Origin of the sequence: Acetomicrobium sp. S15 = DSM 107314, assembly GCF_016125955.1 — a bacterium.
GTDB lineage: Bacteria > Synergistota > Synergistia > Synergistales > Thermosynergistaceae > Thermosynergistes > Thermosynergistes pyruvativorans.
Genome location: NZ_JADEVE010000336.1, coordinates 57672 through 173014 on the forward strand (window position 1 = coordinate 57672; position 115343 = coordinate 173014).

General features: G+C 52.3%; 123 protein-coding genes, 3 tRNA genes, 1 other RNA gene and 1 pseudogene (2 of these 128 cut by a window edge). 81 read left to right on the top strand and 47 right to left on the bottom strand.

Annotation, left to right across the window (positions count from 1 at the left end; translation table 11 throughout):
• Both EZM41_RS09805 and EZM41_RS09810 read left to right on the top strand, forming a co-directional pair.
• On the top strand, positions 1-269 hold the final stretch of the coding sequence (locus EZM41_RS09805; RefSeq protein WP_232619283.1) for a tyrosine-type recombinase/integrase. Its footprint begins 613 nt before the window's first position; 269 of the gene's 882 nt are visible here — the last part of the coding sequence; the start codon falls outside the window, past its left edge; its stop codon occupies positions 267-269.
• 145 nt (positions 270-414) lie between these two features.
• Positions 415-1233, top strand: coding sequence for a purine-nucleoside phosphorylase (locus EZM41_RS09810; RefSeq protein WP_198470916.1), 819 nt, complete (start codon positions 415-417; stop codon positions 1231-1233).
• 9 nt (positions 1234-1242) lie between these two features.
• Here EZM41_RS09810 and EZM41_RS09815 read toward each other — a convergent pair whose 3' ends face one another.
• On the bottom strand, positions 1243-2073 hold the full coding sequence (locus EZM41_RS09815; protein ID WP_232619284.1) for a HesA/MoeB/ThiF family protein: 831 nt from the start codon (positions 2071-2073) through the stop codon (positions 1243-1245).
• Between the two features lie 46 nt (positions 2074-2119).
• Here EZM41_RS09815 and EZM41_RS09820 point away from each other — a divergent pair, with 46 nt between their 5' ends.
• The 6 genes from EZM41_RS09820 to coaD all read left to right on the top strand — a co-directional run bounded on the left by EZM41_RS09820 (position 2120) and on the right by coaD (position 5159).
• Positions 2120-2641, top strand: a complete 522-nt coding sequence (locus EZM41_RS09820) for a sigma-70 family RNA polymerase sigma factor (protein WP_198470917.1) — start codon at positions 2120-2122, stop codon at positions 2639-2641.
• 54 nt (positions 2642-2695) lie between these two features.
• Positions 2696-2793, top strand: a tRNA-Sec gene (locus tag EZM41_RS09825).
• Positions 2794-2814: 21 nt separating this feature from the next.
• A complete protein-coding gene (gene trmB / locus EZM41_RS09830; protein ID WP_198470918.1) occupies positions 2815-3762 on the top strand; it encodes a tRNA (guanosine(46)-N7)-methyltransferase TrmB in 948 nt (315 codons plus the stop codon).
• Positions 3735-4175 carry a TrmO family methyltransferase domain-containing protein gene (locus EZM41_RS09835; protein ID WP_198470919.1) on the top strand — a complete coding sequence of 147 codons (441 nt, stop codon included), beginning with the start codon at positions 3735-3737 and terminating at the stop codon, positions 4173-4175. Before trmB ends, EZM41_RS09835 begins: the two co-directional genes overlap by 28 nt.
• The gene (locus tag EZM41_RS09840) at positions 4172-4675 is read left to right on the top strand and encodes an RsmD family RNA methyltransferase (protein ID WP_198470920.1); all 504 of its coding nucleotides are present in this window, start codon (positions 4172-4174) and stop codon (positions 4673-4675) included. Before EZM41_RS09835 ends, EZM41_RS09840 begins: the two co-directional genes overlap by 4 nt.
• 1 nt (position 4676) lies before the next feature.
• Entirely contained in the window at positions 4677-5159 is a 483-nt protein-coding gene (gene coaD, locus EZM41_RS09845) for a pantetheine-phosphate adenylyltransferase (RefSeq protein WP_198470921.1), read from the top strand.
• Positions 5160-5167: 8 nt separating this feature from the next.
• On the opposite strand, the gene EZM41_RS09850 is transcribed toward coaD, so the two are convergent.
• Entirely contained in the window at positions 5168-6382 is a 1215-nt protein-coding gene (locus EZM41_RS09850; protein WP_198470922.1) for a tRNA(Met) cytidine acetate ligase, read from the bottom strand.
• An 88-nt stretch (positions 6383-6470) separates the two neighbouring features.
• On the opposite strand from EZM41_RS09850, the gene EZM41_RS09855 reads away from it, so the two are divergent.
• From EZM41_RS09855 to EZM41_RS09945, 19 genes are all read left to right on the top strand, one after another.
• Positions 6471-7676, top strand: coding sequence for an acetate/propionate family kinase (locus EZM41_RS09855; protein ID WP_198470923.1), 1206 nt, complete (start codon positions 6471-6473; stop codon positions 7674-7676).
• Between the two features lie 40 nt (positions 7677-7716).
• Complete coding sequence (gene acpS, locus EZM41_RS09860; RefSeq protein WP_342449302.1) at positions 7717-8073, top strand: holo-ACP synthase; 357 nt, start codon at positions 7717-7719, stop codon at positions 8071-8073.
• A 4-nt stretch (positions 8074-8077) separates the two neighbouring features.
• Positions 8078-9610 (top strand): NAD(P)H-hydrate dehydratase, encoded by a 1533-nt coding sequence (locus EZM41_RS09865; protein ID WP_198470924.1) that lies wholly within the window; start codon positions 8078-8080, stop codon positions 9608-9610.
• A complete protein-coding gene (locus tag EZM41_RS09870) occupies positions 9603-9836 on the top strand; it encodes a hypothetical protein (RefSeq protein ID WP_198470925.1) in 234 nt (77 codons plus the stop codon). Before EZM41_RS09865 ends, EZM41_RS09870 begins: the two co-directional genes overlap by 8 nt.
• Positions 9836-10354 (top strand): tRNA (adenosine(37)-N6)-threonylcarbamoyltransferase complex ATPase subunit type 1 TsaE, encoded by a 519-nt coding sequence (tsaE, locus tag EZM41_RS09875; protein WP_198470926.1) that lies wholly within the window; start codon positions 9836-9838, stop codon positions 10352-10354. The genes EZM41_RS09870 and tsaE overlap by 1 nt, the downstream gene beginning before the upstream one ends.
• Positions 10345-11016 (top strand): tRNA (adenosine(37)-N6)-threonylcarbamoyltransferase complex dimerization subunit type 1 TsaB, encoded by a 672-nt coding sequence (tsaB, locus tag EZM41_RS09880; RefSeq protein WP_198470927.1) that lies wholly within the window; start codon positions 10345-10347, stop codon positions 11014-11016. Before tsaE ends, tsaB begins: the two co-directional genes overlap by 10 nt.
• A gap of 144 nt (positions 11017-11160) precedes the next feature.
• The gene (locus tag EZM41_RS09885) at positions 11161-11367 is read left to right on the top strand and encodes a 4Fe-4S dicluster domain-containing protein (RefSeq protein WP_446697837.1); all 207 of its coding nucleotides are present in this window, start codon (positions 11161-11163) and stop codon (positions 11365-11367) included.
• A 3-nt stretch (positions 11368-11370) separates the two neighbouring features.
• Entirely contained in the window at positions 11371-12504 is a 1134-nt protein-coding gene (locus tag EZM41_RS09890) for a 2-oxoacid:acceptor oxidoreductase subunit alpha (RefSeq protein WP_198470928.1), read from the top strand.
• Positions 12505-13329, top strand: coding sequence for a thiamine pyrophosphate-dependent enzyme (locus EZM41_RS09895; protein ID WP_198470929.1), 825 nt, complete (start codon positions 12505-12507; stop codon positions 13327-13329).
• The gene (locus tag EZM41_RS09900; RefSeq protein WP_198470930.1) at positions 13326-13871 is read left to right on the top strand and encodes a 2-oxoacid:acceptor oxidoreductase family protein; all 546 of its coding nucleotides are present in this window, start codon (positions 13326-13328) and stop codon (positions 13869-13871) included. The genes EZM41_RS09895 and EZM41_RS09900 overlap by 4 nt, the downstream gene beginning before the upstream one ends.
• A 28-nt stretch (positions 13872-13899) precedes the next feature.
• Positions 13900-15243 carry a 23S rRNA (uracil(1939)-C(5))-methyltransferase RlmD gene (gene rlmD, locus EZM41_RS09905; RefSeq protein WP_198470931.1) on the top strand — a complete coding sequence of 448 codons (1344 nt, stop codon included), beginning with the start codon at positions 13900-13902 and terminating at the stop codon, positions 15241-15243.
• Positions 15244-15413: 170 nt separating this feature from the next.
• On the top strand, positions 15414-15959 hold the full coding sequence (pyrR, locus tag EZM41_RS09910) for a bifunctional pyr operon transcriptional regulator/uracil phosphoribosyltransferase PyrR (RefSeq protein WP_198470932.1): 546 nt from the start codon (positions 15414-15416) through the stop codon (positions 15957-15959).
• Positions 15959-16888, top strand: coding sequence for an aspartate carbamoyltransferase catalytic subunit (locus tag EZM41_RS09915; RefSeq protein ID WP_198470933.1), 930 nt, complete (start codon positions 15959-15961; stop codon positions 16886-16888). Before pyrR ends, EZM41_RS09915 begins: the two co-directional genes overlap by 1 nt.
• Positions 16885-18207, top strand: coding sequence for a dihydroorotase (locus tag EZM41_RS09920; protein WP_198470934.1), 1323 nt, complete (start codon positions 16885-16887; stop codon positions 18205-18207). Before EZM41_RS09915 ends, EZM41_RS09920 begins: the two co-directional genes overlap by 4 nt.
• Positions 18191-18970, top strand: coding sequence for an iron-sulfur cluster-binding protein (locus tag EZM41_RS09925; RefSeq protein ID WP_198470935.1), 780 nt, complete (start codon positions 18191-18193; stop codon positions 18968-18970). Before EZM41_RS09920 ends, EZM41_RS09925 begins: the two co-directional genes overlap by 17 nt.
• On the top strand, positions 18960-19898 hold the full coding sequence (locus tag EZM41_RS09930) for a dihydroorotate dehydrogenase (RefSeq protein WP_198470936.1): 939 nt from the start codon (positions 18960-18962) through the stop codon (positions 19896-19898). The genes EZM41_RS09925 and EZM41_RS09930 overlap by 11 nt, the downstream gene beginning before the upstream one ends.
• A 1-nt stretch (position 19899) precedes the next feature.
• Positions 19900-20613 carry an orotidine-5'-phosphate decarboxylase gene (gene pyrF / locus EZM41_RS09935; protein ID WP_198470937.1) on the top strand — a complete coding sequence of 238 codons (714 nt, stop codon included), beginning with the start codon at positions 19900-19902 and terminating at the stop codon, positions 20611-20613.
• The gene (pyrE, locus tag EZM41_RS09940; RefSeq protein WP_198470938.1) at positions 20586-21170 is read left to right on the top strand and encodes an orotate phosphoribosyltransferase; all 585 of its coding nucleotides are present in this window, start codon (positions 20586-20588) and stop codon (positions 21168-21170) included. The genes pyrF and pyrE overlap by 28 nt, the downstream gene beginning before the upstream one ends.
• A complete protein-coding gene (locus tag EZM41_RS09945; RefSeq protein ID WP_198470939.1) occupies positions 21119-21958 on the top strand; it encodes a hypothetical protein in 840 nt (279 codons plus the stop codon). Before pyrE ends, EZM41_RS09945 begins: the two co-directional genes overlap by 52 nt.
• Before the next feature lies 1 nt (position 21959).
• Here the strand turns inward: EZM41_RS09945 and EZM41_RS09950 are convergent, their stop codons facing one another.
• Complete coding sequence (locus EZM41_RS09950; protein WP_198470940.1) at positions 21960-22772, bottom strand: biotin--[acetyl-CoA-carboxylase] ligase; 813 nt, start codon at positions 22770-22772, stop codon at positions 21960-21962.
• 409 nt (positions 22773-23181) lie between these two features.
• Between EZM41_RS09950 and prfB the strand changes: the two genes are divergently transcribed.
• The 25 genes and pseudogenes from prfB (at position 23182) to EZM41_RS10070 (ending at position 46108) form a co-directional block, all read left to right on the top strand.
• Positions 23182-24295 (top strand): peptide chain release factor 2 gene (gene prfB, locus EZM41_RS09955; RefSeq protein WP_198470941.1). Its coding sequence is split into 2 segments (ribosomal slippage): positions 23182-23253 and positions 23255-24295, totalling 1113 coding nucleotides; the frame shifts between segments, so codons are not numbered across the junction.
• An 11-nt stretch (positions 24296-24306) separates the two neighbouring features.
• The gene (locus EZM41_RS09960; protein WP_269778900.1) at positions 24307-26052 is read left to right on the top strand and encodes a SpoIVB peptidase S55 domain-containing protein; all 1746 of its coding nucleotides are present in this window, start codon (positions 24307-24309) and stop codon (positions 26050-26052) included.
• Between the two features lie 17 nt (positions 26053-26069).
• Positions 26070-26867 carry an MlaE family ABC transporter permease gene (locus tag EZM41_RS09965; protein WP_198470943.1) on the top strand — a complete coding sequence of 266 codons (798 nt, stop codon included), beginning with the start codon at positions 26070-26072 and terminating at the stop codon, positions 26865-26867.
• Entirely contained in the window at positions 26867-27634 is a 768-nt protein-coding gene (locus tag EZM41_RS09970; RefSeq protein WP_198470944.1) for an ATP-binding cassette domain-containing protein, read from the top strand. Before EZM41_RS09965 ends, EZM41_RS09970 begins: the two co-directional genes overlap by 1 nt.
• Positions 27624-28973 (top strand): MlaD family protein, encoded by a 1350-nt coding sequence (locus EZM41_RS09975; RefSeq protein ID WP_198470945.1) that lies wholly within the window; start codon positions 27624-27626, stop codon positions 28971-28973. Before EZM41_RS09970 ends, EZM41_RS09975 begins: the two co-directional genes overlap by 11 nt.
• A gap of 15 nt (positions 28974-28988) precedes the next feature.
• Entirely contained in the window at positions 28989-29591 is a 603-nt protein-coding gene (tmk, locus tag EZM41_RS09980) for a dTMP kinase (protein ID WP_198470946.1), read from the top strand.
• Entirely contained in the window at positions 29588-30022 is a 435-nt protein-coding gene (locus tag EZM41_RS09985; RefSeq protein ID WP_198470947.1) for a DUF327 family protein, read from the top strand. Before tmk ends, EZM41_RS09985 begins: the two co-directional genes overlap by 4 nt.
• Positions 29998-30465 (top strand): annotated as a pseudogene (locus EZM41_RS13915) (DNA polymerase III subunit delta'); the annotation flags it as partial. The gene EZM41_RS09985 and the pseudogene EZM41_RS13915, both read left to right, overlap by 25 nt.
• A gap of 271 nt (positions 30466-30736) precedes the next feature.
• Complete coding sequence (locus EZM41_RS09990; RefSeq protein ID WP_198470948.1) at positions 30737-31894, top strand: PSP1 domain-containing protein; 1158 nt, start codon at positions 30737-30739, stop codon at positions 31892-31894.
• A gap of 6 nt (positions 31895-31900) precedes the next feature.
• Positions 31901-32821, top strand: coding sequence for a signal recognition particle-docking protein FtsY (gene ftsY, locus EZM41_RS09995; RefSeq protein WP_198470949.1), 921 nt, complete (start codon positions 31901-31903; stop codon positions 32819-32821).
• Positions 32822-32843: 22 nt separating this feature from the next.
• Positions 32844-33578, top strand: a complete 735-nt coding sequence (locus tag EZM41_RS10000; protein WP_198470950.1) for a hypothetical protein — start codon at positions 32844-32846, stop codon at positions 33576-33578.
• A gap of 8 nt (positions 33579-33586) precedes the next feature.
• On the top strand, positions 33587-34096 hold the full coding sequence (locus EZM41_RS10005; RefSeq protein WP_232619285.1) for a DUF4416 family protein: 510 nt from the start codon (positions 33587-33589) through the stop codon (positions 34094-34096).
• Positions 34093-35391, top strand: a complete 1299-nt coding sequence (purB, locus tag EZM41_RS10010; protein WP_198470951.1) for an adenylosuccinate lyase — start codon at positions 34093-34095, stop codon at positions 35389-35391. Before EZM41_RS10005 ends, purB begins: the two co-directional genes overlap by 4 nt.
• Positions 35392-35413: 22 nt before the next feature.
• Complete coding sequence (gene glpX, locus EZM41_RS10015; RefSeq protein ID WP_198470952.1) at positions 35414-36409, top strand: class II fructose-bisphosphatase; 996 nt, start codon at positions 35414-35416, stop codon at positions 36407-36409.
• A gap of 94 nt (positions 36410-36503) precedes the next feature.
• A tRNA-Gly gene (locus EZM41_RS10020) sits at positions 36504-36579 on the top strand.
• 322 nt (positions 36580-36901) lie between these two features.
• Entirely contained in the window at positions 36902-37234 is a 333-nt protein-coding gene (locus tag EZM41_RS10025) for a V-type ATPase subunit subunit G family protein (protein ID WP_198470953.1), read from the top strand.
• A complete protein-coding gene (locus EZM41_RS10030; protein ID WP_198470954.1) occupies positions 37215-39218 on the top strand; it encodes a V-type ATP synthase subunit I in 2004 nt (667 codons plus the stop codon). The genes EZM41_RS10025 and EZM41_RS10030 overlap by 20 nt, the downstream gene beginning before the upstream one ends.
• 23 nt (positions 39219-39241) lie before the next feature.
• Positions 39242-39715, top strand: a complete 474-nt coding sequence (locus tag EZM41_RS10035) for a V-type ATP synthase subunit K (RefSeq protein WP_198471116.1) — start codon at positions 39242-39244, stop codon at positions 39713-39715.
• 18 nt (positions 39716-39733) lie between these two features.
• On the top strand, positions 39734-40324 hold the full coding sequence (locus EZM41_RS10040; protein WP_198470955.1) for a V-type ATP synthase subunit E: 591 nt from the start codon (positions 39734-39736) through the stop codon (positions 40322-40324).
• An 11-nt stretch (positions 40325-40335) separates the two neighbouring features.
• Positions 40336-41349: a V-type ATPase subunit gene (locus EZM41_RS10045; protein ID WP_198470956.1), complete on the top strand. Its 1014-nt coding sequence runs from the start codon at positions 40336-40338 to the stop codon at positions 41347-41349.
• Positions 41339-41671 carry a V-type ATP synthase subunit F gene (locus EZM41_RS10050; RefSeq protein ID WP_198470957.1) on the top strand — a complete coding sequence of 111 codons (333 nt, stop codon included), beginning with the start codon at positions 41339-41341 and terminating at the stop codon, positions 41669-41671. The genes EZM41_RS10045 and EZM41_RS10050 overlap by 11 nt, the downstream gene beginning before the upstream one ends.
• Positions 41672-41719: 48 nt before the next feature.
• A complete protein-coding gene (locus EZM41_RS10055; RefSeq protein ID WP_446697838.1) occupies positions 41720-43513 on the top strand; it encodes a V-type ATP synthase subunit A in 1794 nt (597 codons plus the stop codon).
• A complete protein-coding gene (locus EZM41_RS10060; RefSeq protein WP_198470959.1) occupies positions 43503-44930 on the top strand; it encodes a V-type ATP synthase subunit B in 1428 nt (475 codons plus the stop codon). The genes EZM41_RS10055 and EZM41_RS10060 overlap by 11 nt, the downstream gene beginning before the upstream one ends.
• A gap of 14 nt (positions 44931-44944) precedes the next feature.
• Entirely contained in the window at positions 44945-45571 is a 627-nt protein-coding gene (locus EZM41_RS10065; RefSeq protein ID WP_198470960.1) for a V-type ATP synthase subunit D, read from the top strand.
• Between the two features lie 6 nt (positions 45572-45577).
• Positions 45578-46108, top strand: a complete 531-nt coding sequence (locus EZM41_RS10070; RefSeq protein WP_198470961.1) for a gamma carbonic anhydrase family protein — start codon at positions 45578-45580, stop codon at positions 46106-46108.
• On the opposite strand, the gene EZM41_RS10075 is transcribed toward EZM41_RS10070, so the two are convergent.
• On the bottom strand, positions 46090-46899 hold the full coding sequence (locus EZM41_RS10075; RefSeq protein ID WP_198470962.1) for a CheR family methyltransferase: 810 nt from the start codon (positions 46897-46899) through the stop codon (positions 46090-46092). The two genes, EZM41_RS10070 and EZM41_RS10075, sit on opposite strands and share 19 nt — an antisense overlap.
• Positions 46900-46987: 88 nt before the next feature.
• On the opposite strand from EZM41_RS10075, the gene rnpB reads away from it, so the two are divergent.
• The 28 genes from rnpB (at position 46988) to tpiA (ending at position 76875) form a co-directional block, all read left to right on the top strand.
• An RNA gene (gene rnpB, locus EZM41_RS10080) (RNase P RNA component class A) lies at positions 46988-47322 on the top strand.
• Positions 47323-47433: 111 nt separating this feature from the next.
• Positions 47434-47865, top strand: a complete 432-nt coding sequence (gene mraZ / locus EZM41_RS10085) for a division/cell wall cluster transcriptional repressor MraZ (protein WP_232619286.1) — start codon at positions 47434-47436, stop codon at positions 47863-47865.
• Positions 47862-48767 (top strand): 16S rRNA (cytosine(1402)-N(4))-methyltransferase RsmH, encoded by a 906-nt coding sequence (rsmH, locus tag EZM41_RS10090; protein WP_198470963.1) that lies wholly within the window; start codon positions 47862-47864, stop codon positions 48765-48767. Before mraZ ends, rsmH begins: the two co-directional genes overlap by 4 nt.
• 18 nt (positions 48768-48785) lie before the next feature.
• Positions 48786-49196, top strand: coding sequence for a hypothetical protein (locus tag EZM41_RS10095; RefSeq protein WP_198470964.1), 411 nt, complete (start codon positions 48786-48788; stop codon positions 49194-49196).
• A 24-nt stretch (positions 49197-49220) separates the two neighbouring features.
• Positions 49221-50870: a penicillin-binding transpeptidase domain-containing protein gene (locus EZM41_RS10100; RefSeq protein ID WP_198470965.1), complete on the top strand. Its 1650-nt coding sequence runs from the start codon at positions 49221-49223 to the stop codon at positions 50868-50870.
• A gap of 50 nt (positions 50871-50920) precedes the next feature.
• Positions 50921-52477 (top strand): UDP-N-acetylmuramoyl-L-alanyl-D-glutamate--2,6-diaminopimelate ligase, encoded by a 1557-nt coding sequence (locus tag EZM41_RS10105; protein ID WP_198470966.1) that lies wholly within the window; start codon positions 50921-50923, stop codon positions 52475-52477.
• Complete coding sequence (locus tag EZM41_RS10110; protein WP_198470967.1) at positions 52450-53892, top strand: UDP-N-acetylmuramoyl-tripeptide--D-alanyl-D-alanine ligase; 1443 nt, start codon at positions 52450-52452, stop codon at positions 53890-53892. Before EZM41_RS10105 ends, EZM41_RS10110 begins: the two co-directional genes overlap by 28 nt.
• Positions 53865-54839, top strand: a complete 975-nt coding sequence (mraY, locus tag EZM41_RS10115) for a phospho-N-acetylmuramoyl-pentapeptide-transferase (protein ID WP_198470968.1) — start codon at positions 53865-53867, stop codon at positions 54837-54839. Before EZM41_RS10110 ends, mraY begins: the two co-directional genes overlap by 28 nt.
• Positions 54836-56176: a UDP-N-acetylmuramoyl-L-alanine--D-glutamate ligase gene (gene murD, locus EZM41_RS10120; RefSeq protein ID WP_198470969.1), complete on the top strand. Its 1341-nt coding sequence runs from the start codon at positions 54836-54838 to the stop codon at positions 56174-56176. The genes mraY and murD overlap by 4 nt, the downstream gene beginning before the upstream one ends.
• A 20-nt stretch (positions 56177-56196) precedes the next feature.
• Entirely contained in the window at positions 56197-57321 is a 1125-nt protein-coding gene (locus tag EZM41_RS10125) for an FtsW/RodA/SpoVE family cell cycle protein (protein WP_198470970.1), read from the top strand.
• Complete coding sequence (locus EZM41_RS10130; protein ID WP_198470971.1) at positions 57314-58387, top strand: UDP-N-acetylglucosamine--N-acetylmuramyl-(pentapeptide) pyrophosphoryl-undecaprenol N-acetylglucosamine transferase; 1074 nt, start codon at positions 57314-57316, stop codon at positions 58385-58387. Before EZM41_RS10125 ends, EZM41_RS10130 begins: the two co-directional genes overlap by 8 nt.
• On the top strand, positions 58380-59849 hold the full coding sequence (murC, locus tag EZM41_RS10135) for a UDP-N-acetylmuramate--L-alanine ligase (RefSeq protein ID WP_232619287.1): 1470 nt from the start codon (positions 58380-58382) through the stop codon (positions 59847-59849). The genes EZM41_RS10130 and murC overlap by 8 nt, the downstream gene beginning before the upstream one ends.
• 15 nt (positions 59850-59864) lie before the next feature.
• On the top strand, positions 59865-60635 hold the full coding sequence (locus EZM41_RS10140) for a hypothetical protein (RefSeq protein ID WP_198470972.1): 771 nt from the start codon (positions 59865-59867) through the stop codon (positions 60633-60635).
• 38 nt (positions 60636-60673) lie between these two features.
• On the top strand, positions 60674-61975 hold the full coding sequence (gene ftsA / locus EZM41_RS10145; protein WP_198470973.1) for a cell division protein FtsA: 1302 nt from the start codon (positions 60674-60676) through the stop codon (positions 61973-61975).
• A 22-nt stretch (positions 61976-61997) separates the two neighbouring features.
• Positions 61998-63140, top strand: coding sequence for a cell division protein FtsZ (gene ftsZ, locus EZM41_RS10150; RefSeq protein WP_198470974.1), 1143 nt, complete (start codon positions 61998-62000; stop codon positions 63138-63140).
• The gene (locus tag EZM41_RS10155) at positions 63141-64664 is read left to right on the top strand and encodes a B12-binding domain-containing radical SAM protein (protein ID WP_198470975.1); all 1524 of its coding nucleotides are present in this window, start codon (positions 63141-63143) and stop codon (positions 64662-64664) included.
• Between the two features lie 53 nt (positions 64665-64717).
• The gene (locus EZM41_RS10160; RefSeq protein ID WP_198470976.1) at positions 64718-65344 is read left to right on the top strand and encodes an SPOR domain-containing protein; all 627 of its coding nucleotides are present in this window, start codon (positions 64718-64720) and stop codon (positions 65342-65344) included.
• A gap of 12 nt (positions 65345-65356) precedes the next feature.
• Complete coding sequence (locus tag EZM41_RS10165; protein ID WP_198470977.1) at positions 65357-66586, top strand: molybdopterin molybdotransferase MoeA; 1230 nt, start codon at positions 65357-65359, stop codon at positions 66584-66586.
• Positions 66580-68502 (top strand): substrate-binding domain-containing protein, encoded by a 1923-nt coding sequence (locus EZM41_RS10170; RefSeq protein ID WP_198470978.1) that lies wholly within the window; start codon positions 66580-66582, stop codon positions 68500-68502. Before EZM41_RS10165 ends, EZM41_RS10170 begins: the two co-directional genes overlap by 7 nt.
• Complete coding sequence (gene moaA / locus EZM41_RS10175) at positions 68490-69470, top strand: GTP 3',8-cyclase MoaA (protein ID WP_198470979.1); 981 nt, start codon at positions 68490-68492, stop codon at positions 69468-69470. The genes EZM41_RS10170 and moaA overlap by 13 nt, the downstream gene beginning before the upstream one ends.
• Before the next feature lie 5 nt (positions 69471-69475).
• Complete coding sequence (gene moaC / locus EZM41_RS10180) at positions 69476-69961, top strand: cyclic pyranopterin monophosphate synthase MoaC (protein ID WP_198470980.1); 486 nt, start codon at positions 69476-69478, stop codon at positions 69959-69961.
• Entirely contained in the window at positions 69961-70791 is an 831-nt protein-coding gene (locus EZM41_RS10185) for a MogA/MoaB family molybdenum cofactor biosynthesis protein (RefSeq protein ID WP_198470981.1), read from the top strand. Before moaC ends, EZM41_RS10185 begins: the two co-directional genes overlap by 1 nt.
• A gap of 39 nt (positions 70792-70830) precedes the next feature.
• Positions 70831-71709, top strand: a complete 879-nt coding sequence (gene rapZ, locus EZM41_RS10190; protein WP_232619288.1) for an RNase adapter RapZ — start codon at positions 70831-70833, stop codon at positions 71707-71709.
• Positions 71710-71716: 7 nt separating this feature from the next.
• Positions 71717-72841 carry a gluconeogenesis factor YvcK family protein gene (locus EZM41_RS10195; RefSeq protein WP_198470983.1) on the top strand — a complete coding sequence of 375 codons (1125 nt, stop codon included), beginning with the start codon at positions 71717-71719 and terminating at the stop codon, positions 72839-72841.
• 3 nt (positions 72842-72844) lie between these two features.
• On the top strand, positions 72845-73720 hold the full coding sequence (gene whiA / locus EZM41_RS10200; RefSeq protein WP_198470984.1) for a DNA-binding protein WhiA: 876 nt from the start codon (positions 72845-72847) through the stop codon (positions 73718-73720).
• A gap of 125 nt (positions 73721-73845) precedes the next feature.
• Positions 73846-74859 (top strand): type I glyceraldehyde-3-phosphate dehydrogenase, encoded by a 1014-nt coding sequence (gene gap / locus EZM41_RS10205; protein WP_198470985.1) that lies wholly within the window; start codon positions 73846-73848, stop codon positions 74857-74859.
• Between the two features lie 19 nt (positions 74860-74878).
• The gene (locus tag EZM41_RS10210; protein ID WP_198470986.1) at positions 74879-76066 is read left to right on the top strand and encodes a phosphoglycerate kinase; all 1188 of its coding nucleotides are present in this window, start codon (positions 74879-74881) and stop codon (positions 76064-76066) included.
• Positions 76067-76083: 17 nt separating this feature from the next.
• Positions 76084-76875, top strand: coding sequence for a triose-phosphate isomerase (tpiA, locus tag EZM41_RS10215; RefSeq protein WP_198470987.1), 792 nt, complete (start codon positions 76084-76086; stop codon positions 76873-76875).
• A 197-nt stretch (positions 76876-77072) separates the two neighbouring features.
• Here tpiA and rsfS read toward each other — a convergent pair whose 3' ends face one another.
• From rsfS to EZM41_RS10340, 25 genes are all read right to left on the bottom strand, one after another.
• Positions 77073-77435, bottom strand: a complete 363-nt coding sequence (gene rsfS / locus EZM41_RS10220; protein WP_198470988.1) for a ribosome silencing factor — start codon at positions 77433-77435, stop codon at positions 77073-77075.
• Positions 77436-77534: 99 nt separating this feature from the next.
• Positions 77535-78824 carry an LCP family protein gene (locus EZM41_RS10225; protein ID WP_198470989.1) on the bottom strand — a complete coding sequence of 430 codons (1290 nt, stop codon included), beginning with the start codon at positions 78822-78824 and terminating at the stop codon, positions 77535-77537.
• A 6-nt stretch (positions 78825-78830) separates the two neighbouring features.
• Entirely contained in the window at positions 78831-79472 is a 642-nt protein-coding gene (gene nadD / locus EZM41_RS10230) for a nicotinate-nucleotide adenylyltransferase (protein ID WP_198471119.1), read from the bottom strand.
• Position 79473: 1 nt separating this feature from the next.
• Complete coding sequence (gene obgE / locus EZM41_RS10235; RefSeq protein WP_198470990.1) at positions 79474-80790, bottom strand: GTPase ObgE; 1317 nt, start codon at positions 80788-80790, stop codon at positions 79474-79476.
• A 95-nt stretch (positions 80791-80885) separates the two neighbouring features.
• Positions 80886-81170: a 50S ribosomal protein L27 gene (gene rpmA, locus EZM41_RS10240; protein ID WP_232619289.1), complete on the bottom strand. Its 285-nt coding sequence runs from the start codon at positions 81168-81170 to the stop codon at positions 80886-80888.
• Complete coding sequence (locus EZM41_RS10245) at positions 81170-81499, bottom strand: ribosomal-processing cysteine protease Prp (protein ID WP_198470991.1); 330 nt, start codon at positions 81497-81499, stop codon at positions 81170-81172. Before EZM41_RS10245 ends, rpmA begins: the two co-directional genes overlap by 1 nt.
• A complete protein-coding gene (gene rplU / locus EZM41_RS10250; RefSeq protein ID WP_198470992.1) occupies positions 81496-81813 on the bottom strand; it encodes a 50S ribosomal protein L21 in 318 nt (105 codons plus the stop codon). Before rplU ends, EZM41_RS10245 begins: the two co-directional genes overlap by 4 nt.
• Before the next feature lie 403 nt (positions 81814-82216).
• A tRNA-Val gene (locus EZM41_RS10255) sits at positions 82217-82291 on the bottom strand.
• Positions 82292-82359: 68 nt separating this feature from the next.
• A complete protein-coding gene (locus tag EZM41_RS10260; RefSeq protein ID WP_198470993.1) occupies positions 82360-83253 on the bottom strand; it encodes a DUF6282 family protein in 894 nt (297 codons plus the stop codon).
• A 92-nt stretch (positions 83254-83345) separates the two neighbouring features.
• Complete coding sequence (locus EZM41_RS10265; protein ID WP_198470994.1) at positions 83346-84314, bottom strand: Bug family tripartite tricarboxylate transporter substrate binding protein; 969 nt, start codon at positions 84312-84314, stop codon at positions 83346-83348.
• A 92-nt stretch (positions 84315-84406) separates the two neighbouring features.
• Positions 84407-85924 (bottom strand): tripartite tricarboxylate transporter permease, encoded by a 1518-nt coding sequence (locus EZM41_RS10270; RefSeq protein ID WP_198470995.1) that lies wholly within the window; start codon positions 85922-85924, stop codon positions 84407-84409.
• A gap of 22 nt (positions 85925-85946) precedes the next feature.
• A complete protein-coding gene (locus EZM41_RS10275) occupies positions 85947-86363 on the bottom strand; it encodes a tripartite tricarboxylate transporter TctB family protein (protein ID WP_232619308.1) in 417 nt (138 codons plus the stop codon).
• 44 nt (positions 86364-86407) lie between these two features.
• On the bottom strand, positions 86408-87157 hold the full coding sequence (locus tag EZM41_RS10280) for an N-acyl homoserine lactonase family protein (protein WP_198470997.1): 750 nt from the start codon (positions 87155-87157) through the stop codon (positions 86408-86410).
• 365 nt (positions 87158-87522) lie between these two features.
• Positions 87523-88530, bottom strand: coding sequence for an AmmeMemoRadiSam system radical SAM enzyme (gene amrS, locus EZM41_RS10285; protein ID WP_198470998.1), 1008 nt, complete (start codon positions 88528-88530; stop codon positions 87523-87525).
• Positions 88531-88536: 6 nt separating this feature from the next.
• On the bottom strand, positions 88537-89886 hold the full coding sequence (amrA, locus tag EZM41_RS10290) for an AmmeMemoRadiSam system protein A (RefSeq protein WP_198470999.1): 1350 nt from the start codon (positions 89884-89886) through the stop codon (positions 88537-88539).
• 27 nt (positions 89887-89913) lie between these two features.
• A complete protein-coding gene (locus EZM41_RS10295) occupies positions 89914-90360 on the bottom strand; it encodes a QueT transporter family protein (RefSeq protein WP_198471000.1) in 447 nt (148 codons plus the stop codon).
• A gap of 10 nt (positions 90361-90370) precedes the next feature.
• Positions 90371-91414: a tRNA preQ1(34) S-adenosylmethionine ribosyltransferase-isomerase QueA gene (gene queA / locus EZM41_RS10300; protein WP_198471001.1), complete on the bottom strand. Its 1044-nt coding sequence runs from the start codon at positions 91412-91414 to the stop codon at positions 90371-90373.
• Positions 91415-91428: 14 nt separating this feature from the next.
• A complete protein-coding gene (locus EZM41_RS10305; protein WP_198471002.1) occupies positions 91429-92826 on the bottom strand; it encodes a SpoIID/LytB domain-containing protein in 1398 nt (465 codons plus the stop codon).
• Complete coding sequence (locus tag EZM41_RS10310; protein ID WP_198471003.1) at positions 92823-93047, bottom strand: DUF2905 family protein; 225 nt, start codon at positions 93045-93047, stop codon at positions 92823-92825. The genes EZM41_RS10305 and EZM41_RS10310 overlap by 4 nt, the downstream gene beginning before the upstream one ends.
• A 5-nt stretch (positions 93048-93052) precedes the next feature.
• Positions 93053-94093, bottom strand: coding sequence for a Holliday junction branch migration DNA helicase RuvB (gene ruvB / locus EZM41_RS10315; RefSeq protein WP_198471004.1), 1041 nt, complete (start codon positions 94091-94093; stop codon positions 93053-93055).
• Positions 94065-94700: a Holliday junction branch migration protein RuvA gene (gene ruvA / locus EZM41_RS10320; protein ID WP_198471005.1), complete on the bottom strand. Its 636-nt coding sequence runs from the start codon at positions 94698-94700 to the stop codon at positions 94065-94067. The genes ruvB and ruvA overlap by 29 nt, the downstream gene beginning before the upstream one ends.
• Positions 94701-94717: 17 nt before the next feature.
• Complete coding sequence (gene ruvC / locus EZM41_RS10325; protein ID WP_232619290.1) at positions 94718-95278, bottom strand: crossover junction endodeoxyribonuclease RuvC; 561 nt, start codon at positions 95276-95278, stop codon at positions 94718-94720.
• Positions 95205-95960, bottom strand: a complete 756-nt coding sequence (locus EZM41_RS10330) for a YebC/PmpR family DNA-binding transcriptional regulator (protein WP_198471006.1) — start codon at positions 95958-95960, stop codon at positions 95205-95207. The genes ruvC and EZM41_RS10330 overlap by 74 nt, the downstream gene beginning before the upstream one ends.
• Before the next feature lie 22 nt (positions 95961-95982).
• Entirely contained in the window at positions 95983-96711 is a 729-nt protein-coding gene (gene nadE / locus EZM41_RS10335; RefSeq protein WP_198471007.1) for an NAD(+) synthase, read from the bottom strand.
• A 69-nt stretch (positions 96712-96780) separates the two neighbouring features.
• Positions 96781-97431, bottom strand: coding sequence for a nitrilase-related carbon-nitrogen hydrolase (locus tag EZM41_RS10340; protein WP_198471008.1), 651 nt, complete (start codon positions 97429-97431; stop codon positions 96781-96783).
• Between the two features lie 67 nt (positions 97432-97498).
• Here EZM41_RS10340 and nikR point away from each other — a divergent pair, with 67 nt between their 5' ends.
• The gene (nikR, locus tag EZM41_RS10345) at positions 97499-97906 is read left to right on the top strand and encodes a nickel-responsive transcriptional regulator NikR (RefSeq protein WP_198471009.1); all 408 of its coding nucleotides are present in this window, start codon (positions 97499-97501) and stop codon (positions 97904-97906) included.
• Between the two features lie 210 nt (positions 97907-98116).
• Here the strand turns inward: nikR and argF are convergent, their stop codons facing one another.
• The 18 genes from argF to EZM41_RS10435 all read right to left on the bottom strand — a co-directional run.
• The gene (gene argF / locus EZM41_RS10350; RefSeq protein ID WP_198471010.1) at positions 98117-99064 is read right to left on the bottom strand and encodes an ornithine carbamoyltransferase; all 948 of its coding nucleotides are present in this window, start codon (positions 99062-99064) and stop codon (positions 98117-98119) included.
• Positions 99065-99097: 33 nt separating this feature from the next.
• A complete protein-coding gene (speB, locus tag EZM41_RS10355; RefSeq protein ID WP_198471011.1) occupies positions 99098-99937 on the bottom strand; it encodes an agmatinase in 840 nt (279 codons plus the stop codon).
• A complete protein-coding gene (gene speE / locus EZM41_RS10360) occupies positions 99922-100812 on the bottom strand; it encodes a polyamine aminopropyltransferase (RefSeq protein WP_198471012.1) in 891 nt (296 codons plus the stop codon). Before speE ends, speB begins: the two co-directional genes overlap by 16 nt.
• Positions 100813-100816: 4 nt before the next feature.
• A complete protein-coding gene (locus tag EZM41_RS10365; RefSeq protein WP_198471013.1) occupies positions 100817-101293 on the bottom strand; it encodes a pyruvoyl-dependent arginine decarboxylase in 477 nt (158 codons plus the stop codon).
• 225 nt (positions 101294-101518) lie between these two features.
• Positions 101519-102586, bottom strand: coding sequence for a flavodoxin-dependent (E)-4-hydroxy-3-methylbut-2-enyl-diphosphate synthase (ispG, locus tag EZM41_RS10370; protein WP_198471014.1), 1068 nt, complete (start codon positions 102584-102586; stop codon positions 101519-101521).
• 13 nt (positions 102587-102599) lie between these two features.
• Positions 102600-103634: a M50 family metallopeptidase gene (locus EZM41_RS10375; protein WP_342449303.1), complete on the bottom strand. Its 1035-nt coding sequence runs from the start codon at positions 103632-103634 to the stop codon at positions 102600-102602.
• Between the two features lie 73 nt (positions 103635-103707).
• Positions 103708-104523, bottom strand: coding sequence for a phosphatidate cytidylyltransferase (locus tag EZM41_RS10380; protein WP_342449293.1), 816 nt, complete (start codon positions 104521-104523; stop codon positions 103708-103710).
• Positions 104513-105223, bottom strand: coding sequence for a polyprenyl diphosphate synthase (gene uppS, locus EZM41_RS10385; RefSeq protein WP_198471016.1), 711 nt, complete (start codon positions 105221-105223; stop codon positions 104513-104515). Before uppS ends, EZM41_RS10380 begins: the two co-directional genes overlap by 11 nt.
• Positions 105207-105866 (bottom strand): uracil-DNA glycosylase, encoded by a 660-nt coding sequence (locus tag EZM41_RS10390; RefSeq protein WP_198471017.1) that lies wholly within the window; start codon positions 105864-105866, stop codon positions 105207-105209. The genes uppS and EZM41_RS10390 overlap by 17 nt, the downstream gene beginning before the upstream one ends.
• Entirely contained in the window at positions 105856-106704 is an 849-nt protein-coding gene (locus tag EZM41_RS10395) for a hypothetical protein (protein ID WP_198471018.1), read from the bottom strand. Before EZM41_RS10395 ends, EZM41_RS10390 begins: the two co-directional genes overlap by 11 nt.
• Positions 106691-107806, bottom strand: a complete 1116-nt coding sequence (gene hisC / locus EZM41_RS10400) for a histidinol-phosphate transaminase (protein ID WP_198471019.1) — start codon at positions 107804-107806, stop codon at positions 106691-106693. Before hisC ends, EZM41_RS10395 begins: the two co-directional genes overlap by 14 nt.
• A 34-nt stretch (positions 107807-107840) precedes the next feature.
• On the bottom strand, positions 107841-109121 hold the full coding sequence (gene murA / locus EZM41_RS10405; RefSeq protein WP_198471020.1) for a UDP-N-acetylglucosamine 1-carboxyvinyltransferase: 1281 nt from the start codon (positions 109119-109121) through the stop codon (positions 107841-107843).
• A complete protein-coding gene (gene wecB, locus EZM41_RS10410) occupies positions 109122-110273 on the bottom strand; it encodes a non-hydrolyzing UDP-N-acetylglucosamine 2-epimerase (protein WP_198471021.1) in 1152 nt (383 codons plus the stop codon).
• 22 nt (positions 110274-110295) lie between these two features.
• The gene (locus EZM41_RS10415) at positions 110296-111189 is read right to left on the bottom strand and encodes a glycosyltransferase family 4 protein (protein WP_198471022.1); all 894 of its coding nucleotides are present in this window, start codon (positions 111187-111189) and stop codon (positions 110296-110298) included.
• 17 nt (positions 111190-111206) lie between these two features.
• Positions 111207-112307 (bottom strand): uracil phosphoribosyltransferase, encoded by a 1101-nt coding sequence (upp, locus tag EZM41_RS10420; RefSeq protein ID WP_198471023.1) that lies wholly within the window; start codon positions 112305-112307, stop codon positions 111207-111209.
• Positions 112304-113272 carry a methylmalonyl Co-A mutase-associated GTPase MeaB gene (meaB, locus tag EZM41_RS10425; protein WP_198471024.1) on the bottom strand — a complete coding sequence of 323 codons (969 nt, stop codon included), beginning with the start codon at positions 113270-113272 and terminating at the stop codon, positions 112304-112306. Before meaB ends, upp begins: the two co-directional genes overlap by 4 nt.
• Before the next feature lie 25 nt (positions 113273-113297).
• Positions 113298-115166, bottom strand: a complete 1869-nt coding sequence (locus EZM41_RS10430; RefSeq protein ID WP_198471025.1) for a tetratricopeptide repeat protein — start codon at positions 115164-115166, stop codon at positions 113298-113300.
• A gap of 86 nt (positions 115167-115252) precedes the next feature.
• Positions 115253-115343: the end of a flagellar biosynthesis protein FliR gene (locus tag EZM41_RS10435; protein ID WP_198471026.1), read on the bottom strand. 122 nt of this gene lie beyond the right edge of the window; the window shows 91 of its 213 coding nt (coding positions 123-213); its start codon lies beyond the right edge, outside the window; it ends in the stop codon at positions 115253-115255.

Here is a 115343-nt window from a genome sequence, read left to right on the forward strand (position 1 = left end):
TGTTTCTGTCGCGGAGCGGCAAGCCTCTCTCGAGAGAGGACCTGTGGCGCATAGTGAGGAGGAGGGGAAAGATGGCCGGCATCTCATCCTCCCGCCTCCATCCGCATGTCCTGCGCCACTCCTTTGCCACCCACCTCTTGAGGAGAGGGCTGGACTTGCGGACCTTGCAGGAGCTCTTGGGGCACTCCACCATAGCGACGACAGAGCGCTATACCCATTTCGACCTCGAGCTTCGCGATGTGTACGATAACTGCCACCCCAGGGCGTAAGATGTGAGATGTGAGATGTGAAACGTAAGACGTGAAACGCTATGTGTGATAGCTAATTAGCGATTTAATGAAGAGGGCTGAAGCTTTAAGTTAAAGTTGTGTGCGGTATGTTTTGTGGCAGCGACAACTCAAAGAGGTGAAGGCCATGGAGGTAAAACAACGCGTAGACGAGGCGTTAGAATACATCAAGAAAAACGTCACCGCCATACCAAAAGCCGCGGTCGTGTTGGGGTCAGGTTTAGGGAGGATAGCCGACGAGATGTCCGACTCCGCCGTAATTCCCTATGAAGCGATACCGCACTGGCCGCGCTCCACAGCCCCTGGGCATGCTGGCAGGCTCGTGATAGGTCGCCTCGGGGGGGAGCTGGTGGTGCTCATGCAAGGGCGCGCCCATTATTACGAAGGCTATTCGATGGAAGAGGTCACCTTCCCTGTGCGCGTCTTCGGCAGATGGAGTATCCCAGTTTATATAGCTACGAACGCTTCTGGAGGCATACATTACGGCCTTCGCCCCGGCGATTTGGTATTGGTGTGCGACCACATAAACTTTATGGGGGCAAATCCGCTGCGCGGCCCTAACGATGAAGAATGGGGGCCGCGCTTCCCGGATATGACATACGCTTATGACCAGCGCCTGTTGCATTTGGCGGGGGAGGTGGCCGCTAAGGAGGGTATACTGGTCAAAAGAGGGGTATACATAGCCTTTCCCGGCCCTTCTTACGAAACGCCCGCTGAGATACGCATGGCTCGCGCCATGGGAGCGGATATAGTAGGCATGTCCACGGTGCCAGAAGTGATCGTGGCCAACCACATGGGGATGAAGGTCTGCGCCGTCTCGTGCGTGGCTAACTACGCCGCAGGCATGGAGGCGAAGCGCCTCACCCACGAGGAGGTTTTGGCTGCGACAGAGGAAGCCTCCCTCAGGATGGCCAGGCTTCTGCGAGGTTTGGTCGAAGGCCTTTAGGGAAGCAGCTTAGAGGCGCAGCTTTTGAAACTCCATCTCTTCTAAGTCTATCCACAGCAGGGAGGCCCGAAGCGGCGTGCCTATGTTCGTTATCACCTTCACAGCCTCTGCCACCTGGAGGGCGGCTGTAACCGCGGGCGTAAACGATGGGTTGCCCAAGACTATCTCAGCGCCTCTGTCGGGGACTTCGCCTTTTAGGGCGTCGAATAGCGTCGGGTCTCCGGGGAATATGGTCCCGACTTCGCCTGAAAGGCCGCCTATTGCGCCGTGAACGACCGGTATCCCGGACCTTCTGCAAGCTTCGAACAGGACCTTTCTGGAGCTGTTGTTATCGAGGGCGTCGATGGCCAGGTTTGCGCCTTCGAGCAGACGATTGGCGTTTTCTTCAGTGAGGAGGACATTTATAGGCACGACGAGCAGGGCACTGTTTATCACAGCCAAACGCTCGGCTGCTGCCTGGACTTTCGGTAGGCCAATATTTTTTTCGGTGCAGAAAAGCTGTCTGTTCAAGTTGTTCTCAGAGAAGGTGTCGCCGTCTATGATCAGAAGCTCTCCGACTCCGACTCGTCCCAAAACTTCAACTATCCAACCGCCGAGGCCTCCGCAACCGACCACCGCAACGCGCGATCTCAACAGGCTGATCTGCCCAGCTATGCCAAGCGTCCCTATGTTTCGCTCGTATCGCTTAGGAACGATTCCAGCATCGAGCGCTGCGAGTTCTACATCGCGCAAAGGGATCCCCTTTTCTTCGGCGAGAGCCTTGCACACATCCAGGCTCACTACTTGACGATCTTTCTCTTTTGTGCATCCTTTTAACAAGGCTTGCGCAAGATCTTTCAAAGGCTTTCTCTCCTTCGCTTAAAAAATAAAAAGGATGGTATGGCTTATGGGACAAGAGACGTACAGACCACAAGAAGGTGATATCGAGTCCCTTTTTATATCATATATTCCGTGGGTGAGGTCGCTCGCCAGGGCTTTGGCCGGCCGGGATTCATATCTGCAGGACGACCTCGTCCAAGAAGGCCTTATGGCCCTTTATAGGGCCGCGCAGCGCTACGATCCGGGAAGAGGGCCGTTCTCTCCCTTTGCGCATTCTTGCGTTCGCAATGCTATGATCTCGTTTTTGCGCAAGAAGGCCCTTCATCGTGTGGAGGAGAGCTTCGACGAGATAGAAGAGCTGGCCACGCCGTCAGCCCCGGACGACGAACTGTGCGGCGCGGAAAGTCAGGAGATGCTCAAGGAGCTCATCCCGGTGCTTTCACCCATGGAAACCGCTGCGCTCGATGCTTACTTGCAGACGGGAGGAATAGCGCAGGCGGCCGAGGTGCTTGGGTGGGACGAAAAGCGCGTATACAACGCCCTCCAGCGCGTCCGCAATAAGGTCAAAGCACTCTTCGTAAGCCACTGAAACTGAATCTGGACAAATCGCCTGCAGAAATATTATCATAAACTGGACTTGCGCGGAGGCGGATGCCGGCTGGTGTCGACCCCGGACTTCAAATCCGGTGCGGGGTGGCCAGGGCTGCTCTGGGTGGGTTCGATTCCCACACGCCTCCGCCAATGCGTTGGAGGGACGAATGTGTGTCTTGGGCATTGCATCGCGTAGTTTGCCATCCGGCCGATAGCGCATGGCCTGGCTTTTGGGCCCCTAAGGCTGCTTGCGAGAGGAAGGTCGTGGAGATAGGCTTCGGGAACGGGGATTTTCTCCTGGCGTTGGCACAAGATGACCCGAAGGCGTGTTTTGTCGGCATTGAGCTTTCCATCACCTCGGTTACCAAAGCCGCGAGGAAGGTGCTGCAAAGAGGGTTGGACAACGTCGTTTTGGTCATGGGAGACGCGGCCTTCATGCTCAAGGAGGCTTTTTCGCCTGGCACCTTTGATGAAGCCTATACTAACTTCCCCTGCCCGTGGCCCAAGAAGAGACATGCGAAATATCGCCTCTCACACGGAAATTTTCCGGCAGCCGTATCCTCGGCGCTCAAGATGCAAGGGGTGCTTGAGATGACTACCGACTCAGAGCCTTTCGCTGAGGAGTTCGCTCAAGCTGTCTCCGCTACGGGCGCGATGACGGTCGACCTTTTTGAAAAAAATCCGAGACGGGCTGTGCGCACCAAATACGAAGGAAAGTGGCTGGCTCAGGGAAGGGATATATATCGCCTCAGGTTCGTCAAGGTCGACGACTTTGTCCTTCCTTCAGAGAGCGAGGGAGGTTTTCGTATGCATCGAATTTTGAGCGTTAAAACGAGTCCGGCTAAGGCAATTTCCGGCACGAGCGGCGGCGAGGGAGCACATAGATACTTCTTAGGCGAGGCGTTCATCGGCGACGACGGAACGGAGTTGCTTCAAGTTATCACTGTCGATGACGGCTTCGAGCAGAGGTTTTACCTCAGATTTGTGCCCAAACCAGATGGCGTTCTTGTCAAACTGGATGAGTGTTCTCAGGCATTCAGGACTCCAGCGGCTAAGGCAGCGCTTGCCGCTATTGCGGAGGTGAAGATACAGTGCGCGGATGGCCGCTTTATCCCATAGGACATGTGGAAAACGCGGTTACAAAGAGGATGGACCCCGATCGCTTTATCGGAGTGCAGTCAAAGATAGTGGTGGACGAAGCGTATGTTAAAGGGCTTGAAGGGCTTGAAGCCGGCATGGAGCTTTTGGTCCTTTTTGCCTTTCATCTCTCCGCTGGGGCACCGTTGATGGTGCACCCTCGAGGCGACGTCAATAGGGAGAAGCGCGGAGTTTTTGCGACCTGCTCGCCTAATAGGCCCAACGGCATAGGCACAGGCCATTGTAAGCTCTTGGGGCGCGACGGCAACATCTTGGTCGTAGAGGACTTAGAGGCTATGAACGGGTCGCCCGTGATAGACATTAAGCCCCTCGACTGCGTGCGCCCGTTGCGAGAGGGTACGAGCGAAGCGCGCACTTCGAGTCGGAGCGCATGAAAGGCGTAAGACCCACATCGTCCATTGTGATAGAAGCGATTTTTAACATATTGGGCCCGCTTTCTGATGTTGCCTTTTTAGACCTCTTCGCCGGTACTGGACGCGTGGCGCTCGAGGCGTGGAGTAGAGGAGCTAGGCCCGTCGTGGCCGTGGAGCTCCTCAAGCGGCGGTGCGAGGCTGTAAAAAGGGCCGGCGTAAAGCCGGAAGAGGGGCTCGTTTTGCTTTTTATGGACGTCCGACGGGCGATTCGATGGCTGGACAAGAGAGGGTATTCCTTCAGTGTAGTCTTTGCCGATCCGCCTTACGATTCATCTTGGGCTATCGAGACGCTTAAACTGCTCGCGTCGAAAAGAGGTCTCGTCCGCCCCGGCGGCGTTATAATGTTGGAGAGGTCGAGCAGGGAGATAATGGACGGCATACCCGAATGCCTTCAACTTGTCGACGAGAGGCGGTACGGCGATACCGTCCTTTCGACGTTTAGATTCGTCGAGGAGGATTGATTTGGTAAAGGCGGTCTATCCCGGATCTTTCGATCCTATAACGAATGGGCACGTTTATATAGCAGAGAGGGCCGCCTCTCTCTTCGATGAGCTCGTCGTGGCCATCCTCGTAAACCTGCAAAAGAAGGCCACCTTCACCGTCGACGAGCGCTCCTCCATGGCGCGCGAGGCTCTTATTCATCTACCCAACGTAAAGGTCAAGGCTTTCGACGGGCTCCTCGTCGACTTCATGCGCCAAGAGAGAAGCCGCGCCATCATCAGGGGGCTGCGGGCCCTTTCAGACTTCGAATACGAATTCCAGCTGGCTCAGATGAACCGGGAGCTCGCCCCGGAGATCGAGACGCTCTTCATAGTGACGGAAGCCAGATATTCATACCTTTCGAGCAGCGTCGTGAAAGAAGTCTTCAGCTTCGGCGGCGCTATCCAGGATATGGTGCCGCCTGGCGTATACAGGCGGCTGCGCGAGAAGTTCCCTCGTTTTTAGTAGTTGTCTCAAGGGTCCATGACGGGCGTGCTTCTCGTCTCGCGGCCCGGGTCTGGGCTATCGACGAGGAGTTCCCACATTTCAGACGCCCGGCGTTCCAGGGCTAACATATCAGAGGCATAGCGGTTTTCGGGAAGCGATGCCCTGCTTATTACGGGGAGCCTGGCTGTCGAGCGCATCTGTTTGAGGATGGCCCTTCCACAACCGTCAGCCCCTATAAGCCGTATGTAGGCAGGGCCTAAGCGTTGGTAAGCTCTGTTAGTCCAGTGATTCACCCCGAGGAGGATGTGGATGAGGTGGCGCTGCAATCGCCCCCGGGGATAGCGCCGGCATGCCAGGCTTGAAATCAGCTCCTCGAAGCTGCGACACTTCCACGCCTCCCTTAGGATGCGCTTTTCGAGCCCCTCTTTCATCTCGGCATATCCCTTCAGCTCTGACGCCTCTGAGCGGATGATTACAGTCCGCACCATGCGCCACAGCCTGTCCCAGGAATAAAAAAGCCTTCCTTCGGCAGCGCATCGGCGCAGGATTGTCATGGTCGACGGAGGGACCGAATCAGAAACCTCGTCCCATTTACCATGCCATAGCGAGCGCCTTACGGCTGTGGCGCTGGCCGTAGGTCCGGGTTTAATATCGTGGTAAAGGGCCCCGATGCGCTCGACGGGGACAACTTCAATGGGATAGCCCTTTTCCCTTATCCTTTTCATGTATGCGATGGCCAGGATGTTGTTCGATTGAGACATCACGGCGAATGCACCAGGGAGGAGCGAATCCACGGCGCGGGCTTGAGATTCCACGAAGGAACAGCCTTGGGATAGCATTTGACGCAATGCATCCTTGAATGGCTGCGTCTCGTGAGTTAGAATATCTACGATCGCTTCAACGTTTGGATCTTTTGCGTTTTCCATCCCGAATGCTAAGTGGGAGACGATGCCTGTGGAAGCCAAAATGTCTATCGCTCCTGCCGCGAAGACGCCTGCGTTATGGCAGGAAAAGGCTGTGGGCAACTCCAGGACGAGATTAGCTCCAGAGGCGAGAGCCATGCGCGCTCGTTCCCACTTGTCTGCTATCGCCGGTTCTCCCCGTTGGACGAAGTGCGAAGAAAGCACTACGACTACCGCGTCCGCTTTTACGATCTCCCTTGCTCGGGAGAGATGAAAGGCATGGCCGTTATGGAGGGGATTGTATTCCGCCACGATTCCTACCACGCGAGGGAGGTTCATTTTCTACTCGTCCTCCTCGATGAGCTCAAGTGACAGGAAACATTGTACCCTCCTTTGAGAATAACTAAAAGCTGGGAGGTCGTATCTAATGAAGGTGTTGGTATTGAATTGCGGGAGTTCTTCCATCAAGTATCAGGTTTTTGACATGCGGACAGAAGAGGTGTTGGCAAAGGGGCTCATCGAGCGCGTAGGTATAGAGGGGTCCAGGATCAAACACCAGAACATGAGGGCGGAGGAGCTCAAGCAGGATGTGAGCGTGCCAAACCATAAAGTCGGTGTCAAACTGCTGCTGGACCTGCTCGTCGACGAGACGCATGGCGTGCTGAAGAGCCTGGACGAGATTGTAGCCGTAGGACATCGCGTCGTCCACGGAGGAGAGGCCTTTGCGAGGTCGGTAATCGTGAGCAAGGAGGTTTTGGACGCTGTGGAGGACTGCGTGCCTTTGGCCCCCCTCCATAATCCGGCCAACCTCATGGGGATAAGGGCTATGATGGATACGCTGCCGAATGTGCCACAAGTGGCAGTATTCGATACGGCATTCCATCAAACAATGCCGCCTCATGCCTATATGTTTGGTCTGCCTTACCGCTGCTACAAGGAGTACAAGGTGAGGCGTTACGGCTTCCACGGCACCAGCCATTATTATGTGGCCAACAGGGCTGCCGAAATGCTCGGGCGGCCGGTGGAGGATTTGAAGATCGTCACATGTCATTTGGGCAACGGCAGTTCTCTGACGGCTGTTGACGGAGGCAAGTCGGTAGACACCTCTTTGGGCTTCGGCACCGTCCCGGGTGTCATTATGGGGACGAGGTCCGGCGATTTGGACCCGACTGCGATCCTGTACATCATGGAGCAGGAAGGACTTGACTCCAAAGCCATGAGCCATATCCTCCACAAGGAGAGCGGTCTCTTGGGCCTCACCGGCATAAGCAGCGATTTGAGGGATGTGGAAGCGGCAGCTGAGTCTCAAAACGAACGGGCCCTCTTGGCCATTGAGATGCTGGCTTACGGGGTGCGGAAATACATAGGGGCCTATGCTGCGGCGATGGGCGGGCTCGATGCGATCGTCTTCACGGCCGGCATAGGTGAGAACTCGGATGTCATACGCGCCAAGGCGTGCGAGGGTTTGGCCTTTTTGGGCGCCAAGCTGGATTCGAATAAAAACAAGGTGCGCGGAAAGGAAGCCTTTATCAGCACTGACGATTCAAAGGTCGCCATCCTGGTGGTTCCCACAAATGAAGAACTGGTGATCGCTCGCGACACCTGGGCTTTGGTCTCCGATGCCGCTCGATAAATGTCGTTTCTAAACGGGGGATCCGGTCACGATTTGCGGCATAGGCGTTGACATCTGTTCTATTTCCCGCATCGAGAGGGCGCTGACAAGAGACGGTTTCCTTAAAAAAGCCTTTGTGCCCGAGGAGATCGAGTACGCTCGCCGTAAACGCCGTCCTGCTGTGCATCTTGCGTCGGCCTTCGCAGCGCGCGAGGCGCTTGCCAAAGCTTCAGGCTTGGGCCTTGCCAAGATGGGACTTCGTGAGGCTTGGGTGAGAAGGGATGAGGTAGGTGGTCCTCGAATTTGCCTTTCGCCCGCTCTCGAAGAGGAGTTCGCCAAAAAGGGGATTCGTAAAATTTGGCTAAGTATAAGCCACGAAGGCGATTTTGCCGTCGCTGTGGTGGTATTGGAGGATTAGGCGCATGATCGGACTCTATAGCGCTGAAGCAGCGAGGGCCTGTGACGAGCAGGCCGCAAGTCTCCTCGGTTTTTCTGGCGCGGTGATGATGGAAAATGCCGGAAGGAACGCTACGGATGCGCTTTTGGAGGAATTCCCCGGTATCGACGAGGTGTGCATTTTTGCCGGACCTGGAAATAACGGCGGCGACGGATTCGTAATAGCGCGTCACCTCCTCGTTCGAGGCATACGTTCCACCGTTATTTTAGCTTTCCCAGAAGAGCGATCTAAAGGCGATGCGGCGCTGAACCTCGCCATAGCAAGGCGATGCGGGATTCCGATTTTATCCTCTCGTGAAATGTCCGACGAGGCAATAAGCGAGATCGTGTCCAGATCCGACCTCGTAGTTGACGCCCTGCTTGGCACGGGAAGTTCCGGACCACCGAGGGGCGAAATTGGGCGATTGATACGTCTGACGCCCAAAGCCAGGCGCGTAGCTGCCGTGGACATACCGAGCGGCATAGACGCGTCAACTGGGGCTGTGGCGGCTGAGGCGGTGTGGGCAGATCTCACAATTACCATGCTAATTCCAAAGGTGGGGCTTTTCGTGATGCCGGGGGCGGATTACGCAGGCAAGGTCTCAGTGGTAGATATAGGAGTTCCGCTCGAATCCTTGTCGCTGCCGGCTGCCGAGGTCAATGCCATAGAAAGGCTCGATGCTGCGCGCATGCTTCCTCCTCGTCCCATGAATATGCATAAGGGAGACAGAGGTTGCGTGGCGATAGTCGGCGGTTCGTCCATCTATAAGGGAGCCCCGCTGCTGGCCGCGCTGGGCGCCCTCAGGGGCGGAGCGGGGATAGCGTTATTGGTGCTCCCGGAGGAGATTTCTATGCCGCTGGCTGCCGCGCTGCCGGAAGCCATCATCTTGCCTGCACCGTCTCGCGAGGGCGGTTTGGCTCAAGAGGCGTGGGAGGGCGTTATAGTTCCGTGGTCTAAGAGGATAGATGCTCTCGTAATAGGTCCCGGCATGGGACGCGGCAAAGAGGCGATGGCCTTGGTGAGGCGCGTCTGGGATGAATGGAGAGGCCCGATGGTGGTCGATGCCGATGCTCTGTATTGCTTGAGTCAATCCGGAGAATTGCATCGCAGAGACGACGTGATGCTTACGCCTCACGAGGCTGAAGCCGCGAGATTGTTGGAGAGCGATGCGTCATCCGTTGGCAATGCCCGCCTTGCTGCGGTCAAGGCGCTCGCCGAGCGATACGGGCCCGCACTGTTGAAGGGTCCTCGCACGCTGATCTGCGATGGCCGACAGACAGCGGTGATTTTAGAAGGTCATCAGGCGCTATCCGTTCCGGGGTCCGGCGACGTGTTGAGCGGCCTGGTCGGCGCCTTCATGGCAATGGGGCTTTCTCCTTATGAAGCCGGCGTCGTCGGTGCTCACATCCACGGCAGGGTCGGAACTATTTTGTACGAAGAGGGCGGATTCGACGGCCACTTGGCCAGGGAGATAGCGGACCATATCCCACGGGTCGTTGAGGAGCTGCGCTATGTATAAACGCAGGCACAAGATCGATTGGGATGAGGAATTCAAAAAGACCACCCGCAGCCGTTTGAGGGGCGTCAGGGCTACGGCTGTGGCGTTTGTGGCTGTAATCTTATTTTTAGCCGCTGTAAAGGTTACCCATAGAGAACTTCCCATGGGTGAGCTATTTTTGGTGATGGGCGGGCTCGCTGCAGGTACATTTATACTCATTTTGTTGGGCAGAAGGAGCAGCAAATAATGGGGGTAGCTCCTGAAGGGATGACGCCTTTTCATTTCGTCTCGCACTCAGAGGTCGAGACGATTTTTATGGGTACGCATATCGGCGCGGTGCTGTATCCGGGATTGGCGGTGTTATTGGAAGGAGAGCTCGGCACTGGCAAGACGACGTTAGTCCGCGGCATGGCGGAGAGCCTCGGTATTTCGGGCGTGCGAAGCCCGTCTTTTACGATAATCAACGAATACGAAGGCAGAGAGCGCGTTGCTCACGTCGATCTCTTTCGCCTGAGCTCAGATGAGGTGGAAATGCTCGGGTTGGAGGAATATCTCGACGGAGGGTATATTTTGCTCGTGGAATGGCCCGCACCGGCTCTGAAGGAACGCCTCTCGGAATATTGGAGTGTGACGATCGAGTTTCTCCCACAAGAGGGCGAGTGCGCGAGGAGGATATCAATATATGCCTGCGGCGAGAGAGCCTGTGAAGCTCTAAGAAACGCTTGTGAGCGCCTTTGTAAGGTGACGAAACGACAATGGCGTTAGTGCTTGGCATAGATTGTTCTACTCTATGGACTTGTGTGGGCTGCGTTCAGGGTGGCTCCCTTTTGGGCGAGATCAATGTGAACCTGGGCAGGAAAGAGGCTTCCTCCCTTCCGCTGCTCGTTCAAAACCTCTTGAGGTCGGTCGACAAAGGGTTTTTAGACATAGATCTGATATCCGTCACCACTGGCCCCGGATATTTCACGGGTCTCAGAGTTGGCGTGTCTTACGCTTGTGCGCTGGCGGAGGGATTGGGCGTCTCCGTCGTTTCGGTCTCGTCGCTCGAGGCCATAGCCTTTGATCTTTTGGAGGAGGGAGCCCTGGTCGTCCCGGTAATTTGGGCCAGGGGGAAATATGCGTACGCCGCGGCTTACACCATGAAAGAAGGGGAGGTGGAAGCCGTTATATCTCCTGTCTCCCTGTTGTTTGATACATTAGAAAAAAGCGTGAAAAATGTTGATCGTAGTAAAAGAATCGCGTGGGTAGGGGATGATTTAGCGAGGTTTCCAGCGCCCGCGGTCGGGGAGCGCCTCTTAAATCGTCACGGGTGCAGGGGAAGCAGCGTGGCGCTAATAGGAGAAAGGAGACGAGATCTTGCACTCTCTCCTGATGCTGTGCGCATCCTTTATCTGAGAGAACCTCAAATTGGACCGACGAAAGAATAGTAGCAATTATCGGTATTTATTGAAAAGTTTGCCAAAATTTTATACAAGACCTATCATTGCCGCTTGATTTATACATTATCCCGTGGCATAATGTTGAAGATTGTGATTACATGGGCAAATCTGGCGAGGGGGGAGATGGAAAGCGTGGCGAGGAAGTTTTCTGTGACCATCAATACTGCCTGGTGCAAGGGGTGTGGCCTCTGTGTTGCGATCTGTCCCAAGTCCGTCCTGGAGCTTAACGAGCACATCAAGGCAGAGCCAGTGCGAATGGAAGATTGTATAGGATGTCACCAGTGTGACTATTCGTGTCCGGACCTGGCCATCACGGTGACAAAAGAGGGGAGTGATTGAGATATGGCTGAGGTGGCATTTTGGCAAGGCAACAAAGCGATAGCGATGGGAGCTATAGCCGGCGGATGCACATTTTTTAGCGGCTATCCCATAACCCCGTCTTCGGAGATAGCCGAGACATTAGCGGAGGAATTGCCGAAAATCGGCGGTCGGTTCATCCAGATGGAAGACGAAATCGGCGGCATAGCTGCAGCCATAGGGGCGTCCATAGCCGGTCGCAAGGCCATGACAGCCACGTCTGGTCCCGGATTCTCGTTGAAACAGGAAAATTTGGGGTTGGCGTATATGGCCGAGATACCGCTCGTGGTGGTCGACATCATGAGAGGCGGTCCGTCTACGGGACTGCCCACCAGGGTATCGCAGCAAGATGTGATGCAGGCGAGATGGGGGACTCACGGCGATCACGCTACCATAGCCTACGCTCCTTCGTCAGTGCAGGAGTGTTTCGAGCTGACAATAGCAGCTTTTAATGCGTCTGAGCGCTTCCGTCAACCCGTCATCATATTGGGCGATGAAGTTGTGGGGCACATGAGGGAAAAGATCGTCATCCCAGATGCCGGGTCGTATCAGGTGGTAAACAGAAAGCGCCCAACTGCAGATCCGGAAGACTTCGTGCCTTATAAGCCCGATCCGAGCGACGATGTTCCGCCGATGGCTTCCTTTGGAGACGGTTATCGATGGCACGTAACCGGTCTCACTCACGATGAATGGGGTTTTCCCACGGACGAGCCAAGCGAGATCGAAACCAAGATAAAGAGGCTCGTGCAGAAGGTCAATCGCTTCCGCAAGGATATCGTGCGATACGAGGTTTTTTACGGGGAGGACGCGAAGGTATTGATTGTTTCCTACGGCAGCGTGGCACGATCCTCCTTGAGGGCAGTGCGAGAAGCCAGGCAAAAAGGGCTCAAGGTCGGGCACTTCAGACCTATAACGCTTTGGCCCTTTCCTGACGAGGAGCTTAAAGAACTGGCAAGTCAAGTCGACGTCGTGATAGTGCCCGAACTGAACTGCGGCCAGATGCTCCTCGAGGTCGAAAGAGCCGTAAATGGAAAAGCTCCCGTCGTGGGCAAGAGCTTGGTAAACGGCGAACTGTTCCAGCCCTCGGATATACTTTCTGCCATCGAGGAGGTGGCTTAGATGCCTTCTAAAGAAGTATTGGACTGGTTGCGCGTAGACTTTTTCCCTCACATCTGGTGCCCGGGCTGCGGGCATGGCATCATCATGCATGCGCTGTTGCGCGCCTTGGCGTCGCTCGGTTGCGAGAAAGAAAGGACCGTAATAGCCTCCGGTATCGGATGTTCCAGCCGCATGCCGGGTTACATAGACGCCTGCACCGTTCATACGACTCATGGGCGCTCTCTCGTGTTCGCCACCGGCATTAAGCTTGCCAATCCCGAACTTACGGTGGTAAATGTTATGGGAGACGGCGACTGCGCTGCTATAGGAGGCAATCATTTCATCCACGCCTGTCGCAGAAACATAGACATCACTGCGGTGGTCTTAAACAACTCTATATATGGCATGACGGGAGGCCAGGTGTCTCCCACAACGCCCATAGGAGCTTATGCCACGACAGCGCCTTATGGCGCCATAGACCCGCCCTTTGACCTGTGCAATTTGGCCGCCGCTGCGGGGGCTACGTACGTAGCCAGAGCCACGGTGGCGCAACCTCAACTCGTAGAGCAGTACATCAAGAAGGGGATTCAAAACAAAGGGTTTTCCGTGGTAGAAGTAATGACTCATTGCCATACCCAGTTCGGCCGCAGGAATAAGCTCCCCCGTCCGATAGACAACATAAACCGCTTCAAGCAGGTGAGCGTCACGAAGACGAAGGCTGATGCCATGAAGCCGGAGGAATTGGAAGGGAAAATTGTAATAGGCGAACTGATGGATAGGAAAAGACCCGAATATGTCGAACAATACCTCAGGCTCATCGAGAGGGCAAGGGGGCAAGTCGCATGAACGAACGTTATGAGATACGCATCGCCGGATCCGGCGGGCAGGGAGTCATCTTGGCTGCGGTCATCCTCGGAGAGGCAGCTGCCCTTTACGAAGAGGGCCTAAACGTCGTTCAAGCTCAGGCCTATGGGCCGGAGGCGCGAGGCGGGGCATCGAAATCTGAGGTGGTCATATCGAGAGAGCCCATCGATTATCCGAAAGCGGTCTCGCCGAAGCTCCAGGTCGTCTTGACCCAGGCGGCGTGTGATAAATACGCCTCGGATAACGCTGCAGATGGCATTCTAATCCTCGATGACTTTTACGTCACCAAGCTGCCAGATATAAAGGTTAAAACCCTCTGCCTTCCCATAGTTAGAACAGCCCGCGATGCGATCGGGCGCGAGGTCGTGGCTAATATGGTGGCCTTAGGGGTCATAGGGAAAGTTTTGGAGCAATGGGGCCTGTTGCGTCCCGAATCCGTCAAGAAGGCATTGTTAGCGCGCGTCCCTAAAGGAACCGAAGAGCTCAACGAAAAGGCCTTCGAGGCCGGCTACGCTTTGTTGTAGATTCGAGAGGCCATAGATCCCCCCGACCATGCGCATAAAAGTAGAAAAGATGAACAGCCGAGGGCAGGGCATAGGGAGGATCGATGGCCTCGTAACATTTGTGGACGGCGCACTTCCCGGCGAAGAAGTTGAGGCCGAAGTGGTTTTGCGCAAGCGCGATTATGCTGTGGCCAGGGCGGTTTCCATCTCATCGCCGAACTCCGAGAGGAGAAATCCTGTATGCCCGCACTTCGGCTCTTGCGGTGGCTGCCAGCTGCAACATGCCTCGTATGATTACCAGTTAAGCCTAAAGGCTGAACTCGCGGCAGATGCCCTGCGGAGGATAGGTGGTTTTAGCTCTCCCCAGATAAATCCTTGCATCCCAAGCCCAAAGAGCATAGGCTATCGGAACAAGGCCTCCTTTCCCATAAGAAAACAAGGTGGGCAAGGGACGATCGGTCTTTTCCGAGAGGGTAGCCATCGAGTTGTGCCGGTAACTTCTTGCCCGGCTGTCGAGGATTTGATTCAACGGATATTTTCTCACTTCCGTTCGCTCATGAGTGAAAGTGAGCTTCCGGCGTACGACGAGAGATCTCACCTCGGGCTCTTAAGGCATCTGGTCGTTAGAGTGGGGAGCTTTACGGGAGAAGCCCTCGTTGCGCTCGTAGTGGCTAAAGAGCCCGATGCCGACGAAAGGGCGAAGCTTAAAGCCATAGTCGAGGCAATGGCTTGCGCCTTTCCATCGCTTCGGGGTTTCGTCTTGAATGTAAATCGAAACGAGGGGAACTTCATTTGGGGCAGTAAAAATCGGACCCTTGTAGGTAAGGATGAGCTCGCGGAGCATCTGGACGATTTTTCTTTTACTTTCAGCGCCGCCTCGTTTTTTCAGGTCAACTCTTATCAAGCGCTCGACCTCTATCGATTTGTGGCCTCCGAGTTGGGGGGTGCCGGTGGTGGTAGGGTATTAGAGTTATATAGCGGCGTGGGAAGCTTGACGGCATTCTTGGCCAAAGGGACCGAAGAGGTGACGGCGGTAGAAGAGGATGCCGACGCGGTTCGTTATATGAGAGACAACATGGCCCGAAACGGTCTGTGCAACGTTAGGGCGCTCTGCGGCAGGGCGGAGGATACGGTTCATCTGTGGCACGATTGGGCGCCCCAAACAGTGGTGTTAGATCCGCCGCGCTCCGGCTGTCATCCGAAGGTGATAGCCGGTTTGGTCAGCGTGGAGCCGAGAAAGATAATCTATGTATCGTGCAATGCGGCCACGTTAGCCAGAGACGCAGCTGGTCTGTGCGAGCGGGGATATGCCGTAACCTGCGTGCAGCCTTTCGACATGTTCCCACAGACCGCGCATGTGGAATGCGTGGCTGTTTTTTCGCGCCACTTGTAAGTTGCGCGATGATTGATATGCTGGTATAATCCGCCTAAAGTTGTAGGGGGAGATTTGTCCGTCATGTCGGGTAAAAGGATTAAATTAAGTCTTGTTCTTGGTTTCAAGAGGCTGAACCGCTTTTAGGCGGTTCAGCCATTTTTTTTACCGTAGAAAAAGGAGGGAAGTATTTGACAAAGAAGATATTGATGGTGGCGGAGGAGATGGACAGAACAATAAGCCGCATAGCCTACGAGGTGGCGGAACACCTCAAAGGCCTCGACGACGTCGTGATAGTCGGCGTGCAGAGGCGCGGCGTGAGCCTTGCCAAAAGGCTGCAGAAAAGCTTTCGCGACATGGATGGCGTTGAAGTGCCGATGGGAGAGCTCGACATCACTTTGTATCGCGACGACTTGACGCTCCTTCAAGACCAGCCTCTAGTCCGAAGCACCTCGGTTCCCGTAAATATCACCGGAAAACGCATACTCCTGGTGGACGACGTAATATTCACGGGCAGGACGGTGAGGGCGGCGCTCGACGCGCTGATGGACTTGGGGCGTCCTTCATTAGTGCAATTAGCCGTTTTGGTAGACCGAAACAATAGGGAATTACCCATACATCCCGATTACGTGGGACTAAAGATTTCGACCGACAAAAGCGACGTCGTCGAGGTTAGGGTAAAAGAATGGGATGGCGATGACCAGGTGATCCTGTGGGAAGACGGTGGTGAAAGGTAATGCCGTGGAAACGCAAGCACCTCATCGATGTGGACGACTGGGAGAGGGAAGATTTCGAGCTCCTCTTAGAGCAGACTTCGAACATGGATTCGATCCTCGATCGCTCTATAAAAAAGGCCCCGGCGCTCAGGGGTAAGATAGTAGTCAACATATTCTACGAGCCCTCTACGCGGACGCGCACCTCCTTTGAGATAGCCGGCAAACTCTTAAGCGCTGACGTCATAAACTGGACCGCTTCGGGTTCCAGCGCGGCCAAGGGCGAGTCGCTTCGCGACACGATATGGACGCTCGAGGCGATGGGCGCGGATGCCGTTGTCATTCGACACGGCGAGGTCGGCGTGCCATATTATTTGGCAGAAAAGCTAAAAAAAGCTTCCGTCATAAACGGCGGTGACGGAACTCATGCCCATCCTACCCAAGCATTGCTCGATCTGTATACGGCCTGGAGGGAACTCGGATCTCTGGACGGCAAAAAGGTGGCCATAGTAGGAGACATCTTGCACAGTCGAGTTGCCAGAAGCGACATATACGCCTTTAAAGCGGTGGGAGCCGAGGTGTGTTTGTCGGGTCCTTCTACGCTTATGCCGACAGATATAAATTCGCTAAATGCTACATATGAGCCGAATATAGCCGAGGCGATCGATGGAGCGGATGTCGTTTACATGCTCCGTATCCAAAGGGAGCGCCAGGATGCCGGATTGTTCCCGTCGTTGGACGAATACCACAAGCGCTACGGCCTTACGGACAAGCTTCTCGGGAAAGCTAAAAAGGGAGCGCTGGTGATGCACCCGGGACCCATAAACAGAGGCGTCGAAATCGCTTCCTCTGTGGCGGACGGGCCTCAGAGCTTCATATTGAAGCAAGTAAGAGCTGGCGTAGCTGTCAGAATGGCGTTGCTTTATCTAATGCTTGGAGGGGTGAAAGAATGAAATGGCTCGTCAATGGGAGACTCTTTGACGGCGAGCTCCTGCGCGAAGGTCTGTGTGACCTCGTTATAGATAAGGGGAGAGTGGCCAAGATCGCCCCTGCTGGGCGCTTTGTGCCGCCTGAGGGAGCTACAAGGATCGACCTCGATGGCCGCATATTAGCCCCTGGCTTCATAGATTTACACGCTCACCTGCGCGATCCGGGACAGGAGTGGAGAGAAGACATAATTTCTGGGTCGCGCGCTGCTGCGGCGGGCGGCTTTGCGACAGTGGTGGCTATGCCGAACACGGATCCGCCTATAGATCGCTCCTCGCTCGTGCGCTATGTGTTGGAAAGAGGCCAAAGCGCGGGGGCTGCCCGCGTGCTTCCAGCTGGAAGCGTGACCAAGGGAAGGCACGGCCAGGAGCTGGCAGAGATGTGGTTTATGGCGAATGAGGGGGCGGCCATCTTTACCGATGACGGCCTTCCCGTTTCGACCGCCCATCTTTTGAGGACGGCTCTGCTATATGCCGACGATCTCGGCATGGCTATAATGGAACACCCGGAGGAGCTTTCCTTGACGAAGGATGCCCAGGTGAATGATGGCCCGTGTGCGGCGCGGAGCGGCCTAAAAGGAGCGCCTAAGGCGGCCGAACTGATAGCCGTCGAGAGGGGGATCGCCCTGGCAAAGGATACGGGCGCTCATCTTCACCTGACGCACCTGAGCGCCAAAGAATCCTTGGAGGCAGTGCGTCGGGCCAAGAAGGATGGGATAAATATAACGTGCGACGTCACGCCCCATCACCTCACGCTCGATGAGTCTTTGATAGAAAAGAGCGGCTACAGCGCAGCATACAAGGTAAATCCGCCACTTCGTACAGCGCACGATTTAGAAGCACTTTGGGAAGGGCTGGCCGATGGGACCGTCGATGCCATTGCCACCGATCACGCACCTTATCACCTGGACGAGAAAGACCTTCCATTCCAAGAGGCTGCTTCTGGCATCGCCTCGCTGGAATGCGCCGTGGCTGTTGTCTTAGACGCTTGGCTTAAGCGCGGCAAACCATTCGGGATCGAGCGCCTCTTACGGCTTTTTACCGCCGGGCCGGCTTCCGTGCTCCGCAAATCGGATTTGGGAAGGATCGAGGAGGGGAGCGTCGCAGACATTACGGCCTTGGATATCGGCAGAGAACGTCGGGTAGAGGCAAAACGCTGGGAGAGCAAAGCGCGCATCACTCCATGGGAGGGTGCCGCGCTTTGCGGGTGGCCCGTCATGACGATGCGCGAAGGCAAGGTGATCTGGGTCGACGGAGATAGTAGGCTCCATGCAGAGCGAGATTGAATTTTGCGACGAAGGGGCGATTTTGTCGGCGAAAGAGCCCTTGGGAGATGGATTGGCACATTTGACGTTTCAGGCGCCGCGTATCGCCAAAGCCGCCCGTCCAGGACAATTCGTCATGCTTTATCCCCTCTCTGAGGCGCGCTCCTGTGATCCGCTGTTGGGAAGGCCTATGGCTATAGCCGGAGCGAGTGGAGGAGCAGTAGAGATTTGCCTTTCCTTAGCAGGAAGGGGCACAGAGATCATTCATTCCCTTCCGATCGGCGTCAGCTGCAGGATGCGCGGCCCGTTGGGCTCCGGTTTTTCGGCGCCGCAGGGCAAAATTATGCTCGTAGGTGGGGGCATAGGAGTTGCCCCCCTTGTCTTTGTTAGTGCCTTTTATGGCCCGTCGGCACCCTCGATGCGCTTCGTGATGGGTGTCCCTCACAGAGGGTGGGAATCCTTCGTCAACTGGGTGGGCAGGCGAGTCCAGGCTCTGCATGTGTGGTCAGACGACGGAAGCATCGGCGAAAAGGGAAGCGCGGTGGACGCGGCTTGTGCCCTTTACAGTGGCGAGGAAATATGGACGTGCGGTCCTGTGGCCATGTTGAGATCTCTCGTCCGGCGCATCTCATGCGCCCGCATCTACGCGAGCCTCGAACGGCGGATGGCTTGCGGTTACGGGGGGTGTCATGGCTGTGTCGTGCCCACCGCAAACGGCCCCAAGCGGGTTTGTCGCGATGGACCGGTCTTTGATGCTGAGGAGGTCTGCTGGGATGAGCTCTGAAAGGTCTTCTCTTCGATGTCGTGTCGGTGGTCTCGATCTCAGGTCTCCGATCATAGCAGCTTCGGGGACGTGGCCCCATGATCCGTCATTTTGGCGCGGCGAGTTGACAGCGGGGCTTGGAGCCATCTGCACCAAGGGTATCACGAGAAACAGGCGAGAGGGCAACAGGGGGATTCGCCTGTGGGAAACACCGTGCGGATTGCTCAACAGCATAGGGTTACAGAACAGCGGCGTCGAGGCTTTTATTTCGGGCGAATTGCCAGAGATCGGCAGCCGCGACGTGTCGCTCATAGCCAATGTGGCCGTAGAAGATCTCCCTTCCCTTGCGGAGGTGCTCAAGCTTCTTGCCTCTGTAAAAGACCAGATAGATGCCGTTGAACTCAACATATCTTGTCCGAACGTAGACGAAGGCGGGATTGCTTGGGGATCTAACCCCGAGAGCACGGCAAAGGCTGTAGCCTGCGCGCGCTCTCTTTGGGGCGGTCCGCTTTGGGTCAAGCTTACGCCCCACGCTTGCGACATTGTCAAGGTGGCCACCAGTGCCCAAGAGTGCGGCGCGGACGCTTTGGTGGTCGCCAATACGTGGCTCGGCATGGCCATAGACGTGGAAAGCGAAAAACCGGTCTTCGATAGGGTCGTAGCTGGCCTTTCCGGTCCTGCGGTCTTTCCGTTGGCACTGCGGTTGGTCTGGGAGGTGGCAAGGTGCGTCTCTATCCCCGTGATCGGATGCGGAGGCATAGCGGAGGCAAGGGATGTCGTGGCGATGCTGTTTGCAGGCGCGTCAGCAGTGGAGATGGGCACTGCTCTTTTTTTAGATTTAAACTTACCGGCAAAATTTACACTGATATTAAAAGAATACATGCAACGCCATGGCTACGCCTCGACAGAGGAAATGGTCGGAGTTGCATCGCACGCTGGAGGGATTTAACATGAAGGATGGACCGTCTTTGATATTGGCCTTGGACTTGAAAAGCCTCGACGAAGTGGAGATGTTGCTGTCGCGCGTAGGAGACATGGTTGAGCATATCAAAATTGGACCGCGCCTCCTCCTTTCGGGCGGCCCCCAATGGGTCGCTTCTCTCGCCAGCAAGTGGAGGGTGTTTTTGGACTTAAAGCTCCATGACATACCCAACACCGTCAGAGGCGCAGTCGAGGCGTTGTGCAATATGGGCATCTGGGCCGTAACCGTCCATATTGCCGGGGGCAGGGATATGATGAGCTCTGCGATCGAGGCGAGGAGCTCCGAGGGTCCTTTGTTGTTTGGCGTGACGATTTTGACGAGCCTCGACGAAGCCGGGTGGCGCGCGGTTTCCCCTGGATCCAGTATGGATGAATGCCTGAAGGCACGAGCGAGCCTTGCGGCCGAGGTAGGGCTTGACGGGGTAGTGTGTGCGCCCACAGATCTACCTTCGGTGCGCACAATTATCGGGAGCCGGTGCGTTACGGTCGTTCCTGGCATAAGATTTGCCCCTCACCTTGACGATCAGAGGCGCACGTCACATCCGTCTGAAGCCGTGAGGATGGGCGGGGATTTCCTCGTGGTGGGACGCCCGATACTCGAATCCCCGGATCCGCGGAGCGCGATCGATCGGATAAAAGAGGAAATGGAGGAGGGATGGCGTTGCAGGAAGGCGGATCTATAGAATCTAAGCTGATAGCTATGATGAGCGCGAGCGGCGCACTTTTGGAAGGGCACTTTCTCTTGACCTCTGGGCTTCATAGCGGCAACTACCTACAGTGTGCTATGTTATTGCGTTATCCTGAAAACGCGGCGTTCGTAGGTGAGGCAATAGGCCGACAAGTGGCTAAGTTGAATCCGGAGGTGATCGTCTCGCCAGCCTTGGGAGGCATTATAGTGGGACATGAAGTGGCAAGGTGGTTGGGGGTGGAGTTTTTGTTCTGCGAGAGGGAGAATGGCAAGATGAAGCTCAGACGCTTTCCTCATCCTGGACACAGGAGAGCCGTGGTGGTTGAGGACGTTATAACCACCGGCACGTCCTCTCGCGAAGTGGGAGAGTACATCGCTCAGGGAGGAGCTGACTGGGTGGGCACGGCTTGCATAGTTGACAGAAGCGGCGGTAAGGCTGGTTTTCCTACGCCGCTTTTCTCTCTGTGGCGCGTGAGCTTTCAGACGTACGAGCGCGACTTGTGCCCTCTCTGCAGGGCCGGCATTCCTCTGGTAAAGCCGGGCAGCCGATAAGGAAATTGGTAAAATTAAAAATAATCGTTATTTTTTTACTTATACTGTTCTGCACTGTCTCTCCCGTCGAGGCGTGGGAGCTCGCGGTTTCTGATCCGTGGCTGGCCGTGGTCGCGCGTTTTGTGGGCGGGACGGCTGTGCAGGTGCGGCCACTTGCCACGTGGGGAGACCAAGGCGAAGTCATGGCCCTGCGGCAGAAGACCGATGCTAACGTTCCTACCCTTAGGCTCGTTTGCACGAACCCCAAGAATGGGACAAAATGCCTTTACAGTGTGCTACCTGTCCCAGGAGAGAAGATGGGATCCCTGTTTTTCGATCCTGCCTCCCTTCCCTTTATCGGGCAACGCCTGCTACAGTTGTTGAGCGAGTGGGACCCCGGAAACTATTCTCTGTTTCAGAGGAGGTTGGCTGAGTTTCAATCCCGCCTCGATGGGAATTTGGCCATAGGGAGGAAACTGATCGCAGGGCTTCCAATATTAGACCTCACTTTTCTGACGACCCCCTGGTTACAGGCTGCCTCGGGCGATCTCCTGCGCCCGCCCGAGGGCCATTTTGAGACCTGGAGGTGCGGGGAAGGGACAGGTCTCTTAGAGGAGTGGCTTTCGAGGGCGCAAAAAGAAAAGAGGACAGTCGTGGCCGATGTGTGGACTCCTGCCGTAGTGAAGGATAGGCTCGCTAATTTCACGGGGTCGGTCGTCTTTCCTCCTCCCTCTCTTGATTTGGAGTGGACGCTCTACCTCCACGACCTTTATCTCGCACTCATATCAGCTACCGCCGACCGATCTTGAGTTATATGGGTTTTGCCGTGCGCAGGCGATATACTGCTGCGGCTGTTATGCTCAAGTCTCCCTCTGCAGTGGATACAACGAGCGCTCCGTCTGGACCTATGGCTTTTGCGACGCCGCGCAACGCCTTTTGGCCCGATTCTACGACGACCTCCTGACCGAGCGTGCCGCAGCGCCGTTCGTATTCGTGCAATAGCTCCTCTTTTTTCCCTTCATACAACGTTTCTTTTGTCCAGCGATATATCTCTTTTGTTATGGCAGCTACGAGTTCTTCCCTGCAAACTTCATGCCCGAGGATGTCGCATAGCGAGGTAGCCTGCTCTCGTAATTCATCGGGGAGAAGGTTCGGTAGGATATTGACGTTGACTCCTACGCCGATTATGGAGTAGATGACGCGTTCTCCGACGGCGGTCGTCTCGCCCAAAATGCCGCACAGTTTTTTTTGGTCGTATAAAATGTCGTTCGGCCATTTAACTTGAACTGCGAGACCGTAAACTTTCCCCATCGCTTCTGAAACGGCGACGGCGGCTGCAAGGCTTAGGAGCTGCGCGTCGCTTAGGGGGATAGTCGGGCGCAGTATGGTCGACATGTAAATCCCGCCTCTTTCGGGGGAAAACCAACGCCTGCCCAGCCTTCCGCGTCCGTTGCTTTGGCATTCTGCGAGCACTAACGCCCCTTCAGGAGCTCTGCTTAGTGCGAGCTCTTTGGCCAATTCCTGGGTAGAAGAGAGCGTTTCTCTGAAAAATATAGGATGGCCGAAGGGGCAAGACGTGAGCGCTTTTTCGATGACTTCGAGATCTAAATTGCGCGTGCTCAAATTATGTCAGACTCCTCTCTATAGTGCTGTAAATTCCACCGTCAACGAGATAAATGGCCGTCTCGGCTTTAGGCGATAGCGCAGGCGCTAAAAGGAACCGAACAGGAGGAGTAAATTGCCGATGACCGAAGTAAAGATAAACTCTATAATAATCTCTTCTTCCAATCTTCGTAGATAAGGAGCGCTTCCGATCCGAAGAGCGCCGTCGGCTGAGTGTCCTATGCAGCCGTTGAGGAATAAAGAAAGAACATCGGCGGCGCCGATCGATATGAGAGATCGAAAAAGCCCTAAGGTCTACGATAGCCGATATGGCACGAGGTTAATAAAACCATCGGCAGCAATGATATAATAAATTACAAATTCTTTTTGGACAGAATCTGAGTAAAATCTTTTTATGGGAGGCTTTGCCATGAATATGTTACCCGTTTCTACGACGATGGAAGAACTGCGCTCGATCTTCCGCGAGCTGCAGGACAGCCTTTGACCCCCTTGAACTTGAAAGTCAGGTCAACGATCTATTAGCCGACAGTTCTTCTCCCGAGTTTTGGTCGCGATCTGACTCCAGCGAAAAACTAAGAGCTTTGTCTCGCATCCAGGAAAAATTAGACCTTTGGAAGAGGCTGAGCCGTGAATTCGAAGAGGTCGAAGCGCTTGCGGAAATCTTAGACGAAGAAGAGGATCCGGAGTTGTTGGAGGAGTTTTACTCTCGCGCAAGGGCGCTGAAAGATGAAATCGAATCGTTCCAGATAAAACTCCTAATGGACGAGGAGCATGACAATTGCAATGCCATATTGAGCATTCATCCTGGAGCGGGGGGGTTGGACTCTCAGGATTGGGCCAAAATGCTTTTGCGCATGTACTTGCGCTGGGCGGAAAGGCGCAAGTATGATGCGGAAGTGGCAGAATTGCTCGAGGATGAAGGGGCTGGCATCAAGTCTGCCACCGTCTTTATTAAGGGCCAGTTTGCATATGGTTATTTGAAGGCGGAGCGCGGCATCCATCGCCTGGTGCGCATATCTCCCTTCGATGCCGCAAGAAGACGGCATACGAGCTTTGCCTCCGTTGAAGTGCTGCCCGAGCTTCCAGAGGACGTAGATGTCGAAATCCGCCCGGAAGATCTCAAAATAGATACGTTTAGAGCGAGCGGCGCAGGCGGCCAATACGTGAACATGACGGACTCGGCGGTGCGCATAACCCACTTGCCTACAGGTTTAGTGGTGAGTTGCCAAAAAGAGCGCTCACAGCACATGAACAGGCAGGTGGCGATGAAGATCTTGAGGGCGCGCCTATATGAACTTCGCCTTCAGGAACGACAGGCAGAGCTGGAGGCGATTCAGGGTGAGAAAAAGGAGATAGGCTGGGGCAACCAGATCCGCTCCTATGTTTTGCACCCTTATACGCTGGTGAAAGACCATCGCACCGGCGTAGAGATAGGCAATGTAGCCGCTGTACTCGATGGAGATATAGATCCTTTCATCGTGGCTTTTTTGAAAAACCACAAGGTCAATACTATGAATAGGTGATGAAGATTACCATGCGTAAGACATTTAAGGTGTTAACCCTTATCTTTTTTTACTTTACCGTCGTATGTACAACGGCGAAAGGAAGCCCCTTTGTACCGGCAGAGCCAATCCTTCCTGTAAACGAGGTAAGGCCAGGTATGAAGGGAGAGGTTCATACTGTCGTGAAGGGAACCGAAGTTATCTCCTTCCCGGCGGAAGTGCTCAGCGTGGTTCCCCAATCTGACCATCCGAAACAGCTCATCTTGATTCGAACGAGCGGCCCTCTGGTGGAGCGAATCGGGGGGATCGCCGCCGGAATGAGCGGTAGCCCATTTTTCATCAATGGCAAGCTCGTGGGCGCTATAGGATACGGCTGGGAGTTTAGCGATCATCGACTTGGCCTCGTGACGCCGATAGAGGAGATGGCTTCCGTGTTGGACTGGCCTGAAGCCATCCCGCCATTTAGTCTTTCCTCTCCGCCCCAGAAGGAGCGGTTGCCCGAGGGAGCCATCTCGGAGGCAGGCACCAAGATGGCTCCGCTGGTGACTTCGGGCATAAGCACGAGAGGAGCCCGACTAATCGGCGATTCGCTCAACTTAGATGCGATCTCCTTGCCTTCTTCGAGCGAAGGAGGCCTTCCTGTGGAGTATAAGGCTTCCCTTAAACCCGGCGACTCGGTTGGGGCGCTTTTGGCCTGGGGGGATGTAACAGTGGGAGCTACCGGCACGTTGACGGCCGTCGGTAAGGATGGGCGCTTCGTGGCCTTTGCTCATCCCTTTTTAAACCGCGGTTCTGTAGCGTATCCCTTGAGCCGTTCCTGGGTGCATGAAGTTATACCCAGCGTGCGCAGCCCCTTTAAGCTCGGCACCCCTATCAGCATAGTGGGCATGATTACACAAGACCGACCTCAAGCCATAGGTGGGAGACTGGGGTTTTTCCCTCCGGCGGTTGAGGTTTCCCTGCGCTTCCGCAACCAAGATACCGGCGCCGAAGTCGCCAAACGGTTCCAAATGGTCGATGACCCTTTCCTGATCAGTGAAGTGGCCCCCGGAGCCGTAATGGGGTTATTGGATGATCTATGGGGACGGGTGGGCGAAGGCACGATCAGATTCACCTTCACAGTGGAGGGGGGCGGCTTCCCGGGGAAGTTCAGCATGAGAAATGTCTTCTTTTCCGATAAAGATGCAGCCCAAATCTTGACGAATGAGGTTAAAGGCCTTGTATCTATATTTGTTTTGAACCGATTTCAGGAAATTCGCCCTCTCGGCTTTCATCTCGACGTTGAGGTGACAAGACTTCCTAAGATCCTGTACATCGAGAATTTAGAGGTAGAAAACCGGAGCGTTAAACCAGGCGACGAGATTCCAATTAAGGTGACGTTGAGGCCCTATCGCGGCGAGGCTCAAGTCAGGAATTTCTCGCTTCGCGTGCCGGAGGGGACGAGCGGAAGATGTGAAGTGATAGTGAGAGGTGGAGGCATAGCTGAGCCGGAGCAGAGATCCCTTTATGAGGGATGGCGGTCCATAAGGAGTCTGACCCAACTTCTCAAAGAGCTCGAAGCCAAAGAGTCGAACGACCAGATTATAATCGAGCTTTTAAGATATGAGGGAGCCGGTAAAGGAGTGGACTCAGAAATAGAGGAAGAACCCGAGCTGGTCAGCGAGATGAAGGAGAAGCGCATGAAGGAAGGTTCCCTTAGAGTTTTTCGCTCTTCTTACTATGTAGAGGGGTTGTTGCGAAAAGCCATAACAGTAGAAGGTGAAGAAGCTGAAGATTAAAGTTCTCGCCGACGGAGATGTCGAATAGCAACGAAAGACCTGGTTTCATTGTAGCAATCGGCAGAGGAACCATCGCCTTTTTGGAAGTATTGGGATGTTACGTAGTTTTTGCATGTAGGTCGCTGGGCGGCCTATGGCGACATACATGGAGCTTGCGCGATCTCGTGGAACAGTTGGAAAGAGTGGGCGTTGGTTCTGTTATCATGGTCTCCATAACCAGCGCGTTTACGGGTATGGTCATGGCCGTTCAGACTTTAGATCAGTTTTTGCGATTCGGCGCAGGTGAATATATCGGCGGCGTGATCGCTTTGAGCCTCATAAGGGAAATGTCGCCAGTGCTAACGGGACTTGTGGTAGCTGGGCGCGTGGGGGCGTCTATGGCTGCCGAAATCGGCACCATGCGGGTCACAGAGCAGCTCGATGCCCTCAAGGCTTTTGGCCTGAACGACGAGGTTTTTGTGGGGGCGCCGAGAATAGTGGCTTCGATGATAATGCTGCCCGTATTGACGATCTATTCCTTCGCCGTCGGCATAGGAGGAGGCTATCTCTATGTGGTGGCCCATGGCGTGCATCAGAGCACTTTTAGGCGATCTATCGAGGTCCTTGTAGATCCTTACGACGTCTACGGCGGTTTGTTAAAGGCTCTTATTTTTGGCCTAATCATAGCGACCGTGGCGTGTAGTGAGGGTTTCCGCGCCGGCAACGGTGCCAAAGGGGTCGGCGAAGCTACTACTCGAGCTGTTGTGTGGGGTGATATGTTAATTTTGGTCTTCAACTATTTCCTCTCCACCTTCCTCTTCGGGGGTGGGGGTTAGTGGAGGAGATATTAAGGGTAAGAGAGGCATTTAAGCGGTTCGATGATCATCAAGTGCTTAAGGGCGTGAGCTTCTCGCTGGCTGCCGGCGAAGCGATGGCTTTAATGGGGCCATCCGGGTGTGGGAAAACCACGGTCTTGCGCCTCGTCTTGCGCCTCGTTGATATCGAAGATGGAGAAGTTCATCTATTCGGCCACAACGTAGCCGAAGCAGACGAGGAAGAACTAATCGAACTGAGGCGAAGGATCGGTGTCGTCTTCCAAGGAGGGGCGCTTTTTGACTCGATGAGCGTGGGAGAAAACGTGGCCTTTCCGTTGTATTATTGCTTGGGGGTCAAAGATAAAAAAGCCGTAAGTGAACGTGTCGAGGAAATCCTGACAGCCGTGGGACTCGAAGGCGCAGAGAGCCTTCTTCCAGCTGAGCTATCCGGCGGGATGAGAAAGCGCGTTGCAATCGCGAGGGCATTGGTTTATCGTCCTCGGTTATTGCTTTTGGACGAGCCGTCTACGGGGCTTGATCCGATCACGGCAAGGCTCATAGACGAGCTCGTTTTGAAGTTGAAAGAGACGTTTAATGTTGGCGTGCTCATGGTCACTCACGACATAGTTTCTGCTCTCGGCGTCAGCGATAAGATATCCTTAATGGATGAAGGTCGCATAGTATGGGTTGGCACGCCCCTTGAGTGGCATAAGTCGCAGGACCCGAATGTCTTGCGATTCGCCTCTGGACTCAGAGCCGTGAGGAGAGGTGGGCAGGTTGAGCCGTGAGCTGAAGGTCGGGATAGCAACCTTCGTTGCCTTGGCGCTACTCGGAGGGTTGGTCTTCGTCACGGGCGGCAAATGGTGGCGAGAAAAAGGTTACGAAATAGAAGTGCTTTTGGAAGACGCCTCCGGTCTCAAAAGCGGTTCTCCTGTTTACATATCGGGCGTTGAGGGAGGGTACGTGATAGGGGTGTCTTTGATTCCCGCAAGAGCGTCGGTCAAGATATCGGTGCGCGAGGGGTATAAAATACCAATCGACAGCAGCTTCATAGTTGACAGGGGAGGATTGTTGGGGGAGGCCAACTTGAAGATCTACAGAGGGCAGAGCGAAGAATATCTTTCGCCCGGGAGCAGCGTCAACGGAAGGTCCCAGCCTGGAATGGACGAGTTGGTCGCTGAAGTGCAAAAAAATCTCCAGATCATGGAGGACATCTTTAGTAGGATAAAAGAGATCATGGACGATCAAGAGATTTGGGAGGCCTTTAGGAAAGCCTCTATAGATCTCCCTCATCTCATTGCAGATGTGCGGGTGGCGATGCAACGCCTCTCGAACGTTGCAGATCAAGGAAAAGCCTTCCTTGAAAGAGTTCAGACAGACGTTGGCGTCCTCACCGAGCGTTGGTCCAGCCTGTCGGGAACGCTGGAGGGGGTTGTAAAAGAAAACGACGAAGACTTGAGGATGACTATAACGAAGCTGAGATCGTCTGTGGAACGGATAGACTCAATAATAACCGATTTCGACGTTGATGGAGAAGGCGGGAAAGATTTGAGGCGCGCTGTAAAGGGGCTGGGGGACGCAACCCAGAGCCTCGCTGAGTTGGCGAGAAATCTTGACGCTGCTTTATTTGAAGATGGAGAAGGAAAATTGCCTGCTCTTTTAGAGGATGTAACGGAAACAACATCACAGGCCAGTGAGCTTTTGAAAGAAGTGCAATCTTATCGGATTAGCGGAAGAACCTACGTTCATCAGATGACCTCTGGCGAGGATGAAGAGCTCATGATGGATGTGGGTTTAGATATAGGTAAGGTAAACTCCCCGTGGTTCCTTCGTCTCGCGGGCGAGGACTTGGGATATGATGACGCATTTACCGGTGCCTTCGGATACCGTGCCAGATGGGGTGAGCTATGGGGAGGCTATGTCCACGGAGATCTGGGCGGTGGAGCGCTTTGGGACATGAAGACGATCGGCCTGCCGCTCGCCATTTCTTGGCAGTGGTGGGATGAAGATGGGGGAAAATGGTATGTCCAAGGCGAGTGGCGCGTTACAGACCGTTGGGGGCTATTCTATCGCCATTACGAGGGCGATGATGACACGGAATCGGTCGGCGTCTCCTATAGATTCTGAGGGAGGGCATAAGAAGTGTTCGTAACATTCGAGGGGATCGATGGAGCAGGCAAGAGCACTCAAGCGGCCCTCTGCGCAGAGTGGTTAGGGGGGCTTTTGGGAGATTCAAATATCCTCTTGACCAAGGAGCCGGGAGGCTGGCCAGGGGGAGAGAGTTTGCGCGATGCGCTGCTTTCTGGGGGTTTGAGCGATCCCTGGGGTGAGCTCTACGTGTTTTTGGCCGACCGTCTAGAGCATGTAAAAAGAGTAATCAGACCGGCTTTGGAGGAGGGCAAAACCGTAATTTGCGAGCGCTATATAGATTCCACTCTGGCCTATCAAGTGTGGGGAAGAGGGTTGTCGCTCAAGAGAGTTAATGAATTAATCCAATGGCACAATTTCCCCATGCCAGATCTCACTTTGCTCTTCGACCTTCCCCTCGAAGAAGCCTTGCGTCGTATGAATGCGAGAGGAGAAAGAAACGAGTTAGAGGGCGAGGTTTTTCTCTCGCGCGTCCGCGAGGGGTACAAAAGCATAGCAGGCGAGCATGATAGGATCAAAGTGGTGGACGCCGCTTTGGATGTGTGGTCTGTTCATGAAATTGTGCGCGACATAATCGCGCGATGCTTGTTCCAATGAAGGTCGATCGATCCAAGAGAAAAAACGAATGGGAGACCCAAAAAGCTTTACGCGGTCGCCGCGATCTCGTGGGTGCGGCCTCCGGCGTCGAGAGCGGGGGATTCGAGGACCATTTTGCTTCAGCTGAGATTGCGTCATTGCTCGAAGAGCTCGAAGAATTGTCGGATCAGCTCATCCGTTTTCCGTCGCAATTACTCCTGGGCAAGTATAAGAAGTTGGTAAGGGTGTTGCTCCAGATGGCCGTAGAGGGGATGCGAATAAAAAAGGAACTTCGGTGGAAGCGCTCGGAAAGGACGCTTCTGTTGGCAGTAGAAAAAGCCGATTCTGCGCTCGATTCCCTTGAGAAGGCCATCCTCAGAGAGTCCGAAAGGGTGGAGATTTTGAAACTTGTGGAGGAGATCAAAGGTTGCCTGATCTCTCTCTTTTTGTAAGAGAAAGCAGCGCTTTTCAAAGTTTAAAGGAGGCATCTCTGCAGGGCAAGAAGCCTCATGCAGTTGCTTTTGTGGCGCAAGCCCCCCTGCACGAAACTGTTTTAGCCGAGGTGGGCAAGCTCTACCTCTGTGAGGGCGGCAGTGGCGAAGATGAATGTCGGTCTTGCCGGGCTTGGGATGGAATTAGCCACCCCGATCTCATAATGGCTGGCTCTTTTGACAGACCTCCTGGAATTGACGACTGCCGCCGCATGTCGGCTGAGCTTTTTCTTGCTCCGGTCGTATCGCCATTGAGACTGGGCGTGATATGTGCTGCCGATAGACTGTCGTTACCGGCTGCCAACAGCCTTTTGAAAATAACCGAGGAGCCTCCGCAAAAGGGGGCAATTCTACTTTTGATGGAAGAAGCCAAGCTCATCCCTACGCTCCAAAGTCGAGTCTGGACCTTTTCGTTATACGGAGTACAACCTCTTTCTCCCTTGTCCTTGCCGGTTGGATGGGAGGAGTGGTTGAAACTGCTCAGCAAGCTTCAAGATATGGAAAGCAGCGAACTTGACTTGACGCTCATGCGCTTGTCCATGGGGTGTTTGGAGGAGGGACTTATCGATATGGCCCAAGAGATTGAGGAGCTACGCCTGATCTCCTTTAGAGGTCATCTTGATCCTGCTATGGTGGCAGATTTCCTTTTTGCCTTGTTTGAGGAGGGTATATCAATTGAGGACATATCTTGTGATCTTTGGCAAGCCGCGTTACCTGGGCTTGCTTCGCGCGGAGGACGAAATCTGCGAAGGGGTTTCGAAGAGAGCTTTCGTGGTGATCAATACAAGCAGAGGCGCGGAAGTGGCGGTAGTAGCCGGAGAACTCTCCGAGGAACAGGTGGAGCGCTATAGCAAATGTTATACCGCCGCCGACGGGAATGGCGCACGAGACAACGTAGTACCGCTGCAAGAGGTCTCCTTAATCCGCGCCGCTACCGAAGATGAGATAAAGGCGATGCAGCTTCATAGAGAAGAAGAGGACGCTATCCTTATAAGGGCCCGGGAGCTGTTGCGGCTACACAAGCTCCCCATGAAATTAGTAGACGCGGAATTCATCTTAGATAGGAAGAAGTTGTTTTTTTATTTTACCGCGGAGCAACGAGTCGATTTTCGTTCCTTCGTCAGAGACCTGGCCAGGGAGTTCCATACGCGGATAGAGCTGCGCCAGATAGGTACGCGAGATGAAGCGAAGGTGGTAGCAGGCCTTTCGCCGTGTGGGATGCCTTGTTGTTGCGGCTACTGGATGCATCGTTTCTATCCTGTGTGCATCAAGATGGTAAAGGAGCAGAATTTAGCCTTGAACCCCGCCAAGATCTCCGGTCTCTGTGGCCGTCTCATGTGTTGCATAGGCTATGAGCATGCCAACTACGCCGACCTCTGGAAGGATCTGCCATCTCCGGGCTCCAAGATCAAGACCGACTCGGGAGCTTTTGTTGTAGTAGGCGTTGACGTAAACCAGAGAGCAGCACGGGTTTTGACCCCCGACTCCATAGAACTCCGCGTGCCGGTGGGCGAGTTCGAAGAGTTTAAAGAACGCGTTATGAGGGGAGAACGGTGGGACGGAGGAAAACCTACGTTTCCAGTGAGCGCTGGTCTGTCTGACATAACGGAAGCCACGGATGCAATCGCCTGCAATTCGACGGTTTCCCGTGACGCGCCTCTTCAACCATCCGATAACAAAAGGCCCGAGGATGAGAAGAACAAGGCTAAGAGAAACCGCCGCAAAAAGAGAAACACGTCTGCGCCTGGGAAGGGTCGTCCAAACGAAAAGAATACCAAATCTCCTAAGCCCGATGCCGCTAAAGAAAGGGCACGAGATCGGCAAAGCGGGTGAGCCAAGATGGCCATACTTAACCTCCTCAAGGAAAAACTGAAAAGTGTCAAAGGTAAGTGGAGCGAGGGGGTGTCTGCACTTTTCGATCTGCGCTCGGTTGACGAGTCCTTTTGGGAAGACTTAGAGGCGCTTCTCATAGCTGGTGATGTCGGCATAGATACCGCCTCTTCCCTTGTAGAGGAACTGAAAGAAAGGGCCAAAGAGGAAAACATCAGAGACGCTATGGCCCTGAAAGAGCGCTTTGCTTCCATGTTAATAGATCGAATTCAAGCGATAGGCGGCGCAGGCGAACCCTTAAGAGTTAAAGGTAGACCTTCGGTGGTCATGATTGTCGGAGTCAATGGCAGCGGCAAAACTACGACAGCTGCAAAGCTCGCAGCGCTTTGTAAGAAAGAAGGCAAAAATGTCATATTGGCGGCGGCCGACACGTTCAGGGCAGCAGCAGTGGATCAGCTCAAGATTTGGGGCGATCGCATAGGCGCGAGGGTTGTGGCGCACCCGCCGGGCGGAGACGCCTCAGCCGTCATATATGACGCAATCCACGCAGCTCGCGCTTCCAAAGCCGATCTGGTTATAGCTGATACGGCAGGAAGACTGCACACCAAGCATAACCTCATGGAAGAATTGAAGAAGATGAAGCGCGTTATAGATAGGGAAATCCCGGGCGAACCGTCGGAGGTCTTGATAGTTTTGGATGCCGTTACTGGGCAGAACGGTTTTGCCCAAGCTTCGGCATTTCATAAGGCTCTCTCTCTGACAGGGGTGGTGCTCGCCAAATATGACAGCACCGCTAAGGGCGGGATCATAATAGCCGTGGCAGATAGGCTTGGCCTTCCGATACGATATGTGGGCTTGGGCGAATCGATAGATGATCTATGTCTCTTTGACCCACAGTCATTCGTGAAGGGCTTGCTTGACATGGATTGAACACATAGGAGATCAGTTGAGAATGAGTAAAAAAATCGCTGATGAGATTACAGTTAATGAAGCCTTATGCCTTCTTTTTCGCCACAAGGCTGCGGCTATTTCCGTTTGCCTCAATGAAAGTTCGTTCTGCGTCCGACAAGAAGAGCTCATTGCGGCTATGGAACGCGGCTTTGGCAGCTCCCCGTTGGGACATTGGCTCGAAAGTTCTCATCGATGCACGGGCGAAATCGAGGATTTTTCTTCCGATGAAAGCATAGTTTTAGTGGAAGGAGCATCGTGTCGCCTCGTTAAGGCATCCGAATTGAAAAGGGCGACCGCAGGCGAGGGCTGTCCCGCATGGGTGGATTTGCCCTTCCCTTTGATCCACAGAAACGCTGCGGGCAAGCTTTCGATGAACAGCGTTGCCAGAGGTCTGCTCGAAGGAGAATATATACTGCCCTCCATCTTAGACCAAGCCTTAAAGGACAAGGAAACCCTTTGTGTCGTAAATGGCAGATCTTTTCTGCTCCGCCATCTCGGCCACGGGTATTTTACGATTGAAGATATCGATGAAGAGGTGGAGTTGGCTCGTGAAATAATATGGCAGGCGGCTGTGGGAAAAGCGTTGTTGGAACGCTTGGAACGAGAGGGCGTGAAGGTCGGGCAGCTTCCCGACAGAGACTTCCCCACTAACGGCGTGGACGGAGAGTTGATTTCGTGTTCATGGGGAGATACGCCTTTGGGCTATCTTCTCCTCAAGTTTCAAGAGAGGAGGTAAGTTGGGCTTTGTCCCCAGCAGTTAAGCTCTTTGCTGGCTTTCTCTACCCCGACGAAGACACGTTCTCGTCTGCCTTGGATCGCTTGCAGGCATTATGGGGTGACGTCCAGCACATCAGTTCGACTTTCTCCTTCGAGCATACAGATTACTATGCGCAGATATCTCCCCATCTTTTGCGGCGTTTCGCCTCTTTCTGTGGGCTTCGCCACGCCGGCAAACTATCGCGGTGGAAGCAGCAGGCAATAGAAACGGAAAGACAAAGCGGGACTCCGAGGCGAATCAATATCGATCCGGGGTACATCGATGGCGCAAGGGTTGTTTTGGCTTCTACAAAAGACCACGCGCATCGCATATACCTGCGAGATGGCATATACGCAGAGGTAACGTTGCGCTTTCGCCAGGGCGGGTGGCTTCCCTTCGATTACACATTTCCCGACTTCAGGAGCGGCGCTTATGATGCCTTTTTGGGTTTGGTGCGCGAGGATTGGAAGAAAGAAAGGAGAGAAGGACAGATTTGATAGAACGTTATCAAACAAAAGAGATGGCCGAAATATGGTCAGAGGAGAGCCAATACCGAAGCTGGCTCGAAGTTGAGTTGGCCGTGTGTCGCGCTTGGATGGAACTTGGCGCGGTGCCGGAAGAGGCATTTCGCCAGATAGAGGAGAAAGCCTCGTTCGATGTGGAACGAATAAAGGAAATCGAAAAGGTCGTCCAACACGATGTGATCGCCTTCGTATCGAACGTGGCGGAAAACGTGGGTGAAGCGGGGCGGTATGTTCACCTGGGTCTCACGAGCAGCGACGTGCTCGACACCGCCTCGGCATTGCGCCTCAAGAAAGCTACTTCTACCTTGTTAGACTCTCTCGAAGCGCTTAGGCGATCGGTCCTCGAGCGGGCCTGGACATTTAAAGACTCACTCTGCGTCGGCCGCACGCATGGGGTGCATGCGGAGCCGATGACGTTCGGGCTAAAGCTCATCAACTGGTATGATCAGCTCGGGCGGGATGCGAAGCGCCTTGAAATGGCGAGGGAAGAAATTTCCTGGGGCAAGATATCGGGCGCCGTAGGTACATATGCCCATTGCCCTCCAGAGATCGAAGCGAGGGCTTGTGCGGTTTTGGGCCTGAGGCCAGCTGCGGTATCCAATCAAATATTGCAGCGGGATGCTCATGCTCATCTGTTGGCCGTCCTCGCTATAATGGGTACTGCCGTAGAGCGGATGGCCCTGGAGATAAGACACCTTCAGCGCACTGAGGTCTTGGAGGCGCTTGAACCCTTCGGCAAAGGGCAAAAAGGCTCAAGCGCCATGCCGCATAAGCGCAATCCCATCACCTGCGAGCGGCTCTGCGGGATGGCAAGGTTGCTTCGAGGCTACGCCCAAGTGGCGATGGAAAACGTGGCGTTATGGCACGAGCGCGATATAAGCCACTCGTCCGCAGAGAGAGTCATATGGCCAGATGCCTTCCACATCGCCCACTACATGCTTAAAACTACGCAGAGGGTCGTAGTTGGGATGGAAGTGGACGCGAAGCGCATGGAAGAGAACCTCAACCTGACCAAGGGGCTCATATTCAGCCAAAGCGTCTTGTTGACCCTCGTGGATGCCGGCATGGCGAGAGACGAGGCTTATGCTGTGGTCCAGGAGGATGCGATGCGCGCGTTCAAGGAGGGCATTCCTTTCATCGATGTCTTAAGGGCGGACGAACGCGTAACCGCTCGTATCGGAGAGAGCGATCTCAAGAAAGCCCTTGACCCCAAAGGATATCTGAAACACATAGATGATATTTTTGGGCGTTTCACTCGCCCTGAGTAGAAAATAGAAAGGGGTGCGCAGTATGGCCGTTCCCGATAGGAATATGGCCCTTGAGCTGGTAAGGGTAACCGAGGCTGCGGCGATGGCGGCAGGGAGGTGGATGGGCAGAGGCGATAAAAACGCTGCCGATGGAGCGGCAGTGGAGGCGATGCGTTTCGTACTCAACACCGTCCGCATGGACGGGGTTGTCGTCATAGGGGAAGGGGAAAAGGATGAAGCACCTATGCTCTATAACGGCGAGCGATTGGGAAGCGAATCCGAGCCCAAGGTCGATATAGCCGTAGATCCGATCGACGGCACCCGGTTGACAGCTATGGGCTTGCCTGGTGCTGTTAGCGTGGTGGCTGTAGCCGAGCGCGGTACGATGTACGATCCGCGCCATATCTTTTACATGAACAAAATAGCCACAGGCCCCGAAGCGGCGGGTGAAATTGACATCGAAGCGCCGGTGCGCGAGAACCTCGCCAGAGTGGCGAAGGCAAAAAGGAAGTCTGTGGAAGATATTGCCGTGGTGATACTTGACCGTCCACGCCATGAAGGCCTGATAAAAGAGGTAAGGAGCGCTGGCGCCAGGATAAGACTGATTCAGGACGGAGACATTTCTGGCGCTCTCACTACCTGCATATCGGGAAGCGGCATCGACCTTCTCCTCGGCATAGGCGGTTCTCCTGAGGCCGTCGTGTCTGCCTGTGCCATTAAGTGCGTGGGAGGGAATATGATGTGCAAACTATGGCCCCGCAATGATGACGAGGCTTCGCGATGCCGCGAGCTCGGAATGGATCTTGACGCCGTGTTAGGCCTCGATGACCTCGTAAATAGCGATAATGTCTTCTTCGCTGCCACAGGCGTGACCGACGGAGAACTGCTGCGCGGCGTTCGTTATGAAGGGGAGCATATACGAACTCATTCGCTCGTAATGCGCTCTTTGAGCGGCACAATCCGATATGTAGAGGCTATACACCGCCTCTCTAAACTTCAGACTATAAGCGACATATCTTACGGTCCGCGCTTCGCTTAGAACGCTCCTCAAGCTGCACTTAAATAAAGGCAAAGGCGACTGCGCTTGCCAATGACAAACGGACCGATTATAATACGAACTACAATATAAACATGCGGACATAGCTCAGCTGGTAGAGCATCGGCTTCCCAAGCCGAGGGTCGCGGGTTCGAATCCCGTTGTCCGCTCCAGGGAAAGGGGAGGGGGAGGGAAATCCTCCTCCTTTTTTATATTTTGCACAGAGGACGAGAAAGCCGAACTATTACATCGCTCGGTGATTATAGACATGAGCATGACTCGGTGTAGTGTCTCGATTTTTTTGGTCCTCATGCTTGCAGAGTTATAGGGGTTGCAGGCACTGAATGTGCAGAAATTACAATCGTGTGGTTAGTGATTTGTAGACTAAAATCTGAAATTTGACTTAGCTTAGTGATAGATAGTAATATACACTTTGTCTGTGTTGCGAGTTTAAGCATAAAAACTACACAGTTGTTTTTGTAGGAGGTAAATATATTGCCTGATGATCTTATGAGCAAGATAAAGGACACGGAATCTGAAGCCCGGCGAGTTATAGAAGAAGCCAGGAAAGAGGCGCGCCGTATAATTTCCGAGACCAAGGCAAAGGCCGAAAAGATGCTCGAGGAGACCAATCAACGAGCGCGATCGGAATATCGCGAGGCGATAAATCGTATCGAGAAAGAAGCAGAGGTTGCCTCCCAGAAGATCGTCGAAAAAAGCATTGCCGAGAGTCGCAAGTTTATCGAGAAACACCGCTCTATAGTTCCTGAGATAGCTGTTTGGTTGGCTGAAGAGGTGAGGACAAGGTATGGCCATAGTAGAGCTTAAGCATGTTGACCTCTTGGTTCACTCGTCAGTCGAGAATGAGGTTGCGGCTGAAATTCAACGGCTGAGCTTCTGTGAACCTATTTCGCTTATCGGAGAAGAAGAAGACCGATCATCTCATGCAGCTAAAATGCGATTCTACGAGGAAAGGTTATCCGACGCCCGATTCGTCCTACGATTTTTAGAACCGTATTATCAAGGGAAAGAGGATAAAATAGCGTGGCTTCTGGGCGAAAGACCCAAAAGACGGTGGGAGGAGCTGGTCGGTTCAGAAAGTCAGCTCGCTCTTCAAGATTTGAGCCAGCGATTGCGGTCAATAGAGCGCAGAATGGCCGAGTTGCGTTCGGAGCTTTCAAATTTACAGGCGCAAAAAACCTTGTTGAAGCGGCTCAGTGGCTTTCCTTATCCTCTTGCCATCATTTCCGGCACAGATACCCTGAGTGCCCAAATTGGTACGATTGCCGTAGAAGAGATCCAGTCTCTTTTGGATTTACTGAAGAGCAACCTCGATCCCCAAAAATGCGAATGGTTCATTGCTCCGCCGCAAGGCAAGGATAAGGATACTCTTGTAGTTATTATCTATTTGAAGGATCTTGATTCATCTATAGCGGAGATAAGCGAAAAATGCAAGCTCTCAAGCGTTGAATTGCCGCGAGAACTTAAAGGCAAGATAGAAGACGAAATAAGAGGTATCGACGAGAAGGAAGAAAGGCTTTTGAGTGAAAGGGAAGATCTTGAGCTGGAGATTCAAAATGCGGCGGAACGTTATATTCCAGCAGTTAGAGAGCTTCACGATTATTACACCACCCTCAAAGACCGACATCAGGCCCTAAGCGAAGGCAAACATAGCGATCAGACGTCTTTCTTGAGCTTTTGGGTTCCGTTGCCCTGTATAGATCTTTTTAAGCAGAAGTTAGCGCGGTGGAGCAACATGATGGAGATGGGGATCTATGATCCGCTGCCTCATGAAGAACCACCGATCATTCTAACAAACCCTCGACTTATCCAACCATTTGAGCCGCTGACCACGCTATACGGCTTGCCCGCCTATGGAGGGGTTGATCCTACGCCTCATATGTCGCCCTATTTCTGTCTCTTTTTCGGTTTTTGTCTGGGCGATGGGGTCTATGGGGTCGCCTTGGCTTTGCTTTCTGCCTATTTGCTTTTACGATATGACGTTAAGGGTGGCTTAAAGCGCTTTTTAACGCTCTTTTTACTGTGCGGTTTGTCTTCGGTAGCGATAGGAGCGCTCACCGGGTCCTGGGCTGGAAACGCGATCGACGCGTTCGGCATTTTGAGACCCTTAAAGCCACTCAAAGACGCCGTGATGGTAGGCGACCCGACGAGCGATCCGCTTTCTTTCTTGGCAGTGGCCCTTGCCTTGGGCATTGTACAGATCCTCTACGGCCTATCTTTGGCCTTCGCGGACGCCTGGAGAAAGGGTGATCGCTTAGGAGCGGTGGGCGACAAGGGGAGTTGGATCGTCCTGATAATAGGACTTCTCCTTTGGGGAGGAGGGGCAATGGGTTATCTGAGCGGCGCTTTAGGGAATATAGGAAAGCTGTTAGCGATAGTCGGTGCGATCACGATAGTGGCCACGCAAGGCAGAACGAGAAAGAACCCCATTGCGAAAACATTGGTCGGACTGATCAGCCTCTACAACATAACATCCTATTTGGGTGATACGTTGAGTTATAGCCGTTTGCTCGCTTTAGGCATGGCCAGCGCAGTCGTCGGGATGATCATAAACACCCTTTCGGGGCTGCTCTCCGGTATTCCTTGGGTTGGACCCATCTTGGGCGTTTGCCTCTTCATTATGGGGCACATTTTTAGCTTGGCAGTGAACTCCTTAGGAGCTTTTGTGCACTCCTTACGCCTTCAGTATGTAGAGTTTTTTAGTAAATTTTATTCGGCCGGCGGACGACCCTTTCGTCCACTGTGTTACGAGATGCGTTATATATCTTTAGTTGATGAGGAAATAAAGTAGAAGAAGGGAGTGTGACGGTTTTAATGGAATTGGGTATGGTGTTTACAATCTTGGGTGCTGCTTTGGCTACAGGTCTTGCTGGCATAGGATCGGCTATCGGAGTAGGCATTGCGGGTGAGTCTGGGGCTGGCGTGCTCACCGAAGACCCTGGCAAATTTGGTTTGGTGCTCCTCCTTCAGGCGCTGCCGGGGACTCAGGGCATTTACGGTCTGCTCACGGCATTTTTTGCGATAATGAAGGTTGGGCTTTTGGGCGGGGCTCCTGCGAGTTTGACCGTATGGCAGGGATTAGGGATCATGTTCGCCTGCGTACCCATAGCTATAGGCGGATATCTTTCTGCCATCTCTCAGGGAAAGGCGTCAGCCTCGTGCATTCAGCTGATCGCCAAGAGACCTGGAGAGATAGGCAAAGCCATCATTTTGCCGGCCATGGTTGAGACGTACGCAGTATTGGCGCTTTTGATGAGCATAATTCTCTTGAATGGCATACAGATATAGCCTGTAGGGGAGACAATTATGGCCTTGCAGGATATTGTAACTAAGATAGAGTCAGATGCCCGTCAACAAGCTAAGGAAATCGTTGAGAAGGCTCAAGAACAGGCAAAAACGATCCTCTCCGAGGCCGAAAAAGAGGCCCGTGAAATAGAAGAGGAATGGCGCAAGAGGTATCAGAGGGAAAGGGATGGAATATTTAAACGGCGAGAAATTGTGGCCCATTTGGACGCCAGGAAGCTGCGCCTTGCAGCACAAAGAGAATTGATCGATGAGGCTTTCGCCGAAAGCATCAACAAGTTACAGCAACTTAATGGTGAAGAATATACAAGCTGGATGAGCGCTCTCCTTGAAGAAGCCCTTCAGAGTGTTGAGAATAAGCGTGGCGAAGTATTATTGTGTGAGAAAGAGAAAGTTCTCAATGAGGGATGGATCAGGCGCTTTAACGAAGAACATGGCACCAATCTTGTTATTGCAAAAGAAAGGCTCAGCGCGTCTGGTGGCTTTCTGCTGAGAATTGAAAGGGTGGAAGTGAATTGCACTTTTGAGAAGTTGGTTGATTTCGTCCGCGATGATTTGGAACCAGAGGTAGTGCATCGCTTCCTTGCCAGATAGGCGTGAACGAGATGACGGGAAATAAGGCGTTCGTTTATGCAATAGCCAGGCTTAAGGCGATGGAAAATCGCCTTCTCGATCGCGGTATATTTCAGCGCATGATCGAGAGCGAAGACGTCCAAGCAGCCCTTAGGATTCTTGGCGAGACCAGCTACGCGAAATGGTTTTCCTCTTCCGAGGCGGATATTTCCTTTGATCAGGTGTTGGACTCAGAACTGCAAAGCTTTTATGACGAAGTGGAGAAGTTTGTGCCCGATAATTCTCTCATTTTGCTCTTTCGCTTACCTTACGATTACCACAACGTCAAAGTGGTTTTGAAGAGCTTCATATCACAACGGTTGGGCGGAGAGAAGCGCTGGGATCTTTTGACTCCCCTTGGTTCCATCCCCACGGATGATCTCGTTTTGGCCATCGAAACCGAAGATTTTAGCTTCCTTCCTTATGGGTTCAATGTCCTTTTGCCGCAATGCCTTTCTTTGTGGGAGCAGTCACGCGATATGCTGGAGATCGAGCGCATCTTGGATGCCCATCTTTTTAATAGCCTCGTCGCTCTGTCTAAAAAGTTGCCCTACGACGGCATTGACTATTATGTGAAAGATAAGATAGATGCCGAAAACATCCGGACGGCGCTCAGGCTCAAGCGGGCAAACACCGAGGCAAATAAGATATCTGGGTTTTTCCACGAAGGAGGCACCTACACGCCAGATCTGTTAATGCGCCTGATCGAGGAGCCTTTGGAAGGATGGCAAAGGATCCTATCGTTTGGTGACGCCGTGAGCGCTTTAGAGTCTTTGCAGGAGGTTCATCAAGAAGCCGAGATGTTAGTGCAGCTGGAAAGGGTCTTAGATGATTTTCTTACAAAAATTTTAGACAAATGTCGCTATGATGCTTTTTCTCCGGAGCAAATATTACGCCACATCCATCTCAAGGAGACGGAGATAAAGAATTTGAGGATTACTCTTGTGGGAAAAACGAGCGGTGTCAGCGGAAATGTTATAAGGGGGTTGCTGCGATATGTCCCCTAAAGGGCTTTATATGGCTGCGCTGGGAGATTATGAAAGCGTGCTGCCACTTCAAGCCGTGGGCATACAGTCCTTCATCGTCAAAGAAGACATATCCGAGGTGGAGCTCGGTAAGTTGTTGCATCGCCTCATGGATGGCCAATGTGCGGTGGTCTTTGTAGTTGAGTGGCTATTCGAGCAATACGCTCATTTGATAGATGAATTTGTCAGCAATAGCGAGATCAGCGCTATCCCCATACCGAACGTCAAAGGTTCGCGAGGAATTGGCGCAGAGTTGATTAGACAGTGGGTGGAACAAGCAGTAGGCATGGACATATTCTCATGAAAAATAACCTTCTTTCTGTCCTCCTATCCATGCTATGCACTTTTGGAGGTGACAATATTGGCTAATATCGTAGGAGTCATATCGCGGATATCGGGCCCCCTCGTTGTGGCGAGCGGCATGTCGGGCGCATCTATGTATGAGGTTGTTCGCGTAGGAGAGCTTGGCCTTGTGGGAGAGATAATCGAGCTGAAAGGAGATACGGCTTCGATTCAGGTCTATGAGGAAACGTCTGGATTAAAGCCAGGAGAACCCGTCGTAGCTACTGGAGCCCCTCTGAGCGCTGAACTTGGACCAGGTTTGATCGAGCAGATATACGACGGCATACAGAGGCCTCTCAATATCATCGAAAGCGAGACCCAAAGCCCCTACATACCACGAGGCATCACTTTGCCAGCCCTTGATCGAGAAAAAAAATGGGATTTCGAGCCGCGCGTAAAAGCGGGCGAAGATGTGGAGCCCGGTGCTATCCTCGGCGTGATTCAAGAGACCATTCTCGTCGAGCATCGCGTCGTCCTTCCTCCCGGGGTTAGCGGTAAAGTGAAGGATATAAAATCTGGCAGCTTCACTGTGGAAGACGTCATAGCCGTAATCGAAGGTGACGGCTGCGCCCATGAGGTGAGAATGTTACAACGCTGGCCCGTAAGGCAACCGCGCCCCGTGGCGAGGAGGCTTCCGCCAGTCGTTCCACTTCTCACTGGACAGCGCGTCATCGATACGTTTTTCCCTATAGCCAGGGGCGGGACGGCATGCGTGCCTGGACCTTTCGGCTCTGGCAAGACTGTCATCCAACATCAGCTCGCCAAGTGGGCGGATGCGGAAATAGTGGTCTACATAGGATGTGGCGAGCGGGGCAACGAAATGACCGATGTGCTCTTAGAGTTCCCGGACCTTGAAGACCCGCGGACGGGAGAGCCACTCATGAAGAGGACAATCCTCATAGCCAACACCTCGAATATGCCTGTGGCTGCAAGGGAAGCCAGCGTATATACGGGTATCACCTTGGCCGAGTATTATCGCGATATGGGCTACTCCGTAGCCCTCATGGCCGATTCAACCTCTCGGTGGGCAGAAGCGCTCCGGGAGATCTCCGGCAGGCTCGAAGAGATGCCTGGAGAGGAAGGATACCCGGCATATTTGGGAACGCGCTTGGCCTCGTTTTACGAAAGAGCCGGTAGGGCTATATGCCTAGGAAAGGATCAAAGGGAAGGGTCCATAACGGTTATCGGGGCGGTCTCTCCTCCAGGAGGAGACCTTTCTGAGCCGGTGAGCCAAAATACGCTGCGCGTGACCAAGGCCTTCTGGGGATTAGACGCCAACCTAGCCTACCAGCGGCATTTTCCGGCCATCAATTGGCTCGATAGCTATTCCCTCTACGTCGATCGCTTGGGAGAATATTGGGATGAGCGATATGACGGCGAATGGAGCGCGCTGCGCACGGAAGCCATGTCGATCTTGGAGGACGAGGATAGGTTGAGGGAGATCGTACGCTTGGTGGGTATAGATGCTCTCTCTAAGGAAGAGAGGCTGCTCCTTGAAACCGCCAAGTCGCTCAGGGAAGATTTTCTACACCAAAACGCCTTTCACGAGATCGATACTTACGCCTCTATGGACAAGCAATTCCGCATGTTGCGCATCATTCTCACATTCCACCGCGTGGCCATGGAAGCGTTGAAGAGGGGGGCGCAGCTCAAAGACGTAACAGAGCTGGAAGTCAGAGACAAAATAACCAGGATGCGCTATATAGACGAGAAAGAGCTGGAAACGCTCGATACCTTAGAAGAAGAGATCAAGTCACAGGTAGGCCAGCTTGTTCCTGCGGAGGATGATATCTATGTTGCCTAAGGAGTATCGAACTATAAATAGCCTCTCCGGTCCGCTTATGATGGTTGAAAAGGTCGCAGATGTGAGATATGACGAATTGGTCGAGATAGAGCTATCAACCGGAGAGAAGAGAAGGGGACGGGTTCTCGAAGTGACTTCCGATATGGCCTTGGTGCAAGTTTTCGAAGGCACAACCGGCATAGATGTGAAGACCACCAAAGCTACCTTTCTCGGGAAAGTCCTCACGTTGCCGGTGAGCAGGGATATATTGGGTAGGGCCTTCAATGGTAGAGGAGACCCGATAGATGGGGGGGTTTCTATACTGCCTGAGAAGCGCCTCGACGTAAACGGTTATCCCATGAACCCATACTCCCGTGACTATCCGTCGGAATTCATCCAGACGGGCATTTCAACGATAGATGGCATGAATCCTTTAGTGAGAGGGCAAAAGCTACCCGTATTTTCCGGCAGCGGAATGCCGCACAACAACATCGCTGCACAGATAGCCCGTCAGTCTACGGTGCTGAGCGGACAAGAAACGTTCGCCGTTGTCTTCGCTGCCATGGGTATCACTTTCGAGGAGGCCTCCTTCTTTATGGAGGACTTCAGGCGCACAGGAGCGATAGAGAGGACAGTCATGTTCTTGAACCTTGCGGATGACCCGGCAATTGAGCGCATCATGACGCCACGACTTGCCCTCACCTGTGCGGAGTATCTGGCCTTTGACCTCGACATGCACGTTTTGGTCATCTTAACAGATATGACGAACTATTGCGAGGCTTTGAGAGAGATATCCGCCGCCCGCAAGGAAGTTCCTGGAAGAAGAGGGTATCCGGGTTATCTATACACCGACTTAGCGACCATGTACGAAAGGGCGGGCAGGCTCAAGGGCAAAAGTGGTTCTATAACGCAGATCCCAATACTTTCCATGCCGGAGGACGACAAGACCCACCCCATACCGGACCTAACCGGATATATAACAGAGGGGCAGATAATCCTGAGCCGCAGCCTTCACAGAAAGGGAATATATCCCCCCGTTGACGTACTGCCATCGCTTTCACGCTTAAAAGATAAAGGCATAGGTGCTGACAAGACTCGAGAAGACCATGCAGATCTCTTAAATCAGCTGTTTGCCGCTTACGCCAGGGGGAAAGAAGCGAAGGAACTTGCCACGATCCTCGGAGAGGGAGCTTTGACAGAAGAAGACAAGGCCTTCGCGGCATTTTCTGACGCCTTCGAGGATAGATATGTGCGTCAGGGAGAGTATGAAAACCGCAGTATAGAGGAGACTCTTGATTTAGGTTGGGAACTTTTGACCTTGATCCCGACGAGGGAGCTCAAGCGAGTACGGGATGCCTATATCGAAAAATATTTAAAACCGAAAATAAAACAGGACAATGAAGGAAAAGCCGAAGAGGCGGTCGTGCAGAATGCTTAAGGGAGAGAGGCAGTATGGTCAGCAAGCTTAAAGTAAACCCCAATCGCATGGAGCTCTCACGGCTCAAAAAAAGGCTAGCCGTAGCGAGGCGGGGGCATAAGCTCCTCAAGGATAAACAAGATGCCCTCATCAAGGAGTTTCTCGCTAAGGCCAGGGCGACGCGCGAAAAGAGAGGCGAGCTTGAGGCTGAGTTAGCGAGTTGCTACCAAAGCTTCTTGATGGCCCGAGCGCAAATGTTGCCTGCGATGCTCGAACAGGCCCTGCTCTTTGCTATCGGGCAGTGCGAGATACGTAGGTCTTTTCGCAATGTAATGAGCGTCTCAGTTCCTCGCTACGAAGTTACGCAAGAGGGCGGCAGGCTCAATTACGGCCTTGCCATGACTTCGGGCAGCTTGGACGTGGCGCTTGAACGGTTTACCGCTTTGTTGCCGAAGCTGGTCGACCTTGCTGCGGAGGAGAAAGCCCTTCGCCTTATGGCCAAGGAAATAGAGCGCACCAGAAGGCGTGTCAACGCCCTTGAACACGTACTGATTCCGTCTTTCGAGGATGCGATCAAAGAGATAACGATGAAGCTCGACGAGATGGAGCGCTCTAACTTGAGTCGCCTCATGGTCATAAAAGAAATAGTTCGAGCTCATTAAAAAGTCATGAGCGATGAAGTTCGTCCCGCTATAATTTCATATGATGGCGCAATGCCCAATATAGCAGAGGGCGTATTTGTAGCGCCTTCTGCAGTGATTGTGGGAAATGTGACATTGGAAGAAGAATCGAGCGTCTGGTTTCAGGCGGTCATCCGCGGCGACTTAAACGGCATTTGTATCGGTAAGGGCACCAACGTTCAGGACGGATGCGTAATACACGTCACCTATGAACGAGGAGTGAGCGTAGGAGAAGGAGTTACGATCGGCCACGGAGCCATCCTTCACGGATGCACCATAGAAAGTAGATGCCTCGTGGGTATGAGGTCGACCGTGCTCGACGGTTCTTATATAGGCGAAGAGTCGATAGTGGCGGCTGGAAGCCTCGTCACTGAGAATAAAAAATATCCACCGCGCAGTCTAATCATGGGAACTCCTGCAAAAGTGGTGCGCAGTTTGGGCAGTGACGACATAAAGACGATCCTCGCCTTTGCCAGTTCGTATTTGGAGCTGGCAAAGCACTATAGGGGCCTCCTATAAAGGAACGCCCCCGGCGAGACAAAGCCGATTTCTTTATATTCGAATATGTGTTCCGTTGCCCCGACCATTAAATATCCGCCAGGCTGTAAGGCGGTATAGAATTTGCGGTAGAGTTTAGACTTCGCTTCTGGCGAAAAATAAATTACTACATTGCGGCATAAGATCATGTCATACCACCTTTCAGGGAAAGGGTCTTTTAGCAGATCCTTCACAGAGAAGCATACGCGCCTTTTTAGTATATCTTTTACCTGATACAGTTCCTTCCCTTTCGGTTCGAAGTACCGTGGCAACCATTCCTTTGGCACATTGACCAACTGGCGCTGATGATAAACGCCGTCCATCGCTTTTTTGAGGGCGTTTTCGTCTATATCCCAGGCATCGATGGGTTGAGAATCGTCGAGATTTGCTTCATTGGCCAGCATCGCAAGGGAGTAGGGTTCTTCGCCGGTAGCAGCTCCAGCACTTAAAAATCTTAATTTTTTGCTCCTTCTAAGATTAATAAGCTCAGGTATTACGATATCCTTGAGATGCCACCATCGTGGAGGATTTCGAAAGAACTCCGAGACGTTGATCGTCAAATAATCGAGGAATTCTCTTAGTTTTTCTGGATCTTTGGAAACATAATCGTAGAATTGATCATACGAATTCATGCCCCATCGCTGCATTAGCATATGTGCTCTGCGATGGATTTGGTATTTATAGGCATCAAGGTCAAGACCAGTCAACTCGCGAATGCGCCGCTTGAATATGTCGTACTCCGGGGGAGCCGGGTAGGGCTTTTCTTCCCTCATGTCTTTCCTCCCGTGTGTCATGCTTTTTTAACCTTGCTTATTCTACCTGGAAAATAGGCTTTTGATGATATATAATTCTTCATAAGTAAGAGTATTCTATGCGATCGCTCCTTTGCGAGGAGAGGAAAGTCCGGGCTCCATAGGGCAGGACGCTGGATAACGTCCAGTGGGCGCAAGCCCAGGAGAGTGCCACAGAGATATACCGCCTTCTTCGAAAGAAGGTAAGGGTGAAAAGGTGGGGTAAGAGCCCACCAGCCGCGGGGCGACCCGCGGGCTAGGTTAACCCCGTCCGGAGCAAGGCCAAATAGGGAGGGTTGAGGCTGCCCGCTGACCTCCGGGTAAGGCCGCTTGAGGACGAGCGCAAGTTCGTCTCCAGATAAATGATCGCGCAATACAGAACCCGGCTTATGGGGTGCTCTTGCTTCGTTATATAGGTCTTAAGTCCTTACTTGTCCAGAGACAAATAGGTCTCTGGACTCTTTTTTTGACCATCTTTGGGATTTGGTGGAATATTGTGGAAGAAAGTGGCATAATATGGCTATGCTGATAGGATCTTATGAACATCGCCTGGAAAGCAAGGGTCGTCTTGTCTTACCAGCTCGCTTTCGCGAAGATCTGGGCGATAATCTCGTGGCCTCTATCGGCATAGAACATTGTATCGCCGTATATTCTTTGGACCGCTGGTCAGAACTTTTCGAAAAACTCAAATCGCTGTCGTATTCAAAAGAGCGAAGCAGGGCTTTTTTGCGGCTTTTCCTGGCGATGGCCCACGAGATATCGGTGGATCCCACTGGCAGGGTTCTGATACCGCAGCCGCTCCGGGATCATGCGTCTTTGAAAAACAGGGTTTGCATAACCGGGGTTGGCGATCACCTTGAGATATGGGATTACGACCTGTGGGAGGAGTATAGATCCCGTGCGCTGAGCGACTTTCCTCGAATAGTTGAGGAGGTGGGCGGGTATTGACCGACCACGTTCCGGTGCTGCTGGAAGAGGTCATAGCTCTTCTTTCAAAACATCCACACCTCAAGCGTGTGGTAGATGCCACGGTGGGGCTGGGCGGCTACGCCGAGGCCATACTCTCTCGTTTTCCCGAAGCTTTTCTTCTGGGCATCGATCGAGACGAAGAGGCTCTCGCCATAGCGAAAGACAAGCTTTCTCGCTTCGAGGGTCATTTTTGCCTCGTGCAAGGTGATTTCGCCGAGATCGCTTCGCACTTAAAGGTTAAGGGATGGGACAGAGTTGACGCTATAGTGTCGGATTTGGGCGTTTCTTCGTTGCAGCTCGATCGTCCAGAGCGCGGATTTTCCTTCGACAGAGAAGGCCCTTTGGACATGCGCATGTCCCCATCTGAGAACGTCACTACCGCAGCTCAACTCATCAATGAACTATCCGAAGATGAACTCGCCAGAATTTTCATCGAATATGGAGAGGAAAGATTCGGGAAGAGGATGGCTCGGGCCATAGTGCGCTGGAGGAGTAGTAAAGGTCCAATAACCACTACCAAAACCTTGGTGGAGGTTATCAGGTCCTCTCTTCCTGCACCGTTGCAACGCAAACTTGGACGACATCCTGCTCGTCGCGTCTTTCAGGCGTTGCGCATCGCGGTAAACGGCGAGCTCGAAGCGTTGAAGGCTATGTTGAAAAGTTCTTGCAGTGCGCTATACCCAAGCGGACTCATTATAGTAGTGAGTTACCATTCCTTGGAGGATCGCATTGTAAAGAGGCACTTTTTAATGTGGCAGCACGAAAACCTGGGCAAGGTCATTTTCAAAGGCCCGTTGACGCCAAGCGCTGAGGAAATAGAGAAGAATCGCAGAGCGAGGAGCGCGAAACTCAGGGCGTTTCAATTGACTTCAGATCCTTAGCCGGAGGAGAGAAGAAAAATGGAAGGCTCTATCGGTTCCGAGGAAAGAAGAAGTCGCTGGGATCTGCGTAAGGTTAAATGGGGAGTAGCAGCATTGGTCTTTTTATACGCCGCGCTGCTCTTGGGCTTAGGGGGATTGCGACTCTATGCCATGCACCTGGGATTTCAACTCGTTTCCCTCGAGAGGGAGATAGATCTCCTCTCGAGGGAGGACCTCAGGCTGGCGAATGAATTGGTTTACCTCATGTCTCCCGATCGCATTCATCGCTACGCCTGCGAAAAGCTCAAGATGACGCATGCGAATTCTCTCTACGTAGTTGTCGTGCCGAGCGTCGTATATCCACTCCCGGAGAACGAGGCCTCTATTTTTGCGAAAGGTGAAGGTAAGGGCGCCGCCGGTTTTACGGCGAGGGCCAACGCCGAGGATTGAAGACTCCCGCGGAGGTATGATGATGTGAGGGAGAGGCTACCTTGGCTATTAATTGGCCTATTTTTTGTTCTCGTGGGCTGGCGCATAGTAAACGTGCAACTCTTGCCAGACCCTAGGGTGGTAGCTCAGGCCGACCAACAGTACTGGGCACAGGTATCGATAAGCACGGGACGTGGAACCATCGAAGACCGAAATGGCTTTCCGTTGGCCATTTCTGCTCCGTCAATTAGTCTTTTTATAGATCCTCTATATTGGAACCCGAGCAGGGCGAACGAACTTTCATCGCTTTTAGCGCCAGAAGAAATAAGAGAGATCTCAAGGCCTTTGGAGGGGCGCTTCCGGTGGCTCGCCCGCAAATTGGAGCCGGAAAAGGCCGATAAAATTATGCGCTTATCACTTCCCGGGATCTTTGCGATAAAAGAAATGAAACGCACGTACTCAGGCGGCAAATTGGCGGCCCATGTGGTGGGTTTCGTGGACATTGATGATAGAGGGTTGGCTGGTATAGAATACGAATGGGATCGTGTGCTTTACTCTCCGCCCCAGGCCAAAGTCCTCTTGCGCAATGCTGCTGGCAATCTTTTGGATGTACTGCCGTCTCATTTGATGTCGCATGGAAGGGGTAGCGTGCAGGTGACCATAGATGCCAGGATCCAATATATAGTTTCAAGGCATCTGGCCAGAGGGGCGGAGCGCCACAAGGCCCAATGGGGAACAGTCATATGTATGGATCCACGGGATGGAGCTATATTGGCTATGGCCAGTTGGCCCACTTTCGATCCAAACAATCGAAAGGAGTTGGCCTTCCCTGAACTGACCCGCAATAATGCCATCAACAGGGTGTACGAACCCGGCTCGACGTTTAAACCGGTAGTGATGAGCTTAGCCCTGGAACAGGGATATGTGTCGTCGAAGAGGGAGTTTCACTGCCGAGGAGAGGTCAAAGTGGCTGACGGTATGATACGCGACATTCACAGGGGTGGTCATGGCAAACTAACGCCGTTGGACATCATAGTGAAATCCTGCAACGTCGGTATGGCTCAGGTCGGCATCATACTTCCATCCAGAGAGACATATTCTTGCCTGAAAGAGTGGGGCTTCGGCATCCCTACTGGCATAGAGCTTGGGGGGGAAGAAGGTGGGTTAATCAACCCGCCCGAAACGTGGCGAGGTGTGACGCCGGCCAACATAGCTATCGGTCAAGGGGTTGCCATAACGCCTTTACAGTTAGTGAGGGCTTTTTCTGCTATCGCAAACGGAGGAGTGCTTTTGCGTCCTTATCTCGTAGAGCGTGCCTTCGACGCCAGGGGACGTTTGGTTCATGAGGGCAAGAGGGAAGCTTTAGCGCGTGTTTTGTCGCCTGGCACAGCGAGTTGGATGCGAGGAGCGCTCCGTAATGTGGTGCTCAATGGAACAGGCGTGAGGGCGAACTCGTCCCTCGTCGAGGTGGCAGGCAAAACAGGCACCGCTCAGGTAGCCAAGGGCGGTTTATACGAGAAAGGACGGCACGTGGCATCGTTTGCGGGCTTCTGGCCCTTCGAGGATCCGCGCTTCGTCATGATTGTAGTTATAGGAGATCCGAAAGAAGGAGGATATCAAGGGGGCGAGGTGGCAGCCCCCATTTTTAGGGATATCGTCGATGAAATTACTGCGAGCCGATTGGAGCAAACATAACTGCGGGAATGGACAAGTGTAAGACAAAATGCACAAAACGGAGGATAAATATGGAGAGCCATAATCTTACGATAAACGAAACGCATGTATCGGCTGATAGCGGCAAAGCTATATTCCCGTTGCGCAAGTTATGCATGGAGCTCGACGAACGGAAGGCCCCTTTTCGCCTTGTAGGGAACGACAGCGATGTATTCGTAATCGACACCTTCAGCGATAGCCGAAGGCCCATCAAGGGTGGGCTTTTTTGCTGCGTTAAGGGAGAGCATCTCGATGGGCACTTATACGCTAAAGACGCCGTCCGTGCCGGAGCCACTGCCCTTCTTTGTGAGAGGGAGTTGCCGGATATCGACGTACCTCAACTTGTAGTCTCTGATGCCAGGAGGGTTATGGGGCTCTGCGCTGCCATCATCCACGGTTATCCAGCGGAGAAACTCGTGATGCTGGGAGTGACCGGCACCAACGGCAAGAGCACCACCACTATCTTGATAAGGAGCTTTTTGGAAAGCAGAGGCATCCGCTGTGGGCTTTTGGGGACAATCTTTTACAGCGACGGCGAAGACGAGCCGGCCGATCGCACTACGCCAGAAGGACCGGAAATCCAGCGTTGGCTGAGCAAGATGGTCAAGAAAGGATGCAAGGCGTGCGCCATGGAAGCCTCTTCTCATGGGCTACAGCAAGGAAGACTGGAGGGTTGCCATTTCGACGGAGCGGCCTTCACGAACTTGACGCCTGAACACTTGGATTATCATGGAGATATGGAGAGTTACTTTAGAGCAAAATCACTATTGTTCGAGCGATACATGAAAGAAGATTGGCGCGGGGCATCGAACGCCGATGACCCTTATGGCAAAAGGTTGCTTTCTCGTTATCCGGATCGCCTCCTGCCATATAGTTTAAAAGGCCCAATCGAAGGCGGAGTATGGGGGTCGGTCAAGGGGGCAAGTTTTGATCGATTGACCATGGACATCTTTCTGCCGAGTGGCGAGTCGCTCATTGAGGTTCATATTCCCATGATAGGCCTCTATAACGCGTATAATGTGCTGGCCGCTGTGACGATGGGGTGGTCGCTCGACATTCCTCTTTGCGATATGAAGAAAGTCTTAGAGAATGCCCCTCTCGTTCCTGGCAGGATGGAGCGATATGTTTTTCCAAACGGTCCTTGCTGCGTCATCGACTACGCTCATACTCCTGATGCGCTGGAAAATGTGTTAAAAGCTCTGAAAGAGGTCAGCCGTGGGAGGCTTATAGCAGTCTTCGGCGCCGGAGGCGAGCGATTTGCTGAAAATCGCCCGAAGATGGGGGAAGTGGCAGCCCGGTTGGCGGATTTTATAATGGTAACTATGGATAATCCGAGGAGCGAAGATCCCAACTCGATAGCTGAACAAATTGTAACGGGCATTCGCGCCAGCGGATACAATACTCCCTATGAGGTAATCTTGAACCGAACAGAAGCCGTCTGTACGGCATTGGACATGGCAAACGAAGGGGATGTGGTCCTGCTCGCGGGCAAGGGCCCAGAGCAGTATATTATAATCGGCAAGGAGCGCATTCCCTATAGTGATTTGGAGGCCGTTAAATCATGGGCAAGGAAGAGGAATCTGAATTAGAACACGATCGAGGGCGCCCACGTTTAGGTGAAGTTGCCAAAGCGGTAACGGCTCGCCTTTGGGGGCCAGACATCGCTTTGCCCGCTTTTTGTGCGGATAGCCGCGAGATTCGCCCGGGCAATGGTTTTGTGGCCTTGCCCGGGAAGAGAAAGGACGGGCACGCCTTTATAGAAGAGGCCTTGAAGAAGGGGGCCAAAGCGGTCGTAGCGCGCTTGGAAGATGCGGATAAGCTCTCAGGCGATTATCCCAACGTGGCCTTCCTCGGCGTTGCAGATACGTTGGAAGCGCTCGTGGAGATGGCAAGATTTTATCTGCGTTGGGTGAGGCCGAAAGAAGTAATAGCAATAACCGGCAGCGTGGGAAAGACCACGACGAAAAAGCTCTTGAGTCAAGCCTTGTCTGTGCAATTTAAGGTATGCGCATCGGAGAAGAGCTATAACACGCTCATAGGATGCTCATTGGCCATACTTTCCATGGAAAGCGACGCAGATATCTTGGTCTTAGAGATGGGCACGAACGCGCCTGGCGAGATAGCGATGCTCGTGAAATTCTTTCCGCCCACCCTCGGCATTATTACAGAAATTGCTCCATCTCATCTCGAAGGGCTTGGAAGCATCGAGGGTGTCCTGCAAGCTAAGTTGGAGTTGCTCGGATCCGGCAGGCTTTCAGTTTTGTCTTATAATTTTGATAATACTACACTTCGTAGCGCCTTGAAGGCCGCAAACAAAACCTTGAACTTCATCTCGGTGGGATATGAACACGGCTCTGCCTGGCGCATCCTGTCCTCGAAAGTCTTCATCGACGACAGAGGTCCACGTCTTAACCTCCTCTTGGAACACGGAGGCAAGACGTTCGTTCTGGAAAGTGCCCTGTGGGAGAGACAATATTCCTATGCGCTCGCCTTTGCCTTGGCGGCCTCTTACCACTGTGGTGTTCCTGCTGAAGCCGCTATAGCTGCAATTGAGGAGGTTTTGCCCGAAAAGGGCAGAGGGCACACATGGATGGGTCCCCATGGGGCCTGGATCATAGACGAGTCTTATAATGCAAACCCCGCCTCTATGATCGCCTCTATCGACAGCGCGTCACTCCTTCCTTGCAAAGGGACGCGCTGGGCCCTTCTCGGGGGGATGAAGGAACTCGGGGGGGAAAGCGACTTATGGCATAGAAGTGTAGTCGAAAGGTTGCGCTCCTTCGGCAAGGCGCTTTTGTTAGGAGAGGAATGGAAGGGCACGTTAGCAGATGAAGATGATCGTTTCAGACTCGTATCGAGCATAGAAGAAGGATGTGCCATACTTGACGCCTCTTTGAAGCCCGGTGATTTGCTTTTGGTAAAGGGATCGAGGGCGTATGGCCTGGAAGAGGCGTTGAAAAGCTGGGAGGAGAGGGAATGCTGCTCTCTGGCGTGGCAATCGTAACTGCGATCTCCGGCCTTTTTCTCCAAGAGATATGGATACGCTGTCTGCGTCGCCTGCGAATAGGCCAGGTGGCGAAGTGGTACGGCCCCCAAGGGCACACCGCAAAGACCGGCACACCTACTATGGGCGGCGTAGTTTTTCTGGCGCTTCCCCTCCTGGCTTTACTTCTCTCACCGAATGAAGATATTGCCGCAAAAGAATTGTTCAGTATATGGGGGTTGCCGTGGTTGGCTGCTGCTGTGGGTCTATTTGACGATCTGCTTAAATATATGCGCCGCTCAGGCGAAGGTTTAAGCAGTCTTCATAAGCTTTTATGGCAGGCAGCGGTGGTGCTCCCCTGGGCTATTTTTGTGTCGCTGAATATGAATATATTCCTCTGGCACGGATTGCGCCTACAGCCGCTTTTAGCGTGTCTCTTGCTGTCATTTTTGACGGTGGGTTTTTTGAACGCCGTGAATGTGACAGATGGGCTTGACGGTCTGGCAGCAGGCAGTGCCGCCATATCCTTCGCCGTCCTTTTATTCTGCTTCCGCGTTCCGCGCGTCATGCTCCCGGCCGTTGTAGGGCTTTGCGCCGCAGGATCGTTTTTGTGGCATAATGCCTATCCGGCAAAGGTCTTTATGGGAGACGTCGGAGCTCACTTTTTGGGCGGCCTGCTCATGAGCGCGACGATCCAAAGCGGTCCGATCTTCCTCATTGTACCGTTGGGATGGCTCTTCGGAGTGGAGGCGCTCTCCGTGATCGTCCAAATAATCTCGTTAAGGCTTTGGGGGCGGCGAATCTTTCGCATGAGCCCTCTGCACCATCACTTTGAGCTCTTAGGTTGGCGCGAGACGCATATCGTGGCGCGGTTTTGGATATTTCACGCCTTGGGAATGGCTTTATTGTTTATGTTGGCGCACGCGCTCTTTGGCCCTTTTCCTGAAGTGCAGGGGGTGACACCATGAAGTGTTGTGAGCGCGTAACCGTGGTAGGCGGAGGAGTAAGCGGCACCACCCTCGCCCTTTTGGCCAAAAAGATAGGGCACCCCGTCTTCGTCTCAGAGAAAGACAAACTTTCTCCGGAGCGCAAGGACTTGCTCGCAAACGCTGGAATACCTTGGGAGGAGGGGCATTCAGAGCGTGCACTCCAAGCCGACCTTATGCTTTTGAGCTCTGGCATTCCTCCCTATGCTCCTCTAGTGTTGGCAGCCCAGAAACAGGGCATAACAGTTATAGGAGAGGTGGACTTTGTGGCGCCTCATTTGAGGGGCAAGACGATAGGCGTAACCGGGAGCAATGGAAAGAGCACTACGACAGCGCTCCTCGGCTATCTTTTAGCCGCCTGCGATCTGAAAGTAGCCGTGGCTGGGAATATAGGCAACCCTTTGGCCGATTTTGCCTTTACTCCCTACGACTATATAGTCATCGAACTATCAAGCTTTCAGCTACACTGGTCCAAGGCATTCCATGCCGATCTCGCTATAGTGACCAACTTGAGACCTGACCATCTGAATTGGCATGGCAGCGCAGCCTCTTATTTTTGCTCCAAAGGGCACCTCGTTGAGCTCAAAAAACCTTCGGCCTGGTTGATCTCACAGGCGGAGGCGTTGAATTTGCTTCCGCCTTGCGATTTAGAGCGCGCAACGTTCACTGTGCATTCTGAAAGGGAGGGGGTAGACCTCCCTAACCGCATCATTTTGGGAGAAAGAACAGTCCTCTTGGAGAGGGGGGGGAAGAGGGCAGAATTGTTCGCTTTTCGTGATCTCGCCATTCTTGGGCACCATAACGTAGAAAATGCCGCCATGGCTATGGCCGCCGTCGCATTGTTAGGTGAGGACGTCTCGCGAGCGAGGGGAGCACTTGCCTCGTTTAAGGGATTGCCGCACAGGTGCGAAGAGGTGGCCCGCAAAGGGGGCGTGCTCTTCGTGAACGATTCAAAGGGCACCAACGTTGCCGCTGCTGTGACTGCATTGCAATCTCTCAACGGAAAGAAGATCGTGATTCTCGGAGGGCGCGGTAAGGGAGAAAGCTACGAATTGCTCGCCAAGGCAGTAGCTGAAGAGGCGAAAGCGGCGGTGCTATTAGGAGAAGAGAGAGAAGAGATAGGCAAGGCACTGAGAGGTGTTGGCTTTACAGCCTTTTGCTTTGTTTCCGATATGGAAGAGGCGGTCAAATATGCCTATAACATCGCCAGACCAGGCGATGTGGTACTCTTGTCGCCGGCTTGCACAAGTTGGGATATGTACAGCAATTTCGAGGAAAGGGGCAATCATTTTAAGCGGTTGGTGAGCGAGTTGGCTTGAAAACTCGAGGAGGCCCGGCGATGCAAGAAACGAGGCCAAGGGATGGCCTAAAAACGGATCCGCTTTTGTTTCTGATCCCGCTCGTCTTGAGCGTGATAGGGGTAGTGATGATCACGTCCGCTACCAGCTATTCATCTCTTGAGCGCTTCGGATCGCCGTGGGTCTTGGGCTTAAAACAGCTCAAATGGCTCTCGGTATCTTTAATGGCTATGGTGATGGTCTATTCGGTCCCGCTGCATATGTGGAGAAAGATAGCGCCCGTCTTGTGGTTGCTGGCATTAGCGGCTACGTGGGCTACCTTGTTTCCCGGAATCGGCAGGAGCGTCGGGGGAGCAAGGCGTTGGCTGAGCGTAGGAGGTTTTTCGTTCCAGCCCCTTGAGGCTCTTGCCCCAGCCTTTTCCATATACTTGGCTTTTATCATGAGCGAGAAATCTTCGAAGGGTAGGGCCTTTTTAAGATGCTTAACGGTAGCAGCTTTTTCCACACTCCCGCTCTTCTTCCAGCCGAACGCCGGCGGAGTATTGTTGATATTCACTCTGGCAATGGGCATATACGTGATCAATCATGGTTGGCGTTACCCTATCTTGGCAGGTGGCATAATGGTGGCAGCTTTTTTGTGGCTGACGATAGCCGAGGAGTACAGGAGGCGGAGGTGGGTTGCATTTCTCGACCCGTGGAGCGACCCATTGGATAAGGGCTTTCAAATAATACAGGGACTTATTGCATTCGCCAACGGCGGCTTCTGGGGCGTCGGCTTGGGACGAGGCCTTCAAAAACTTCAATATCTTCCGGCGATGCATACGGATTACATCTTGGCCATTGTGGGGGAGGAAACAGGCCTCATCGGCACGATGTCGCTCCTTTTGGTTTACGCGCTATTCTCTTGGAGGAGCTATTCTCTGTGGACAGCGTTGGATGATCCGTCTATGAAATCGCTGTTGTGGGGACTTATCCTCTCCTTGTTATTGCCTCTCTTCATCAACCTGGCTGGCGTACTCAAAATGGCCCCCCTTTCTGGGATGCCGCTTCCTTTTTTGAGTTATGGCGGCAGTTCGTTGCTTTTCATGTGGATGAGGGTAGGCATCATGTTGAAGATATCCTCCCAATTCAAAGCAAAAGAGCGGGTGGTCGACTTCTATGATTAACTTGTTGATCGTGGCAGGGGGAACGGGAGGGCACATATGGCCATCTATAGCCTTCGGCCGGTGGGTTGAGCGCAATGCCGGCGCGAGGGTTACTTTCATCTGTGGCAACAGACCGATTGAGCGCGAGATCTATTCGTGGGCCGGGGTAAATCCGATAATCCTGCCGCTCTCCGGATCGCCGCTTGGCAAGATGAAGGCTTTTGTTTCAAGGAGTGCGGATGCTGTGCTCTCTGCAATAAAGGCTTGGGAAATAATAAAAGAGACCGATGCAGACTTGTGTTTGCTTTTCGGCGGTTATGTTTCAGCACCCTTCATTCTGGCCAGTCGGATCAAAGGGGTTAAAGCAGTCATACACGAGCAAAACGCCATCGCAGGAAGGGTAACACGCTTGGCGTGGCGAACGGGTATTCCTGTCTTATCTGGCTGGAATCGCTGTAGGCCTTTCCCTCCCGGAACTTTTACGAGTGTGGGGATACCGGTCAGAAAGATAGAAGAGCTCGAAGCTGCAGAGGGGTGGAAGAGGCTGGGCTTGTCGGGGTCGCCCTTTAACCCTCCGAGGGTTTTAGTTATGGGAGGTTCCCTTGGAAGCGTTTCGTTGAAAGAAATCGCTATCGGGCTTTCCAGACGTCCGGAATTCACATCTTGGGGCTTTATTATCGTCGGATTTCCATCTACCCATGAAATGTTGCCCCAAAACGTGATATCCTTACCTCGTGTATGGGATATATCGGCACTCTTCAGCCTGGCCTCGATAGCTATAGTTCGAGGCGGTGCCTCCACGCTCGCTGAGCTATTGGCTTATAAACTGCCAGCGATCGTTGTGCCGTGGAAAGAGGCTGTTGGAAACCATCAGGTCGAAAACGGGCGCTGTTTCGTAGAGCTCGGCGGCGGAAAAATGTGGACGGAACGTGAACCGATCGAAAACCTTGCCGCCATGTTGCAGGAACTTGCAGAGATTACAGCGTCGGAAGCCAGGTGTTATGACGTTTATGAAACGGTTTGTAGCAAAATGTGGGGACGACTAATGTCTTTCTTTTCGTCGAAGGGAGAGGATTTTATTGTTTGAGTCTCTGGACGTGGAGACGTTGAAGAAAATAAAATCTGCGCACCTTTTGGGCGTAGGTGGAGCTGGCATGAGCGGCCTTGCCTTGCTCCTGGAAGAGATGGGGCTTCGTGTGTCAGGGTGCGATGCCACCATAACGTGTTATACCCAAAAACTCAAAGAGAAAGGAATCGAAGTTGCGTTAGGACACGATGTGAGGCATTTAGACGAATATTCACCTGATCTCGTCATTTACAGCAGCGCTATACCCGAAGGAAATGGCGAAATGAACAAAGCTATTGTCAGGGGAATACCAGTGATGAAACGAGCCGAGATCCTGAGTCTGATCTTTAATTGCAAACGTGGGATTGGCATAGCCGGAACTCACGGCAAGACCACTACCACCTCCATGATATCCATGATACTCGAGGTAGCGGGGTTCGAGCCCACGATGGCAATAGGCGGTGAGGTTACAGATATAGGCGGTAATGCGAAGTTGGGGAAAGGAGATTACATGGTCTGCGAACTCGACGAGAGCGATAGGGCCTTTGAACTGTTCCGTCCCGCTATGACCGTGATAACCAACATTGACTGGGACCATGTAAATATGTATTCATCCCTCCTGGAAGTCATCCACGTCTTTAAGCACTTTGTAAATTGTCGCAAAGATGGCGCCCCACTGATCCTTTGCGGGGAAGACAAAGGGACACAACTATTGATGGAGCATATCGACAGATCTAAGGGCAAGATCGTCACATACGGCTTTGGCAGCGGTTGGGATTGGGGGGCGAAGGAGCTGCACCCCAAATTTGGGGGAGGCATAAGTTGCATGGTTATGCGCAACGGCGCGGATGTTGGCGTGCTCGATTTGGCCGTCTCGGGCGAACACAATGTCTTGAACGCCCTTGCGGCCTGCGCCGTAAGCTATGAGCTCGGCATTCCTTTCGAGGTGTGTCGGTCTGTCCTCGGATGCTTTAGGGGTGCGAAGAGGAGGCTACAGCACCTCGAGAATTACAATGGGATCGACTTCTTTGACGACTATGGTCACCATCCCAGAGAAATAGAGGCTACGCTTCGGGCCTTGAAGAGTATATTCCCTGGGCGTAGAATCGTCGTCATATTTCAGCCGCATCGTTATACAAGAACAGCTGCGATGTATAAGGAATTCGCCAGGGTTTTGGCTGAGGTGGATTTCCTCCTTCTCATGCCTGTATATCCTGCTGACGAACGACCGATAGACGGCGTTTCATCGGAACTTATAGCACGCGAGCTGAGGGATAATCTAAACTTTCACAACCTCTTGACCTGTTATGGCGATGTGACCGAAGAAGATGCCATAGGAACCATTGGGGAATTTCTGGAAGCCGGCGACCTGCTCCTGACGCTCGGAGCGGGAGATGTCGATCTTTTTGGCGAAAGGGTTTTGGAAGCTGTGAAGGCAAAGGCTCACCTTGGTGCGCCAATAGCTGCGGGCACGAACACCTAAGGGTCTTGGCAGTGGATGTCGGCTCGTGGAGTCCTTTTGCTTACAGCTGTACTTTTAGGGTCACTCTTTCGCATAGAGGAAACATGCGGATGTCTGCGCTTGAAAGGCGTGGCGATTGTGCCACCTCATCGAGGCATGGAAGAGATACTGGGTCAAGAGCTAAAGGGATTGGAAGAACACGTATGGCCCTTTGCTCTTTTCGATATGCCTCGGTTTGTGGAAAGGGTTGTATCGGTCTATCCGGTGGAGGCAAGTTGGGAAATCAGCGGATGGGGCAAAATTGAAGTGCGCATAAAATCATTAGAACCATTTTGCGCAGTGGTATGGCGGGATCAACGATGGCTCGTGGCCAAGAATGGGAGGGTGTGGCGGTTTGACTTGCCGGAGTGGAGAGAGGTCGAGACATCCCAAGACAAAGCGCTTCCTTTGATCTACTGGGGAAGCGACATGCCGCCATTAATTTCTAAAGAAGACAAAGGCAGCGTTTATGCCTTGGCATTTTCGGTCGATAAGCTAACGCGATGGCTATCGGCGGTTGAGGAGACCAACCGAATGGGCGAGCTATCTTCGCTGAAATTCTATCGTGCAGGGGGCGACGTATTTGTCGAGGTCAGGGTGAACCTGAGGGGGAGGGAAGTTGTTGTGCGCACGAGAGATGAGCCGGAGTCGTGGGGGGTTATATCCAAGGCGGCGTTGCAGCTCCTTTCGGAAAGTACGAAGGGGAACTTATTGCTCGATGCTTCATACAAAGATAAGATAATTTTGAAAGAAATTGCCATCCCGTGACCTATTGTAAATAGGGCACAGGAAAGGGGCGTGTGAATATGTATGAAGATGTAGAAATTATAGCAGGCCTCGACCTGGGCACTTCAAAGATAGCTATTGTAGTGGCTGAAAGGGGAACCCGCAGCGGCGATGCCCAGATAATCGGAGTTGGGTGTGCCCCCTCTAAGGGCATACGCAAGGGAGTGATCGTGAATTTAGAGCAGGCGGCAGAATCGGTTCGTCATGCTGTTGCAGATGCGGAGGCTATGATAGGCTTGAGTTTGCGGAATTTCACAGTGACCACCAGCGGATCCGAAGTTTCGAGTATTCGCTCAAAGGGGATGATATCGCTCGGACGGGCACCTCGTCAGGTTACCGAGCACGACTTAGAAAGGGTCATAGAGGCTGCACTTTCTGACGTTGTGGTGCCGAGTAATCATTGGAGTGTCCATGTCATGCCCGTCGGATTTGCCATAGATGGTCAGAAAGGAATAGATGATCCCTTGGGCATGACCGGCATTCGCCTGGAGGCCGAGGTCCAGTCCGTAGTAGTGCCGATGGCTGTGGTTCAAAATGTGATAAATTGCGTGGAGATGGCGGGTTACGCCGTGACAGGGTTGGTGTTGAAACCGTTAGCGAGCGCTCTTGGAGTTCTGTCTGCTGAGGAGGCCATCGCTGGGACCGCTGTAGTCGATGCGGGCGGAGGAACTACGAGCATTTCCGTCTACAGCGAAGGCAGCCCCCGGAAGTTGGGCGTGATACCCGTGGGTGGAGACCACATTACCAACGACATAGCCTGCACTCTTAAAATACCGATAAGCAGGGCCGAGGAGATAAAGAAGGCCGTTTCCCTGGTGGAAGAGGGCGAGGTGCTCGAAGATGAGCTCGAATTTGAAGTGAGGGGGAAGAGCTACTCTTGTACTGTAGGGGAAGTGCTTGAGGTTATAGCGTGTCGCATGGAGGAGCTGTTCGGGACGCTCATCAGGAGGGAACTGGAGGAGTGCGACGTTTCCCTCTTGCCCGGTGGGATCGTGCTAACCGGGGGCGTCTCTTTGATGCCCGGCTTAGATGAATACGTGGCAGAACTGCTGGATTGTCCGGTGCGCATCGCACCACCTCTCGATGAGCAGCGCATGCCACCGGGGAAGAACGATTCTTCCTTTGCCTCTGCTGCCGGCATCATTCGCTATGTCTTGGAAAGAGAACGGAATCCATTTCGATACCTGAGCCCTTCGCTGGAACTCGCAGTAGATCGGAGCATTCAGAAGAGCAAGAAGGGTTTGTCCAGAAGGAGGGAACCAGCCTATTCCGTTCAAAAGGCTTGGGGTTCTATTAAAAAATCGCTAAAGGAGCTCTTTTAGGGCATTTGAGGAGGGGTCTTCGATGGACCTGTTTGAGATCGAAGGTGCGAAACAACTTTTCAGGGAAAAGATCAAAGTGGTCGGTGTGGGAGGAGGAGGTTGCAATGCCCTCAACCACATCATCGCAAGCAATGTGCAGGGCGTCGAATTCATTGCCGCCAACACGGACATAGCCCATTTGGATCAGAGCCTCGCGGAGAAAAAACTTATACTGGGCAGGGAGTTGACGCGCGGTCATGGCGCGGGCGCCAACCCAGAAATCGGGATGAAAGCAGCGAAAGAGTCCATAGACGATATCAAGGAATGTCTGAAAGAAGCTGATATGGTATTCCTCGCCACCGGCATGGGAGGGGGTACAGGAACAGGTGCCACTCCCATAATAGCTGAGGTGGCAAAAGAAATGGGCGCTTTGGTGGTTGCTGTCGCCACCAAGCCGTTCTTTTTTGAAGGGCGCACTCGCATGTCTCAGGCTTTAATGGGGATAGAGAATCTAAAGAGTAAGGTGGATGCCCTCATCGTGATTCCCAACGACAAACTCTTTGAAATAGCTGACGCCAAGATGCCGCTACCGGATGCCTTCAAACTGGTCGATGAAGTGCTGCGCCAGGCCGTCCAGGGGGTCACAGATCTCATCTTGCGTCCGGGGCTGGTCAATGTAGATTTTGCTGATGTCAAAGCGGTTATGAGCAATGCTGGTGCTGCAATAATGGGTATTGGCGAGGGGCGAGGGGAGACGCGAGCTACCACCGCCGCCATGGCAGCTATTAACAGTCCTCTGATGGAAGTGCCAATGAGAGGAGCGAAAGGGTTGTTGTTCAACATAACGGGTGGGTCCACCGTGAGCATACACGAGATAAAGGAGGCCGCCCAGGTGATCACCGAAGCAGCTGACGAAGACGCCACGATCATATGGGGGCATGTGCTCTCTTCTGATTCCGATGACAAGCTGCAGATCACCGTCATAGCCACGGGGTTTTCGACAACGGAGGTCGCCTCTTCGAGGAGCGCAAAGCGCCGCAGCCGCCTCTCGCTGGAGGAAACCGATGCCAGGGCGACGCCTGAGGAGGATCTATTTCGCTTGAGCGGTGCTCCTCTCAACCATCTTGACATTCCCTCGGTCATACGGCGCAAACGCTCTAAAGACAGAGCTGGGGGATCCGCTTGATTGATTCGCCCTGACCTTGAAACGGCAGGAAGGCGCAGCCGGTTTTTTACCTGGGAGCCATTTCGCAGAGAAGAGACCACACTCTTCGATCTTCAGACCGGCGGAAGCATCCCGTGGGCATTGCTCTATCCATCCTCGTATGAAGTAGGCATGTCCAATCTGGGGCTTCATTACATCTTTTTCGGACTTAAACAGAATGGCATGGGTGTCGAACGAGTTTTCCTGAGTCCTTCATCGCTATCTGTCGATGGGGGGAGGCGTCTCCGCGACTTCGCTGTAATAACTGCGAGCGTCGCCTATGAAGTCGATGTCTTAGCCTTGACGAGGATCCTCGGCAGAGAAAAAATCCCGCTGTCTTGGGATGAAAGAGCAAAAACGGATGGCCCCATTATAGGCATAGGAGGAGCGCTTACCTATATAAATCCGCTCATCTTTTCCGGTTTGGCCGACTTTGTGGTCCTCGGGGATGGAGAGACAGCATTGCGAGCGGTTGTAAAAGCAGTGCGCGAGGCGATGCCATACAGCCGTAGGGACAAGCTATGGGCCGATCTTTCAGACCATCCGTCCATTTACGTTCCGGCTGTCCATAACACCCTCATTGATAACGGAGTGGAATTGGGCAAGGTGCGTGGCCATTGTCCAAGCTTGGGAGATCTCTTAGGACATAGCCTTTGGCTCACGCCGCATGCCGCCTTCGGAAAGACTTTGTTGGTTGAGCTTCAGCGGGGGTGTGCGAGACGATGTCCATATTGCACAATCCCTGCCTGCTTTGGGAGTGATAGAAAACAACCTGTTGAAATTGTCAAAGAAAAAATCGAGGCGCTGCAGCGCCGCTTTTCCTTCGATCGGGTTGGCTTGGTTACTCCCGAGGCAAGCGATTATCCTTATCTCGACGACCTACTGGACTTTCTTGAAGGTTTAAACTGCAGCGTATCCTTTGCCTCTCTGAGGCTGGACGCCTTGACATCTAAAATGGTGCGAGCGCTCGTTGCGGGCGGCAGGCGCGGTTTGACTGTGGCACCGGAGTGCGGCAGCGATGCCCTGCGATACTCGCTGGGAAAGCCTTTCTCCAATGATACGATAATAGAAACCCTAAGTATGGCTGCGGATGAAGGCGTGCGCTCCGTGAAGTTATACTTCATGGTGGGTCTTCCTGGCGAAAGAGACGAAGATGTTGCTCAGATAGCTGACTTGGCGCGATCGATACGCGATTCTGCTCGCCTGAAAGTCGTACTTGCCGTCAACCTTTTTGTGCCTAAGCCGCATACGCCGTGGTCTGGGGCCGCTTTTTTGGGACAAAGAGAAGGCAAACGGCGCCTCGCGCTCCTCAAAAAAGCCCTGCGAGGAGACAGCAAAGGCATAGAAGTCAGGGAGGGAGGAGTAAGAGAGGCAGCTGTCGAATATCGGCTGACCTGGGCTACGCTTCAAGATGGCGTTTGCCTGGCAACAAAGGGGAGGTTTTGCGATTGCTTCCCAAATGCGAGAGAAACGACGATGGAATTGTCCTCGCTCGGCCTCTCTTGAAAGCTTTAAAACGGCTTAATGAAAGCCATGACGTATTTTAGGAGGGATCATAAATGAAAAGAAGGGATAAACGCTATAGAGAACAGCGCTTGATGTTCGCCTTCGGGCAGATCATGCTACCCCTCGTCGGCATAGTTGCAGTAGCCATTTTGATCTTGGGCATAAAGATGTTTTTCTTGCCGCCAAAGAGTGGGGACACGTCGAGGCCGGCGGTCAAACAAGAGGAACCCGTGTCCGCCTCCGTGCCTAAGCAGAATAGCGTTCCTTCGTCATCCGCTGCTAAAGAAGCGCCGAAGGGAAAAGTTGTGATGGCGGTGCCGGTCGGCAAAGCTCCCGCTACGGAGCAGGGCGTAAGCCCGTCCAAAGCTGAACCGCCTACGCCGTCAAACATCGCCACGAGTAAGACAACATCCGCTGTTGCGCCACCCGCTACCTCTGCGGCCAAGGAGACGAAGTGGTGCGTTCAGGTTGGTTCCTTTACAGAAAGGGCAAGGGCGGAGAGCGTGATGCGGTCTTTGAAGGAGAAAGGGTACAACGGGCTAATCGCACAAGTTGAAGTCTCTGGCAAGACGTACTTCAGGGTCAGAGTGCCGGCGGGCAACTCCAGAGAAGAAGCCAACGCCTTGGAGAACAAGCTCAATGGCGACGGATTTCCCACGCTGGTAACCCCGATGAACTGAAAGCAAAAGACTATGGCAGGCATTATTCAGACGCTCCTTCGTCGAACAGAAGCCATAGACCGGGTATCCGACCTTTTGTCCTTTCCTTGGAATACGGCGGCTGCTCTTATGCCTTTGAAGGATGCCGTTGGTGGACTTTTGTACGATAGCGTCCGCGCTCCTCATCCTTATCCGCCTTTTTCCAGAAGCCTGCGCGATGGGTTTGCATTGCGCAGCGAAGATGTGGCGGGTGCATCTCCGTCCTCTCCGGCTTTTCTCAGACTTGCAGGTGAAATTTCAATGGGCGATATGGCATCGAAACCCTTAGGCCCCGGCGAGGCTTTTTCAATCCCCACCGGCGGCGCATTGCCCTTAGGAGCAGATGCGGTCGTGATGGTTGAAGACTCCATTGTAGGCGGTCCTTTTGTGGAAATCGGCAGAGCCGTACAACGCGGAGACAATGTCATTCAAGCTGGAGAAGACGTGAAATGCGGAGAGGTGCTGGCAGAACGAGGGGAAGTTGTGGACTTCCGTATCGTTGGCCTCCTTGCTTCTTTTGGCATCGTTGACGTGCCATTAATCGATCTAAATATAGGCATATTGAGCACAGGAGACGAGATCCTTGAAGCGTCAGTTGCAGAGCTGCCACCTGGGCGAGTACGCGACGCCAATAGCTGGACGCTCTTCGCTCTGCTCAAACTTAAAGGTTTTGTTGCGCATTTTTTGGGCATCGTCAAGGATGACCCGAAAGCCCTAAAAGACGCGCTTGAGAAAGCCTGGAACGGGTGCGATGTGATCCTGATAAGCGGCGGCTCGTCCGTCAACGCCAGAGACTACTGTTCTTCCATCCTCGAAGGAATGCCTTCGCCCGGCCTTATGGTAAGAGGCCTTAATATAAGGCCGGGAAAGCCAACCCTTATAGCTGGGTCGGTTGGGGGTAAAAAACGACTGGCCATCGGCCTCCCTGGGCATCCCCTTTCGTGTGCTATCGTGGCTCGCGTAGTCTTGTTGCCGCTATTACAGCGCCTTGTAGGCATTGGCTCGGAAGACGTAGTGCTTAAAATGCCGTGCGGGGAAGATGTGCATGGACAGGCCGGAGTAGAGGAGTTCGTGCCTGCAAGAGTGCACGACGGCATAGCTACGCCCATGATGGCGAAATCAGGCTATGTCGGTGCCATGCGCCGTACCGATGGCCTTATAGTTTTGCCGCCCGATCGCGAGACGGCGCGAAAGGGCGAGGAGGTAGAGTTTATTCCATGGTGAAGGCAAAGTATGAACATCTTTCGATAGCTGAGGCATGGGAGCTGCTCTATATGGTGTTCAATGAGATGATAGAAGAGCCGTCGATAGAGGTTCCTCCCGAAGAGGGGCTTTGGCATGTATTGGCCGACGATGTGCAAGCCGAGCGCAACATCCCTCATCACCCGGTCTCTGCGGTCGATGGTTACGCCCTCAAGTCCGACGCTACGAGCAACGCGTCCCCTGCCACGCCGGCTATCCTCAAGCCCCATGAGTATTCATGGATCAACACCGGCGGCGCATTGCCCTTAGGGGCAGATGCCGTAGCAATGGTAGAAGATACCTCCCTCAAGGAGGATGGCGACCTTTACGTCTATCGCGCCCTTACATTGGGATCGAACGTTCGCCCAGTGGGCGAGGATGTGACTAGGGGCGATGTGATAGCTTACGAAAAAGACCAGGTGACGCCATCTCTGTGTGCGCTTTTCGTAGCCTGCGGCGTCAGACGCATAAAGATAAGAAGGCGACCGAAGAGCGTATATATCCCAACAGGGGACGAGATCGTATCGCCAGAGAATCTCACACAAGATCAAGAGTTGCCTCCGGGCAAAGTGATAGATAGCAACTCCGCTCTATTGCGCAGTCTCTTCGATGGGTGGGGTATGTCGCTCGATGTTCACTCGCTTTTGCCCGACGATAAGGGACTCATAAGGGAAGCCATAAGGAAAGCTGCGGGACAGTATGATTTGATCCTTGTGGGAGCGGGGTCCGCCAAAGGCGAGAAGGATTACACCGCTCCGGCCATAGCTGAAGAGGGAAAGTTATTGCTTCACTGGTTACGCATGAGACCCGGCCGCCCCGTGATCATAGGTGAGGTCAACGGCAAACCTGTAGTGGGCCTTCCGGGCTTTTCTATGTCGACGATGGCGGCGGCATGGACCATAGTATATCCGATCCTATCCCTGCTCTCTGGAATGGACATCTCGAGGGAGGAAATTTTGAGACGCGCCATAAGCGCTGTGGAGGCGGTCAACGTAAACCTGCTCTTGCCGCATTCATCGCCCCAAGGCGTGGAGGAATGGCTCAGACTGAAGGGCGTTCAAATCGGCGAAATGCGCTATGTCTGGCCACTCAAGTCCGGCGCAAGCTCCATTTCCTCAATGGCCGGAGCAGATGCCTTTGCGCTGTTGCCGGCTGAAGCGACCGAGTATCTGAAGGGCGAGCCTGTGTTGGCCTATTTTGTGCTTTCCGTGCCTTGGGAAAGTCGAGCCTTATTCCAAGGGTCGGACGATCCGGCATTTAGGCGCCTTGTGCGATACGTTCGCCATGAAGGAGCCGACCTTGCAATCAGAAACGTCGGAAGCCTCGGCGGTATCGCGGCTCTGTCAAGAGGAGAAGCTCACATGGCTGCCTGCCATCTTTTAGATCCGGCGACCGGGCGTTATAACGATAGCTATATCGATGCGTTAAAGCCGCACGATCGGAAGTGGATCAGAAAAGTCGTGTTTTTGCGATCGCAAGGATTTATTTTAAAGGAAGGCAATCCGAAAGGTATAAAGGGCGTAGAAGACCTCGCCAGAAAAGACGTCCGCATAATAAACCGCCAGCCCGGAGCGGGAACGAGGGTTTTGCTGGACTATTTACTGCGCGAGTCCGGCATTTCGCCTTCACAGGTTCAGGGGTATAATGTCCAGACAAACACCCACATAGACGCTGCAGCGAGAGTAGCATGGGGGCTTGCGGATGTCGCAGTCGGCGTCAAAGCTGCTGCCGATGCGTGGGGGCTCGATTTCATCCCGATAACTTGGGAGCCGTACGAGCTTGTAATCCCCGAGGAGCACATTGGACATCCCGGCGTACAGGCCCTCTTGGATGCCATAGAAAATCCTATGTGGCGGAAGGAAGTGGAAGAGCTGGGAGGATATAGATGGCCAGAATAATAGACCGGTACGGCAGACGCCTCACTTACGTGCGGATATCGGTGACGGACAGGTGCAACTTTCGCTGCCGTTACTGCATGCCGCCGTCCGGCATCCGTTGGGTTCCCCACGAGGCGATATTATCATATGAGGAAATCTTAGGCCTCTGCGGCGTGCTCGAGGAGTTAGGGATTGAAAAGATCCGCTTCACCGGCGGAGAACCGTTAGTTAGGAAGGGCTTTGTGGATTTTTTATACAGATTGAGGGAAAGACACCCACAGCTCCAAGTGGCTGTCACGACAAACGGTTCTCTCCTGAAAAAATGGGCTCACAGGCTTGCTGATTTAAGCTTGACGGCCCTAAATATCTCTTTGGATACCATATCCAAAGATAAATTTTTCTACATCACAAGGGGCGGGAATCTGGAAGAGGTCATATCCGGAATAGACGCCTTCAGGTCGCACTCCGATGCCCCGATAAAGGTCAACGCCGTCCTGATCAAAGATTTTAACGACAATGAAGAAGATATCTCTGCCATAATAACGTTCGCAAGCAGTCGAAAAGCCATTCCTCGCTTCATTGAGTTCATGCCGCTCGATGGCGATGTATGGAGCTGCGGCCGCTTCATAAGCGCCGACAACATGATCGAAGTTTTGCGTGCCATGGGTTATACGCGCCTTTTTGACGAAGAGGGGCAAAATTCCGGTCCTGCCATGTACCTGCAAAACCCCTTTACCGGCCAACGGGTTGGCATCATAGCTGCTGTTTCTCGCCATTTTTGCAGCCGCTGCAACAGGTTGCGCGTTACTGCAATGGGCGAGATGCGCTCTTGTCTGTTCGCTGATAGCGGCGTGAACTTGAAGGAGCCGCTTTCCTCCGGTGACTTTGAAGAAGTGCGCAATAGGATAATGGAGTGCGTCGCAGCTAAACCGCAGTCTTGGATGGGGCTTAAAACTTCTTCGCAGCACATGTCACAGATCGGAGGATGAGTCAGATGCAAAGCCAAGGTCACCTGGATTCGGAAGGGCATCCAGTAATGGTGGATGTCGGCAAAAAGGAAGAAAGCTTCAGAACGGCAGAGGCCGAAGGGTGGGTGCATCTGCCGCCTTCGATATACGAGGCCGTAGACCGCGGGCGTGTGAAAAAGGGAGATGTCTTAAAAATAGCCGAGCTCGCCGGCATCATGGCATGCAAACGTACTCCGGACCTAATCCCTTTATGTCATAACATCCGCCTCGACAGCGCCTCTGTCCGCTGTGTCTTAGAAGGTGAGCGCAAGGCGGTTTATATCCGTTGCTCGGCGTCGGCGAGAGAGGTCACAGGCGTGGAGATGGAAGCGCTTTTGGGCGTGACCGTGGCGGCCTTGACAGTGTACGACATGTGCAAGGGCATAGATAAGGGTATGCGCATAGATGGCATAAGGTTGCTCCGCAAAAGCGGCGGCAAAAGCGGCGATTATCGTGCGGAGGAGACAGCCTGATGCGCCTGCTTCGACTCTTTCACGGTGACAATCGTCAAGATGCATTCATGTGCTACCTCCACAGAGGCAAAGAAGGAGAAACGTTGGTCGACGGCAAGAGCAAGGTTGTCTACGCTGGGCTTCCTACCCCCTCTTTACCGGAGGACGAAGCCTTATTCATGATCGTGTCGCGCGACGATGGCGTAGATGTCGGACATTACCTTTCGTTCGGCGATGGAGCGCCGCTCCTATCGGTCACGCAGGTCGATGAAAGAGAAGAAGGAACTTTTATAGCGCTCGATGTGGTCGCGGATGGCTTTGTGGCTCTATCGAACCGCTGCCACTGGTGGTTTCCGATAACGGCGGGAGTTTTGACCGTAAGCGATAAAGGCAGCCGCGGTGAACGGATCGATACAGCGGGTCCGGCGTTGACCAAGCTGCTTCCAAGGATAGGGGCAAGGACAATAGCGCGCGCGATAGTTCCTGACGAGATAGAAGAGATCACCAACGTGCTCAGGGAGTGGAGCAGCGGGTCAAAGGTGGATCTTATCCTGGTAACCGGCGGAACGGGTCTATCTCCTCGCGACGTTACGCCGGAGGCTTTGATGAGCGTTGGCGACAGAGTCGTGCCCGGTCTTGGCGAATACATGCGCTGGGCCACGTCGCTTTCCACTCCGAGGTCAATCCTGAGTCGCGGCATCGCTGTCACTAAGGGTAAAAGCCTCATCATTGCGCTCCCGGGGAGCGAAAGAGGCGCCACAGAGTGTTTTAGAGCTTTGATGCCCACCCTTCGCCATGCTGTGGAAATGCTTTCCGGAAGGGGAGGAGAGTGTGCCCACAGCCATCATTGAGGATGGGTTTATGTTATTAGTATGGCAGAGAAGGCTACAATGAGTGACATAAAACGCTGTGTAATTATTACCGGAATGTCTGGTAGCGGCAAGAGCACCGCCCTGCGCATATTGGAAGATATGGGGTTTTTCCCCATCGACAATATTCCGCCCGCTGCTCTCCCTCAAGTCCTCGATCTGCTTCGCTCTCATGACTCAGCCACCCTTCACGGCGTGGTTGCGGTGACAGATGCCCGCGGAGGGGCGCTTCTTGAAGGTTTCGAAGATGTCGTGACCCGACTTCGCTCGTACATTCCCATGATTAAGGTCATATTCCTCGACGCCTCTGATGATTCGTTGGTAAGGAGATATGAACAGACGCGCCGCCGACACCCCATGGGGGCGGAACTCGCCTTGAGCGAAGCGATCGCCAAGGAAAGAAAGACCTTGGCGCTGATAAGGGAAATTGCCGATATGGTTGTCGATACTACGGAGCTTTCGATTCAGGATCTTCGCAACATGCTCCTTGCGGCCTTGGCTATGGATCAGGCTCAACCTACCGTCATCATAAGCTCTTTCGGCTATAAATACGGCATCCCATCGGACAGTGATTTCGTATTTGACGTTCGCTTCTTGGAAAACCCGTTTTATGTGCCTCAATTGCGCCATCTGTCCGGCAAAGACGAGGCCGTCCAGGATTATCTGTTGAAAGCTCCTGGTACTATAGACTTCATGAAACGATGCATAGATCTGATAACGTTTTCACTCCCTCTCTACAGGTATACCGGCAAGATACAGGTTCATATCGCCTTCGGTTGCACCGGCGGCAGACATCGTTCAGTAGCCATAGCGGAGTGGTTGGCAAAACACTTTTTGGAGAGAGGCGAAAAATGCTTTGTAAATCACAGGGATATAGAGAAGGAAGCAGGGCGGACGTGAAGTCTTCATGAGCTGGTGGCTCACTTTCCTCTGTGGGGTGCTCGTCGGGGCTGGGATTTATGGAGCCCTGTTGAACCGGAGGCGTTTGAAAAAAAGGAAGGTCTTCACTGGCCGTTTTCGGCGGCGAAAAGGCGACAGTTTTTACAAGGCGGTGAACCATCGTCTATCGTTAGGCCCGCACTTCGTAGCTCTCGGGGGTGGAACGGGGCTTTCCACGTTGCTTCGTGGTCTGAAGGGGTATTCCCGCAACATCACTGCCGTGGTCACAGTTACGGACGAAGGGGGAAGCTCGGGAAGATTGCGCCAGGAGTGGGGCGTTTTGCCGCCCGGCGATGTGCGCAATTGCCTTGTAGCCTTGGCCGAGAACGACAGTGCCCTCAACAACATATTGAGTTTTCGCTTCGACCATGGTGAGCTCAAAGGACATAGTTTAGGTAATTTGATCCTTCTGGCCGCTACGGAACTGGCTGGCGATTTTCGTCTCGCGGTCGAAGAGATGAACCACCTCTTAGCTATCAGGGGGCGCGTACTGCCAGTGACTACAGAGGCCGTCGTGCTCGCAGGACGCACGAGAGACGGGAAGGTTGTGCGGGGAGAGCTTGCCGTATCTTCGAACGGCAGCCAACTTGTGGAAATATGGCTTGAGCCGAGGGATGCGCATCCCTTGCCCGAAGTCATAAGCGCCATCTACGGCGCAGATCTCGTAGTTTTGGGACCTGGCAGTTTATTTACGAGCGTTATACCCAACATCTTACTTGACGATGTCAGTACAGCTATAAGGAAGAGCGACGCTCCGAAGGTCTACGTCGCCAATCTCATGACCCAACCAAACGAGACCGATGGCATGAACCTCTACGATCACACATCGTGGATTGCGAAAGTATTGAAGGCGTTTCCCGATTACGTCATAGCGAATAAAGCGCCCATACCGGAGGACACATTTAGCATGTATGTGGCATCTGGTTCATATCCGCTAATGTTGGATGACAACCAGAGAAGGGCATTGAACGAAGCTGGGTGCGAAATAATAGAGGCTCCTCTCATGAAAAAATTGGATAATGGCATGCTGCGCCATGACAGCCACAGATTAGCTGAGATCCTGGTGCGCCTGGCAAAGGAGGACAGAGACTAATAGATGGAGAAACTCGTTGCCCTTGTCAGGGATGAATGGCTGCTCTTGAGCGTAGACGACAATGGGGAAGCGGAAGGCGAGATTTTAGGGTTGATTCAGGGGATGAAAGAACTGAGGCAGGAAGACCTGTTAACCTCCGGTAGGTTATGGGTCTTTGAGAGACTGCGCCGCATTTGGCCGCTCGCTTCTTGGGCCGGGACGTGGGATTTTGCCTCACTTTTGGTTATTCCGCCCGACAAAAAAGGGAGAATATCTCTATCGTTGCCTCAAGATCTCTTGCGTCTCATGACTGACCGCTTTGACAGGCGAAACTCGTGGAGCTGGCTCAGGGGGTTGTGGGGCAGTTGTGGTTCCTTATACCTGCCCAGCAGCGGTTATTACTGCACCTTTCGTCTTTGCCAGCATAGCGGGATCGCTTTTAGAGTGGAGGAGCTGCTCTCTCAAATAATGGCAAAACCTGCGGAACGAAGGAAGGAAGGCTGCGTAGAGATTTCCATCCGCAGTCAAGTAGCCATTACAGTGCTGCTTCAACAGATGAAACTTAAGCGCTCTTCGCTATTGCTCCAAGAGAGGGCGCGCATGAGAGCCTTTCGAGATAGAGCGAATAAGGTGGTAAATTGTGATGCCTTTAACATTCAAAAGAGCCTTAAGGCAGCTGAAGAGCAACTAATCATAGCTCAACGACTTATGGAGTCGAAGGCATTCCATACGCTCTCCAGGCCGCTCAAAGAGTTGATAGTGGTGCGTCTACAGAATCCGAGCGCCACACTGGAGGAGTTAGGGAGAGCGCTCTCGAAGCCGGTTACCAAGAGTACTGTGGAGTATAGATGGAAAAAGCTGAAGTTCCTCGCTGAAGTTGCAACTGTTACTAAGGATTGAGTAACTCCGCGTTATATCAGAAGGCAGAACTAAAGGACGCTGAATTTGCATATGTGGTAAAGTTGATATAATTATTCTATAGGGTGCGATCTTTTCGCAAAACATTTTTGAGGAGGTAGATGAATTTGACGAAAAAGAGAATAGCTATTAACGGCTTCGGCAGGATCGGGAGGCTTTCGTTCAGGGCCTTCTGTCAATACGACGACAAAAATATAGCGGATGTGGTCGCTATCAACGACCTCACTTCACCAGCCACGTTAGCATACTTATTAAAGCACGACTCCGTTCACAGGCGCTTTCCCGGCACAGTTGAGGCTGGCGAAGACAAATTGATAGTAAACGGTAAGGAGATAAAGGTTTTCGCTCAAGCAGATCCCTCCAAGTTGCCTTGGAAGGATCTCGCGGTGGACATAGTCATCGAATCGACAGGCCGTTTCACCGACGCTGAAAAAGCGAAGGCCCATATTGAGGCTGGTGCCAAAAAGGTCATAATATCCGCCCCTGCCAAAAACGAAGATGTCACTATAGTTATGGGAGTCAACGAAGGCGCGTACAAGCCGAATGAGCACAACATTGTATCCAACGCGTCGTGCACAACAAACTGCTTGGCTCCGATCGTGAAGGTCCTTCATGATGAATTCGGCATTGTAAAGGGACTCATGACGACCGCTCATTCTTACACAAACGACCAAGTGACGTTGGATTTTCCGCATAAGGATTTGGCGAGGGGGCGAGCGGCTGCGCTCTCCATCATTCCTACAACTACAGGAGCAGCCAAAGCGATAGGCAAAGTCATACCGGAGCTCAATGGAAAACTCAACGGCGTGGCACTCCGCGTGCCGACTCCGGATGTGTCCATAGTTGACTTCGTAGCTGAGTTAAAGCGCGCAGCCACAGCGGAGGAAGTGAACGCGGCGATGAAGCGGTATGCAGAAGGTCCCCTGAAGGGCATACTTTCCTACGAACCAGGCCCCCTCGTGTCTATGGACTTTGTGGGGGATAGCCATTCGGCCATTTTTGCTCCCAACGAGACGATGGTCATAGAAAATATGGTCAAGGTATTCGCATGGTACGACAACGAGTGGGGTTACAGTTGCCGCATAGTCGATCTTGCCAACTACATAGCGAGCAAGATGTAAGGCGCATGTGGAGGAAGAGATGAAGCTCAAAAGAGTTAAGCCAGATCAAGCAAAAGGCAAGAGGGTCTTGGCGCGGGTCGACTTTAACGTGCCTATAAAGGGCGGTCGCATCAGCGATGACGGCCGCATAGTTTCCCATTTGGAGATGATAGATGCGCTCTCTGGTGCCGGAGGCCGCCTGACGCTCGTGTCTCACCTCGGTCGCCCTAAAGGTAAAACGCCGGAGCTCTCCCTCAAGCCAGTAGCGACGAGATTGGAGGAGCTGATCGAAAAACCAGTGACCTTCGTTCATGATTGCATAGGCGATGAAGTAAACGCCGCTATCTCCTCCCTAAAAGACGGAGATATCCTCCTTCTGGAGAACGTGCGCTTTTATCCCCAAGAAGAGAAGAATGACCCGCAATTTGCCAAGGCCTTGGCCCTTCCTCATCAGATGTTCGTAATGGATGCCTTCAGCGCGGCTCACAGGGCTCACGCTTCGACGCGCGGCGTCGCCGAATATTTACCGTCTTTTGCAGGTTCTCTCATGTGTCGCGAAGTGGAGATTTTGAGCGTGGTGCGAGACGACCCAAAACACCCCTTCGCCTTGATATTGGGAGGCGCCAAGGTATCGGACAAGATAGGCGTGATAGAGAACATGTTGAGCAAGGTAGATGTGCTCATAATCGGTGGGGGCATGGCTTTTACTTTCCTGGCGGCGCAGGGCCTCAGCATCGGCAGGTCTTTATGCGAACACGACAAGATCGATTTCGCCAAGGAGATGCTGAAGAGCGCTAAAGATAAAGGAGTAAAGCTATTTTTGCCCGTAGATGTGGCAGTGGCCAACGAGGCGAACGAAAGCGCCGAGCGTCGGATAGTCCCAATCGATCAAATCCCCGAAGACCAGATGGGGCTCGACATAGGTCCAGAAACCATAAAACTATTCTGCCAGGCTTTGACGGGGATAAAAACAGTGCTGTGGAACGGGCCTATGGGCGTATTCGAGCTCCCTCCCTTTAAAAACGGTACCGAGGCCATTGCCAAGAAGCTCTCCGAATTGACGGCCGAGGGGGCACTTACTGTGGTAGGTGGGGGAGATACAGCTGCGGCAATCAAGGCTGCAGGTTGCGAAAGGGCCGTATCTCACGTTTCAACCGGAGGAGGGGCTACCTTGGAATTCATGGAGGGCAAGCTCCTTCCAGGCATAGAGCCTCTATTGGAAAAGTAGAAAGGTGTGTAATCTCAATGGAGCGATGCGTTTTGTTGGCCGGAAATTGGAAGATGCACAAAGGCCCGAAAGAGACCCGTTCTTTTCTCGAGGATTTGGATAAAGTCTTAGAGCTGGAAAATGGAATAACTGAAGCGATCGTCTCCAAAAAGATTGAATTGGCTCTTTTCCCGCCATTTATAAGCATTCCTACACTTTGTGATTTTAATCACAAAGTGATAAAGTGGGGAGGGCAGAACGCGCATTGGGAGGAAAAAGGAGCCTTCACGGGCGAAATCTCGATTCCCATGCTCCTTGAACTCGGTTGTAGCTATGTCATACTTGGCCACAGCGAACGGCGTCACATATTCGGCGAAACCGACGAGATGGTAAGTAAAAAGGTAACCGCAGCGCTCGACCATGGGCTTTCTCCTGTATTGTGCGTGGGAGAAACGCTGGACGAAAGAAACGGCGGAAACGCCTTTTCGGTAATAAGGAGACAACTTCTTTCTGCGCTGGAGGGCGTCGATTCGACAAAGGCAGCACAAATTGTCGTAGCATATGAACCTGTATGGGCCATCGGCACGGGTCGCACAGCGAGCGACACCGATGCCCAAGAGGCTTGTAGTTTTATAAGAAGCCTATTTGCCGAACGCTACGGGCAAGATGTTGCATCAGGCGTACGCATTCTTTACGGAGGTAGCGTAAATCCCAAAAACGCCGCAGGCCTTCTGGGGCAACCGGACATCGATGGTGCTCTCATAGGAGGAGCGTCGCTTTCCGTTGAGAGCTATATCGAGATTGTCAAAGAAGCCCTATCGGTCCTGTAGGCAAGCTTATGTAACATAAGATACATTATAGGACACAATAAATATCGGTCAGTAGCCCTTAGCCTTTACTGGCATCTATATCTTGCAGGCAATTAACCGCGCCTCTGACAGAGAGTTTAAAATCTTGGGCAGGCATAAAGCCTGCCCAAATAATTCATTTTGAGGATTCGGTTCTGAGCAGACGCAAGACCTGACTCTTACATTTCGTCGACCTGCCACATGGGCGCATCTCCCCAGATGCGCTCCAGCGCGTAAAAATTTCTTCCTTCGCGGCTGAATATATGGACTATTATGGAACCGCCGTCTATTAAGCGCCACCTCGTGCTATCGTTGCCCTCGATATAGCATTGTATGCAGTGTTCATTAAGTGCTTTGACGGCCGTTTCAGCGAGGGCGTCCATGTGGACGTTGGAGCTCGCTGTTACGAGCACAAATACGTCGCTTATAACGGAAACCTCGCTCACATCGATGGCTATCATATTTTCGCCTTGTTTCTCTTCTAAGGCTTCGACGAGCCATTCGCATGAAGCTATCTTGTCATTGAGCTTGCTCTTTACCAAAGGTTTACATCCCTCCTATAATAACTGAATATTTGCGTGTTAAACAACTATATTTACAATTGACAGGTTGAACCTTCTTTGTTCTTCTTTTTTATGGATTTACGGAGCAATTTTTAAGTTCCTAAGCCTCGACAGGAGTTTTTCGTAGTCGTGACCGACTATGATCGTGACATGGGCAGCGGCTTCAGAAGGGCGCACCAGGTTTTTGGGTATTCCAAGCAATTCTGCCAATATTTGGGCCTCCTCTTTAGATTCAGCGCCTTTGGATGGATATATGATGTTGCTATAACGATAATCGAAATGCCTTGCGTTTCCCCTGTAGGCAACTTCTATACCTAATCTGTGCAATTCCTGTGCGATCTTAGCGCTCAATCCTTTGCTTCCATCGCCGTTGAGCACCGCGATAGGTCCCTTTATGCTTTCTACTTTTTCCTTGGACAAGACTTGGTTTCCTTCGGGTGTTGAGGTTGACGCATTCGCCGTGCCTCTTGTGCCTTCTTGATTGATGAAAGACACCTTCGCTTCGCTGGGTATTTCACCAGAAAGAAACGCCGAAATTTGGCTTATGTCTCCGAGCCAATAACTTACACCAGAGATGAGCGCGGGTTTTCCGGGCAGCGTTGATATATCTATATTATCTAGCGATAGGTCTTTGAAGTAAAGGCCAACCTGTAGCGCTTGGGATGGGGATAGATCCGTCTTTACCATGGAAGCCATCTCCTTGGTCAATTCCCCTAAGCGCGGCAAGATTTGAGGGTCCGTCATGCGCTTTAACAGTGCGGTTATAAATTTATGCTGCCTTTGTATGCGGCCCAAGTCGCCCATGGCATCGTGGCGAAAACGAACGTATTTGAGCGCCATGTCGCCGTTCATCAAATGGCGACCTGGCGGTATGTCAATGTAGAGTCCTCCGGCCCTATCGACATATCTCATGCGGGTTTCTACCTCTATTTCTACGCCACCTAAAAGATCTACGAGCTTCGGAAAGGAGTCATAACCTACTACTACGTAGTAATGAATCGGCAGCCCCAGATAATTAACCAATGTCCTTTTAAGCAGATCAATGCCGCCGTAAGAATAAGCGTGCCCAAGTTTATTCCAACCTCTGCCGGGAATATCGATACGCGTGTCTCTGGGCAATGAAAGGAGTTTAACCTTCTTGCCTTCTATGTCGAGCATCGCTATTGCTATGCTATCGGCCCTGTGCGAGTCACCTGTATCGTCCTCACCCACTACTAATATGTTAATCCTTCCTGTTGCCTCATCATACCTTACACTCTTTCTGATGCTTTCCGCTTTCGGGTGGACGATATCTTTTAGTCTCCAATTGGCTCCGATTATAGCTGCAGCCAATACTATGCCAATAAAGAGTAAGCGCTGCCATCTCATCGGGCGTCACCTTCCATCTCTGATATAAAGGCTCTTCTTATAAATGTAATGCTCCACATTCCATGGCACTAAGTAGCGAATGCTTGAACCTTCGGCGACGCGGCGACGAATTGCTGTACTAGAAATGGCCAGCATGGGTATTTCAAGAAGGACTACGGTCCTTTTAATAGCTTCTGGAAGTTCGTCCAGTCGTTCTATGCTATAGCCTGGACGTGTAACGGCTACTATGGAGGCTTCTTTTATTATGCTGTAGGGGTCTTTCCATGATGGCAGTTCGAGTACCGCATCTAACCCAGTTATGAAGTAAAACTGCACGCTTCCTGGGGGATACCAATGGTGCATCTCTCTGAGCGTGTCTATGGTATGGCTTGGCCCTTCTCTATCAATTTCTATGCGCGATATTTTAAAATGAGGGTTGTCTATGGTGGCCATGAGCGTCATGATATAACGATCTTCTGGAAATGATACTTGGCGACGAGATTTATGGGGAGGGTTTCCAGTCGGGACGAAGACCACCTCTGAAAGGTTGAGGACGCAGTACGCCTCTTCCGCTGCTATCAGGTGGCCGAAATGGATAGGGTCAAACGTCCCCCCCATGATGCCTATTCTTTTCTTCCTCAATAAGAAGCTTTTTTCAGCAGTCTCCATGCTATTGTGAGGGACCATCGGGTTGAAATTCAAAGGGCACTCCGCCTATAAGAATTGTATCGCCGTAGCGCGCCCCAGCTTGCGCAAGTTCAGCCTCAACCTTAAAACGCTTGAGAAGAAGGGCGAAATGTTGGATTGCCTCATCTTGATTGAAGTCATAACGTTGCACCACCTTTTCCAAGTACGGGTGCTGGACCTCATAAATTCCTTCCTCCACACAAAGAATCCGAGCAGCGACTTTTGACGGAGCAGCGACTTTTGACATAACTGCTGTCTCTGTTTCAACTGAAAGGTTATGGTCGGCTGAAGTCTCGTGTCTCGGATGAAGCCTTGCAAACTCCTTTATCGCTGAGGAAAGCCGTTCGATGCCTTCGCCCGTCAAGGCGCTCGTCTCAAAGAACGATATGTTCATCCTTTTCATTTCTGCCTGTACTTTAAGGCTTAGTGACCTCGCTTCGTCTAAATCTATTTTATTTCCCACTACGATGAACGGGCGTTCTAATAGCTCAGGGTTATAAAAGCCCATCTCGCGGCGTATAGCATTCCACTGCTCGATCACGCAAGAAAGATCCCCCGAACTAAGATCGAGGACATAGACCAAGAATCTGGTGCGTTCTATATGTCTCAAAAATCTCAAGCCGAGGCCTTTGTTCTGATGAGCCCCCTCAATCACCCCAGGCATATCGGCCAAAAGAATGCATGACCCTCCCTCTTCAATTACACCGAGATTAGGAGACAAGGTCGTGAAAGGATATGGCCCTATCTTCGGATGGGCATTTGTAAGGGCTAAAAGGAGGCTTGATTTGCCCACGTTTGGTAAACCCACCAAACCTACATCGGCTATCAACTTGAGCTCAAGTCTAAGCTTTACTTCTTCGCCAGGGTCTCCCCTTTCGGCAAACTTGGGAGCGCGATGTGAAGCTTTAGCAAACGAAGCATTGCCCCTCCCCCCTCTTCCTCCGCGGGCCACGAGGAGCTTTTCGCCTGGCTTTGTCAGGTCGCCCAAGAGGGAACCGGTTTTACTGTCCCAAACGACAGTGCCGCAGGGCACAGGTATGACCAAATTCTGACCGTTTGCTCCGTGCTGCTTTTTGCCTCTGCCGTGTTCCCCATCTTGAGCATTGAAGCGGGCGCTATATTCGAAATCCGCCAAAGTCTCTAAGCCAGCGACTGCCTCAAGAAAGACATCTCCGCCCTTCCCGCCATTGCCTCCGTCAGGACCGCCTTTCGGCACATACTTTTCTCGACGAAAGCTGACACACCCGTTTCCACCTCTACCAGCCCTTACGCTTATTTCGACCAAGTCTACAAACTTCATTGTCGCATCACTTCGCCCTGCTCATAAGAACAAAAGGGCCTTTTATCGCAAGGAGGCCCTTTGTCTTCTTTCGGCAAATTAAAAAACCGTTCATGTTAGTTATTGGCAGGTTCTACGCTTGCGTATGATCTGCCGCCTTTGTTCTCGAACTTAACAAAACCCGAAGACAGAGCGAAGAGCGTATCGTCCTTACCTCTTCCGACGTTTCGTCCAGGATGTATCTTTGTGCCTCTCTGCCTAACAATTATAGTTCCTGCCTTGATCATTTGACCATCATAGCGCTTTACACCAAGGCGTTTGCTATTGGAATCTCGGCCGTTTTGGCTGCTGCCTTGCCCTTTTTTGTGAGCAAAAAGCTGTAAGTTAAACTTTCTGATCATTATCTTTCTTCCACCTCCACTACCTTTACATACCTGGGATATGAGGCTTCTACTGCTTTAAGACTATAAAATATAGTGTTGACAATACTTTTGACCCTTTTATCGTGAGCAAGTGGCCACTCTATAGAGAAATATGCCGGCTCGTCTTCTTTTTTGCACTGCACGCCGTTCAGGGTCAATACATCTATTAGTCCAACAGCCAAGGCTTGAAGCAATGTCGACACAGCAGCGCAGACAATATCTTTGTTTCTGGGGGCATATCCGCTATGGCCTGAGGCTCTCATAGATGTAGCCTCTCCATCCCTCTTTACTACTTCTACAGTGATCACCTAACTTTGATTTCTCCTATTTGAAGATCTGTAAATGGCTGGCGATGGCCCCTAAGCCTTCTGTAGTTCTTTTTGCGTTTGAATTTGAAGACCAAAACCTTTTCTTCCTTTCCGTGCTCCAAGACCTTCGCCTCAACTGTCGCTCCATCTATAAATGGGCGACCTGTCTTAACCTCTTCGTCAGTTGAAACCAAAAGCACCTTATCAAGAACTACATTGGTCCCTGGGTCTTCCTTCATCTTCTCTACGCGAATGACGTCGCCCGTAGAAATGCGGTATTGTTTACCACCTATATCAACCACTGCGTAAGACACCCTTTATTCCTCCCTCTCGCTGAGATTCGGGTAGGCTTGGCAAAGCCTTTTAAAGACCCGTCTCAAGCGGAAATGCCGTAGCTATTGCATTTTACGCGAGATTCGACCACAAGTCAACGCATCCATGCTGTTCTCAGCTGCGCGCTTTTCTTCTTCCTTCACTTCTTCCAAATGCTCTAAGGCCGATACTCCGTTGCTCTGTGAGCTTTGGTCTGGGTGCTTTATATAGTTACTCGGCATGAAGCACCAACTTCATGTGATCTTCACAATATTCTTGCGTAACCCGTTGGTCTAGCCTACATTTTTGCCGAGCTCTTGATATTTATCCTTTTATGCGATCAGTGGGCTAAAAAATCCGCTGCCGTCCGGGTTGTATCATCTCAGACGGCAGCAAAATAAAACTTGGTGGGTGGTGCAGGAATTGAACCTGCGACCTCTTCCGCGTCAAGGAAGCGTTCTTCCCCTGAACTAACCACCCCTTCGGCAAGGATAAGTCTACCATCCTGCGCCGGATTGTCAAGCTACCCCGCTTCATTTAAAGAAGTTTTAATCGAGGAGCTCCTCGGGGTTGCGAATTAACATGAGGCTTATTTCGTCGCGCCCAACGCCGCATTTTAGCATGAGGTCGACGAAGCAGGCAAGCCCTATAGGTGGTGACGGGTTTGAGGCTTGGCCGAAATCGGTGGCCATGATACATCTTGAGGCTCCGACGCTTTTTATCGTCTCGGCCATATATTCAGGGGTTATAGAATCCCAGGTCGGGAGCAGTGAAAGCATTGTCTTTTCCATATATACTCCCAACTTTGCCAGTCTAACTTGTTCCTCTATGGACAACTTGCTCGTCTCAAAATCTGGATGGGTGAAGACAATCTTTTTGACGCCTCTTTTGACCGCCTCCTCACAGAGGGCGATAGCCTCTCGGTTACCAAGGTGCCCTGTGGCAAGGCACGCGCCGTTAGAAGCTACCAAATCTATAATTTCATAGATTGCCTCGAGCAATTTACCACTCTCATTCAGGATGGATATGCCGCGCTTCGGTTCTTTCAAAGGGCGCTCCATCTTTTGAGTTTTATATGTTCCGCCTCCGTAGAAGTTAAAATGGTTTTCAGCATGAATTGTGGGCATCCAGACTACGGCGGCGCCTAAGTTCAATGCCGAATCCACAGCATAGGGATTTAATCCCCCCACAAAATAATTCAGTGTTAGTGATCCATAGAGTCTGGTATTTTTGCCAGAATGTTTATTGGCAATGGTCGTCCTGGAGGCCGTGCAACCGGCGTGAGATTTTATTACGCCTCCTCTTATGCCATAGCTTTGAAGTTCAGCAGAGAGCTCGAAGTCATCCATAAGTCTGGGGAAAAGGCTTGGAGCAGAATGAATGTGCATGTCAAAAGCTCCTCTTATGAGTTCGAGTGACTCTTGAGAAGAATACAACTCCACATCAATCACCTCCTTACAATACCTAAGAATAAAAAGGCTGCAGCGATGAACGAGCTGCAGCCTAAATCTGTGACTTTGTTAAAGCAGAGACATTACTTCTTCTCGCCCCATGGATTGACTTTATATAGGTCGGTAAAGCGTTTGATTAGAGCCTTCATGTATTCGTCATATTCATCGAGTATCTTAACATCCATAGGTTGAACGGCCTTGCGCATATCCTCGATGAACTCGGGATCTTGGGAAATCTTTCTGAAGGCATCTCCGAGCTTTTGAGCGATCTCGTCGGGAAGGCCCTTTGGCGCTACGATGCCGCGGCTCGAGTCGCTGACCACATCGTACCCCTGCTCTCTAAGCGTAGGCACATCTGGCAGATCCGGATATCGTTTCTCCGCCATTACGCCTAAAGCCCTGATCTTGCCGGCTAATACCTGTTCTGCAACGTTGCCTACGTTGAAGCCTCCCACATCCACATGCCCTCCCAGGACGGCCGCGGTAATTTCGGCATCGCTCTTATATGGAACAGGCCTCACCTTAACGCCGGTTGCCACTTCAAACATATTCGCTGCTATGTGATCGTCTGATCCTATGCCTGACGTCGCCCAGGTAGTCTTGCCTGGATTGGCTTTGGCGTATTTGATTAAATCGTCGAGCGTTTTGAACCTGTCATCGTCAGCTCTGACTCCTATAAGACCAGGATCGACGACGAAGTTAGCCAAATACTTAAAGTCCTCCATTGTATATTGGGTCTGTCTCATTAATATGTTGGAGAGAGCGTGGGGAATGTTTATAGTGCAGAGCGTATAGCCGTCAGGCGCTGCTTTTTTGAGAGCCACAAGTGAAATCTCTGTATTAGCCCCCGGCATGTTATTGATGACCATGGGTTGCCCCAGGTACTTATCGGAATATTTGGCTACTATTCTGGCCAACACGTCAGTAGCACCGCCAGGACCAAACCCTACTATCACGGTTATAGGCTGAGAGGGATACCCCTGCGCGCCCACCGGCAAGGTCATTAAACCCACCATCATTAAAGCTAAAACTAACCCCGCTAACCGCTTCATCCCTAAAACCCCTCCTTGATCATTGTATTTTTTATAACCTCGTAAATTATAACCTGTAAAGTAAGTAAAAACCCAACAACTACATGATCAGATCATGCATCAGCTTCGAACTCTTCCGTCTTTTTCCCTTTTTTAATGAAGGTAGCTATACCAACCCCCAACACCAAGAGGAACATGACGATCAAAACTAAGTTGAGGATTCCCGAGAACATATATCCAACATCTCCGCCGCTTATTAACATGGCCCTGCGCCAATTTTCCTCAGCCATAGGGCCTAATATAAGGGCCAAGACTGCCGGGCCAGCGGGTATCGCCAACTTTCTCATTATATACCCTATGAACCCGAAGAAGAGCATTAGCCCCACATCGAACATGCTATTTTTTATGGCGTAAGTGCCCACCACGCTCAGAGCGATCACCATAGGACCTACGATGCTGTAAGGGACTTTTGCTACCTTAGCAAATAAGTAGGAGCCGAAGTAGCCCAAAATCAACATAACCACATTAATCAAAATCATTCCCAGCATGAAAGTGTACACTACATCGGGATGTTGAACGAAGAGTCGAGGCCCAGGCTGCAAGCCATGAATGAGAAGCCCGCCCAGCATAATGGCGGTTACCGAGTCGCCGGGGATGCCAAGGGTCAGCAGGGGCACCAAAGCACCACCTGTAACGCCGTTGTTAGCCGCCTCAGACCCAGCAACCCCCTCACTCCATCCCGTTCCAAATTTCTCCGGGTGTTTCGAGAATCTCTTAGCTTGCTCATATCCTAAGAATGTAGCGACATTTCCACCTGTCCCTGGGATGGTACCTATGAACGTCCCGAGTATTCCGGACCGTATGTACGTGGGCCAACACACATGGGCTATCTCATGCCAAAGCTCTCGAAACTTGCAAGAAACGCCACGCTCTACGATCTCAGGTATCCTATTTACGGTCTCAGATTCGATCATCTCGAGCGCCTGTGGTATAGAAAAGAGGCCTATGAGTAAGACTATCACGTTAACCCCGTCCAATAAGTTCGGTACGCCGAAGGTGAAACGGGGCACCCCCGTGAGCGGGTCAAGCCCGATTGACCCCACAAAGAGACCAAAAACAGCAGCGAGAAATCCTTTAACAATGTTGGCGCTGGATAGAGAGACGATGACAGAAAGCCCCAGGAGGGCAAGCCAGAAATATTCGCTCGCCCCAAACATGAGAGCTATACGCGCCAGAGGCGGGGCCAGGAAAAGTAGGACAAATGCACTGATTATACCTCCAGTAAATGAAGCGGTAGTGGAGATTTTCAATGCTTTGTCCGCTTCTCCCCTCTGTGTCATGGGAAAGCCATCCAAGAGAGTGGCTGCAGAGCTCGGTGTGCCTGGAACGTTCAGCAATATGGCAGAGATGGACCCGCCGTATATGGCTCCGCAATATATACTGCCCAAAAGGACCAGGCCGTAGGCTGGAGGCATACCGAAGGTAAGCGGGATAAGCAAGGCTACGCCCATAGAAGCCGTCAATCCCGGCATAGCGCCTACAGCTATGCCGAGGCCAGTACCGAGGAACATCAGTAACAACGACTTTATGCTAAAAACTACAGGGATGGCTTGAAATATAGCGTCATACATCAGTTGATCCCCTTTCTATTTATTAAAACAACGTAAGGCGAGGAAGAGGAACCCTAAGAAAGAGCCCGAATACACAATATAGCACCACCACAAAACCTACTGGAACAGTCGCAAGGACTATAAGATTCCTCTCTTTCAAGAAATACATAGACACGAACACATATAGCAGGGTTGCAAAATAATATCCGATAACCTTGATGAGCATATAATAAGCAATGGTGAAAATGATCATCCCATAGAGCTGCCGATAGACAATATTTTCTGACTTTGTCTTAACCCTAGGCTTAGTGATTAAAAGGACTACACTAAGGACTATAGTCGTTAAAAGTATTGTTAAAGGATAAGTAGCTGCCTCTGCCGGATAACTCTTTGCTTCCACAAGACCAAAGACAGAAAGCATAATTACAACGATAGCGGTAATGCGATTTTTCTTTGCCATGTCCACAGTCGATCACTCCTTCTGTCTGTTTCCTGCATTTTATTTTAATAGTGATCCTGTTGACCTATTGCTATAGGTTCTTCAACAGTCAGATTAAAATACCTGTTCGCACCTCCCTTCATGCCCTCCGGTAACATGACGGTGATAGATGGACTCTCTTCTACTGTTACCCTACCTCCATCTACCCTGAGCCATCCGTCGTGGCCAGGCAGCACACGATGAGCCAATTTCCTTATTTTAGCTATACTATGCTCGCTCGCTGCTGGGTCGAGCGTCATGTCCACGTGCCCTGTTGCGAGTTCAATCCTATTTTTAACTACATCGCCGGCGAGAACCCATTTCCCCCCTTCGATCTCTAAAACAAGAGAAATACCTCCTGGTGTATGACCCGGGGTGGAAATCACTTTTAAGCCCTGAGCAATATCTGTCCCGTCTTTCACGAGGCATAAATTACGTCCCTTTAAAAAATCAACTATGCCATGGGGAATCAGAAGGTCGTCTCCCTTTATTGCATAATCCCATTCGTCCTCACTGACGAAAAAGGCGGCGTTGGGAAAGAGATATGCGTTCTCACAATGATCGTAGTGCAGATGGCTGAGGACGACTTTGTTGACATCGCAAGGCCTCACGGAGCACTTCTCCAAGGCATCTAATAGGTTCAATCGAACGCCCATGGCACCTGTATCAAAAACTATCCTCTCTCTTTCCGTCGTGATAAGGGCTACGTTACTAAAGCCCAAAAAACCTACATCGGCTTTGCCCGGGAACCCTCTACACAGCACTTCTACCTTCATTGCCCTTGTAAGCACCCCTTTCACAGCTATTTACAATTACCCGCATAGTGTATTCTTTCGTTCATTTTAGGCAAGTATATCATAGGGCGAGAGCTTTCTGAGATTTACAAAATTGCAAGAATTTTATAAAATTTTGTACACATCGTCTAACACACTTTCCGCTGAAGAGCAGTTGATGACCCTTAACCATCTAAGGTTGATAGGCCGCTTTAGTCTACTTTCGGAGCTGATTTTACGCTTCAGCTATGACCGCAAAACGAATCGTCTCTCCTACAATCGGCATAGCCTCTTGTATCAGTTTGCTACACAGCGCTCTTTGATGATCTCGATTGGTTCTTTAAATATGGTGGCAAAAATTCGCCTATTCATTTTAAGACTATGCCGGTTCTATTGCCGCATTTTAGACACGTACCTGATGTATCGAGTGCGGTTTTAACGACCTCATATCCGTGCCGTAAGATCAACTCCTCTCCGCACCCCGGGCAGCGCGTTACGGCCGGCTCGGTTACGTTTCCAAGGTAAACATAGTGAAGTTTTTCTGAGGCTATCGATTGAAATTTACGCAGCAACTCTATAGGAGTAGGCAGCTCATGCCAACGATATTGAGGGAAGTAGCGAGATATATGAAGCGGTATATCCGGCGAAAGCAACGCGATCCAATCCACCAGCTCGCCAAAATGTTCCTCGCAGTCATTGAAACCCGTTACGACCAAATGCGTAATCTCAACGTGCACGCCGCCTTCAAAGAGTGCCACGATGGTCCCCTTTACACACTCGAGGTCGCCGCCCAACTTCCTGTAGCCTTCCTTTGTAAAGGTCTTGAGATCCACGTTGGCAGCATCCACGTAAGGCAGAAGTGCATTCAGCGGTTCTGGAAGGACCAGCCCGTTCGTCACCAGGACAACGGCTATCTTTTCTTGCTTCAGCAATTTGCTACTGGCGATGACAAATTCATACCACACAAACGGCTCGTTATAAGTGAATGCGACGGCATTACTCTTGTATTTTTTCGCCAGACCGGCCAATTCTTCAGGCGTTATAGAAATAAGTCCTAAGCTTTCGTCCCCTCGGGAGAGATGCCAATTCTGACAGAAAGGACAGGTCATATTGCACCCTACCGTGCCCAAGGAGAGAATCTGCGTGCCTGGGCGCCAGTGGTAAAGGGGTTTCTTTTCCACAGGATCGAGGGCGGGGGCGGTAGCAAGTCCCCAGTTTAGCGTCGCCATCTCACCGGAAGACACATGTTTCCTGACGCCGCACACCCCACGTGCGCCTCGTGGCAGTAAACAGCGGTGGGGACATAGATCGCAGCGAACGGCCTCGCCTTCTCTGTGCCAGTATAGAGCTGGGTGATCGGCTTCGCCGCATGTCATCTTTTGTCAGGCCTCCTCATACCGTTCCACGGTGAACCGATATACTGTGGCCCCTTCTAATGAACGGATGCCGGCTTTTTGAGCAGCGATGGAAAGCTGTTCTTGGGGTGTGTCCACTCCCTCTAAATCTGGAAGCAGTACCCCTCTCGCATGCCCCTTGGCGACTATCACGCCGTAGCGCTTAGGGTCCAATTCCTCAATAGAAGAAATCGTCTCGGGCTCAGAGAGGACGTCCACAGATATTACTAGCCCTTCCAGCTCCTCTTGTCTTACCGGAGGAAATCGCGGGTCTTCGGTGGCAGCCGCAACGGCATTGTGCATGATCTCTCGAAGCAAATTTTCGTAGGCTGGAACTATTGTCCCTATACATCCCCTCAGGTTTTTATCGCGCGTTTTTAAGCTGACGAAGGCTGCTCGCCCTTGACTCTCCAACTGGCGCGTCGCGCTTTCGCCTAAGGTTTTGGATACCTCTTCTCTTGAAGGCAATCGCCCTTGCGATAGATACCGCTCGAGCGTAAGTCGCGCCAGCCTCACGTGCGGTGACAAATCATCCCTTGTCTTTTTTTCTGCTGTCGCTGGTTGCCAAAGGGCCACGCCGTAACCCACGCCGAAGGGGCCTTCATAGGAGATGACATCGATAGGTTCGCCTCGTGCGGCTCCGAGGAGGATCAGGGCGGACCGCAGACCGCACTCGCCCGCCTCCTCTATTTCAAGAGGGGATAACTTCCATATGGGCTCGGGAGAGGATCTTTGCAACGACTCGATAACGGTCCGATCGAAAATGGCAGCCCTCGGGTTGTAACCAGCCGGAGCCCCCGGTATGAGCCTGTGGGAGAGGTCGCCGCTGCACAATAATCCCCAGTTTGCTCCATCATCAAAGTCACGCAGTAGTTCCCCCAAGCGGTAGGATTCTTTGTAAGTCAATCCTATCGGATTTGCCAAAATGGCGAACGGAACTTTACCCCAAGACTTAGCCAAGAAATAGAGCGGGACGACAGTTGCATGATCCAATATAAGGCGGTCTCCGTCATGGAGGTGCACCGGCACTTTATGCGAACGCAAATATGACTCGAGAGCTTGAGCCGTCGCTCTGTCTCCTTCCGTTTGAATGCGCACCTGTGGCGCCCCGAATTGAGATAGATCTCCTACGAGACGGTCCGCAGTCAACATTAATAAACCTTCCCTGTAAATCTGGTGAGGAGTAAAAATGAGCAGTCGTTCAGGCCTAAGCCCGCTAAGTTTCTCTGCGAGCTTCAGCATGCCGTCAACGGTCGATTGAGCCTCCCTCTCATTTCCGCGCCCTACCTCGGGCACTATGATGGGAGGATGAGGCGTAAAAGCACCCCACAGCCACATAGGGATCACCTCCGATTAAATTATATTTCAAAGGCGCGATTTGCGCAGAGCAAGGGCGAGAGGTATCCCCAAGCCGAAGCATGTGATCGCCTCCCCTGTTGAAACGTACAGCACAGTCGGAATGAAGGGCAAAGACAACAAGTAAGATAGATACCCTCCTACAACTAAGCCATTGATAATAACGGGAGGCAACGCCGCAAGTGCCAAGCTGGGCATTCTCCTCGTGAGGAGCGCAGAGAGGAGTGTAGCACCGCTGCCGAAAACGACATCGATGATTCCGAAGCCGCCAAAGAAGTTGGATATCGCGCACCCTACGAAGAGGCCAGGGATTGCTTCTGCCCACAAAACTGGCAGCAATGTGAGCGCTTCTGCTACTCTTACCTGCACTGGCCCAAACGAAATGGGAGAGAAAGCGAGCACCAGCGCCACATATAATCCGGCGATTGACGCTGAAAGGGCGATCTTCTTAGACATTTCATCTACCTCACAGAATTAGCATCGCGTCGCCAAACGAGAAGAAGCGGTATTGCTCCTTAATTGCAATTTGATATGCTTTTATTATATTCTCATAGCCTGCAAAAGCTGCCACGAGCATCAGAAGGGTGCTCTTCGGCAGGTGAAAGTTTGTTATGAGTGCATCGACGACACGAAATTGAAATCCAGGATATATGAAAAGGCTTGCGATGCCCGGACCGTACTTCACAGAACCGTTTTCGAGGGCTGCAGACTCGAGACATCGCACCACTGTCGTGCCTACGGCAACCACTCGCCTGCCTTTGCTTTTGGTTTTGGCGATCTGCTCGGCCACTTGGGAAGGAACCACGTAACGTTCAGAGTGCATCGTATGTTCTTTGATGTCGGTCACATTTACCGGACGAAATGTGCCAAGTCCAACGTGCAGCGTTATCCACGCCAAAATGACCCCTTTTTGGCTTAGCGACGCCATTAGGGCCTCCGTAAAGTGGAGGCCAGCCGTCGGGGCTGCTACCGAACCGTCGTTTTTGGCGAACACTGTCTGGTAACGCTCAAATGGCAGGTCTTTTTTGCGGATATAAGGTGGGAGCGGAACCTCTCCGAATTCTTCAAGAAGGGCCCTTACGTCGATTTCGTCCGGAAAAGAAACGACTCTTATGCCCTCTGGCAGATCTGATTCTACAACTACACGAATACCACAGTCCAGAAAAATCAGCTGACCCGCCCTTAACCTTCGCCCGGGCCTCACGAGGGCTTTCCATTTTTTAGATTCCTCGTCGAGCGGAGCGAGCAAAAAAATCTCTACTTCTCCCCCTGATCCCTTCTTTCCGCGAAGGCGGGCTGGAATGACGCGCGTATCGTTCGCTACTAAAAGATCTCCAGGGCTCAAATATTCCACAATGTCTCGGAAGCGGCGATGTTCAATTGTGCCCTCATCGCGATGCAATACCATGAGGCGTGAGGCATCCCTAGGCTCTATAGGAGATTGGGCTATGAGCTCCTCAGGGAGGAAGTAATCGTACGATTCCGTTTTATACAGATCGAGAATTGCCATTCCTTCGTGCCGCTTCAATAGAGCTTCGAAATCTCGGTATTAGGGTAATAATGGTTTAAAATCTGCCTCGCGCTCCACCCTTGCTCTGCCATCGCCTTTGCTCCCCACTGAGACATGCCTACGCCATGCCCCCATCCCCTGCCGTAAAAGCGCACAATTCCCTCAGCAGTGCGCATTGGCGCAGGAGCAACCGTAGGGGCAGGAATGGAGGGAAGAATGGGGCTTTTTCTCTTGGAGAGCGCCTTTTGCACATAATGTTGGCGCTTCTCCGGGTGCATGAGCATATCAATAAGCTCATCGGGGGTGAAGCATCCCTGTTTGGTCAGAGCGATTAGCGTGTTCTCGCCCACATTTGAGGAGGCGTTCGGTGGAGTCGTGGACGGTGATGTCGGATTTGTGGCCACCGCTTTAGGTTGGATGCCGTCGACGGAGAACGCGGTACTCCTCAACTCATTTGGCCCAATCGCCATGCGAAAGGCATGCCCGCTTACTTTTTGAGTGCCCATAGAACCGTTGAGTATTACGCTGTTCACGCGGCCGCCCGGGCTTGTGTTTTCAAACTGCAGATCCAAAAGCGCCCCCACGTCAAAACCTGCCCTGCGAAGCCTGTTTTCTATCTCTTTCAGGGAAAGCGAAAGGCTCCATTGGCTATAAGGAGATTGGTAAGAGAATGGCTCAGCGATTGGTCTTAGATAGGGATAAGACCCTCCCCATACGTCTTTTACATCGGCAGTATAGCCGCCGCTGTCGGCATGATAAAACACGAGTGCGAGATTACCTTGATATGTGATAACCATACCACTCGTCGCTTTTATGGCTTGATCTAGCTTGGGATCCTCAGCGTTGACCCCTCTATAGACCTGACAGTGAGGCAAAGCACACAGATCAAAACCTTCGCTTTTATGGCGCCCGCGGTGTTTTATGGCATACGTTCTGGCCACTATAGCTTGGGCCTTCAACGCTTCCATGGGCCAGGCTGGGTTGACTTCCATCTTGAGGACACCCTTAAGGTAATCTTCTACCGGCAAAACGTTGACTACGGCGAGGCCACCTGCACTTGGAACCAACCTTAAAAGGCCTCTGTAGGGCCTGCCTTTCCATGAAAGGTAGCGTGAGCTTGTAAACGTTACCGGTAAATTAGCCTTGGTCTTTCCCATAATCAAAGTGCGAAGGCCGCTTTCTGCGCGAAAGTCAACGCTTTTCCCGAGGTTAACCCTTCTGCCGGAGGCATCAATGGCAGTTATGGCGCCAGACGAGCTTATGGTGCCCGCCGTGATGCCTGATTCTAAGCCTATAGATATGTCTACCTGCGCCCCTTGGGCCGTAACGGTGCAGGTCGACAAAATAAAGACCATCAAAGCCGTGCATGCTAACTCTTTAGCGATAAATAAATTTAGCTTTCTGGATGTCACTTAAACCACCTCGCAAAAAGATTGAGTAGCACGGTTAAGATCAAACTCACCACTATCATCGTAGTGATAGGGGCAAATATGACGACGTTTTTCTTATGGATTGTGATATCTCCGGGAAGCTTACCGAAAGGCAACGGCACCTTTCCTAAGACGAGCAATATAACCCCTATTGCCGCAATGCTGCACCCTAAGAATATAAGGAATTTGGCAAAATCGCCCACGCAGATCACTCCTCAGGTATTAACTTTACCTGCCGATAGTTGGTCCAGGGACAAGGTCGTCCCAAGTATGCAAAAGCCTTTTGGGTTGCCCTTCTCCCTCTCGGTGTGCGTTCGATATATCCTTTTTGTATAAGGTATGGCTCATAGATGTCTTCAATTGTCTGCGCTTCCTCGTTTAGGGCAGCTGCGAGTGTGGAAAGTCCAGCAGGGCCGCCGTCGAAGAGCTCCACTAAGGCGCGCAAAAAGCGCCTGTCTCTTTCGTCTAACCCCTCTTCGTCCACGCCCATCATGCTCAGCGCCAATCTGGCCAATTCCTCGTCTATATAATCATGTCCTCGCACTTGAGCGATATCGCGCACTCTCTTCAAAAGCCTCAAGGCTACCCTTGGCGTGCCGCGAGCGCGCCGTCCTACTTCATAAGCACCCCCCTCTTCAATCTTCACCCCTAAGATAACTGCACCACGCCGGACGATCGAGGCCAATTCCTCCGGCGCGTAAAAAGAAAGCTGCTCCACGATGCCGAAACGCCCTCTCAGAGGAGATGTAAGAAGGCCCAATCGTGTAGTTGCCCCCACGAGGGTAAAAGGGGGGAGCTTGAGCCGCAGGTTGCGAGCCATCGTACCCTTGCCTACTACGATATTTATAGAAAAGTCTTCCATGGCTGGATAGAGTATCTCTTCGACCTGCGGGGGGAGGCGGTGAATCTCATCTATGAAAAGGACGTCATGGGGCCTGAGATTCGAGAGGATTGCAGCCAAGTCCCCGGCTCTCTCTAAGGCCGGGCCGGATGTCATCCTAAGCTCTCCTTTCATTTCCCTGGCGATTATACTGGCTAAAGTGGTCTTCCCAAGGCCAGGTGGACCATATAGGAGGACATGATCAAGGGGCTCGTCGCGCTCAACTGCAGCGCGGACGTATATGCAAAGTTTCTTCACTATCTCTGTTTGCCCCACGAATTCCTCCAGAGAGCGAGGGCGAAGGGATGGTATTTCTTCGTCCTCTTCAATTGGAGAAAGGCTAATCAGGCGTTTCTTGTCCGGTTCCATTCGACACCACCAGTTGACTGTCTTGCAATTCTCTTAAAGCAGCCTGTAAAAGCCGAGCTTCGTCAGATATTGCCTCTTTGCCCTTGGTGCGCTCAAGCGCAAAAAAGACCTCCCTGTCGCTGAATCCCAAGACCTTGAGTGCCTCGATAACGCTCTTTTCGATCGCGTTTTCGCCTTCCGTAAGCGGCTCGGAAAGAGCAGAAGAAAACCCCCCTAATCCCCCTTTTAACTCGAAACATATGCGCTCCGCCATGCGTTTGCCTACACCAGGCGCTGCGATGAGTTCGTCGGTCGCGCCCGAGGATATCGCTCGGATCAGCCTCTGAGGGGGAAGGGAACACAACATCGAGAGCGCTAATCTATTGCCGACGCCTTTAACCCGCCTCAAAGCGAAGAAGAGATCCCTTTCTAATTCATCGCAAAAGCCATAGAGGGATAAACCTCCATCGCTCACGTGCAAAAACACGGGGATTTTAATGAGATCTCCCACTTTGTGCCCCTTTAAGGCCGACCTGGTACAGGTTATCTCAAATCCCATGCCGCTCACATCGAGCGTCAAGCAATCCGAACCAATCGATGCTATCTCTCCACGAAGAAACCTCAACATGTCTTTTCAACCTCGCCTTATGACATAGCCCCGACCATGACCAAAGCTGTAACAGCACAGGCCAAGGCATCGGCAACATCATCAGGGGTAGGGACTGTATCAAGCCCCAACATGGCGGCGACCATCCTTTGGACCTGGTCTTTTGGCGCCCTCCCATAGCCGCATATGGCATTTTTGACCTCCGCAGGCTTCGGCTCGACTAGCGGAAGGTTCTCTTGAGCCGCCAACAATAAGACCACCCCTCTCGCTTGCCATACGAGCTCGGCCGTGGTCGTATTTCTGCCGAAAAAGAGCCTTTCTACGGCGACCAATTGTGGCGAGAAACTCTCTACCTGTTCCTTCAGTTCTTCATATATTTGTTGAAGCCTATGAGCGGTTGATGAAGACGAATCCGTTTCTATGCAACCACTCGTCATCAATCCACAACGCGAGCCGTCACATTCTATCACGCCGAATCCCAGGCGACCTATGCCCGGATCGATCCCCATGCAGCGACACGGGTTCTCAAACGCCGGAGACTTCTTCCAGGATCTCATCTGGGATATCGAAATTGGCATAGACATTTTGCACGTCGTCATGATCCTCCAAAAGGTTTAAAAGCCTCACGACTTTATGTGCGTCGTCTTTGTCTGAGATGGAGACCGTGGATTTGGGCACCATTCCAACCTCGGCCCCACTTACGGCAAACCCATGCCCCTCAAGGGCACCTTTAACTTTGCTGAATACGGCGGGGTCGCAATATACGACGAACTCCCCGTCTTCATTCTTCACGTCATCTGCTCCTGCCTCGAGCGCTGCAGACAAAAGCTCGTCTTCGTCGAGCCCTTCGCCGGTTATACGGATCATCCCACGGCGTTCGAATATCCAGGACACACACCCTGCCTCGCCAAGGGAGCCCCCGTTTCTGCTGAAGAGCGTGCGCATTTCAGAGGCGGTCTTGTTGCGATTGTCCGTCAACGCCTCCACTAAAATGGCTACTCCACAAGGGCCGTAACCTTCGTAGAAGACCTCCTCATACTGAACTCCTTCCAACTCGCCGGTGCCGCGCTTGATGGCGCGTTCTATATTATCCATCGGCACGTTAGCCTCTCTCGCCCTTTCAATGGCGGTCTTGAGGCGAATGTTCATAGACGGGTCTCCGCCGCCCTCTCTTGCCGCCACGATTATAGCCCGGACGAGCTTCTGAAAGAGCTTGCCCCTTTTTGCATCTTGAGTTGCTTTGCGATACTTGATATTAGCCCACTTGGAATGACCTGACATCTCTCGTCACCTCTTAATAAGCTTAACCGATCTGACAAATTGGGGGCGGAAGGCGCTTGTGCTCCGTCCTCCTACGAGCTCCCTCGACGAATTTAGCTACCCTTTCATCCCCTTCTCCCAATGCTAGATAGCGATCTAAAGCGTCATAAGTGAAACCCATTTCACCTTCGTCAGTTTGCCCCTCCCACAGCCCTGCCGAGGGGGCTTTGTTCACGATTTCTTCCGGTACTCCCAAAAGCTTGGCGACGTTTCTGACCTCTCCTTTGAGCAGATCTCCCAGAGGAAGCAGATCGACTCCGCCATCGCCATATTTGGTAAAATAACCAACTGTTATCTCGACTTTGTTCCCGGTGCCGCACACCAAGTATCCATGTTGTTGGCCGAGCAGATAAAGGGTCGTCATGCGCAACCTCGGCTTTATGTTGGCCCTCGCCACGGGAATTATATTCATATCGGATGGAAGCGCGGATAGCAGACCTTTAAAGGCAGGCCCTAAATCTACCGTTATGCATGGCAGCTTAAAAGTGCGGGCGAGCAATTCGGCATGTTCCACATCGCTATGCAAGCTTTCGCACGGCATGATCACGGAAAGCATATTACCCCCAAAGACCCGCTTCAATAAAACCGCCACTACTGCGCTGTCCACGCCACCGCTTATACCTACGACGCCGCCTTTAGCCCCGGCAGCGACGATCTGCTCTTTGAGCCAGCTTTCGATTCTCTCGACTATAACCTCGGGGTCACGATACAAAAGATGACGCCTCCTCGTTCGGGCAATGGTTGAGCAACCCAGTTAATTTCAATATTTTAACACAACCGCTCACGAGCGTCCGACGGCATAAGAGGGTTTGTGCATTCGCCTCGCCATAAGATGGTCAAGCTTTGCCAAAGAGATCGTACGGGCATCCGTCTCGCAGATCGCTTCGCCGCCAGGCGAGAAAGCCCAAAAGGAATCTCCATAAGAGGCCAAGAGGAAGGCGGCATTTTCCAAAGCCCTCACTCGCACCAAGGCTTCGAAGGCCTCTGGGCCTATGGAAGGCCTTTTGCCGATGGCGAATAACACTCTTGCGCCGCCGCGAGCTGCAATGCTGACGTTTTCAGGCGAAAGCAACTCCTCGCAAGTAATGCATCCTATGAGGAGTCCCCTATACGAGAAAAAGGAGGCGATCTTGTTTGGCCTTTCGCAAAGTGCCTCTAAGCCTCCGCCGTCGTTTATCACATAGAGATGATTAAACACCTTGGTACCGCTGGCCTTAGCGATGGGACCTAAGATCGCCCACTTCGCCTTATCCTTAGCCCAACGCTTCGACGTTTCTATAAGATCAACATCTTTTGCTTCAAGGGAAACGGCAAAGGGTAATATGACTATGTCGGCGGCAGGAGCCATATCGAGAGACGCTTCGAGGCTTTTCACATTCCAGGGCGCATCTGATCCCGCCAAACTCACCAAAAGCTCTTTTATTCCCCTCATTGTTTCCTCCTTGAGGTAAAATGCCTTTTGAGTTCATAATTTATAGATAGTAGGAGGAGGTCTTATCATGGAAGACTTGGTCCGCTTCAGCGTTTCGGTCCCAGAGCAGCTGCTTGAGGAGTTCGATCGCTGGCTTTCGAGGTTGGGCATGCACAATCGCTCCGAGGCGGTGCGCCAGATCATACGAAGCTATATCGCCCAATCTCAGTGGGAAGAAAGGAGCGGTGAAGTATTCGGCACTGTCACGATAATATACGACCACCACCGTAACGATGCCGTTAGCTCTCTTACCGAACTTCAACACCACTTCAGTCGCGTCATAATCTGCACGACGCATGTGCACATAGACCCCAGGCGTTGCCTCGAGGTGATAGTCCTGCGCGGAGAGGTTGAAGAGATGAGACGGTTCATCACAAGCCTCTCTTCTCTCAAAGGCATAGAAGAGACGCATCCAGTAATAACTTCGCCGCTATAGAAGACGACGAACTGTCGCCGTTCATATGCCTCAGGTCGAACCTGAAGAGAGGCAGCTGCCCCTGCGGAGCGATGAACCCTCAATTAAAGTCAGCACTTTGCCACGGCAGTGGGGACACTTGATCGATTCACCTTCTGTTGCGAACTCCTTCCCACAATTTGCGCAGCGAAAACGTCTGATTTCCCTATCCATTTTACCTATTGCCCCACTTCATACATTGCCGATAGTGGCCACCATCACGGCCTTTATAGTGTGTAGTCGATTCTCTGCCTCATCGAACACTTTGGACTGAGCCGATTCGAAGACCTCCTCGGTCACCTCGTTGCCCTTAACAGCTGGCAGGCAGTGAAGAAAGATCGACTCCCTCAAGCCGGTAGCGGACATGAGTTCCAAGTTTACCTGATATGGGCGCAAGAGGGCTATTCTGTCCTTGAGTTTATCCTCCTCGCCCATGGAAGCCCACACGTCTGTATAGATGGCATGAGCTCCTTTGACTGCTTCTTTAGGATCTTCCATTATTTCAACGGATCCGCCGCTTATTTCTGCATTGGCGCAACACTCAAGGACGAGTTCTTCGGGCGGGAAAAGGGAGCTGGGCGAAGCGATGACGTAGTTTATGCCCACCTTTGATGCCCCTATCATCAGCGATTTAGCTACGTTGTTGCGCCCATCGCCCACATATGTGAGCTTGAGACCGCAGAGGCTGCCGAAGTTTTCCTTGAGCGTCAAGAGATCGGCCAAGGCCTGGGTCGGGTGGTATTCATCGGTGAGGCCGTTCCACACCGGTACTCCAGCATAGGCGGCGAGCTCTTCCAATGTGGCCTGTTTGAATCCTCTGAACTGGATGCCATCGAACATTCTTCCCAATACTCGAGCGGTATCTTTGACGTCTTCTTTATAGCCCAAATGGATGTCATCTTTGCCAAGATATTCAGCATGCCCTCCTTCCTCAAGACAGGCGACAGTAAACGCACACCTCGTCCGCGTAGAAGGCTTTTCAAATATGAGCGCTACGTTCTTTTCGGATAACAAATTACCCCTTACACCGGACCTTCTCTTAGATTTAAGGCTTTCGGATAGGTTGAGAATAAAGTGAATCTCGTCTGAGGAATAATCCCTCAGCGTCAACATATGTCTACCTTTCAGATTTTTTGCCATTTTGCTCCCCTCCATCGCTTTTAGCGCCTCTCATCAACCCCATAGAATGAGCGCTTCCCTGATTACTTTAGCGGCCAGTGCGGCGGTGATGCCGTTTATGTCTTGAGGCGGCGACACCTCCACCAGATCAATTCCTACTACATCTAAACCCTTCATCGCTTCAAGCGCCCTGAGGAGTTCATCCGGAGTTATGCCCCCAGGTTCTGGCGTGCCCGTTCCCGGAGCGGCAGAAGGATCTACCACGTCTATGTCTATGGAAATGTATACTGGAACGCCGCTGAGTTCATCCAAGCAATCTTCAATTTTCGTCAGATTGAAGGGAAAAAGATGGGTGTGATTCATGCCCCAGTCGTATTCTTCGGCTGAGCACGAGCGGATCCCAAACTGATAAAGCCTCTTCGTCCCCTCGAGGCAACCTTCTGCTGCTCGTCTCATCACCGTGGCGTGACTGAAGCGGCTTCCCATCCAACGATCTCTCAAGTCGGCATGGGCATCCAAGTGAACCACTCGTAGGTGAGGCCAGGCGCAAGACGCCGCCTTTATGGCACCGTAAGATACCAGATGATCGCCTCCGAGCAACAGGACCCTCTTTTTTAGCTCGATGAACTTGCGGCTTGTGGTCTCTATAATGCCCATGGCTCGGTCCGCATCTCCTGGCGGTAAAGCAAGATCACCCACGTCGTAGAAAGGGACGTCGGCGACATCTTTGAGATGATAAAGGCTAAACGACTCGAGATGTAGCGACTCCGCCCTTATTGCTCCAGGTCCAAGCCGACTCCCGCCTACGCGCGAAGCCGTGGCATCCATGGGCGCGCCTGCGATAACCCACCGTGCCCGAGATAAGTTGTGGTCGCTTCCTATGTAGCGTGGCATGCCTTTTCCTTTGTCTGCATCTTAGCATCTCTTCCAATTAAATCTTTCAAGAATTTCGGCAGGATAAAAGCAGAGTGGTGCAGATCCTTCGTATAGTAACGCACATCAAGCGGTGCAGAACTCCTTGTCTCTCTGGGATCGTAAAGCTTCGAACCTATGGCATAGGTCCACAGTCCGGTGGGGTACGTAGGGACAGCCCCCCAATACAGAAACGATATAGGGAAGACTTCGCGGAGGGCTAAAAACGTGGAGGAGACGATCTCTGGCTCGGCAAAAGGGGACTCGGTCTGAGCTACTATTATTCCATCGCTTTTGAGTGCGTTGGCGGCAGTGGCAAAAAAAGATTTCTCGTAGAGCCCGGCAGCAAAATCAACGGGATCAGTGCTGTCGACGATGATGACGTTGAACTCATCTACGTGCTCTTTCACATAAACCAGGGCATCCATGGTCGCTATCTCAACCTTGGGATGGTCCAAGGCACAGCTTACCGAAGGGAAATACGCGCGCGACGTCTCTATGACGGCTTCGTCTATATCCACCAACGTTACCCGCTCCACCGAGTCGTGTTTGATGACCTCGCGCACAACGCCGCCATCCCCGCCGCCCACCACTAATACCCGCTTAGGGGTAGGATGAGCGCACATAGCCACATGGGTTATCATCTCATGATAGGTGAACTCGTCCCTCTCTGTGATTTGAATAGCTCCGTCCAGGGCCAAAAGTCTTCCGTATTCCGCCGTTTCTACCACCAGGATATGCTGATACTGGGTTTGCTTGTTGACCAATATCTCCTTTATGCGGAGGCCTAAGCGCATGTCTGGCTTTTGATACTCCGTATACCAAAGATCTGGGCTTCGTCTGTCCATCGGTTGCATGTTATCAACGCTCCCGCTCATAGAATAACGGACATGCCGCTATGACGGCTCCGCATTCGTTCACCACGTGCTCAATGGCCTTAACCTTGACTTCCTTTAAGGGATAACCGCGAAAGGCAAACGCCTCCCTTACCATCTCTTCGACCCTTAAAGAAGCCTCATCGGCTGAAGTGAAAGCGGAGAATTCCATAATCATACCGGACAGCGCCGGGTCTTCTGGGACGCCTACGCCGATAGCCGCTGCGATTCTCTCTCCTGGCACGTCGCTCGTGATGGAGCCGTATGCCACCGGCAAAAGAGAACCGGCGGGTATATCGAGGCGGCTTGCCAATGTGCAGCCAGGTGGCAAGACACTGCTTACTCTAAGCAGGTTCATATTACCTATACCTGCGTCCAGTAGCGCAACGTCGAAAGCGGTAAGCTTCTTTTTGCCTTCACCTTTGCCCACTACGAGCATATACAACGTTGGCAGTGGGAGCATTAAACACAACACCCTCCTCTGATTGCAAATTCAAAGATCGTCGAGCGGGTTCATTATAGCCTCTACAGATGCGCCGTCAATAATCACTCGGCTCTGTTCTTTGTTTTTGCGGGCTTTAATGAGTAATCGATGAGCGGTCGCGCCTTATGCAGCTAAGCGACGAATGCACATCTCCCAGTGATGCGTGATCCGTTAGCTGTAATCCGTAAATATACCACTCTTCACTCATAGCTCATCACTCATGCCTCGTCTTCGCTTCCACTCTTCCACTATTTTGGGCAGCTCCTCGTCAATTTTGTCCAATGGAATATATGCCTCAACCCTGCCGGCCGAAAAGGCTATAATCCCGTGAGGGGAACCGGCAAACCCCAAATCTGCCTCTTGGGCCTCGCGCGGACCGTTCACCTCGCACCCCATGACTGCCACCTTCAATCCATCCGGCAGTCCTTTGAGGTGTGGTCTTATCACGGACAGGAGGGATGTGACGTCTACGCGCCGCCTGCCGCACAACGGACAGGATATGATCTGTATTCCTTTATGGCGCAATTCTAAAGCGCCCAATATGGCATAGCCCACGCGCACCTCTTCGACTGATGGCCCGGTCAAGCTCACCCTAATCGTGTCCCCGATGCCCTGGCTCAATAGGAGAGAAAGGCCTACTGCGCCCTTGACGATCCCCTCCATTCCAGGTCCTGCCTCTGTAATGCCCACGTGAAAAGGAAGGTCGGGATAGGCCTGAGCCAGCAGCGCGTTGGCTCTGACCGTGATTGGGACTGATGTGGACTTCGCGGAGAGAATGATTCTATCAAAGCCCGAGCTCAAAAGCAGATCGGCTTGCTCCTTGACGGCCAAGAAGAGGGCCCTGGCTTTGTCTCCCTTTGCCTCCTCCATCTGTTTTCTGTTGACAGAGCCGCTGTTCGAACCTATCCTTATCGTGCTCCCTCGCTCTTTAGCTATCTCCACTACTGTTCTGATATATCGGCTATCCATGTTTCCAGGGTTTGTGCGTATCGCCGCACAACCTGCCTCTATAGCGGCAATAGCCAAGCGATGGTCAAAGTGAATATCGGCCATTACTGGGATCTGAGAGCGAGATACGCATTCGGCAAGGTTTTTCTTGAGGGAGACATCTGGAAAGGCAACCCTCACAAGTTCACATCCCGCGTCAACGAGCTCATTCATCTCTTTGAAAGTTGAATCGCCATCGCTCAACGGGGTCTTTAGCATGCTTTCCACCCTTATAGGAGCTTTGCCTCCTATGGCAAGACTCCCTACGACGACACATCTTTTCATTTCTTTAGCACCCCTACTTGAGTAAGCGCATGACGTCTTGCCATGTCACGAGCAATATTAAACCTATTAACACGGCAAAGCCTACCATGTGGATATAATTCTCCAGGCGTTCTGATACTTTCTTTCTGCTTGTCATTTCGATCAACACAAATAGCAACCTTCCTCCATCAAGGGCAGGAAAGGGCACTAAATTTAAAATGCCGAGATTTAGGTTAATCACGGCTAAAAACGAGATGAAGCTCCACCACCCCTCTTTGACGGCCTCTCCAGCCATCGCAGCGATGCCCAATGGACCGGCTACCTCGACTTTCTGGCGCCCAGAAATCCAACCTATAATGGCCGTCACCATTTGTTTGCTCATCTGCCAGAGATAGGCGAATGCCCCGGCGAGTGCGCGATGAGGCGGGTATTTAATCATGGCAGGGCGTATACCAAGTAGAGGAATGCCGTATTGTGGATCGAGGAGAAGTTCTACATCGCTAAATTGAATCTTTTCTCCGCCCCTCTGAACCACCAAGTCGACCTTTCCGTCTTCTTTCGCCTTTTCCCGAAGAGCTTGAGACATCTCCACCCATGTTTTAACTTCTACTTCACTGACTTGGATTACTGTGTCTCCAGGCCGCAGGCCGATTTCCTCGGCAGGAAAGCCAACCATAACCTCGCCAACTGTCGGGTGGCTCAGGTCTAAGACCCCGTGAGCCCAGAGAAAAAGAGAAGACAAGAGGAGTGCCAGCAGCACATTGAGAAGCGGCCCGCTGGCCAATAAAAGGGCGCGAGCTCCAGCGCTCTTTTGGTAGAAACTGCGCTGCGGATCGTCTATCTCGCACTCCTGCGTTTCTCCCATGCCTGCCAAGCGGACAAACCCACCTATAGGGAAGATCCTGAACGACCATATGGTCTCTCCTTTGCGATGCCTATATAAGGCAGGGCCCATTCCGAAGGCAAATTCATGAACCTGGACTCCACACTTCCTGGCTGCCAAGAAATGGCCCATCTCGTGCAGAATTACGCTTATGCCTATTACTATTAGAAATGCCAAAATTGACATCAACACGCTGAAAACTCACCTCTTATTTTACAAGCTATCAAACTATATTGCAGAACTGGCGGTTGATTTACAATCAAAGCAAAAGTTCAAACAGCAAGTAAAAAAGCGTGCCGCTTAAGATTATGCTGTCGAAACGGTCGAGCAATCCTCCGTGACCAGGTATGAGATGACCGCTGTCTTTGACCCCTGTCTCCCTTTTGAGGAGAGACTCACTCAAATCGCCCAACTGGCCTGCTATTCCCACTAAGGTTCCCATAAGCACCAAAGGAAACGGAGGCAAGGCCAAAGCGTAAGCGATAAAAGTGGCGCAGAGAATGCTCCCGAGCAAGCCGCTGAAGAAACCTTCCCATGTCTTTTTGGGACTCACGGCTGGCGAAAGAGGTGCCCTTCCCCATTTTTTGCCGGCGAAAAAGGCCGCCACATCGCAGCTCCATGTGCACGCAAATAGCGTGAGCAGCAAGATCAAACCGAGCGGATTAAACCTCAGCTGGATGATGAAAGACCAGGGAAGGACCACATAAAGGAGACCGCTTGTTGTTCCGCCCACATTGCGCAAAGCCGTGCTGTGGCCTTTTAGCTCTCGACGGATTATCTCGCATATAAAGACGGCAAACGTAGAAACAACCAAGACCACCAGATATATCTCTGCCCGAGTGCTGCACCATGTAGCGCTGAGGATCGTTATTGCAGCTCCAAACCCGATGCCTTTAGATACATGAAAATGAATAGAGAGCATACCATAATACTCTCGCAGGGATAAGAGCGCAATCGCTGAACACAGGAGCTGCCAATAGATTCCCCCAATGTAAATGCCGCTTAAAAAAGCGACAGCCAACACTAAGCCGCTTGCCGTGCGCTTTAAAAGTTCGTCGTCTAATTTATACCGCACCGAAACGCCTCTCCCTTTTAGCATAGTCTTCTAAAGCCGAATCCAACTCTTCTTTCCCAAAATCGGGCCAAAGAGTAGATGTAAAGTATAATTCCGAATAAGAGCTTTGCCAAAGCCAGAAGTTGCTGAGGCGATGTTCGCCGCTCGTCCTGATGATCAAGTCCGGATCTGGCAGATCTGGCAAGTAAAGATGACTGCGTATTGCTTCTTCGGTCACTGCACCTTCTCTTCCATCCTCTTCGACGATGCTATTTATGGCATCAAGGAGCTCTTGTCTGCCTCCGTAATTGAAGCACACGACAAGGTCGAGCCTGCCTCCGCCGGCAGTTGCATTCTCCGCTTCCCTGACGATTTTGCGGATGTCCTCGGAGAGCTCCCATATGCGCCCGGCAAATCGCAGCCGCACGCCTTCGTTGCATAATTCTTTGGTCTTTTTCCTTACATAATAGCGAAACAGGTTCATCAGGCCTTTTACTTCCGGGAGAGGCCTTCGCCAGTTCTCTGTTGAAAATGCATAGAGAGAAAGATGGGGTATCCCGATGTCTGCAGCTGCGCGCACAGTCCTCTCGATTGCCTTTACGCCTGCGTAATGCCCCATTATGCGCGGCAGGCCGCGCTTGAGGGCCCATCTCCCGTTTCCGTCCATAATTATGGCAACGTGAGACGGGAGCCCGCCTATGACATCAGCCTCTTTCGGCATCGCCTTCGGGAGATCTCGTTCTCATCCTCTCCCATTCCTCCTTAACTTTTTGTATGTCGAGCCATGTCAAGTGCTTCGGACTGCCGGTCTTGTTTGAGGGATTTCTCAGTAGATAGCTGGGGTGAAACATTGGTACAACTTTTATACCCTTCCACTCAAACCAACGTCCCCTTAAATTTGTTATCCCTTCTGTGGTCTTTAATAGCCATCTGGCAGGAGTACTGCCGAGACAGACTATTATCTTCGGCTGTATGAGAGATATCTGCGACTGAAGGTATGGATCACAGCGCATCATCTCTTCAACAGCAGGGACGCGATTGTTGGGCGGACGACACTTGACCACATTAGTTATGAAGATGCTTTCCCGCGCGATGCCAGCAGCCTCTAAAATCCTGTTGAGCAATTGTCCTGCCTTACCTACAAAAGGTTTACCTTGTGCATCTTCATCTGCACCCGGTGCTTCTCCTATGAACATCAAATCGGTGTCGATGGGCCCATCGCCAAAGACGCTCTGCGTCCTGGAGTTGCATAAAGGGCACTTTTGACATTCCTTGACTGCTTCGGTCAAGGTTTCCCACGCTTGAAGCCTCTTGACCTTTCTCTCTTCGATGCTTGGGGCGTATATTAAATCCTCATGCCTCATTTTTATCGCCTCGCTGAATAAGTACGTCAACTCGTTTTATTTCTAAGCCAGTAAAATACCCTACCGCCGAGGCAATACGTCGCCTTAGTTGTTCTCCAACTACCAAAAATGACGAAGGTCCTTTGTCCAACACCACGCCAATGCTCAAGGCCACACCATTCTCCTCGGGTTTGGCCTTCACCTCTTCTACTTTTTTCACCTGGGCGGTACGTTTTGCAAAATAAACAGCCAATTGCTCAACCACACTAGGATCTATCTGAAGTTGACCGTAAAAGCTGAAGGGAGGATTGACGATCGTCCTCTCTTCCTCCAAATTATCAGGTGAACCGAGTAAAGCCTTGATGTGATTTACGAGCTTGCCGGCGAAGTTCTTGCGCACATGAGCGTGAGAAATGGGTATCACATGCCTTTTCGCTCGCAACCGCTCCTCTCTCGCTTGGTTGATTTCCTCGGGCGTGGCGACGTCTTCTATGCGGATGAACTCTTTTGGCTCTGGAAGCGTCAAGTTTTTGGCGATAGTGCGCGCCATCCCTTCAGATGTGGCTACGATAAGCACTGAGTCTGGCTTGGTTCGTTTTAGGAAATCCCTTACTTCCCTGCGATGGTCCGGAAATTCAAAAAGGGCCCGTCGGATGGCGCTCACCAAGTTGCGCTCGGCCTTTGCGCTTTTGCCGCATAACATTTGCCCCTTTTTCACGACAAGGCCATCGTCTATTATCAGATCAACGCCTCGCTTGTAAGCCACATATTGAGCCCTCTGACTCTTGCCAGTGCCGGCTGGGCCGATGAACGCTATGACATAAACGCCTGTGAGTGCAGAATCTTTACTGTCCCTCAACGCGTTTCAGCACCTTTTCGAGCGCGACGACGAATTGCTCGTTTTCCTCAGGTAGGCCAACGCTGACACGAAGGGAGCCGGGAAGCCCCAGATCTTTGCCTGGTCGTACGATTATCCCTTCTTTCAGCAATTCATCATAGATATCATTCGAAGCGGGATGAAGGATCAAGAGGAAGTTGGCAGTCGTGTTTATGACGTGCAAGCCTATATTAGAGAGGGCGCCGAAGAGTTTTCCTCGTTCCTCTATAACTTTTTCTCTCACTTCTTCAATATATTTATCTTCTGTTAAAGCCGCTAATGCTGCGCGCTGAGCTATAGTGTTCACCTCAAATACGCTTCTCACCTTAGCATACGAATCTACCACAGGTGTGGGTGCGATAGCGAAGGCTACGCGCAGCGCGGCCAAACCATAGGCTTTGGAAAACGTCCTTACGATGACCACTTTGCCTATTTCTCTGAATAATTCAAGGCCTGCCAGATAGGACGGATCATCGACGAAGTCGGCATAAGCCTCATCCACTATCAGCAGGACCCGCTGCGATTCCAGATATGCGGCCAGATTCAATAGGTCATGGCGAGGTATGAAATTCCCGGTTGGGTTGTTCGGATTGCATAACACCATGGCTTTTGTCTTACCTGTGCAAGCGGCCTTAAGGGCTTCTATCGGGAAAGCAAAGCTATCTTCGAAGGGAACTTTGACGCAACGCCCTCCGGCCGCGAGGGCGGCCACTCCGTAAAGAGGATAAGTGGGAAATGGAAACACCACTTCTTCTCCATCCTCGAGGATTGCTTGAAAGAGGGTGTAAAGGATCCCCTCCGTGCCACCCCCTACGATCACTTCGGCAGGCGAGACGCCCCATTTTTTAGCAATTGCCCTCCTCAAGCGGTAGGCTTCCGGGTCAGGATAACGATTGATCTCCTTTATGGCGCTATTCGCAGCTTTTGCCACTGAATCGGGCAAAGGCCATGGATTCTCATTGGAGCAAAGCTTTATCACTTCTTTAAGCCCCAGTTCCCGTTTTAATTCCTCGATAGGTTTTCCAGGTTTATATGGTTCGAGATCCCTTAGGGCTTTTCTGGTCAACTCTTTTAACCAAGGCATAGGCGTCTTCCTCCTCGAGCTCTCGTCAAAAACGTCACCATTTGACCTCTTCCTCAGCCATCTCGGTGAGGTTCAAAGAGGCCCCTAAAGAGGCGATCTTCTCTTCTATTTGCTCGTAGCCCCTCCAGATATGTTGAAGCGCGTGCACCCTCGTCTCGCCTTTGGCGGCCAGGCCGGCCAATATCAGAGCGGCACCCGCTCTCAAGTCCGTAGCCTTGACATCGCAACCCATAAGTTCGGGGCACCCCTTTACTATCGCCATATTGCCCTGGACCTCTATGGCTGCGCCCATTCGTTTGAGGTCGCCCACGTGGAGAAACCTCGCTTCAAAGATTTCCTCGCGTATTACACTGGTCCCCGAAGCCAGAGAGAGCAAGGCCATCATTTGGGGTTGCAGGTCTGTGGGAAAGCCTGGATACGGGAGCGTCTTTACATTGATGCTATGAAGCTTGTTCTTAACATATGCCTTCACTTCCCCTTCATTCCTCGCAACTGTGGCGCCGGCCTCTTCGAGCTTGGCCAACAGGGCATCTAAATGTTCTAAGATGACGCCCTTCACTGTCACCTCGCCGCCCGTGATGACCCCGGCGAGGAGGTAGGTCGAAGCCTCTATGCGATCAGGAATTATCTCAACTTCAGCATCGTGTAGCGCATCTACGCCCCGAATGCGTATTATGCCCGTGCCTTCACCGCTTATATCGGCTCCCATCTCCCTCAAGGCTTGGGCCAAGTTGGCAATTTCCGGCTCTCGAGCGGCGTTTTCTATGAGCGTTTCCCCTTTCGCAAATACGGCTGCCATCAGTACGTTCTCCGTGGCTCCCACGGAAGGAAAGTCAAGATATATTCTCGTGCCTCGAAGTTCACGGGCTTCAGCTGTAACCGCTCCGTGAGCCACTTCAATGGACGCGCCCATTTTTGAAAGTCCCTTCAAGTGCAGGTCTATGGGGCGGCTGCCTATAGCACATCCTCCAGGCAAGGGAAGGACAGCCTTCCCGCACCTGGAAAGCAACGGCCCCAACACCAAAGACGAGGCCCGCATCTTACGCACCAAAGACGGAGGCGTTTCCCAAGATATCTCCTCTGGAACATCTATCGACATCTCATGGTTATCGAAATCCACACAAACACCGAGATACTTTAACAGGTCTGCCATAGTAGCGATGTCGAGCAAATTCGGTACCCGCTTCAGTCTGAGTTTTCCGCCTTTGAGCAAAAGAGCTGCTGCCATAATCGGCAGTGTGGCGTTCTTGGAACCTTGGGCTACAACAGCGCCCCTCAAGGGATGACCGCCTCGGATGCAAAGAACCTGGCTCACTTAATCCCTCCTCCCAAAAGCATCACGAAGATATCCTTTTTGTACGGCTTCTTTTATGGCAGTTGCGATCCTTTTTGCGGCATCTCCCGTGCCAAAGGGATAGCCAGAGCGTTCTATGAGTTCTTCATACGCTTCGTTTGAGCGCAGTAGACGCAAACTCTCTGTCACAATCTTTTCGGTATCGTGCCCCACCAAGATGGCTGTGCCGCTGTTTAAAGCTTCAGGGCGCTCTGTAACTTCGCGGAGAACAAGGACCGGCTTTTTAATGGCTGTGGCCTCCTCTTGGATGCCTCCACTGTCGCTCAAGATCAGCGTACTGCGCTTCATGGCCCATATAAAGTCCGGGTAATCTAAAGGCTCACATAAGATAACTTTCGACATCCCGTAAAGCTCCTTTGCCATGATCTCCCTTACAGCGGGATTTTTGTGAACCGGAATCACCGCCCACAACCCGTCTTCTTCCGCAAGGATTTGTCTCAACGCCCGGCATATCGCATAAAGCGGTTCCCCCCACGATTCGCGCCTGTGAGCGGTAAGGAGCAAGATTCGATCTGTCTCCGGTATTTGCTTAAGTTCAGGGAGATTCGGACTCTTCACTTTTTCGATGCCCCAAAGGAGGGCATCTATTACCGTGTTGCCCGTGACCCATATTTTGGAAGCATCATAGCCTTCGGCCAAGAGATTATTTTTAGCCCACTCGGTGGGTGCGAACAAAAGGGTGGATATGCGATCGACGAGGAGGCGATTGGCTTCCTCTGGAAATGGGAGGTACAGATTTCCGCTCCTGAGGCCAGCTTCCACATGACCCACAGGTATACGGCGGTAGAATGCGGCCAAGGCAGAAGCGAAAGTGGTGCTCGTATCGCCGTGGACCAAAACCAGATCAGGTCTTACTTTGTCAAGCGCTTCCCCGACCCCTGATAATACCGATGCCGTGATGTAATCCAGGCTTTGCCTGTCTCTCATGATGGCCAAATCTGCATCAGGGAGTATCTGGAAAAAACTCAACGATTGGCGAAGCATCTCGGCATGCTGACCTGTCGCAAGGACATACGGATGCATTCCGCATTCTTTGCGAAGTTCCATGATCACCGGAGCCATCTTTATCGCCTCCGGCCTTGTGCCCACAACACAACAGGTCAGAAGATCCATAAAAACCCTCCATCGACCGGCATCATCCGGCTATATGATTGAGCAAAACAAAACCGCAGGCTATACAAAAGACATGAAGGCCCACCAACGTCGCTACCGCAGCACCACACGAGAGTCCGCTGTCTATCAGTCTGTGATGGATATGACCCCTGTCTGGAGAAAAGGGAGATCTGTGCTCAGCGAGCCTGCGGACAATAGAAGCCAACGTGTCTATCAACGGAATACCGCCGAGGATGGCGACAACCGCGAGGACCGCCAAGGCAGAAGAGACCCCCCTCGACGCCACGTAATTGGAGATCAGCGAGGCATACAAAAAACCTAACAATGTGCTGCCCCCATCGCCTAAGAAGGTGCGCGCTTCGGGGAAATTCCACCAGAGCGCCCCTAAGGCCATGCCCAGGAGAGGCACCCATGCCCATTGATCTGTCCATATAAGCGCCAAAACGGCAGATGCGGCGAAGATCGAAAGTAAAAGACCGTTCAACCCGTCTATAAGGTTAAAGGCGCTGGTCATGCCGGTCACCCAAAAAACCAAGATTGCCCTTTCCAAGAGCGCAATGGGTGCTGGGATAGCATAAACCACTATGCAAGCCGAGGTCAAATGCACGATGAGCCGCAAAAAAGGGGGAAGGGAACGCATGTCATCGATATATCCGACGATGAAGATGAAAGATGAACCGAAGGCAAGGCTAGCGCTAAACGAAGAAGCTTCCGGTTGTAGAAGGATAGACAGAAGCACGCCCAGCCATAAGGCTACACCGCCACCTCTCGGCACCTCCCCTTCGTGAATTTTCCTTGCGCTGCCCGAAGGGTCGACGATGCGATAACGCCGAGATAGCTGTACAGAAAGCCCCGTGGCTCCGAAGCCCCACATTATGGCGAACAGGCCAAATATCAGGGTTTTCCAGGAAGACATACCAAATTTACCTCATCTTACCTCGTCCCGAAAAGACGATCGCCGGCATCGCCTAGGCCAGGGATGATATAGCCATGTCCGTCCAGATGATCATCGATCGCAGCCGTAAAAATATTCACGTCGGGATGAGAATTCCTAACCACATTTAGGCCCTCAGGCGCCGATATTAGACATATCAGAGAGATTCTCTTGCCACCGCGGTCTTTCACGGCGCTTATGGCCGCAGCCGCAGAGCCGCCGGTGGCCAGCATGGGGTCGACGATCATCACATCGCGCTCTTCTATGTCTTTGGGCAACTTGCAGTAATATTCTACCGGTTCCAACGTTTCTGGATCTCGATAAAGACCGATATGTCCTACTTTGGCATTTGGTATGAGGCGCAAAATGCCATCGCTCATGACAAGGCCGGCCCTGAGAACCGGTACAACAGCTAACTTTTTGCCGGCTATCGTTTTGCCTCGCGCCGTCCCCAAGGGCGTTTCGACCTCTGTATCCTCAACTTGTAGACTCCTGGTGGCTTCATATACCATGAGACCAGCTATCTCCTGCACGAGTTCTCGGAATTCCTTGACGCTGGTAGTCTTATCCCTCAAAGTAGTGAGCTTGTGCTGCACCAAGGGATGATCTATAACGATCACTCTACCTTCTTCGGTTAATGAGTCCTGACTAGACATGTGAAGACGCTCGTAGCGTTCGATAGCCTCGATTCGCCTCTCGTGACGCCCACCCTCGAAAGCGGTTTCAAGCCAGACAGAGACGATCTCCCTTGCTTGATCTTCTGTCAAAATACGACCGCCCATCGTGAGGATGTTGGCATCATTATGAGCACGGCTCATGCGGGCGACATACAGATCATTGCATACAGCGGCTCGCGCGCCGTGTACTTTGTTCGCCGCAATGGACATGCCTATGCCGGTCCCGCAGACCAATATGCCTCGCTCACTGCGCCCAGAAACTACGCTATGGGCTACAGCGAAGGCAACTTCAGGATAATCTGTCGGCCTGTCGCTTGAATTTGTCCCGAAATCGGAAACTTCGTGCCCCTCTTTTTTGAGGTAGTCCTTTGTCGCCTCTTTTATCGTATAGCCTGCATGATCAGAACCTAAGGCAATCTTCATGCCCCTTCGACCTCCCGCGAATTTTCAGCCGCCCCCAGTATACCCTCGAGAAGTTTGCCAGCTTCTGTATAGGGATCGGAGCGCCGCGAAGCCAATGCTTCAATTAAATCGTTTGAACTGCGCTCTTTCCACTGTTTTTCTACGACCCTGGCAATGTCACGTCTCAATATTTCCTCAACCTCATGTCGAATACGCGAGGAGCGCCTTTTTTTGCCTTCCTCGCTTTTTTGGAGGTAGAGCCGGTGCTCTTCGACTGCCCGTATTATATCGTCAATTCCCTGTCCGGACTCGGCTATAGCTTTTAAGACCGGGGGCCTCCATGGACGCTCGCCGGCTATATCCAGCATGAGGTTGACCTCGGCGACTATCTTATCGGCGCCTTCTCTATCGGCTTTGTTAACTACAAAGATATCAGCTATTTCCATTATTCCAGCCTTCATAATCTGCACATCATCGCCCATACCAGGCACGAGTAACAATATGACGGTATCGGCTATCCTCACTATGTCAATCTCCGTTTGCCCAACACCAGCTGTCTCGATGATGACGATGTCCTTGCCGCAGGCATCGAGAATGAGGGCCGCTTCATAAGCAGCCCTGCTCAGGCCGCCCAACGAACCGCGCGTCCCCATGCTACGGATAAAGACCGATGGATCCAGGGCATGCTGTTGCATCCGCAAACGATCGCCCAAGATCGCCCCACCGCTGAACGGACTAGATGGGTCTACGGCTATTATCCCTACGGATTTGCCGAGTTCTTTATATCTTGATATGATTTTATCAACAAGGGTACTCTTGCCGGCGCCTGGGGCTCCAGTCACACCTATCAGATGCGCCTTTCCGGTATGGGCATAGATGGCCTTCATGATCTCATGAGCGAAGGTCGACTCGCTCTCCACGAGGCTGATTAAACGTGCTATGGCGCGCGGATCCCCTTTCAACGCTTTCTTAATTGTGTTTTCCATATTTCAATCTCCCCTGCTTGTTTTATTATGGAGTAGCTGCAAGATCGCTCTGAAGCAAATTGGGCCAAAGCGGAAACCAATCGCGGAATGGACGGGCTTCCCAGTTGCCATAGAGGGCAAGCATTGCTTCTCCGATCTGTCCTGAAGGGACGGCGTCGGACGAGAGGCGGATCGAAAGCGCCCATCTCTTAGGCGGCAACAGTCCGCCGATATAGGGACTTGCGTTCCATATCACATCCCCGCCGGTGAACTTACAGATTTGAACCCATTCAGCGCTGGGTATTTCCCTCGCTAATAACGATGCTCGGACCCCGTTAAAGAGACAGAAAGAGAGGAATCGTTCCTTTAGTTCCGCAGATATATTTTTGAGTTCCACTGAAGACTCGAGGATCATATCGGTAGGCCATCCACCCACTGTCTCGTAGATACGTTGCAATAAAGCATCAAAATCAGCATCCCATGGCAGGACAAGAACAGATTGTCCTGACGACGCACTGCCCAACAATAAGACAACAGGGGTTTCATTTTGGCTCGAGCTATCCTTTACCGGGAGGATTTGACCGTTCCAAGCCGCGAAGAAGTGGGGGTTGCTAAGGTTTTGAAGCGCCTCTTTAAGAGCAAGATGTCCTCTGAGCTTGAGTATGATCTCACCTGCGTCTTCAGACAGACTTGGTTGACAAACGGAAAAGATGAGACTCCTCCCTTCCTCGGGCATTGGAAAAACCTCCCAAACCGAGGAAAGCCGCACATCAAAGATGAGAAGAGCTCCTTTCGATTCGACGACAGACCACGCGTCGGTCAGCGGATCGGCCAGGGAAATCTTAACTTCGGCAACGTCTTTCCGCAGCACGATTTCCCTCAAAGAACCGTCCTCCCCCAAAACCGAAAGCGAAGAACGGTCGATCCACGCGACATCGCGCGGGAGCGGCACAGAAACGGTGGCGATTTCTTCCGCGTCCCTTCCATCTATGACAATGCATCGCTCATTAGCCCGATCTGCGATAGCGATAGCCTCGCCAAAGGCGACAACCGATACCGGCTCCATGCGGCCGCTTTTTGCTTTCCAGCGCTTGGTTATTTCCATTTTAGGTATGGAAACCCAAAGCAGCTCTCCTCGCTCACAATCTCCTATCACAATCTCGCTCGATGAAAGCATGCTTCCGTCACCTACGATCCCCCCGACATTCCCGAGGGAAGAAAGCCCTAAGAGCTTAGAAGGCCAATCGATAGTTCCCTCCATTATTTCTCCACGCCTATTTATGAGGTAAAAGTGGGTTTCATCAACAGGCAAGACGGTTTGAGGAGCATCCACCTCGACAGAGATCAGCGCTGGAAGTGTCTCCCTCATGGCCCAGAGGCGCCCTCCGACGGCATCGCAAATATATATCACGCCGAAGCCGTATTTGACCTTGCTGAGACCACTTAGAGACATGTTAGCGGACAAGGGCAAGCGAAAACGCGTTTTGAACGGAAGTCTCCTGCCAACTAAAAGATGAAATTCTTTTGAACCGCCGATTGATTCCTCGATCAATCTGCGCTCATGCTGTAATGTCGTAGCAAAGCGCTCGCCCATCTCGTCACCGTGCCTGACTTCGAGATAATTTTCGACCGCATCCTCCGCGGCATCCAATGCTCCAAGCCGCCGCAGTGCCATTCCTCTGAGCAAATATGTATCGACCAGATATATATTGAAATTCAGAGCCTCGCTGAGTGCCTCTATAGCTTGAAAGTAATCGCCCTTGGCATATGCCCTATATGCCCGCAAGAACTCCCTCTCGGCATCTAAGCTGTTAACCTTGGGAGGTTCAAATCCCATCGCTTTAAAAGTGCCCCCGGGAGCACGAGCTGCCACTAATAAGATGACGACCCCCAAAAGCACGATTAGACGTCTCAAACTCACCATCTCCAAAGGTCGTAAATTGTTTTATCTTTCGGCCTTATTCCGCTTGGGCCGGCGATTTCCTAACGCAAATAGAGGCGTCATTGGCTTATTATGTCTATGCCGAACAGAGCGCAGAACGCAAATACCGCGGCTCCAGTCAGAAGAAATCCGAGGAGCATCCTCAAATAA

Bases quoted from the DNA above. Each gene is read 5' to 3' on its own strand.
- hisC (WP_198471019.1), bottom strand. From the start codon at position 107,806: ATGCCTTGGTTAAAAGAGTTGACCAGAAAAGCCCTAAGGGATCTCGAA.
- EZM41_RS10045 (WP_198470956.1), top strand. From the start codon at position 40,336: ATGACGGGAAATAAGGCGTTCGTTTATGCAATAGCCAGGCTTAAGGCG.
- EZM41_RS10165 (WP_198470977.1), top strand. From the start codon at position 65,357: ATGGCAGGCATTATTCAGACGCTCCTTCGTCGAACAGAAGCCATAGAC.
- EZM41_RS10095 (WP_198470964.1), top strand. From the start codon at position 48,786: ATGGAAGGCTCTATCGGTTCCGAGGAAAGAAGAAGTCGCTGGGATCTG.
- ftsZ (WP_198470974.1), top strand. From the start codon at position 61,998: ATGGACCTGTTTGAGATCGAAGGTGCGAAACAACTTTTCAGGGAAAAG.
- moaA (WP_198470979.1), top strand. From the start codon at position 68,490: ATGGCCAGAATAATAGACCGGTACGGCAGACGCCTCACTTACGTGCGG.
- EZM41_RS09870 (WP_198470925.1), top strand. From the start codon at position 9,603: ATGTATAAACGCAGGCACAAGATCGATTGGGATGAGGAATTCAAAAAG.
- amrS (WP_198470998.1), bottom strand. From the start codon at position 88,530: ATGACATGCGGCGAAGCCGATCACCCAGCTCTATACTGGCACAGAGAA.
- EZM41_RS10110 (WP_198470967.1), top strand. From the start codon at position 52,450: ATGGGCAAGGAAGAGGAATCTGAATTAGAACACGATCGAGGGCGCCCA.
- murD (WP_198470969.1), top strand. From the start codon at position 54,836: ATGAAGTGTTGTGAGCGCGTAACCGTGGTAGGCGGAGGAGTAAGCGGC.
- rapZ (WP_232619288.1), top strand. From the start codon at position 70,831: ATGAGTGACATAAAACGCTGTGTAATTATTACCGGAATGTCTGGTAGC.
- tpiA (WP_198470987.1), top strand. From the start codon at position 76,084: ATGGAGCGATGCGTTTTGTTGGCCGGAAATTGGAAGATGCACAAAGGC.
- EZM41_RS10105 (WP_198470966.1), top strand. From the start codon at position 50,921: ATGGAGAGCCATAATCTTACGATAAACGAAACGCATGTATCGGCTGAT.
- tsaB (WP_198470927.1), top strand. From the start codon at position 10,345: ATGGCGTTAGTGCTTGGCATAGATTGTTCTACTCTATGGACTTGTGTG.
- EZM41_RS10270 (WP_198470995.1), bottom strand. From the start codon at position 85,924: ATGTATGACGCTATATTTCAAGCCATCCCTGTAGTTTTTAGCATAAAG.
- EZM41_RS10070 (WP_198470961.1), top strand. From the start codon at position 45,578: ATGAGCGATGAAGTTCGTCCCGCTATAATTTCATATGATGGCGCAATG.
- ispG (WP_198471014.1), bottom strand. From the start codon at position 102,586: ATGAAAAGATGTGTCGTCGTAGGGAGTCTTGCCATAGGAGGCAAAGCT.
- speE (WP_198471012.1), bottom strand. From the start codon at position 100,812: ATGCAACCGATGGACAGACGAAGCCCAGATCTTTGGTATACGGAGTAT.
- ruvC (WP_232619290.1), bottom strand. From the start codon at position 95,278: ATGACGACGTGCAAAATGTCTATGCCAATTTCGATATCCCAGATGAGA.
- EZM41_RS09865 (WP_198470924.1), top strand. From the start codon at position 8,078: ATGATCGGACTCTATAGCGCTGAAGCAGCGAGGGCCTGTGACGAGCAG.
- pyrF (WP_198470937.1), top strand. From the start codon at position 19,900: ATGAAGGATGGACCGTCTTTGATATTGGCCTTGGACTTGAAAAGCCTC.
- EZM41_RS09855 (WP_198470923.1), top strand. From the start codon at position 6,471: ATGAAGGTGTTGGTATTGAATTGCGGGAGTTCTTCCATCAAGTATCAG.
- EZM41_RS10265 (WP_198470994.1), bottom strand. From the start codon at position 84,314: ATGAAGCGGTTAGCGGGGTTAGTTTTAGCTTTAATGATGGTGGGTTTA.
- obgE (WP_198470990.1), bottom strand. From the start codon at position 80,790: ATGAAGTTTGTAGACTTGGTCGAAATAAGCGTAAGGGCTGGTAGAGGT.
- nadD (WP_198471119.1), bottom strand. From the start codon at position 79,472: ATGGAGACTGCTGAAAAAAGCTTCTTATTGAGGAAGAAAAGAATAGGC.
- EZM41_RS10125 (WP_198470970.1), top strand. From the start codon at position 56,197: ATGCAAGAAACGAGGCCAAGGGATGGCCTAAAAACGGATCCGCTTTTG.
- wecB (WP_198471021.1), bottom strand. From the start codon at position 110,273: ATGGATCTTCTGACCTGTTGTGTTGTGGGCACAAGGCCGGAGGCGATA.
- EZM41_RS10280 (WP_198470997.1), bottom strand. From the start codon at position 87,157: ATGAAGGTAGAAGTGCTGTGTAGAGGGTTCCCGGGCAAAGCCGATGTA.
- EZM41_RS10375 (WP_342449303.1), bottom strand. From the start codon at position 103,634: ATGTCAATTTTGGCATTTCTAATAGTAATAGGCATAAGCGTAATTCTG.
- EZM41_RS10225 (WP_198470989.1), bottom strand. From the start codon at position 78,824: ATGAGATGGCAGCGCTTACTCTTTATTGGCATAGTATTGGCTGCAGCT.
- EZM41_RS10035 (WP_198471116.1), top strand. From the start codon at position 39,242: ATGGAATTGGGTATGGTGTTTACAATCTTGGGTGCTGCTTTGGCTACA.
- glpX (WP_198470952.1), top strand. From the start codon at position 35,414: ATGGCCGTTCCCGATAGGAATATGGCCCTTGAGCTGGTAAGGGTAACC.
- EZM41_RS09900 (WP_198470930.1), top strand. From the start codon at position 13,326: ATGAACGAACGTTATGAGATACGCATCGCCGGATCCGGCGGGCAGGGA.
- amrA (WP_198470999.1), bottom strand. From the start codon at position 89,886: ATGTGGCTGTGGGGTGCTTTTACGCCTCATCCTCCCATCATAGTGCCC.
- argF (WP_198471010.1), bottom strand. From the start codon at position 99,064: ATGGCAAAAAATCTGAAAGGTAGACATATGTTGACGCTGAGGGATTAT.
- meaB (WP_198471024.1), bottom strand. From the start codon at position 113,272: ATGGAAAACACAATTAAGAAAGCGTTGAAAGGGGATCCGCGCGCCATA.
- EZM41_RS09920 (WP_198470934.1), top strand. From the start codon at position 16,885: ATGAAATGGCTCGTCAATGGGAGACTCTTTGACGGCGAGCTCCTGCGC.
- ruvA (WP_198471005.1), bottom strand. From the start codon at position 94,700: ATGTTGAGGTTTCTTCGTGGAGAGATAGCATCGATTGGTTCGGATTGC.
- EZM41_RS09960 (WP_269778900.1), top strand. From the start codon at position 24,307: ATGCGTAAGACATTTAAGGTGTTAACCCTTATCTTTTTTTACTTTACC.
- ruvB (WP_198471004.1), bottom strand. From the start codon at position 94,093: ATGGAACCGGACAAGAAACGCCTGATTAGCCTTTCTCCAATTGAAGAG.
- EZM41_RS10000 (WP_198470950.1), top strand. From the start codon at position 32,844: ATGAGTAAAAAAATCGCTGATGAGATTACAGTTAATGAAGCCTTATGC.
- ftsY (WP_198470949.1), top strand. From the start codon at position 31,901: ATGGCCATACTTAACCTCCTCAAGGAAAAACTGAAAAGTGTCAAAGGT.
- EZM41_RS10050 (WP_198470957.1), top strand. From the start codon at position 41,339: ATGTCCCCTAAAGGGCTTTATATGGCTGCGCTGGGAGATTATGAAAGC.
- EZM41_RS10130 (WP_198470971.1), top strand. From the start codon at position 57,314: ATGATTAACTTGTTGATCGTGGCAGGGGGAACGGGAGGGCACATATGG.
- queA (WP_198471001.1), bottom strand. From the start codon at position 91,414: ATGGCAATTCTCGATCTGTATAAAACGGAATCGTACGATTACTTCCTC.
- EZM41_RS10340 (WP_198471008.1), bottom strand. From the start codon at position 97,431: ATGAGGGGAATAAAAGAGCTTTTGGTGAGTTTGGCGGGATCAGATGCG.
- EZM41_RS10060 (WP_198470959.1), top strand. From the start codon at position 43,503: ATGTTGCCTAAGGAGTATCGAACTATAAATAGCCTCTCCGGTCCGCTT.
- EZM41_RS09890 (WP_198470928.1), top strand. From the start codon at position 11,371: ATGGCTGAGGTGGCATTTTGGCAAGGCAACAAAGCGATAGCGATGGGA.
- mraZ (WP_232619286.1), top strand. From the start codon at position 47,434: ATGGCTATGCTGATAGGATCTTATGAACATCGCCTGGAAAGCAAGGGT.
- EZM41_RS10170 (WP_198470978.1), top strand. From the start codon at position 66,580: ATGGTGAAGGCAAAGTATGAACATCTTTCGATAGCTGAGGCATGGGAG.
- EZM41_RS10295 (WP_198471000.1), bottom strand. From the start codon at position 90,360: ATGTCTAAGAAGATCGCCCTTTCAGCGTCAATCGCCGGATTATATGTG.
- EZM41_RS10140 (WP_198470972.1), top strand. From the start codon at position 59,865: ATGTCGGCTCGTGGAGTCCTTTTGCTTACAGCTGTACTTTTAGGGTCA.
- mraY (WP_198470968.1), top strand. From the start codon at position 53,865: ATGCTGCTCTCTGGCGTGGCAATCGTAACTGCGATCTCCGGCCTTTTT.
- EZM41_RS10415 (WP_198471022.1), bottom strand. From the start codon at position 111,189: ATGTCTTCCTGGAAAACCCTGATATTTGGCCTGTTCGCCATAATGTGG.
- rlmD (WP_198470931.1), top strand. From the start codon at position 13,900: ATGCGCATAAAAGTAGAAAAGATGAACAGCCGAGGGCAGGGCATAGGG.
- EZM41_RS10195 (WP_198470983.1), top strand. From the start codon at position 71,717: ATGAGCTGGTGGCTCACTTTCCTCTGTGGGGTGCTCGTCGGGGCTGGG.
- tsaE (WP_198470926.1), top strand. From the start codon at position 9,836: ATGGGGGTAGCTCCTGAAGGGATGACGCCTTTTCATTTCGTCTCGCAC.
- EZM41_RS10160 (WP_198470976.1), top strand. From the start codon at position 64,718: ATGAAAAGAAGGGATAAACGCTATAGAGAACAGCGCTTGATGTTCGCC.
- speB (WP_198471011.1), bottom strand. From the start codon at position 99,937: ATGCCACGCTACATAGGAAGCGACCACAACTTATCTCGGGCACGGTGG.
- EZM41_RS10275 (WP_232619308.1), bottom strand. From the start codon at position 86,363: ATGGCAAAGAAAAATCGCATTACCGCTATCGTTGTAATTATGCTTTCT.
- EZM41_RS10040 (WP_198470955.1), top strand. From the start codon at position 39,734: ATGGCCTTGCAGGATATTGTAACTAAGATAGAGTCAGATGCCCGTCAA.
- pyrE (WP_198470938.1), top strand. From the start codon at position 20,586: ATGGCGTTGCAGGAAGGCGGATCTATAGAATCTAAGCTGATAGCTATG.
- nikR (WP_198471009.1), top strand. From the start codon at position 97,499: ATGGAAGACTTGGTCCGCTTCAGCGTTTCGGTCCCAGAGCAGCTGCTT.
- EZM41_RS10185 (WP_198470981.1), top strand. From the start codon at position 69,961: ATGCGCCTGCTTCGACTCTTTCACGGTGACAATCGTCAAGATGCATTC.
- EZM41_RS10075 (WP_198470962.1), bottom strand. From the start codon at position 46,899: ATGAGGGAAGAAAAGCCCTACCCGGCTCCCCCGGAGTACGACATATTC.
- EZM41_RS10390 (WP_198471017.1), bottom strand. From the start codon at position 105,866: ATGAGGCATGAGGATTTAATATACGCCCCAAGCATCGAAGAGAGAAAG.
- EZM41_RS09850 (WP_198470922.1), bottom strand. From the start codon at position 6,382: ATGAACCTCCCTCGCGTGGTAGGAATCGTGGCGGAATACAATCCCCTC.
- EZM41_RS10210 (WP_198470986.1), top strand. From the start codon at position 74,879: ATGAAGCTCAAAAGAGTTAAGCCAGATCAAGCAAAAGGCAAGAGGGTC.
- moaC (WP_198470980.1), top strand. From the start codon at position 69,476: ATGCAAAGCCAAGGTCACCTGGATTCGGAAGGGCATCCAGTAATGGTG.
- EZM41_RS09840 (WP_198470920.1), top strand. From the start codon at position 4,172: ATGAAAGGCGTAAGACCCACATCGTCCATTGTGATAGAAGCGATTTTT.
- EZM41_RS09895 (WP_198470929.1), top strand. From the start codon at position 12,505: ATGCCTTCTAAAGAAGTATTGGACTGGTTGCGCGTAGACTTTTTCCCT.
- EZM41_RS10065 (WP_198470960.1), top strand. From the start codon at position 44,945: ATGGTCAGCAAGCTTAAAGTAAACCCCAATCGCATGGAGCTCTCACGG.
- EZM41_RS09810 (WP_198470916.1), top strand. From the start codon at position 415: ATGGAGGTAAAACAACGCGTAGACGAGGCGTTAGAATACATCAAGAAA.
- EZM41_RS09820 (WP_198470917.1), top strand. From the start codon at position 2,120: ATGGGACAAGAGACGTACAGACCACAAGAAGGTGATATCGAGTCCCTT.
- EZM41_RS10365 (WP_198471013.1), bottom strand. From the start codon at position 101,293: ATGCTCCCACTGCCAACGTTGTATATGCTCGTAGTGGGCAAAGGTGAA.
- EZM41_RS09930 (WP_198470936.1), top strand. From the start codon at position 18,960: ATGAGCTCTGAAAGGTCTTCTCTTCGATGTCGTGTCGGTGGTCTCGAT.
- uppS (WP_198471016.1), bottom strand. From the start codon at position 105,223: ATGCCGAAAGAGGCTGATGTCATAGGCGGGCTCCCGTCTCACGTTGCC.
- EZM41_RS10330 (WP_198471006.1), bottom strand. From the start codon at position 95,960: ATGTCAGGTCATTCCAAGTGGGCTAATATCAAGTATCGCAAAGCAACT.
- upp (WP_198471023.1), bottom strand. From the start codon at position 112,307: ATGAAGATTGCCTTAGGTTCTGATCATGCAGGCTATACGATAAAAGAG.
- EZM41_RS09925 (WP_198470935.1), top strand. From the start codon at position 18,191: ATGCAGAGCGAGATTGAATTTTGCGACGAAGGGGCGATTTTGTCGGCG.
- EZM41_RS09915 (WP_198470933.1), top strand. From the start codon at position 15,959: ATGCCGTGGAAACGCAAGCACCTCATCGATGTGGACGACTGGGAGAGG.
- EZM41_RS10030 (WP_198470954.1), top strand. From the start codon at position 37,215: ATGGCCATAGTAGAGCTTAAGCATGTTGACCTCTTGGTTCACTCGTCA.
- ftsA (WP_198470973.1), top strand. From the start codon at position 60,674: ATGTATGAAGATGTAGAAATTATAGCAGGCCTCGACCTGGGCACTTCA.
- EZM41_RS09965 (WP_198470943.1), top strand. From the start codon at position 26,070: ATGTCGAATAGCAACGAAAGACCTGGTTTCATTGTAGCAATCGGCAGA.
- EZM41_RS09985 (WP_198470947.1), top strand. From the start codon at position 29,588: ATGAAGGTCGATCGATCCAAGAGAAAAAACGAATGGGAGACCCAAAAA.
- whiA (WP_198470984.1), top strand. From the start codon at position 72,845: ATGGAGAAACTCGTTGCCCTTGTCAGGGATGAATGGCTGCTCTTGAGC.
- rpmA (WP_232619289.1), bottom strand. From the start codon at position 81,170: ATGATCAGAAAGTTTAACTTACAGCTTTTTGCTCACAAAAAAGGGCAA.